The organism is Escherichia sp. WS1450, from assembly GCF_046487395.1.
Classification (GTDB): Bacteria; Pseudomonadota; Gammaproteobacteria; order Enterobacterales; family Enterobacteriaceae; genus Escherichia; species Escherichia coli.
In genome coordinates this window covers 56,414-138,060 of record NZ_JBJQJO010000012.1, presented here as the reverse complement: position 1 = coordinate 138,060, position 81,647 = coordinate 56,414, and the positions used below count along the sequence as shown (strand labels likewise).

General features: G+C 50.0%; 73 protein-coding genes, 2 tRNA genes, 1 other RNA gene and 1 pseudogene (1 of these 77 cut by a window edge). 40 read left to right on the top strand and 37 right to left on the bottom strand.

Annotation, left to right across the window (positions count from 1 at the left end; all coding sequences use genetic code 11):
* A pseudogene (locus ACJHYR_RS16030) lies at window positions 1-332 on the bottom strand (hypothetical protein); the annotation flags it as partial.
* A gap of 290 nt (window positions 333-622) precedes the next feature.
* Window positions 623-1,288, bottom strand: a complete 666-nt coding sequence (locus ACJHYR_RS16025; RefSeq protein WP_001285812.1) for a hypothetical protein — start codon at window positions 1,286-1,288, stop codon at window positions 623-625.
* A gap of 351 nt (window positions 1,289-1,639) precedes the next feature.
* Between ACJHYR_RS16025 and ACJHYR_RS16020 the strand changes: the two genes are divergently transcribed.
* Both ACJHYR_RS16020 and kch read left to right on the top strand, forming a co-directional pair.
* Complete coding sequence (locus ACJHYR_RS16020; protein WP_000967595.1) at window positions 1,640-1,936, top strand: YciI family protein; 297 nt, start codon at window positions 1,640-1,642, stop codon at window positions 1,934-1,936.
* A 300-nt stretch (window positions 1,937-2,236) separates the two neighbouring features.
* Window positions 2,237-3,490: a voltage-gated potassium channel protein gene (gene kch / locus ACJHYR_RS16015; RefSeq protein WP_001306570.1), complete on the top strand. Its 1,254-nt coding sequence runs from the start codon at window positions 2,237-2,239 to the stop codon at window positions 3,488-3,490.
* 54 nt (window positions 3,491-3,544) lie between these two features.
* Here the strand turns inward: kch and ACJHYR_RS16010 are convergent, their stop codons facing one another.
* Window positions 3,545-3,718, bottom strand: a complete 174-nt coding sequence (locus ACJHYR_RS16010; RefSeq protein ID WP_001309467.1) for a YciY family protein — start codon at window positions 3,716-3,718, stop codon at window positions 3,545-3,547.
* Between the two features lie 142 nt (window positions 3,719-3,860).
* Between ACJHYR_RS16010 and cls the strand changes: the two genes are divergently transcribed.
* Both cls and ACJHYR_RS16000 read left to right on the top strand, forming a co-directional pair.
* Window positions 3,861-5,321: a cardiolipin synthase gene (cls, locus tag ACJHYR_RS16005; RefSeq protein ID WP_000214516.1), complete on the top strand. Its 1,461-nt coding sequence runs from the start codon at window positions 3,861-3,863 to the stop codon at window positions 5,319-5,321.
* Between the two features lie 34 nt (window positions 5,322-5,355).
* Window positions 5,356-5,685, top strand: a complete 330-nt coding sequence (locus tag ACJHYR_RS16000) for an HI1450 family dsDNA-mimic protein (RefSeq protein WP_000366959.1) — start codon at window positions 5,356-5,358, stop codon at window positions 5,683-5,685.
* A gap of 52 nt (window positions 5,686-5,737) precedes the next feature.
* Here ACJHYR_RS16000 and oppF read toward each other — a convergent pair whose 3' ends face one another.
* The 5 genes from oppF to oppA all read right to left on the bottom strand — a co-directional run bounded on the left by oppF (window position 5,738) and on the right by oppA (window position 11,324).
* Window positions 5,738-6,742 carry a murein tripeptide/oligopeptide ABC transporter ATP-binding protein OppF gene (oppF, locus tag ACJHYR_RS15995; protein WP_000994911.1) on the bottom strand — a complete coding sequence of 335 codons (1,005 nt, stop codon included), beginning with the start codon at window positions 6,740-6,742 and terminating at the stop codon, window positions 5,738-5,740.
* Window positions 6,739-7,752, bottom strand: a complete 1,014-nt coding sequence (gene oppD / locus ACJHYR_RS15990) for a murein tripeptide/oligopeptide ABC transporter ATP-binding protein OppD (protein ID WP_000110930.1) — start codon at window positions 7,750-7,752, stop codon at window positions 6,739-6,741. The genes oppF and oppD overlap by 4 nt, the downstream gene beginning before the upstream one ends.
* 11 nt (window positions 7,753-7,763) lie before the next feature.
* Complete coding sequence (gene oppC, locus ACJHYR_RS15985; protein ID WP_000979659.1) at window positions 7,764-8,672, bottom strand: oligopeptide ABC transporter permease OppC; 909 nt, start codon at window positions 8,670-8,672, stop codon at window positions 7,764-7,766.
* A 14-nt stretch (window positions 8,673-8,686) separates the two neighbouring features.
* Window positions 8,687-9,607, bottom strand: a complete 921-nt coding sequence (oppB, locus tag ACJHYR_RS15980) for an oligopeptide ABC transporter permease OppB (protein WP_000911112.1) — start codon at window positions 9,605-9,607, stop codon at window positions 8,687-8,689.
* Window positions 9,608-9,692: 85 nt separating this feature from the next.
* Complete coding sequence (gene oppA / locus ACJHYR_RS15975) at window positions 9,693-11,324, bottom strand: oligopeptide ABC transporter substrate-binding protein OppA (protein ID WP_000182039.1); 1,632 nt, start codon at window positions 11,322-11,324, stop codon at window positions 9,693-9,695.
* A 283-nt stretch (window positions 11,325-11,607) separates the two neighbouring features.
* Here oppA and ACJHYR_RS15970 point away from each other — a divergent pair, with 283 nt between their 5' ends.
* The gene (locus ACJHYR_RS15970; protein ID WP_001211514.1) at window positions 11,608-11,904 is read left to right on the top strand and encodes a hypothetical protein; all 297 of its coding nucleotides are present in this window, start codon (window positions 11,608-11,610) and stop codon (window positions 11,902-11,904) included.
* A 157-nt stretch (window positions 11,905-12,061) separates the two neighbouring features.
* On the opposite strand, the gene ychE (ACJHYR_RS15965) is transcribed toward ACJHYR_RS15970, so the two are convergent.
* Together ychE (ACJHYR_RS15965) and ychE (ACJHYR_RS15960) are read right to left on the bottom strand one after the other, a co-directional pair.
* A complete protein-coding gene (gene ychE, locus ACJHYR_RS15965; RefSeq protein ID WP_000616773.1) occupies window positions 12,062-12,709 on the bottom strand; it encodes an NAAT family transporter YchE in 648 nt (215 codons plus the stop codon).
* 30 nt (window positions 12,710-12,739) lie between these two features.
* Window positions 12,740-12,793: a protein YchT gene (gene ychE, locus ACJHYR_RS15960; RefSeq protein WP_211180492.1), complete on the bottom strand. Its 54-nt coding sequence runs from the start codon at window positions 12,791-12,793 to the stop codon at window positions 12,740-12,742.
* A gap of 392 nt (window positions 12,794-13,185) precedes the next feature.
* On the opposite strand from ychE (ACJHYR_RS15960), the gene adhE reads away from it, so the two are divergent.
* Window positions 13,186-15,861, top strand: a complete 2,676-nt coding sequence (gene adhE, locus ACJHYR_RS15955) for a bifunctional acetaldehyde-CoA/alcohol dehydrogenase (RefSeq protein ID WP_000301651.1) — start codon at window positions 13,186-13,188, stop codon at window positions 15,859-15,861.
* 302 nt (window positions 15,862-16,163) lie between these two features.
* Here the strand turns inward: adhE and tdk are convergent, their stop codons facing one another.
* Window positions 16,164-16,781 (bottom strand): thymidine kinase, encoded by a 618-nt coding sequence (tdk, locus tag ACJHYR_RS15950; protein WP_000068076.1) that lies wholly within the window; start codon window positions 16,779-16,781, stop codon window positions 16,164-16,166.
* 603 nt (window positions 16,782-17,384) lie between these two features.
* Here tdk and hns point away from each other — a divergent pair.
* Complete coding sequence (gene hns / locus ACJHYR_RS15945) at window positions 17,385-17,798, top strand: histone-like nucleoid-structuring protein H-NS (protein WP_001287378.1); 414 nt, start codon at window positions 17,385-17,387, stop codon at window positions 17,796-17,798.
* A 144-nt stretch (window positions 17,799-17,942) separates the two neighbouring features.
* On the opposite strand, the gene galU is transcribed toward hns, so the two are convergent.
* The 3 genes from galU to rssA all read right to left on the bottom strand — a co-directional run bounded on the left by galU (window position 17,943) and on the right by rssA (window position 21,063).
* The gene (gene galU, locus ACJHYR_RS15940; RefSeq protein ID WP_000718999.1) at window positions 17,943-18,851 is read right to left on the bottom strand and encodes a UTP--glucose-1-phosphate uridylyltransferase GalU; all 909 of its coding nucleotides are present in this window, start codon (window positions 18,849-18,851) and stop codon (window positions 17,943-17,945) included.
* 201 nt (window positions 18,852-19,052) lie between these two features.
* Entirely contained in the window at window positions 19,053-20,066 is a 1,014-nt protein-coding gene (gene rssB / locus ACJHYR_RS15935; protein ID WP_000193447.1) for a two-component system response regulator RssB, read from the bottom strand.
* A gap of 91 nt (window positions 20,067-20,157) precedes the next feature.
* Window positions 20,158-21,063, bottom strand: a complete 906-nt coding sequence (gene rssA / locus ACJHYR_RS15930; RefSeq protein WP_001226476.1) for a patatin-like phospholipase RssA — start codon at window positions 21,061-21,063, stop codon at window positions 20,158-20,160.
* 112 nt (window positions 21,064-21,175) lie between these two features.
* Between rssA and ACJHYR_RS15925 the strand changes: the two genes are divergently transcribed.
* The 5 genes from ACJHYR_RS15925 to ACJHYR_RS15905 all read left to right on the top strand — a co-directional run bounded on the left by ACJHYR_RS15925 (window position 21,176) and on the right by ACJHYR_RS15905 (window position 23,067).
* Complete coding sequence (locus tag ACJHYR_RS15925; RefSeq protein ID WP_001310025.1) at window positions 21,176-21,634, top strand: YchJ family protein; 459 nt, start codon at window positions 21,176-21,178, stop codon at window positions 21,632-21,634.
* Between the two features lie 49 nt (window positions 21,635-21,683).
* A complete protein-coding gene (purU, locus tag ACJHYR_RS15920) occupies window positions 21,684-22,526 on the top strand; it encodes a formyltetrahydrofolate deformylase (RefSeq protein WP_000555849.1) in 843 nt (280 codons plus the stop codon).
* 159 nt (window positions 22,527-22,685) lie between these two features.
* Window positions 22,686-22,770: transfer RNA gene (locus ACJHYR_RS15915), tRNA-Tyr, on the top strand.
* A gap of 34 nt (window positions 22,771-22,804) precedes the next feature.
* A tRNA-Tyr gene (locus ACJHYR_RS15910) sits at window positions 22,805-22,889 on the top strand.
* A 46-nt stretch (window positions 22,890-22,935) separates the two neighbouring features.
* A non-coding RNA gene (locus ACJHYR_RS15905) (RtT sRNA) lies at window positions 22,936-23,067 on the top strand.
* Window positions 23,068-23,250: 183 nt separating this feature from the next.
* Here the strand turns inward: ACJHYR_RS15905 and narI are convergent.
* The 6 genes from narI to ACJHYR_RS15875 form a co-directional block, all read right to left on the bottom strand.
* The gene (gene narI / locus ACJHYR_RS15900; RefSeq protein ID WP_001160110.1) at window positions 23,251-23,928 is read right to left on the bottom strand and encodes a respiratory nitrate reductase subunit gamma; all 678 of its coding nucleotides are present in this window, start codon (window positions 23,926-23,928) and stop codon (window positions 23,251-23,253) included.
* Entirely contained in the window at window positions 23,928-24,638 is a 711-nt protein-coding gene (narJ, locus tag ACJHYR_RS15895) for a nitrate reductase molybdenum cofactor assembly chaperone (protein ID WP_000571707.1), read from the bottom strand. Before narJ ends, narI begins: the two co-directional genes overlap by 1 nt.
* Entirely contained in the window at window positions 24,635-26,173 is a 1,539-nt protein-coding gene (gene narH / locus ACJHYR_RS15890; protein ID WP_000702660.1) for a nitrate reductase subunit beta, read from the bottom strand. The genes narJ and narH overlap by 4 nt, the downstream gene beginning before the upstream one ends.
* A complete protein-coding gene (locus ACJHYR_RS15885) occupies window positions 26,170-29,913 on the bottom strand; it encodes a nitrate reductase subunit alpha (protein WP_059327928.1) in 3,744 nt (1,247 codons plus the stop codon). Before ACJHYR_RS15885 ends, narH begins: the two co-directional genes overlap by 4 nt.
* A 394-nt stretch (window positions 29,914-30,307) precedes the next feature.
* Window positions 30,308-31,699 carry a nitrate transporter NarK gene (gene narK, locus ACJHYR_RS15880; protein ID WP_000019836.1) on the bottom strand — a complete coding sequence of 464 codons (1,392 nt, stop codon included), beginning with the start codon at window positions 31,697-31,699 and terminating at the stop codon, window positions 30,308-30,310.
* 94 nt (window positions 31,700-31,793) lie between these two features.
* Entirely contained in the window at window positions 31,794-32,012 is a 219-nt protein-coding gene (locus ACJHYR_RS15875) for a hypothetical protein (RefSeq protein WP_059327927.1), read from the bottom strand.
* 25 nt (window positions 32,013-32,037) lie between these two features.
* Here ACJHYR_RS15875 and narX point away from each other — a divergent pair, with 25 nt between their 5' ends.
* Window positions 32,038-33,834: a nitrate/nitrite two-component system sensor histidine kinase NarX gene (narX, locus tag ACJHYR_RS15870; protein WP_024043903.1), complete on the top strand. Its 1,797-nt coding sequence runs from the start codon at window positions 32,038-32,040 to the stop codon at window positions 33,832-33,834.
* Window positions 33,827-34,477 carry a two-component system response regulator NarL gene (gene narL, locus ACJHYR_RS15865; RefSeq protein WP_033552127.1) on the top strand — a complete coding sequence of 217 codons (651 nt, stop codon included), beginning with the start codon at window positions 33,827-33,829 and terminating at the stop codon, window positions 34,475-34,477. Before narX ends, narL begins: the two co-directional genes overlap by 8 nt.
* Here the strand turns inward: narL and ychO are convergent, their stop codons facing one another.
* Complete coding sequence (gene ychO / locus ACJHYR_RS15860) at window positions 34,478-35,872, bottom strand: inverse autotransporter invasin YchO (protein WP_024216692.1); 1,395 nt, start codon at window positions 35,870-35,872, stop codon at window positions 34,478-34,480.
* Between the two features lie 185 nt (window positions 35,873-36,057).
* On the opposite strand from ychO, the gene ychN reads away from it, so the two are divergent.
* The gene (ychN, locus tag ACJHYR_RS15855; protein ID WP_001169669.1) at window positions 36,058-36,411 is read left to right on the top strand and encodes a DsrE/F sulfur relay family protein YchN; all 354 of its coding nucleotides are present in this window, start codon (window positions 36,058-36,060) and stop codon (window positions 36,409-36,411) included.
* Window positions 36,412-36,454: 43 nt separating this feature from the next.
* Here ychN and chaC read toward each other — a convergent pair whose 3' ends face one another.
* Together chaC and chaB are read right to left on the bottom strand one after the other, a co-directional pair.
* The gene (gene chaC, locus ACJHYR_RS15850; protein ID WP_001336325.1) at window positions 36,455-37,150 is read right to left on the bottom strand and encodes a glutathione-specific gamma-glutamylcyclotransferase; all 696 of its coding nucleotides are present in this window, start codon (window positions 37,148-37,150) and stop codon (window positions 36,455-36,457) included.
* Between the two features lie 157 nt (window positions 37,151-37,307).
* A complete protein-coding gene (chaB, locus tag ACJHYR_RS15845; protein ID WP_001146450.1) occupies window positions 37,308-37,538 on the bottom strand; it encodes a putative cation transport regulator ChaB in 231 nt (76 codons plus the stop codon).
* A 269-nt stretch (window positions 37,539-37,807) separates the two neighbouring features.
* Between chaB and chaA the strand changes: the two genes are divergently transcribed.
* The 3 genes from chaA to ACJHYR_RS15830 all read left to right on the top strand — a co-directional run bounded on the left by chaA (window position 37,808) and on the right by ACJHYR_RS15830 (window position 39,956).
* Window positions 37,808-38,908, top strand: a complete 1,101-nt coding sequence (chaA, locus tag ACJHYR_RS15840) for a sodium-potassium/proton antiporter ChaA (RefSeq protein WP_001309461.1) — start codon at window positions 37,808-37,810, stop codon at window positions 38,906-38,908.
* A 405-nt stretch (window positions 38,909-39,313) separates the two neighbouring features.
* Window positions 39,314-39,421 (top strand): type I toxin-antitoxin system toxin Ldr family protein, encoded by a 108-nt coding sequence (locus ACJHYR_RS15835; RefSeq protein WP_000170955.1) that lies wholly within the window; start codon window positions 39,314-39,316, stop codon window positions 39,419-39,421.
* Between the two features lie 427 nt (window positions 39,422-39,848).
* Window positions 39,849-39,956, top strand: a complete 108-nt coding sequence (locus ACJHYR_RS15830) for a type I toxin-antitoxin system toxin Ldr family protein (protein WP_000176713.1) — start codon at window positions 39,849-39,851, stop codon at window positions 39,954-39,956.
* Between the two features lie 147 nt (window positions 39,957-40,103).
* On the opposite strand, the gene kdsA is transcribed toward ACJHYR_RS15830, so the two are convergent.
* Genes kdsA through hemA form a run of 6 tightly spaced genes read right to left on the bottom strand, consistent with a single transcriptional unit; the run spans window position 40,104 to window position 45,408 of the window.
* A complete protein-coding gene (gene kdsA, locus ACJHYR_RS15825; protein ID WP_000811065.1) occupies window positions 40,104-40,958 on the bottom strand; it encodes a 3-deoxy-8-phosphooctulonate synthase in 855 nt (284 codons plus the stop codon).
* A gap of 35 nt (window positions 40,959-40,993) precedes the next feature.
* On the bottom strand, window positions 40,994-41,803 hold the full coding sequence (gene sirB1 / locus ACJHYR_RS15820) for an invasion regulator SirB1 (protein WP_001257044.1): 810 nt from the start codon (window positions 41,801-41,803) through the stop codon (window positions 40,994-40,996).
* 3 nt (window positions 41,804-41,806) lie between these two features.
* Window positions 41,807-42,199: an invasion regulator SirB2 gene (gene sirB2 / locus ACJHYR_RS15815; RefSeq protein ID WP_000151883.1), complete on the bottom strand. Its 393-nt coding sequence runs from the start codon at window positions 42,197-42,199 to the stop codon at window positions 41,807-41,809.
* Entirely contained in the window at window positions 42,196-43,029 is an 834-nt protein-coding gene (prmC, locus tag ACJHYR_RS15810; RefSeq protein ID WP_000456458.1) for a peptide chain release factor N(5)-glutamine methyltransferase, read from the bottom strand. Before prmC ends, sirB2 begins: the two co-directional genes overlap by 4 nt.
* Entirely contained in the window at window positions 43,029-44,111 is a 1,083-nt protein-coding gene (prfA, locus tag ACJHYR_RS15805) for a peptide chain release factor 1 (RefSeq protein WP_000804726.1), read from the bottom strand. Before prfA ends, prmC begins: the two co-directional genes overlap by 1 nt.
* Window positions 44,112-44,151: 40 nt before the next feature.
* Window positions 44,152-45,408 (bottom strand): glutamyl-tRNA reductase, encoded by a 1,257-nt coding sequence (gene hemA / locus ACJHYR_RS15800; protein WP_001558992.1) that lies wholly within the window; start codon window positions 45,406-45,408, stop codon window positions 44,152-44,154.
* Window positions 45,409-45,621: 213 nt separating this feature from the next.
* Between hemA and lolB the strand changes: the two genes are divergently transcribed.
* From lolB to dauA, 4 genes are all read left to right on the top strand, one after another.
* A complete protein-coding gene (gene lolB / locus ACJHYR_RS15795) occupies window positions 45,622-46,245 on the top strand; it encodes a lipoprotein insertase outer membrane protein LolB (protein ID WP_001130692.1) in 624 nt (207 codons plus the stop codon).
* Window positions 46,245-47,096 (top strand): 4-(cytidine 5'-diphospho)-2-C-methyl-D-erythritol kinase, encoded by an 852-nt coding sequence (ispE, locus tag ACJHYR_RS15790; RefSeq protein ID WP_001260310.1) that lies wholly within the window; start codon window positions 46,245-46,247, stop codon window positions 47,094-47,096. Before lolB ends, ispE begins: the two co-directional genes overlap by 1 nt.
* 150 nt (window positions 47,097-47,246) lie before the next feature.
* A complete protein-coding gene (gene prs / locus ACJHYR_RS15785) occupies window positions 47,247-48,194 on the top strand; it encodes a ribose-phosphate diphosphokinase (RefSeq protein ID WP_001298109.1) in 948 nt (315 codons plus the stop codon).
* A gap of 124 nt (window positions 48,195-48,318) precedes the next feature.
* On the top strand, window positions 48,319-49,998 hold the full coding sequence (dauA, locus tag ACJHYR_RS15780) for a C4-dicarboxylic acid transporter DauA (protein ID WP_001033362.1): 1,680 nt from the start codon (window positions 48,319-48,321) through the stop codon (window positions 49,996-49,998).
* Between the two features lie 54 nt (window positions 49,999-50,052).
* Here the strand turns inward: dauA and ychH are convergent, their stop codons facing one another.
* Window positions 50,053-50,331 carry a stress-induced protein YchH gene (ychH, locus tag ACJHYR_RS15775; protein ID WP_000823885.1) on the bottom strand — a complete coding sequence of 93 codons (279 nt, stop codon included), beginning with the start codon at window positions 50,329-50,331 and terminating at the stop codon, window positions 50,053-50,055.
* A 277-nt stretch (window positions 50,332-50,608) separates the two neighbouring features.
* On the opposite strand from ychH, the gene pth reads away from it, so the two are divergent.
* The 3 genes from pth to ACJHYR_RS15760 all read left to right on the top strand — a co-directional run bounded on the left by pth (window position 50,609) and on the right by ACJHYR_RS15760 (window position 56,112).
* A complete protein-coding gene (gene pth, locus ACJHYR_RS15770) occupies window positions 50,609-51,193 on the top strand; it encodes an aminoacyl-tRNA hydrolase (RefSeq protein ID WP_000152933.1) in 585 nt (194 codons plus the stop codon).
* A gap of 116 nt (window positions 51,194-51,309) precedes the next feature.
* Complete coding sequence (gene ychF, locus ACJHYR_RS15765) at window positions 51,310-52,401, top strand: redox-regulated ATPase YchF (RefSeq protein ID WP_000505866.1); 1,092 nt, start codon at window positions 51,310-51,312, stop codon at window positions 52,399-52,401.
* An 843-nt stretch (window positions 52,402-53,244) separates the two neighbouring features.
* On the top strand, window positions 53,245-56,112 hold the full coding sequence (locus tag ACJHYR_RS15760; RefSeq protein WP_072837487.1) for an autotransporter outer membrane beta-barrel domain-containing protein: 2,868 nt from the start codon (window positions 53,245-53,247) through the stop codon (window positions 56,110-56,112).
* Between the two features lie 99 nt (window positions 56,113-56,211).
* Here ACJHYR_RS15760 and dhaR read toward each other — a convergent pair whose 3' ends face one another.
* Window positions 56,212-58,131 carry a dihydroxyacetone kinase operon transcriptional regulator DhaR gene (dhaR, locus tag ACJHYR_RS15755; RefSeq protein ID WP_042028509.1) on the bottom strand — a complete coding sequence of 640 codons (1,920 nt, stop codon included), beginning with the start codon at window positions 58,129-58,131 and terminating at the stop codon, window positions 56,212-56,214.
* Window positions 58,132-58,358: 227 nt separating this feature from the next.
* Here dhaR and dhaK point away from each other — a divergent pair, with 227 nt between their 5' ends.
* The 10 genes from dhaK (at window position 58,359) to ACJHYR_RS15705 (ending at window position 70,275) form a co-directional block, all read left to right on the top strand.
* Entirely contained in the window at window positions 58,359-59,429 is a 1,071-nt protein-coding gene (gene dhaK / locus ACJHYR_RS15750; RefSeq protein WP_000733694.1) for a dihydroxyacetone kinase subunit DhaK, read from the top strand.
* Window positions 59,430-59,439: 10 nt separating this feature from the next.
* A complete protein-coding gene (gene dhaL / locus ACJHYR_RS15745; protein ID WP_042028510.1) occupies window positions 59,440-60,072 on the top strand; it encodes a dihydroxyacetone kinase subunit DhaL in 633 nt (210 codons plus the stop codon).
* Between the two features lie 10 nt (window positions 60,073-60,082).
* Window positions 60,083-61,501, top strand: a complete 1,419-nt coding sequence (gene dhaM / locus ACJHYR_RS15740; protein WP_059328052.1) for a dihydroxyacetone kinase phosphoryl donor subunit DhaM — start codon at window positions 60,083-60,085, stop codon at window positions 61,499-61,501.
* Window positions 61,502-61,821: 320 nt separating this feature from the next.
* Window positions 61,822-63,519, top strand: coding sequence for an alpha,alpha-trehalase (gene treA / locus ACJHYR_RS15735; RefSeq protein WP_042028513.1), 1,698 nt, complete (start codon window positions 61,822-61,824; stop codon window positions 63,517-63,519).
* A gap of 329 nt (window positions 63,520-63,848) precedes the next feature.
* On the top strand, window positions 63,849-64,871 hold the full coding sequence (locus ACJHYR_RS15730) for an iron ABC transporter substrate-binding protein (protein WP_001599731.1): 1,023 nt from the start codon (window positions 63,849-63,851) through the stop codon (window positions 64,869-64,871).
* Complete coding sequence (locus ACJHYR_RS15725) at window positions 64,871-65,851, top strand: FecCD family ABC transporter permease (protein ID WP_001261254.1); 981 nt, start codon at window positions 64,871-64,873, stop codon at window positions 65,849-65,851. The genes ACJHYR_RS15730 and ACJHYR_RS15725 overlap by 1 nt, the downstream gene beginning before the upstream one ends.
* Complete coding sequence (locus ACJHYR_RS15720; RefSeq protein WP_072837486.1) at window positions 65,848-66,606, top strand: ABC transporter ATP-binding protein; 759 nt, start codon at window positions 65,848-65,850, stop codon at window positions 66,604-66,606. Before ACJHYR_RS15725 ends, ACJHYR_RS15720 begins: the two co-directional genes overlap by 4 nt.
* Window positions 66,607-66,615: 9 nt before the next feature.
* A complete protein-coding gene (locus tag ACJHYR_RS15715; RefSeq protein ID WP_000904003.1) occupies window positions 66,616-67,428 on the top strand; it encodes a class I SAM-dependent methyltransferase in 813 nt (270 codons plus the stop codon).
* Window positions 67,425-68,279: a ModD protein gene (modD, locus tag ACJHYR_RS15710; protein ID WP_059328055.1), complete on the top strand. Its 855-nt coding sequence runs from the start codon at window positions 67,425-67,427 to the stop codon at window positions 68,277-68,279. Before ACJHYR_RS15715 ends, modD begins: the two co-directional genes overlap by 4 nt.
* 25 nt (window positions 68,280-68,304) lie before the next feature.
* Window positions 68,305-70,275, top strand: a complete 1,971-nt coding sequence (locus ACJHYR_RS15705) for a TonB-dependent receptor plug domain-containing protein (RefSeq protein ID WP_059328056.1) — start codon at window positions 68,305-68,307, stop codon at window positions 70,273-70,275.
* A gap of 49 nt (window positions 70,276-70,324) precedes the next feature.
* On the opposite strand, the gene ACJHYR_RS15700 is transcribed toward ACJHYR_RS15705, so the two are convergent.
* Window positions 70,325-70,579 carry a GlsB/YeaQ/YmgE family stress response membrane protein gene (locus ACJHYR_RS15700; RefSeq protein WP_000511315.1) on the bottom strand — a complete coding sequence of 85 codons (255 nt, stop codon included), beginning with the start codon at window positions 70,577-70,579 and terminating at the stop codon, window positions 70,325-70,327.
* 200 nt (window positions 70,580-70,779) lie between these two features.
* Between ACJHYR_RS15700 and ACJHYR_RS15695 the strand changes: the two genes are divergently transcribed.
* Window positions 70,780-71,514 (top strand): flagellar brake protein, encoded by a 735-nt coding sequence (locus ACJHYR_RS15695; protein WP_000020139.1) that lies wholly within the window; start codon window positions 70,780-70,782, stop codon window positions 71,512-71,514.
* 1 nt (window position 71,515) lies between these two features.
* Here the strand turns inward: ACJHYR_RS15695 and emtA are convergent, their stop codons facing one another.
* Window positions 71,516-72,127, bottom strand: a complete 612-nt coding sequence (emtA, locus tag ACJHYR_RS15690) for a membrane-bound lytic murein transglycosylase EmtA (RefSeq protein ID WP_001295616.1) — start codon at window positions 72,125-72,127, stop codon at window positions 71,516-71,518.
* A gap of 99 nt (window positions 72,128-72,226) precedes the next feature.
* Here emtA and ldcA point away from each other — a divergent pair, with 99 nt between their 5' ends.
* Together ldcA and ACJHYR_RS15680 are read left to right on the top strand one after the other, a co-directional pair.
* On the top strand, window positions 72,227-73,141 hold the full coding sequence (gene ldcA, locus ACJHYR_RS15685) for a muramoyltetrapeptide carboxypeptidase (RefSeq protein ID WP_000051588.1): 915 nt from the start codon (window positions 72,227-72,229) through the stop codon (window positions 73,139-73,141).
* A 94-nt stretch (window positions 73,142-73,235) separates the two neighbouring features.
* The gene (locus ACJHYR_RS15680; RefSeq protein WP_000340206.1) at window positions 73,236-74,972 is read left to right on the top strand and encodes a potassium/proton antiporter; all 1,737 of its coding nucleotides are present in this window, start codon (window positions 73,236-73,238) and stop codon (window positions 74,970-74,972) included.
* A 101-nt stretch (window positions 74,973-75,073) separates the two neighbouring features.
* On the opposite strand, the gene ACJHYR_RS15675 is transcribed toward ACJHYR_RS15680, so the two are convergent.
* Window positions 75,074-75,226 carry a hypothetical protein gene (locus tag ACJHYR_RS15675; protein ID WP_165843667.1) on the bottom strand — a complete coding sequence of 51 codons (153 nt, stop codon included), beginning with the start codon at window positions 75,224-75,226 and terminating at the stop codon, window positions 75,074-75,076.
* A gap of 394 nt (window positions 75,227-75,620) precedes the next feature.
* On the opposite strand from ACJHYR_RS15675, the gene ACJHYR_RS15670 reads away from it, so the two are divergent.
* Window positions 75,621-77,048, top strand: coding sequence for a hypothetical protein (locus ACJHYR_RS15670; RefSeq protein ID WP_059328057.1), 1,428 nt, complete (start codon window positions 75,621-75,623; stop codon window positions 77,046-77,048).
* Window positions 77,049-77,215: 167 nt separating this feature from the next.
* Here the strand turns inward: ACJHYR_RS15670 and dadX are convergent, their stop codons facing one another.
* Window positions 77,216-78,286 carry a catabolic alanine racemase DadX gene (gene dadX / locus ACJHYR_RS15665; protein WP_059328058.1) on the bottom strand — a complete coding sequence of 357 codons (1,071 nt, stop codon included), beginning with the start codon at window positions 78,284-78,286 and terminating at the stop codon, window positions 77,216-77,218.
* 9 nt (window positions 78,287-78,295) lie between these two features.
* Window positions 78,296-79,594 carry a D-amino acid dehydrogenase gene (gene dadA, locus ACJHYR_RS15660; protein WP_001266908.1) on the bottom strand — a complete coding sequence of 433 codons (1,299 nt, stop codon included), beginning with the start codon at window positions 79,592-79,594 and terminating at the stop codon, window positions 78,296-78,298.
* Window positions 79,595-79,923: 329 nt separating this feature from the next.
* Here dadA and ACJHYR_RS15655 point away from each other — a divergent pair, with 329 nt between their 5' ends.
* Window positions 79,924-81,456, top strand: a complete 1,533-nt coding sequence (locus ACJHYR_RS15655; RefSeq protein ID WP_000190855.1) for a SpoVR family protein — start codon at window positions 79,924-79,926, stop codon at window positions 81,454-81,456.
* Between the two features lie 50 nt (window positions 81,457-81,506).
* Here the strand turns inward: ACJHYR_RS15655 and fadR are convergent, their stop codons facing one another.
* Window positions 81,507-81,647, bottom strand: partial view of a fatty acid metabolism transcriptional regulator FadR gene (fadR, locus tag ACJHYR_RS15650; RefSeq protein ID WP_000234823.1) — the final stretch only. The gene runs 579 nt beyond the window's last position; 141 of the gene's 720 nt are visible here — the last part of the coding sequence; the start codon falls outside the window, past its right edge; it ends in the stop codon at window positions 81,507-81,509.

The window sequence follows — 81,647 nt, the reverse complement described above, 5'->3', positions numbered from 1 at the left end:
TACTCCTCCGGCAGAAGCAGAAAAAGCTTATTATGCTTCCATCGGAAACGATGATCTGGCAGCCTGAGTTCACAGATAAAACACTCTCCAGGAAACCCGGGGCGGTTCACAATCCCTACTGTGATAGGTGCTGCTAAATACAACAAATAGAAATTTTCAGCACTTGTGATTTGCTCTATGCGGGTAGTTACTGATGACTTGCTCATGAACAAGACCGCCAAGTTTTGCCAGTTAAAGCCACACCATGAAAGAGCTATGTAACCCCATAAAGGATTTTTCAGACGCTCTTTAACAACATCTTTCACGGAATCTGTGATTGACTCATCACTCATTTAGAAATCTCCCTTTTGCTTTGTGTGACGATTTTATAGCTAACTGAATGATTTAGGGAATGAATTTTATGGTCACAATCGTTATATAGACCTGTATATAGCACTTTTCTAGGAGTCGAGAGAGGGATGACTGATACGACACAGCTTAACCCAAACAGAGCACGTGGAGATTCTTAATATATATCAATAAGTTACATTAAAAAGAGACTGTACTGATACTGCATAGAATCTGTGCATTACTGTATAGACACATGGGAAAATACCGTTAAATTGAATAGATACTCACCTGTTTATGGCCTGTTTTTACCTGTTCTATTGATGAGTGATTTCAGCCACGTTATTACTGACTGCATAGTGGTTTCATGCTGGTAAAAATCTTTAAAACTGATTTCTTTTAACTCAAACGATATCTTTACAGGTTCATCCATACTGGTAAGGATAGCCATGTAATCGCCGTTCACATAGCCTCGCGTAGGTGGGATGTTCTCTTCAGTTATACCTGCCCTTATAACCTTCCAAACTGAGTCATTGAAATTCATCACATCATTACAGAATCGTCCATGTGCTTCCATCATATTACTAACCAGTGCACCCGATTTAGGGCTAAGTTTGTTACCCATTGCATCCATCATTTGTAGTGACGATGCCAGATAATCCAGTTCAGCGATGATTTTGTAAGAGTTCGATTTAACCTCCCATTGCAACGACTCGTCTTTAGGTTCAGATATTGGCGTATGCAATCCATACTGACTATCAAATATTCTTCTTGAATCCTCAACGTATTGGATAGCTGAATAGTAACGTTTATGGAGATTGTGTACTTCTTTATAGAAGTTTTCAGCACTCTCAAGACGCTTGGTTTTAAACCAGTCATTAGCTTTGAATGCAGCCCAGACAGCGGTAGTAGCCATAGTGATATCAGCTAACATGCTGAAGAAGTCAGTTGTGTCACTCATCCTTTCTTATCCTGAAAACTCAATCGGTTAACTATCTTAACGCTCTAGGGAGGTGTAAGGAACATCAATTGAAGATGATGTGAGATGAACATCTAAAGAAAACCGAATAGACTTAAATCAAGGGTCATTGAAGTCATAATCATTTCAGTAGAAAAACCAGGCCCCGATTTTAAATGCAAATAGCAATCATATTCAATAAGGCAAGACGATCAGGATCAGTGAAAATGTCATTTTTGGCGTAATTGACCTTACTTTTTAAATGGTCTTAACAAAGACATCATCTTTCCGTTGCAGATCTTCGCCCTTTCAAATAACGTACTTTACAACTTTCCCGAACAAGGAGTTGTGCCCGTGTTGTATGTTATTTACGCTCAAGACAAAGCTGATAGCCTCGAAAAACGCCTTTCCGTTCGTCCGGCACATTTAGCACGTTTACAGTTACTGCATGATGAAGGTCGTTTGTTGACAGCTGGTCCAATGCCAGCAGTAGACAGTAACGATCCAGGGGCTGCGGGATTTACTGGCTCAACCGTTATTGCTGAATTTGAATCGCTGGAAGCAGCTCAGGCCTGGGCCGATGCTGACCCGTACGTAGCGGCAGGTGTCTATGAACACGTTTCAGTGAAACCATTTAAGAAAGTGTTCTGAATAGAGATTCAATATTTAAGGGCACGGTTTTTGCAACCGTGTCCTTGTTTGGCCTTTCCTTATAGGTCGGTCAGTGCATTCAACCCCACAAGCAGATAATAACTTTATCTGTATTTCTTTATATGATGCGAGCATATTCAGGAAAAATGCCCTTTCCTGACGCAGAGTTGCTCACTCAAAACCTTTGATTACTGCGGATGAAGTCATCTACTATTGTTTAACACATTCACGTGCTGCATGTATGTTCAGAAAATGTGCACGTTACGATAATTAAACAAAATTGTGGTTACAGAGGTATCAGTGAGTCACTGGGCTACATTCAAACAAACAGCAACAAATTTATGGGTGACCCTACGGCACGACATTCTCGCGCTGGCCGTCTTTTTAAATGGATTGCTTATTTTTAAAACAATCTATGGTATGTCGGTCAATTTGCTTGATATTTTCCATATCAAAGCCTTTTCAGAGTTAGATCTCTCCTTGCTGGCAAACGCCCCACTCTTTATGCTCGGCGTCTTTCTTGTCCTGAACTCCATTGGCTTACTGTTCCGGGCAAAGCTCGCATGGGCAATCAGTATCATTTTGTTGTTGATAGCGCTAATTTACACCCTGCATTTTTATCCCTGGCTGAAATTTAGTATTGGATTTTGCATTTTTACGCTGGTGTTTTTGCTGATACTGCGCAAAGACTTCTCCCACAGTAGCGCCGCAGCCGGGACAATTTTCGCATTTATTAGTTTCACGACGTTACTGTTTTACTCCACCTACGGTGCGCTTTATTTAAGCGAAGGTTTTAATCCGCGAATAGAAAGTTTGATGACCGCGTTCTATTTTTCGATAGAAACCATGTCAACCGTCGGCTATGGCGATATTGTCCCTGTTTCTGAATCAGCACGATTGTTCACTATTTCGGTCATTATTTCCGGCATTACCGTTTTTGCCACCTCCATGACTTCAATTTTTGGTCCGCTTATCCGCGGGGGATTCAACAAACTTGTAAAAGGAAACAATCATACAATGCATCGTAAAGATCATTTTATTGTTTGCGGGCATTCGATTCTCGCCATCAATACGATTCTGCAACTGAATCAACGCGGACAAAATGTAACGGTTATCAGCAACTTGCCTGAAGATGATATCAAGCAACTTGAGCAACGCTTAGGTGATAACGCTGATGTTATCCCCGGTGACAGTAATGACAGTTCAGTATTAAAGAAAGCAGGAATCGATCGATGCCGGGCCATTCTGGCGCTGAGTGATAACGATGCTGATAACGCGTTTGTTGTACTATCGGCAAAAGATATGAGCAGTGATGTCAAAACAGTTCTCGCCGTCAGTGATAGCAAAAACCTGAATAAGATTAAGATGGTACATCCGGATATCATTCTCTCACCGCAACTGTTTGGCAGCGAAATTCTGGCGCGAGTTTTAAATGGTGAAGAGATTAATAATGATATGCTCGTTTCAATGTTGTTGAACTCAGGTCATGGTATTTTCAGCGATAACGATGAACAAGAAACGAAAGCTGACAATAAAGAATCGGCGCAAAAATAGAGTTTAAAGACGGAAGAGTAAACTTATTGGGCACCGCAATGGTGCCCAGTACATTTAGATATTGTAGATCGCAAACAATAACGAGTTACGCTGTTTGTTTAGAATGCACTTCCTGATGCTGTGGATACGCATATTTCGGCGCGACTGCCCCTCAAGCCAACGCGATTTACGTCGGCTAGCCTGACGCTGCATACGCCAGCGCCCCACTTCCGTTCTACTCCGCTTCATGTTAACTACTCTATGCAATAACAGAATGGTCATTATACCCCCGCCCCCGACGCTGACCAGTGCTTTTCCCGCGTTTTTATTTGCCAGATGAATCCATATGCGTAAACTCATAACAATGCGCTTTCAAAAGGATTTCTAATCTATGACAACCGTTTATACGTTGGTGAGTTGGTTGGCCATTCTGGGATACTGGTTGCTCATTGCAGGCGTAACTTTACGCATTCTAATGAAACGACGCGCAGTTCCCTCCGCGATGGCCTGGCTGTTGATTATTTACATTCTGCCGTTAGTCGGAATTATTGCCTATCTTGCTGTTGGCGAGCTCCATTTAGGCAAACGCCGCGCTGAGCGCGCCAGAGCGATGTGGCCTTCCACCGCAAAGTGGCTTAACGACCTTAAAGCCTGTAAGCATATCTTCGCCGAGGAAAATAGCAGTGTCGCTGCGCCATTATTCAAGCTTTGCGAGCGTCGTCAGGGGATCGCAGGGGTCAAAGGGAATCAGCTACAACTGATGACCGAGTCTGATGATGTGATGCAGGCGTTAATCCGCGACATCCAGCTCGCGCGCCATAATATTGAGATGGTGTTTTATATCTGGCAGCCCGGCGGCATGGCGGACCAGGTGGCTGAATCATTAATGGCCGCTGCACGGCGTGGTATTCATTGCCGATTGATGCTCGACTCCGCCGGGAGTGTAGCTTTTTTCCGCAGCCCGTGGCCCGAGCTAATGCGTAATGCCGGTATTGAAGTGGTCGAAGCCTTAAAGGTCAATCTGATGCGTGTGTTTTTACGCCGTATGGATCTGCGCCAACATCGCAAGATGATCATGATCGATAATTACATCGCGTACACCGGCAGCATGAATATGGTCGACCCTCGCTACTTCAAACAAGATGCGGGCGTAGGGCAATGGATTGATCTGATGGCGCGTATGGAAGGTCCCATCGCTACCGCGATGGGGATTATTTATTCCTGCGACTGGGAGATTGAAACCGGGAAACGTATTCTGCCGCCACCACCAGATGTCAATATTATGCCGTTTGAGCAGGCCAGCGGTCACACCATTCACACAATTGCTTCTGGCCCCGGCTTTCCGGAAGATCTCATTCACCAGGCATTACTGACTGCGGCTTATTCGGCACGTGAATATTTGATCATGACGACGCCCTACTTTGTGCCCAGCGATGATTTACTTCATGCGATTTGCACGGCGGCGCAGCGCGGGGTGGATGTCAGTATTATCCTTCCGCGAAAAAATGATTCAATGCTGGTTGGCTGGGCTAGTCGCGCGTTCTTTACGGAACTGCTGGCTGCTGGGGTTAAAATTTATCAGTTTGAAGGCGGGTTATTGCATACCAAGAGCGTGCTGGTCGATGGCGAATTAAGTCTGGTTGGTACCGTTAACCTTGATATGCGTAGTCTGTGGCTGAATTTCGAGATTACCCTGGCAATCGACGATAAAGGGTTTGGTGCTGACCTCGCCGCCGTTCAGGACGATTATATTTCGCGTTCTCGTCTGCTCGATGCCCGTTTATGGCTAAAACGCCCATTATGGCAACGTGTCGCCGAGCGACTGTTTTACTTCTTCAGCCCGTTGCTGTAAAACGTCGCCAACAGAGGTTAAACAGGTAGTGACTATGGATATGGATCTAAACAATCGCCTGACTGAAGATGAAACGCTTGAGCAGGCCTACGATATTTTTCTCGAACTGGCTGCCGACAATCTCGATCCAGCTGATGTTCTGCTGTTCAATCTTCAGTTTGAAGAGCGCGGCGGCGCGGAGTTATTCGATCCGGCGGAAGACTGGCAGGAACATGTTGATTTCGATTTGAACCCGGACTTTTTTGCCGAAGTGGTGATTGGTCTGGCGGACAGTGAAGATGGTGAAATCAACGATGTTTTCGCCCGCATTCTGTTATGCCGCGAAAAAGATCACAAACTTTGCCATATCATCTGGCGGGAATAAATAATCACTTTCGGCGTGAAAAAGGGCTGACAACTGTCAGCCCTTATTGTGTTTAAAGCGGATCGACTTTCAGGCAAGAAACGGCGTGTCTGAAACTCCCCTCCAGCACAGGACGTGTTTTGGCACACTCCGGACCGGCAATCGGGCAACGGGTACGGAAAACACAACCGGAAGGCGGGTTGATCGGCGACGGTAATTCCCCTTCCAGTAACTGGATGGTTTTGTTCTTCTCCAGATCCGGATCAGGTATGGGGACTGCCGACATCAATGCCCTGGTGTAAGGATGTAGCGGATTGTGATAGACCTCATCATAGGTCCCCAGTTCTACCGCATGGCCGAGATACATCACTAACACACGATCGGAAATGTGTTTTACCACGGCCAGGTCGTGAGCGATAAAAATTAATGACAATCCCATCTCACGTTGCAGCTGCTGGAGCAGGTTGACCACCTGCGCCTGAATTGACACGTCCAGCGCCGACACCGGCTCATCACAGATAATCAGCTTCGGTTCAAGAATAAGTGCACGAGCAATCCCGATACGCTGGCACTGCCCACCGGAGAACTCATGCGGATAGCGGTTAATCAGGTTAGGCAATAACCCGACTTTCAGCATCATCGCCTTCACGCGCTCGCGAACTTCCTGGCGTGACATTTTCGGATGATAGGTACGCATCGGTTCAGCGATAATCTCGCCGATGGTCATACGCGGGTTTAGCGATGCCAACGGATCCTGGAAAATCATCTGAATATCACTGCGAACGGCACGCCATTCATCGGGCTTCATGCCCAGCAACTCTTTACCTAACCAGGCAACATGACCGTCGGTCGCCTTGACCAAACCGATGATGGCGCGAGCAAAGGTGGACTTACCGCATCCCGATTCCCCTACCACACCTAATGTTTCCCCTTCATACAGGCGAAGAGTGACACCATCGACGGCTTTGAGCGTTTTCGGCGGTTGCCAGAACCACTGTTTGCCATCTTTGATTTCAAAGTGCACTTTCAGATCGGCGATTTCAAGGAGGACTTTTCTTCCTTCAGTTACAGCATTCATAACAGTTCCTCCACCGGTTTAAAGCAAGCACGCAGACGGCCAGGCGTAAACTCTTCCAGCGGCGGTGCGCTACTACAAATTTCCATCGCATGTGGACAACGTGGCTGGAACGGGCAACCTTTCGGTAATCGCAGCAAGTTTGGCGGATTACCCGGGATGGTCAACATTGTTTCACCTTCCGCATCGAGACGCGGCACCGCGTTGAGTAAACCGATAGAATAAGGATGAACGGGTTGATAAAAGACATCGCGCGCGTTGCCATATTCCATCGTGCGCCCGGCGTACATTACCAGCACTTTGTCGCAGATCCCCGCCACCACGCCAAGATCGTGGGTGATCATAATGATGGCGGTATTAAATTCCCGCTTCAGTTCATTCAATAGAGTCATGATCTGCGCCTGTACGGTGACGTCCAGCGCAGTAGTGGGTTCATCAGCAATCAGCAGCTTAGGTCGACATAGCAATGCCATCGCAATCATGACTCGCTGACGCATGCCACCAGAAAATTCATGCGGGTACATTTTCATGCGTTTACGCGCTTCCGGCATTTTTACCGCATCGAGCATCCGCACCGACTCTTCAAACGCCTCAGCTTTGCTCATGTTCTTATGCAGCATCAGCACTTCCATCAACTGCTCACCGACACGCATATAGGGATTCAACGAAGTCATTGGGTCCTGAAAAATCATTGAGATTTGTTCAGCGCGCAGTTTATTGAGTTCACGCTCTGGCAAATTGAGGATTTCACGCCCATTGAAGGTTGCCGATCCGCCAATACGTCCGTTGGCAGCCAACAGGCCCATCAACGCAAATGCAGTTTGCGATTTACCCGAACCAGACTCACCTACAATGCCCAGCGTTTCTCCGGCACGTAGGGAAAAATTCAAATCATTGACCGCCGTGACGTCGCCGTCCGGGGTACAAAAGGTGACACGCAAATCTTTCACGTTCAGCAGTGCGTCAGCCTGTTGTTGTGCGAGCGGCACAGTTGCAGTTTCAATTACGCTCATGGCTGCACTCCTTAACGATCTTTCGGGTCGAGGGCATCACGCAAGCCATCGCCGATAAAGTTGAAACAAAATAGCGTCACCACGAGGAATCCCGCTGGGAACAACAGTAACCATGGAGAGACTTCCATCGAGTTCGCGCCATCACTCAGCAATGCGCCCCAGCTGCTTAACGGCTCTTGCGTCCCCAACCCCAGGAAGCTAAGGAAAGATTCAAAGAGGATCATGCTGGGCACCAGTAGCGATGCGTAGACCACCACCACACCGAGTACGTTCGGTACAATGTGGCGAATAACAATGCCCGGCGTCGATACACCGCCAACTTGTGCCGCCTCAATAAACTCTTTACGCTTCAGACTCAGGGTTTGCCCACGCACAATACGAGCCATATCCAGCCAGGAAACCATGCCTATCGCCACGAAAATCAGCAGGATGTTTTGACCGAAAAAGGTCACCAGCAAAATGACGAAGAACATGAATGGGAAGGAGTTGAGGATTTCCAGCAGACGCATCATTACCGAATCCACTTTACCGCCCAGATAACCGGAAAGCGAACCATAAAGTGTCCCGACGACCACAGCCACCAGTGCCGCAGCAACACCGACCATGAGTGAGATACGCCCGCCAATCGCAACACGCACAAGCAGGTCGCGACCGGATGAGTCAGTACCAAAGTAGTGACCGGACTCCATATCTGGGGCGCTGGACATCATCGCCCAGTCAGTATCGTCATAGGCAAACTGCGAAAGCATCGGTGCCAGGATGACAAATAACGCGATTAGCACCAGCACTATCAGACTGGCAACCGCCGCACGGTTATGCATAAAACGTCGACGTGCGTCCTGCCACAAGCTGCGCCCTTCGACCTCCAGCTTTTCACTGAAATTTTCCAGCGTCTCGCTGTTTTTCTTACTTAACATCATCGCGAGCTCCAGTATCAGTAACGGATTTTCGGGTCGATAACCGCATATAGCACATCGACAATGGCATTAAACAAAATGGTTAACGCACCAACCAGGATAGTCAGGCTTAACACTAAGGAATAGTCACGGTTCAATGCGCCATTAACGAACAGTTGCCCAATCCCCGGCAAACCATAAATGGTTTCGATAACCATAGAACCGGTAATAATGCCGACAAATGCGGGGCCCATATAGGAGAGCACGGGTAACAGAGCAGGTTTTAATGCGTGGCGTAAAATGATCCGCCGCATAGGTAACCCTTTCGCCCGGGCAGTACGAATAAAGTTGGAGTGTAAAACCTCAATCATAGAGCCACGGGTAATACGCGCAATACTGGCGATATAGGCGAGTGACAACGCCACCATCGGCAATATCATGAATTTAAGCGCACCACCATTCCAGCCACCGCCCGGCAGCCAATGCAAAATGATCGCAAATATCATGACTAATAATGGCGCAACCACAAAACTGGGGATAACAACCCCGGTCATTGCCAGCCCCATCACGGTATAGTCCCATTTGGTGTTTTGTTTTAATGCTGCAATAACGCCAGCACTAACACCCAGTATTACCGCAAGGAAAAATGCTGCGGCTCCCAGTTTGGCAGAAACGGGAAAACTGGATGCAACTAGGTCGTTGACCGAATAATCTTTATATTTAAACGATGGACCGAAATCGCCATGCGCCAGTTGTTTCAGGTAGCTGAAATACTGTGTCATGATCGGATCATTAAGATGATATTTCGCTTCGATATTGGCCATCACTTCTGGCGGTAAAGTACGTTCGCCGGTAAAAGGGCTTCCCGGCGCGAGGCGCATCATGAAGAACGAAATAGTAATAAGAATAAATAGCGTCGGAATCGCTTCCAGACAGCGACGTAGAATAAATTTTAACATTGCCCTACCTTCTGGCCTGTGCCTTCTGTAATGCGATAAAAATCAGACACCGTGGAGCAGGACACGCCTGCCCCACGTATTGCCATTAGTGCTTCACAATGTACATATTCCGGGTGTAGGTATTATCCAGCGGATCTTTGCCGGTATAGCCACCAACCCACGGTTTCACCAGACGCGCATTCACGTAGTAATAAACAGGAACAATGGCCGAATCCTTATCCAGCTGTTGTTCTGCTTTAGTGTACAGAGCTGTGCGCTGCGCCTCGTCAGTCGCTTTCAGCGTTTCCGCCATAATGCTGTCAAAGGCCGGGCTCTTATAATGCGCGGTATTCATCGAGCTGTTCGACAGCATGGTGTTCAGGAAGGAAGTTGGTTCGTTGTAGTCTGCACACCAGCCTGCACGGGCCACATCAAAAGTGCCCTGGTGACGGGTGTCGAGGAACGTTTTCCACTCCTGGTTAACCAGTTTGACGTTTACACCAATGTTTTTCTTCCACAATGAAGAGGCTGCAATCGCCAGCTTTTTATGCAGATCGGAGGTGTTATACAACAGGTTGATGGTTAACGGTTTGTCTGCGGTATAACCCGCTTCAGCCAGCAGTTTTTTCGCTTCTTCGTTACGTTTTTCCTGGCTCCAGCCAAACCATTCCGGCTGAGTCAATTTTGCGCCATCAGTATACGGTGGAGTGTAACCATAGGCGGGCATGTCGCCCTGCGCTTTCACTTTATTAACAATGATATCGCGGTCCATACCCAGTTTCAGTGCGGTACGCACACGTACATCGTTAAATGGCGGTTTCTGGTTGTTAATTTCGTAATAATAAGTGCACAGGTATGGATCAACGTGAACTTCGTCCGGGATCTCTTTTTTCAGCTTCTGGAACAATTCGATCGGCATGTTGTTATAAGTCATGTCGATTTCACCACTACGGTAGCGATTGACATCGGTAACTTCAGAAGCAATAGGCAAATAGGTTACCTGGTTAATAACGGTTTTCGCGTTGTTCCAGTAGGTCGGGCTGCGTTCAAGAACGATTCGTTCGTTTACGACCCAATCTTTTAAGGTATAGGCACCGTTGGTGACGATATTACCAGGCTGGGTCCATTTTTCGCCGAATTTCTCGATAGCGGCTTTTGGCACCGGTGAAGTTGACGGGTGAACAAGTAATTTATAGAAGTACGGAACGGGTTCACTTAAGGTGACTTCTAATGTGTGATCATCAATAGCTTTCACGCCGAGATCGGTAATCGGTTTTTTCCCTTCAAGAATTTCATCAATACCGGCGATATGCCCATATTGCAGATAACTGGCATACGGAGAAGCGGTGTTCGGATCAACAGAACGTTGCCAGCTATACACAAAGTCTTGGGCTGTGACTGGCGTGCCATCAGACCATTTCGCATCTTTACGCAAATGGAAGGTCCAGACTTTCGCATCTTTATTATCCCAGGATTCAGCGACGCCAGGTGCCGGATGGCCGTCAAGATCGCTGACCAGTAAGCCTTCAAACAGGTCTCGGCTGATATTAGACTCCGGAACACCTTCAATTTTGTGCGGATCTAATGACTGAACTTCTGAACCATTGTTACGTACCAGCGTTTGTTTTTCCGCCAGTGTGACGCCTGCGGGTACATCAGCTGCCAGCGCGACATTCCCTGCCATAAGCGCAGCCAGAACGCCAGCTGCTACTAAACTTCTCTTGGTGATGTTGGTCATTGTTTTTTGGACTCCCTCATTATAATTACTGGTATTAACCAGCATGTGTAATCCCGGATTGGGACCCTGCACAGGCTCGGAGACTTTCTGCTGTCAGGTTACTTTATCGTTACGTATTACTATCACCGACTTTATTTATTCTGGTGATTCAGACGATCACCTTATGTCGATTCGTACTGTGTCTCCCCTGTCGAGACACATTATTCTTTCGCGACGCTCTTTAATTGTTAATTATTCTCATTACCAATAAAGAATCGTCTGGCGGTTGCCCGGAAAGTACCAAATGCGCTTCTTACTCGCCAATACATTTTGCAAAATTGTTAAGCAATTCTCTTTTATTGACCGTATCAGAATCTATAGCTTGCATCCATGTCTTAACAAACATCTTTTAATTCAATCAAATAGAGATTGGTTAAGCATGTCTCTCTTTTCTGATTACAGTTCCAGTAGTGAAATGCACAATAATTTAACAATTGATTATTATTTAGCACTTTCCTCTACCAAAAGCAGTGGAATTACTAATATCATTTCAATTATTCTTCAGCAAGCCCAGGATTATGATGTGGCGAAAATAACATGATGGTGAGGAGAAGCAGTTAAGGAAATCCTTATAACCAACTGTAATTTGAGAAGAATATTTTCACCCATTCCTTTTGCTTTTGATAACTGCGCGGGAACAAAGTAAAAATAATGACGAAGTAAACGGAGCATGACAGCTCCGTTTCATTTGAAAGGAATTAATTAAGCAGGCCGGGGAAAATCCCCTTAATACCAGTAACGATAAATTCAATCCCCAATGCCATCAGCAATAGCCCCATAATACGCGTGATCACGTTGATGCCGGTTTGGCGTAAAACCCGTACCAGCCACGGTGCCATGCGGAACAATCCCCAGCAACATAAAGCGAACAATGCAATAGCCACAAAGAAACCAAACAGATAGCTAATGCTGTGATAACGCGTACCCCAGACGATGGTAGAACTGATCGCCCCTGGCCCCGCCATCAACGGCAACGCCAGTGGCACCACACCAATGCTTTCACGTACCGCGGTTTCTGATTTTTCTTGCTTGTTCTGTTTATCCTCGCCAAGCTTGCCGCTGATCATCGACATCGCTATCGTCACCACCAGGATGCCCCCGGCGATACGGAACGAATCAATTGATATACCAAAAAGTTGCAGAATCGTGTCGCCGAGAAAAAGCGAGATCCACAAGATAATGGCCACAGACAGGTTGGCTGTAAGGTTAGTTTTGTTTCGCGCTGCCGCTGTCTGATAACTGGTCATGCTGATAAAGACGGGAATAATCCCTACCGGGTTGACCAGCGCAAATAACCCGATGAAAAATTTGAAGTAAACGGGAAAATCAAAAAGGGTCTGAATCACGGTTAGCTCCGAAGCAAAAGCCGGATAATGTTAGCCATAAATAAGGTTAAAAAGACGCGCTGACAATACGCCTTTTGACAGCATTTTTCACCTCCTAACTACTTAAAATTGCTATCATTCGTTATTGTTATCTGGTTGTGCAAAACATGATAATGTAGCCAACAAATCATACTACAATTTATTAACTGTTAGCTATAATGGCGAAAAGCGATGCTGAAAGGTGTCAGCTTTGCAAAAATTTGATTTGGATCACGTAATCAGTACCCAGAAGTGAGTAATCTTGCTTACGCCACCTGGAAGTGACGCATTAGAGATAATAACTCTAATGTTTAAACTCTTTTAGTAAATCACAGTGAGTGTGAGCGCGAGTAAGCTTTTGATTTTCATCGGTTAAGCAAATCATCACCGCACTGACTATACTCTCGTATTCGAGCAGATGATTTACTAAAAAAGTTTAACATTATCAGGAGAGCATTATGGCTGTTACTAATGTCGCTGAACTTAACGCACTCGTAGAGCGTGTAAAAAAAGCCCAGCGTGAATATGCCAGTTTCACTCAAGAGCAAGTAGACAAAATCTTCCGCGCCGCCGCTCTGGCTGCTGCAGATGCTCGAATCCCACTCGCGAAAATGGCCGTTGCCGAATCCGGCATGGGTATCGTCGAAGATAAAGTGATCAAAAACCACTTTGCTTCTGAATATATCTATAACGCCTATAAAGATGAAAAAACCTGTGGTGTTCTGTCTGAAGACGACACTTTTGGTACCATCACTATCGCTGAACCAATCGGTATTATTTGCGGTATCGTTCCGACCACTAACCCGACTTCAACTGCTATCTTCAAATCGCTGATCAGCCTGAAGACCCGTAACGCCATTATCTTCTCCCCGCACCCGCGAGCAAAAGATGCCACCAACAAAGCAGCTGATATCGTTCTGCAGGCTGCTATCGCTGCCGGTGCTCCGAAAGATCTGATCGGCTGGATCGATCAACCTTCTGTTGAACTGTCTAACGCACTGATGCACCACCCAGACATCAACCTGATCCTCGCGACTGGTGGTCCGGGCATGGTTAAAGCCGCATACAGCTCCGGTAAACCAGCTATCGGTGTAGGCGCGGGCAACACTCCAGTTGTTATCGATGAAACTGCTGATATCAAACGTGCAGTTGCATCTGTACTGATGTCCAAAACCTTCGACAACGGCGTAATCTGTGCTTCTGAACAGTCTGTTGTTGTTGTTGACTCTGTTTATGACGCAGTACGTGAACGTTTCGCAACCCACGGCGGCTATCTGTTGCAGGGTAAAGAGCTGAAAGCTGTTCAGGACGTTATCCTGAAAAACGGTGCGCTGAACGCGGCTATCGTTGGTCAGCCAGCCTATAAAATTGCTGAACTGGCAGGCTTCTCTGTACCAGAAAACACCAAGATTCTGATCGGTGAAGTGACCGTTGTTGATGAAAGCGAACCGTTCGCACATGAAAAACTGTCCCCAACTCTGGCAATGTACCGCGCTAAAGATTTCGAAGACGCGGTAGAAAAAGCAGAGAAACTGGTAGCTATGGGCGGTATTGGTCATACCTCTTGCCTGTACACTGACCAGGATAACCAACCGGCTCGCGTTTCTTACTTCGGTCAGAAAATGAAAACGGCTCGTATCCTGATTAACACCCCGGCTTCTCAGGGTGGTATCGGTGACCTGTATAACTTCAAACTCGCACCTTCCCTGACTCTGGGTTGTGGTTCCTGGGGTGGTAACTCCATCTCTGAAAACGTTGGTCCGAAACACCTGATCAACAAGAAAACCGTTGCTAAGCGAGCTGAAAACATGTTGTGGCACAAACTTCCGAAATCTATCTACTTCCGCCGTGGCTCCCTGCCAATCGCGCTGGATGAAGTGATTACTGATGGCCACAAACGTGCGCTCATCGTGACTGACCGCTTCCTGTTCAACAATGGTTATGCTGATCAGATCACTTCCGTACTGAAAGCAGCAGGCGTTGAAACTGAAGTCTTCTTCGAAGTAGAAGCTGACCCGACCCTGAGCATCGTTCGTAAAGGTGCAGAACTGGCAAACTCCTTCAAACCAGACGTGATTATCGCGCTGGGTGGTGGTTCCCCGATGGACGCCGCGAAGATCATGTGGGTCATGTACGAACATCCGGAAACTCACTTCGAAGAACTGGCGCTGCGCTTTATGGATATCCGTAAACGTATCTACAAGTTCCCGAAAATGGGCGTGAAAGCGAAAATGATCGCTGTCACCACCACTTCTGGTACAGGTTCTGAAGTCACTCCGTTTGCGGTTGTAACTGACGACGCTACTGGTCAGAAATATCCGCTGGCAGACTATGCGCTGACCCCGGATATGGCGATTGTCGATGCCAACCTGGTTATGGACATGCCGAAGTCCCTGTGTGCTTTCGGTGGTCTCGACGCAGTAACTCACGCCATGGAAGCTTATGTTTCTGTACTGGCATCTGAGTTCTCTGATGGTCAGGCTCTGCAGGCGCTGAAACTGCTGAAAGAATATCTGCCAGCGTCCTACCACGAAGGATCTAAAAATCCGGTAGCGCGTGAACGTGTTCACAGTGCAGCAACTATCGCGGGTATCGCGTTTGCGAACGCCTTCCTGGGTGTATGTCACTCAATGGCGCACAAACTGGGTTCCCAGTTCCATATTCCACACGGTCTGGCAAACGCCCTGCTGATTTGTAACGTTATTCGCTACAACGCGAACGACAACCCGACCAAGCAGACTGCATTCAGCCAGTATGACCGTCCACAGGCTCGCCGTCGTTATGCTGAAATTGCTGACCACCTGGGTCTGAGCGCACCGGGCGACCGTACTGCTGCTAAGATCGAGAAACTGCTGGCATGGCTGGAAACGCTGAAAGCTGAACTGGGTATTCCGAAATCTATCCGTGAAGCTGGCGTTCAGGAAGCAGACTTCCTGGCGAATGTGGATAAACTGTCTGAAGATGCATTCGATGACCAGTGCACCGGCGCTAACCCGCGTTACCCACTGATCTCCGAGCTGAAACAGATTCTGCTGGATACCTACTACGGTCGTGATTATGTAGAAGGTGAAACTGCAGCGAAAAAAGAAGCCGCTCCGGCTAAAGCTGAGAAAAAAGCGAAGAAATCCGCTTAATCAGTAGCGCTGTCTGGCAACATAAACGGTCCCTTCTGGGGCCGTTTTTTTGTTTTACCCAAAGCAACTTTCCCATAAACCGACAGCATTTGCCTTCATCATATTTACGGCGATGTATAACGCCTAAACACAGCGATATTGTACTTTACAGGTCACAAGTCAACGTCGGTGCTTAAGCGCCCTGTGAGGCGTATAGCGGCGTTAAAGAACTGTCGAGAAGGGTATATACACCGGAAGAAGTGAGTAAAACGAACTGACAGGATAAAAGCGCCCTGCTCACCCTGTCAGTAAAGAAATTCTTATTAATCGTGGCGATGCCTTTCCTGAATAGCCGTTAATGAGCCGACTTCTAACGCCTCTTTATAGTGTTTACGGCATACAGAAACGTAGCGTTCATTACCACCAATAACCACCTGCTCACCTTCGTTATAAGGTCTGCCTGCTTGATCAAGACGCAGCACCATGCTTGCTTTACGACCACAAAAACAGATGGTTTTTAATTCAACCAGTTTGTCGGACCATGCCAGTAAGTATTGGCTGCCAATAAATAATTCACCTCGAAAATCGGTACGTAAACCATAACAAAGTACGGGTATATCGAGTTGATCGACAACCTCCGATAATTCATATACTTGTTGTCTGGTTAAAAACTGGCATTCATCAACCAGTACGCAATGAATTGCCTGCTGTTCATGTTCCGCACGAATCTCATCAAATAATGATGAATTTTGGTTAAATAATTTTGCAGGCGATGACAAACCTATACGCGAACTGACTTTCCCGGCACCAAAGCGATCATCAATTTCTGCCGTATATACGACAGTGCGCATGCCGCGTTCCTGGTAATTGTATGAAGATTGCAACAATGCTGTAGACTTACCCGCATTCATTGCGGAATAGTAGAAATATAGCTGTGCCATCAGCCACAGGCCCTCAATGATATGAATTAAAGTTGGCTGGAGTTTATCATAATTCGTCAGTTTTTCAGCTCAACAGTATGCACAGAAGTGGTATATGCGTTCTCCCTTACGAAGCCTTGCATAATCCTTCTGAGCTATCATTACAACTGCCTCGCTTGTTATAAGCGGGTAAATGACTGCTGGTAACTATTCACAATCTTTAACCTGTTGCGCAAGTAATAGCCCTCTGTTGACCTCCTGGAGATAGTGCAATACTAAGTCCCTGCTCTTATTGCGACTGTTCTACTTTTCATCATTCGCTTAATAGGGAATTCTCGTAAACACGACTAATACAGAAGACTGAAAGGTCGTCAGCCTACGATAATCTCCCCATAAAATGTGACATGAATCAGGAAGTTTTAACCTCACGTGCTGCGAAATCATCGGCGCAAATAGGGCTATATGCCGCGTCTTTTCTGGCTAATTTTATGAAAAGATATTTATTGGCGGCACAAAATAAAGAACAATTTTGAATTCCTTACATTCCTGGCTATTGCACAACTGAATTTAAGGCTCTATTATTACCTCAACAAACCACCCCAATATAAGTTTGAGATTACTACAATGAGCGAAGCACTTAAAATTCTGAACAACATCCGTACTCTTCGTGCGCAGGCAAGAGAATGTACACTTGAAACGCTGGAAGAAATGCTGGAAAAATTAGAAGTTGTTGTTAACGAACGTCGCGAAGAAGAAAGCGCGGCTGCTGCTGAAGTTGAAGAGCGCACTCGTAAACTGCAGCAATATCGCGAAATGCTGATCGCTGACGGTATTGACCCGAACGAACTGCTGAATAGCCTTGCTGCCGTTAAATCTGGCACCAAAGCTAAACGTGCTCAGCGTCCGGCAAAATATAGCTACGTTGACGAAAACGGCGAAACTAAAACCTGGACTGGCCAGGGCCGTACTCCAGCTGTAATCAAAAAAGCAATGGATGAGCAAGGTAAATCCCTCGACGATTTCCTGATCAAGCAATAATCTTTTGTAGATTGCACTTGCTTAAAAATCCCGCCATCGGCGGGATTTTTTATTGTCCGGTTTAAGACAATTTAATAAGAATAAGCTATAAAAAAACGGCGTCGATTGCTCAACGCCGTTTCGTGGATAACACCGATACGGATGTTACTTCTTAATGCCCATCTCTTCTTCAAGCCAGGCTTTAAATTCCGTACCAAGGGTGTTATGACGAATACCGTATTCAACGAAGGCCTGCATGTAACCTAATTTATTACCACAGTCATGGCTCTTCCCTTTCATATGATAGGCTTCCACCGTTTCTTTTTCGATCAGCATATCAATTGCGTCGGTGAGCTGAATTTCATCACCAGCTCCCGGAGGGGTTTTTGCCAGCAACGGCCAAATATCCGCGCTAAGTACGTAACGACCCACAATAGCGAGATTAGACGGCGCAACATCCGCTTTTGGTTTTTCAACCACGCCAACCATAGGTACGCTTTCACCCGGCGCTAATTCAACGCCTTTGCAATCCACAACGCCATATGCGGTCACATCAGCAACCGGTTCAACCATGATCTGGCTATGACTCGTTTCATCAAAGCGGCGGATCATCTCTGCCAGGTTATCCTGTGACAAATCGGATTCATATTCATCCAGAATAACGTCAGGCAAAATAACAGCCACAGGTTCATCACCCACTACCGGGTGAGCACACAATACCGCATGTCCCAGGCCTTTCGCCAGCCCCTGACGAACTTGCATAATAGTCACGTGCGGCGGACAAATAGACTGCACTTCATCAAGCAGTTGACGTTTTACACGTTTTTCCAGCATTGCTTCCAGTTCAAAACTGGTATCAAAGTGGTTTTCAATCGAGTTTTTAGATGAGTGAGTAACCAGCACAATTTCAGTAATGCCAGCCGCAATACATTCATTCACGACGTATTGAATTAATGGCTTATCGACAAGTGGCAGCATCTCTTTCGGGATGGCTTTCGTCGCCGGCAACATCCTGGTTCCTAATCCCGCAACGGGGATAACGGCTTTTTTGACTTTCGTATTAATGGCAGCCATTTAAATTCTCCTGGACTGTTCGTGTTTTGAACGTGTTCATATTTCTGTATCGCATCCCAGTATATCAGCACCCCGAAGGGGCTAAGTTCTGAAAAGGAGGCGAGTTAGCATAATTAAGACAATTACTTATACGAATGGCGACGATAGTACCACCAGCCGACATTAGCTGGTAATGCAAATTTAGCCCGCGTTATCGTTTGCTCATTCTGCAGACAACATCAAGCGAAGCCGACCACCGGTTCCCCATATTTGGCATTGCCAGGCATCGCATCGCTGGCTCAATTGATTCAAATAAGCGTTACCTAAAGTGCCTAACGGAACACCATTACTGATTTGCACCTGGTGTTCGCCGGTATTTAACGTCGCATTCAGCCCCGCAGAAACCAGAATGAGATTTTTCAGTTCGCGATGATAATAGCCAACTAATAGCGGAAACTGCCCCGGCAGATTGGCCTGACGGAGTAAATGGTTTACCTGCTTCAATAACGCGCCCAACTCTGGCAACCGTTGATTTTGATGTGCAAGCTGTTCCTGTAATAATCCGTTAAACAATGCGCGTAATAACAAGGCAGCAAGTACGCCATTATGTCCAGCTCTGGTGACATCAAGGCAATAAAATGCCAGATCGTTTTCCGAAAGTGCGGCAATATCAAGCACCAGGCCGGGTTTGTCCGCGGCAACCAATTGACGATAATTAACCCGGCAATGGGAAATCACCTGCTGAACCGGCGGTTGCAATTCCTGTAATAATTTCGCCGCTGCGGCAGGGTTATCAACCATTGCATCCCAGTCGCGAAAAAGCCTTTCCTCTTCCTCAACGCGGGAATTAAACATGCTGGGATAGAGACAGGCAAAAACCATCTCGCGCAAGCGATTCAGATCTTTAACTGGTTTCAGCAAAACATCTTCAACGCCCAGACGTAACGCTTTGGCAATATCTGCCATATTTTCAGTGGCAGATATCACCAGAACTGGGGTCTGGTCGCCTCTGTTACGTATATGCTCCAGCAGTTTAAGCCCGTTCATTCGTGGCATCGCGATATCACATATCATCAGGTCTGGAGTGAAACCTCCCAGCAACTCAAGGGCATCCACCCCATCAGCCGCCAGTACCGTTGTCGCTCCCAATGAGGAAAACCACGAATCCAGAAGCGAGCGAAATACCTGCTCATCTTCAACAATGAGAATCTGTTTTCCGACCAATGGCTGCGTCATGTTCTCTCCCCTGACTGGCTTTACTCAATAGTGGCATGCTATTGCCACCTGCGCCTGTCAGAATTAACTTAAGTGTAGATAAAAATTCTGGTCAAATGTTGGTGCGTACCAACGGCAAAAGTTCGTCCATTTTCTTTTCCACTGCCAGCTGCCCGGCCGCAATGGCAGCGTGCGCGCGATGGAAATCAAGCGTAGATATTTGCGGGCAAACAGGTTGAATCAGAATATCGGGCGGATCACCTGCCATGCGGTTCCTTTTAAGGCGGTTCTCCAGCACCTGGATAGAAGTGGTCATAATCTCTGTTGCCGTTGGCGCTGTCACCGCCCGACGTGTCGTTATGCTGCCCAACCTTTCTTTCAGACGCGCATGCCACGGCAGAGAATCACCATTCTCGCTATTTTCTTCACTGACATTAAAGGAGAGCAGATCTTGTTGCATCAAATGAGCATCGTGCTGCAGGTCGACCGCTATCACAATATCAGCACCCAATGCACGCGTGAGCGAAATAGGAATTGGGTTAACTACAGCGCCATCAACCAGCCAGTAGCCGTTATGCGCAACGGGTGCCATTAGTCCTGGAATACTGCATGATGCACGAATAGCAAGATGAAGATCGCCTTCAGTAAACCATAATTCGCGCCCAGTACTTAAATTGGTGGCAACAGCCGCGAAGCGACGGGAACAATTTTCGATCTCGGTTTCCGGCATTATTTCGCGATATTGATTGAAGACACGCTCGCCGCGCAGTAACCCACCGCGCTGCCAGGAGAGATCCATCAGGCGTAAAACATCCCAATAACTGAAAGAGGTCACCCAATCTTCCAGCGCAGATAGTCGATCGCATGCATAGGCAGCGCCCACCAGCGAACCAATTGAACATCCTGCAACGATATCAATTTCAATACCCACTTTTTTTAGCGCATTAATAACGCCAATATGCGACCAACCTCTCGCCGCGCCAGATCCCAGCGCCAGCCCTATTTTTATCTTTCTCATTATTCCCGCAAGATTCCCCTGGAATGCAATCGTAGCAACATCGCTACTGCTCGGTTAACATAGTGCTACTCAGGCGGTTAATACGCCGTTATTGTTTCCAGGGAGATTATTTGTGTCTCAGCTTTGTCCCTGTGGTAGTGCTGTCGAGTATAGCCTATGTTGCCACCCTTATGTGTCTGGTGAAAAGGTTGCACCTGATCCAGAACATCTCATGCGTTCGCGTTACTGCGCTTTTGTGATGAAAGACGCAGATTATTTAATAAAGACCTGGCATCCATCTTGTGGAGCGGCGGCGTTACGTGCCGAATTGATTGCCGGATTTGCGCATACTGAATGGTTGGGATTGACCGTATTTGAACATTGTTGGCAGGACGTCGACAATATCGGATTTGTCAGTTTTGTTGCGCGATTTACCGAAGGTGGCAAAACAGGTGCAATCATTGAACGTTCGCGATTTTTGAAAGAAAACGGTCAATGGTACTATATTGACGGTACACGTCCGCAGTTTGGCCGCAACGATCCCTGCCCTTGTGGTTCAGGTAAAAAATTTAAAAAGTGCTGCGGCCAATAATGGTTGACGGTACGGTTTAGCAAACACTCTCAACAAGGTTTTTCCAGCAATGCATTCACTCCAACGTAAAGTTCTGCGTACTATTTGTCCGGACCAAAAAGGTCTGATCGCACGTATTACCAATATTTGCTACAAGCACGAGTTAAATATCGTACAGAACAATGAATTTGTTGATCACCGTACCGGGCGCTTTTTTATGCGCACGGAACTGGAAGGAATTTTTAATGATTCCACCCTGCTGGCGGATCTCGACAGCGCATTGCCAGAAGGCTCCGTACGTGAGCTGAATCCTGCTGGTCGTCGCCGGATAGTGATTCTGGTCACTAAAGAGGCGCATTGCCTTGGCGATTTGTTGATGAAAGCCAATTACGGCGGCCTGGATGTCGAAATCGCGGCAGTTATTGGTAACCACGATACTTTACGTTCTCTGGTTGAGCGTTTTGATATTCCGTTTGAGCTGGTAAGCCATGAAGGGTTAAGCCGCAACGAGCACGATCAAAAGATGGCGGATGCCATTGATGCTTATCAGCCTGACTACGTGGTGCTGGCGAAGTATATGCGGGTATTAACGCCAGAATTTGTGGCACGCTTCCCGAATAAGATCATCAATATTCACCATTCATTCCTGCCAGCGTTTATCGGCGCACGTCCTTATCACCAGGCCTATGAACGTGGCGTGAAGATTATTGGCGCAACCGCTCACTATGTGAATGACAATCTGGACGAAGGTCCAATCATCATGCAGGACGTTATTCATGTCGATCATACCTACACAGCTGAAGATATGATGCGCGCAGGTCGTGACGTCGAGAAAAACGTCTTAAGTCGCGCACTCTACAAAGTACTGGCGCAGCGCGTCTTTGTTTACGGTAATCGGACGATTATTCTTTAATCGCCAGCAAAAATAACTGGTTACCTTTAATCCGTTACGGGTGAAAATTACGCAACCAGTTCATTTTTCTCAACGTAACACTTTACAGCGGCGCGTCATTTGATATGATGCGCCCCGCTTCCCGATAAGGGAGCAGGCCAGTAAAAAGCATTACCCCGTGGTGGGGTTCCCGAGCGGCCAAAGGGAGCAGACTGTAAATCTGCCGTCATCGACTTCGAAGGTTCGAATCCTTCCCCCACCACCATCTCAAGCATTACCTCAAAATTTGAATTACCCCTGGTGGGGTTCCCGAGCGGCCAAAGGGAGCAGACTGTAAATCTGCCGTCATCGACTTCGAAGGTTCGAATCCTTCCCCCACCACCATCACTTTCAAAAGTCCGTGAACTCTCAAACGAATCCGCGATTAAATATTCTGCCCATGCGGGGAAGGATGAGAAGCTTCGACCAAGGTGCGACTCGAGCGCCAGCGAGAAAGCGTTGCCGCAGGCAACGACCCGAAGGGTGAAGCGCGCAGCGCTGAGTAATCCTTCCCCCACCACCATCACTTCCTGTAAATACTCAAAACCTGTTACTCCGAGCTAATTCTACCCAATGGCACCGCGTTTACCGGACCTACAATATCCTCCCCTGTAGGTCGGATAAGCGAAGCGCATCCGACAACTCACCCCGTACCGTGCCCATAAAAAACCCCGCCGAAGCGGGGTCTATGCAAACTAAAATTCGCTTAGTGACGAGCGCGCACCAGCTGATACTTACGTGTCAGATACTCCACCGGTACGCTCCAGATGTGCACCAGACGCGAGAACGGGAACAGCAGGAATAACGTCATCCCCAACACCAGGTGCAGACGGAAGATAAATGCCACACCATCAAGGTGTTGAGAAGCACCACCGTGGAAGGTCACTACCGACTGCGCCCAGCCAACCAGTTTCATCATCTCGCTACCGTCCATATGCTGGGCTGAGAACGGAATGGTCAGCAAGCCCAGCGCGCACTGGATAACGAGCAGCGACAGGATCAGGATATCCGCTCCGGTAGTCGTTGCACGCACGCGTGGGCTGAACAGACGACGTTTCAGCAACAGCACGCCGCCAATCAGACACAGCACGCCGCTGGCACCACCAGCAAACATCGCCATTTTTTGTTTCACTTCAATCGGCAGCCAGGCTTCATACATCCAGTGCGGCGTCAGCATACCGAAGAAGTGACCGACAAAAATCCCCAGAATACCGATATGGAACAGGTTCGACGCCAGGTTCATCCCTTTGCGATCCAGCATCTGGCTGGACGCCGCGCGCCAGGTGTACTGCCCGTAGTCATAACGCAGCCAGCTACCAATCAGGAAGACCGCCCCGGCTATGTACGGGTAGATATCAAAGAAGAACATATTCAGGAATTGCATTAGTGCTGTCCTCCGGTGGTGATATTCAGATATTGCGGCGCGACGGCACCGGCAAAGCGACGCTGATGAGCAGTGATTGCTGAATCACCGCAGCCTTTGTCAGCAAAGAATTTAACCTGCTCTTCTTCCCAGACAGCATCCAGCGCCTGCGGCGTATCGTCGCGCGCTTCGTCGGCAATTTTTTCCGCCACTTTGTCACTGTCGATAGCGGTATTGGCCAGTTTCAGCAGCAGATCAAACAGCACGGCATAACGGCTTTCACGCTGTTGCAGACGCGCGCTCAGCAATGCCAGAATCGGCGCAATATCTTTCAAACCCTCCACGGCTTCGCTTTGCGGCAGCTGCGCCAGATACTCCAGATACAGCGGCAGGTGGTCCGGCAATTCGCGGCTGTTTAACTGCAAACCGTGCTGCTCGTACTGTGCCAGCAGGTCCACCATCGCCTGACCGCGATCGCGGGATTCCCCGTGAACGTGTTCAAACAGCAACAGCGACGTGGCGCGACCACGATCGAACAGTTCGCTGTACTGAGCCTGGGCATCGAGCGGATCCATCGTCGTTAAATCGCGCAGGAAAATGCCCAGCGCATGGGCATCTTCTTTCGACAGATTTTTCGACGCAGCAATTGCCTCAAACATCTCTTGTTGATGCTGCCATAAAGCAGCATCCGGATATTCAAGGAGACGCGATACAATCACGAGTTCGATCATGGGTGCGGCTCCGTTTTGCTGGTTACGTCGATGGCATCGATACGGCGGCTGTTGAACAGATTGAATTTGGTATCTGAACCGTGGCAGCCATCACCAAAGGTAAAGCCGCAGCCATTTTTCTCCGGGAAGGCTTCCCGCGCCAGTTCACGATGACTGCTCGGCACCACAAAGCGATCTTCGTAGTTAGCAATCGCCAGATAACGGTACATCTCCTGTGCCTGGGCTTCGGTCAGACCGACCTCTTCCAGCGCACGGGTATCGACTTTACCGTCAACGGTTTCAGCACGTTTGTAATGACGCATCGCCAGCATACGTTTCAGCGCGCGCAGTACCGGTTTGGTATCACCGGCGGTCAGCAGATTCGCCAGATACTGTACCGGAATACGCAGGCTTTCGACGTCTGGCAGAATGCCGTTGCTGCCCAGCTCACCCGCGTCTGCTGCAGACTGAATCGGCGACAGAGGCGGCACGTACCAGACCATCGGCAGTGTGCGATATTCTGGATGCAGCGGCAGCGCCAGTTTCCATTCCATCGCCATTTTATAAACCGGCGACTGCTGTGCGGCTTCAATAACGCTCAGCGGAATACCGTCTTTAATTGCCTGCTCGATGACTTTCGGATCGTTCGGATCGAGGAACACCTCCAGCTGACGCTGGTAGAGATCTTTCTCGTTCTCGGTGCTGGCTGCACGTTCAATGGCGTCCGCATCGTACAGCAGCACGCCGAGATAACGGATACGACCGACACAGGTTTCAGAGCACACCGTCGGCTGACCCGCTTCAATACGCGGATAGCAGAAGATGCACTTCTCAGACTTACCGCTCTTCCAGTTGAAGTAGATTTTTTTGTATGGGCATCCGGTGATGCACATACGCCAGCCACGGCATTTATCCTGGTCGATCAGGACGATGCCATCTTCTTCACGCTTGTAAATCGCACCGCTCGGGCAGGTCGCCACACATGCCGGGTTCAGGCAGTGTTCGCACAGGCGCGGCAAATACATCATGAAGGTGTTTTCGAACTGGCTATACATCGCCTTCTGGATGTTGTCGAAGTTCTTGTCTTTCGCCAGTTTGTCAAACTCACCGCCCAGGTCATCTTCCCAGTTCGGCCCTTTTTCGATTTTCGCCATCCGTTCCCCGGTAATCAGCGAACGCGGACGGGCAATCGGCTGCGATTTGCTGCCTTCCGGCGCGGTATGCAGGTTCTGATAGTCAAAATCGAACGGCTCGTAATAATCGTCGATCCCCGGCAGATGCGGGTTAGCGAAGATTTTACCCAGCAGCATGGCACGGTTACCCATGCGCGGCTGCAGTTTGCCGTTGATTTTACGAATCCAGCCGCCTTTGTATTTTTCCTGGTTTTCCCAGTCAGTCGGGAAGCCCTGGCCCGGCTTGGTTTCCACGTTGTTGAACCACGCGTATTCCACGCCTTCGCGGCTGGTCCAGACGTTTTTACAGGTAACTGAACAGGTGTGGCAGCCGATGCACTTATCGAGATTCAGCACCATGCCGACTTGTGAACGAATTTTCATTTTACGCTCTCCTGTACCTGGTCATTGCCTTCGCCATCTAACCAGTCAATGTTCTTCATCTTACGCACCACAACAAACTCATCGCGGTTAGAACCTACGGTGCCGTAGTAGTTAAAGCCGTATGCCAGATGGGCATAGCCGCCAATCATATGCGTCGGTTTCGGCGTGATACGGGTGACCGAGTTATGGATACCACCACGCTGTTGGGTAATTTCCGAACCCGGCAGGTTAACGATACGTTCCTGCGCGTGGTACATCATGGTCATCCCTGCCGGAACACGCTGGCTGACAACCGCACGGGCAGTCAGTGCACCGTTGCTGTTGAAGACTTCAATCCAGTCGTTATCGGCGATACCCAGCTCTTTGGCATCGGCTTCACTCAACCAGACCACCGGACCACCGCGACCTAAAGTCAGCATCAGCAGGTTGTCGCTGTAGGTGGAGTGGATACCCCACTTCTGGTGCGGCGTCAGGAAGTTGAGCGCTTTTTCCGGGTTACCGTTAGATTTCTGGCCCATCACCTCTTTTACCGAACGGGTGTCGATTGGCGGGCGATAAACCAGCAGGCTTTCACCGAAATCACGCATCCACTGGTGATCCTGATACAGCTGCTGACGGCCAGAGAGCGTACGCCATGGGATCAGCTCGTGAACGTTGGTGTAACCGGCGTTGTAAGAAACGTGTTCATCTTCAAGGCCAGACCAGGTCGGGCTGGAGATGATTTTGCGCGGCTGTGCCTGAATATCGCGGAAGCGAATCTTCTCGTCTTCTTTATTCAGCGCCAGATGCGTATGGTCACGACCGGTAAACTCGCTCAGGGCAGCCCAGGCTTTCACGGCTACCTGACCGTTGGTTTCCGGTGCCAGCGTCAGGATCATCTCTGCCGCATCAATTGCGGTGTTCAGCATGGGCTGGCCTTTTGCCGGACCTTCCGCTTTGGTGTAGTTGAGCTTACGCAGCAGATCCATCTCGCTCTGGGTGTTCCAGGCAATCCCTTTACCGCCGTTACCGATTTTCTCCATCAGCGGGCCGATAGAGGTAAAGCGTTCGTAAGTTGCCGGAAAATCGCGCTCTACGACCATAATGTGCGGTGCAGTTTTACCTGGGATCAGGTCGCATTCGCCTTTTTTCCAGTCTTTCACATCCAGCGGTTGCGCCAGTTCAGCGGCAGAGTCGTGCTGGATAGGCAGCGTGACGATGTCAGTTTCTTTACCCAGATGACCAACGCACACTTCGGAGAATTTCTTCGCGATGGCTTTGTAGATTTCCCAGTCGCTTTTCGCTTCCCAGGCCGGATCGACCGCCGCAGACAGCGGGTGAATAAACGGATGCATATCCGAAGTATTCATGTCGTCTTTTTCGTACCAGGTCGCCGTCGGCAAAATGATGTCGGAATAGAGACAGGTGCTCGACAGACGGAAGTCCAGCGTCACCACCAGATCCAGCTTGCCTTCCAGACCGTTGTCCTGCCAGTCCACTTCTTCCGGCTTCACGCCGCCCTGCTGCCCCAGATCTTTACCCTGGATACCGTGCTCCGTCCCCAGCAGGTACTTGAGCATAAACTCATGACCTTTACCGGAAGAACCGAGCAGGTTAGAACGCCAGATGAACAGGTTACGCGGGTGGTTTTTACCGTTTTCTGGTTGTTCTGCCGCAAAACGGATAGAACCCTCTTTCAGAGATTTCACGGTGTAATCCACCGGATTCATGCCCGCTTTTTCCGCTTCGCGAGCGATGGTTAGCGGGTTAGTGCCTAACTGCGGCGCAGACGGCAGCCAGCCCATGCGTTCTGCACGGACGTTAAAGTCGATCAGATGTCCGGTATAACGGGATTTATCCGCCATCGGCGACAACAACTCTTCTGCGGTCACGGTTTCATAACGCCACTGGCTGGAGTGGTTATAGAAATAAGAGGTGCTGTTCATGTGACGCGCCGGACGCTGCCAGTCAAGAGCAAACGCCAGCGGCTGCCAGCCGGTTTGCGGACGCAGTTTTTCCTGACCTACATAGTGCGCCCAGCCGCCCCCGCTCTGACCGACACAACCGCAGAAAATCAGCATGTTGATCAGACCACGATAGTTCATATCGAGGTGATACCAGTGGTTCAGCCCCGCACCGACGATAATCATCGAACGACCGTGCGTTTTATCAGCGTTATCGGCAAATTCACGGGCGATGCGAATAATCTGGCTACGAGAAACGCCGGTAATCTGCTCGGCCCAGGCCGGGGTATAAGCTTTCACATCGTCATAGCTGGTTGCACAGTTAACGTCGTTCAGGCCACGTTCCAGACCGTAGTTTGCCAGCGTCAGATCATAAACGGTGGTCACCAGGGCGGTGCTGCCATCAGCCAGTTGCAGGCGTTTCACCGGCAGCTTGTGCAGCAGCACGTTTTCCAGTTCCACTTTGTTGAAGTGTTCCGTGCCGTCGCCACCAAAGTACGGGAAGCCCACCTCAGCGATCTCATCCTGGCTACCCAGCAGGCTCAGTTGCAGCTCGGTTTCTTCGCCAGTTTTGCCGTCGCGCTGTTCAAGATTCCATTTGCCCTTCTCGCCCCAGCGGAAGCCAATAGAACCGTTCGGCGCAACCATTTCGCCATTGGTATTAAAGGCGACAGTTTTCCATTCCGGATTGTTTTCCTGGCCCAGCGCATCCACCAGATCAGCAGCGCGCAGCATACGACCTGCGGCGTAGTAACCGTCGCGTTCTTCCAGCATCACCAGCATCGGCATGTCGGTGTAGCGACGCACATAGTCGGTGAAATACTGGCTTGGGTTGTCGAGGTGGAATTCACGCAGCATTACGTGGCCCATCGCCAGCGCCATTGCCGCATCGGTGCCCTGTTTCGGTGCCAGCCACAGATCGCACAGTTTGGCGATTTCAGCGTAGTCTGGCGTGACGGCAACAGTTTTGGTGCCTTTGTAACGCACTTCAGTAAAGAAGTGAGCATCCGGGGTACGCGTCTGCGGCACGTTTGAACCCCAGGCGATGATGTAGCTGGAGTTGTACCAGTCAGCAGATTCCGGTACGTCAGTCTGCTCGCCCCAGGTTTGCGGAGACGCAGGAGGCAGGTCGCAGTACCAGTCGTAGAAGCTTAAGCAAGTACCGCCAAGCAGCGAGAGATAACGCGCGCCGGAAGCGTAAGAAACCATCGACATTGCCGGAATTGGCGAGAAGCCAGCGACGCGGTCCGGGCCGTAGTTTTTGATGGTGTAAACGTTAGAGGCGGCGATCAGTTCATTCACTTCCTGCCAGGAAGAACGAACAAAACCACCGCGTCCACGCGCCTGCTTAAAGCTTTTCGCTTTATCGGCGTCTTCAATGATAGAAGCCCATGCCTCAACCGGATCGCTATGCAGCGCTTTCGCTTCACGCCACATTTTCATCAGGCGTTTGCGCATCATCGGGTATTTCAGGCGGTTGGCGCTGTAAAGATACCAGGAGTAGCTGGCACCGCGCGGGCAGCCGCGAGGTTCATGGTTTGGCAGGTCCGGGCGAGTACGCGGATAGTCAGTCTGCTGGGTTTCCCAGGTCACCAGACCGTTTTTGACGTAGATTTTCCAGCTGCAGGAGCCGGTGCAGTTTACCCCGTGGGTAGAGCGGACGATTTTGTCATGCTGCCAACGCTGGCGATATCCATCCTCCCAGTCACGGTTGGTATTGAGAAGCTGGCCATGCCCATCGGCAAAGGTTTCACCCTTCTGTTTGAAGTAGCGAAACCGGTCCAGGAATTTACTCATCGGTTTTCTCCTGTGGGAGCCTGTCGGCCCTCTGATAAATCGACATTGCTAATGTTTAAGGGCAAGGTAACGCTCTGAAACAGCGTGAGAATTGATAACGATCAAGAGTGATGGGGATGAAAAATAAAGTAAATTCCTAAGATACCCCTTTAGGATAATTAACAGCCACCACATAACAGACTGTAAATTAAGACGTTTTATACCTGTAGTTATTTAAACTATTAAGATTTTTATGCAGATGGGTATTAAGGAGTATTCCCCATGGGTAACATATTAATGGCTCTTAATGAAATCCGGCGAAATAAGCCACTCACACATAAGTATGTTGTAACTAAACGACAGATAAAAAAAAGCGCGACATCATGCCGCGCAAAGGATAATCAAATATTAAGATTTATTTTTTAGAATGCCGACCATATACCGCCCAGGTAATCACCACGCAGGCGATATAGAAAATCAAAAATACCTTCATTGCGCCGACTGGCGAACCCGTTAATGCCAGCGAGCTACCAAACGCTTTCGGGATAAAGAAGCCACCAATAGCGCCAATCGCAGAGATGAAACCCAGCGCCGCCGCCGTGTCGGTTGCCGCTTCACGCATCGCTCGTTCGTCAGAACCCCCTTCTGCTTTCACGCGATCCATTGTCAGTTTACGGAAGATCACGGAAATCATCTGGAAAGTGGAACCACTACCCAGCCCAGCTGTCAGGAACAGCGCCAGGAAGACTGCGAAGAACGCCATGAAGCTTCCGCCCTGCCCGTCAGTCGGTAAGGTCAGGAACAGCAGGCCGCTGAAAATCGCCATCAGGATAAAGTTCACCAGTGTGACACGAGTTCCGCCCAGACGGTCAGATAATGCACCACCTGCAGAACGCGCCAGCGCACCAATAAACGGCCCGAAGAAAGCGTATTGCAGAATCTGAACATCCGGGAACTGCGTTTTTGACAGCATCGCAAAGCCCGCGGAGAAGCCGATGAAGGAGCCGAAGGTTGCCAGATACAGCAGGCTCATAATCCACAGATGACCCCGTTTGAGTACCGGCAACTGCTCCTTGATGGAGGCTTTCGAGGTAGCAAGATCGTTCATGCCAAACCACGCCGCAATGGTGAAGATGGCAAGGAACGGCACCCATACCCAGGACGCATTCGCCAGATACAGCTCAGTCCCATCCGGCTGTTTGACACCCTGGCTACCAAATACTGCGAAAATCGACAGTGATACCACCAGCGGAGCAACCAACTGCATGACGCTGACGCCCATGTTGCCCAGACCACCATTCAGGCCCAGCGCGCCACCCTGCTTCTGTTTCGGAAAGAAGAAGCTGATGTTTGCCATACTGGATGCGAAGTTCGCGCCAGCAAAGCCGCACAGCAGAGAGATGATGATGAAGACGCTATAAGGCGTGGAGGTATCCTGCACGGCAAAACCCAGCCAGACGCAAGGAATAATCAGAATACCGGTGCTGAACGCCGTCCAGCGACGACCACCGAAGATTGGAACCATAAAGGAGTATGGAACACGTAATAACGCGCCAGAAACCGAAGGCAGCGCAGTCAACATAAATAGCTGATCGGTCGTAAAATTAAAACCGACTTTCGGTAAGTTCACCGCAACAGCGCTGAACAACATCCATACGCAAAACGCCAGCAGCAGACAGGGAACGGAAATCCACAGGTTGCGGCTGGCAATACGTTGACCGCGTTGTTGCCAGAACGCAGGATCTTCCGGTCGCCAATCTGTAATGACAGCTCCAGTAGCCCTTTCGGGGGCGGATGAGTGACTCATAGACACCTCTGATACTCGTTTCGATGTCTGCCACCTTAGTGTCTGTAGCTAAAGGCAATTTGATGTAAATCAAACGATAAGATAACTTTATCTATCATTGATATTTATCATTACCCATAGTGAGTACAGTGATTTCATAAAAATTATGAGATTTTTCACGGTGCTGTAAAATCCCTACCCTTACCGATGTAAAGCGACTAACCACACGGCAAATAAGGAGTAACTCTTTCCAGGTATGGGTATACTTCATCCAATAGCCGAGAATACTGCCATTCCAGAATGCATCGTCACATTCATTAAGGTTATTGCTCATTTAAAGCCTGAAGGAAGAGGTTTACATGCTTAAACGTTGTCTCTCTCCGCTCACCCTGGTTAATCAGGTTGCGCTTATTGTGTTGCTTTCTACTGCTATTGGACTGGCAGGGATGGCGGTTTCTGGCTGGCTGGTGCAAGGCGTTCAGGGCAGCGCCCATGCGATCAACAAAGCGGGATCGCTGCGCATGCAAAGTTACCGTCTGTTGGCAGCAGTGCCATTAAGCGAGAAAGACAAGCCCTTAATTAAAGAGATGGAACAAACAGCATTTAGCGCCGAATTAACCCGAGCAGCAGAACGAGACGGACAACTGGCGCAATTACAGGGTTTACAAGATTACTGGCGTAATGAACTGATCCCTGCGCTAATGCGTGCACAAAACCGCGAAACGGTGTCAGCGGATGTCAGCCAGTTTGTTGCTGGGCTTGATCAGCTGGTATCTGGTTTTGACCGCACCACGGAAATGCGCATTGAGACAGTGGTACTGGTCCATCGGGTAATGGCGGTATTTATGGCACTTTTACTGGTGTTCACTATTATCTGGTTGCGGGCGCGATTGCTACAACCGTGGCGGCAACTGCTGGCAATGGCGAGTGCCGTCAGTCATCGCGATTTTACCCAACGCGCAAACATCAGCGGGCGCAACGAAATGGCGATGCTTGGAACTGCGTTGAACAATATGTCTGCAGAACTGGCCGAAAGTTATGCCGTACTTGAGCAGCGGGTTCAGGAGAAAACTGCCGGGCTGGAGCATAAAAATCAGATCCTCTCTTTTTTATGGCAGGCTAACCGCCGTTTGCATTCCCGCGCCCCGCTGTGTGAACGCCTGTCACCTGTACTCAACGGCTTACAGAATTTAACCCTGCTACGTGATATCGAACTGCGGGTTTATGATACTGATGATGAAGAGAATCATCAGGAGTTTACCTGCCAGCCAGATATGACTTGTGATGATAAAGGCTGCCAGCTCTGCCCACGCGGCGTATTACCCGTTGGCGATCGCGGCACAACCCTGAAGTGGCGGCTGGCTGACTCTCATACGCAGTACGGTATTTTGCTGGCGACTCTACCGCAGGGGCATCATCTTAGCCATGATCAACAACAACTGGTGGGTACCCTGGTTGAACAACTCACCGCCACGCTGGCGCTGGATCGCCATCAGGAACGTCAGCAACAGTTGATCGTGATGGAAGAGCGTGCCACCATTGCGCGCGAACTGCATGATTCTATTGCCCAATCTCTCTCTTGCATGAAGATGCAGGTGAGTTGTTTACAGATGCAGGGCGATGCGCTGCCAGAAAGCAGCCGCGAACTGTTAAGTCAGATCCGTAACGAACTGAATGCATCCTGGGCGCAGTTGCGTGAATTGCTCACCACATTCCGCTTGCAGCTCACCGAGCCTGGATTACGTCCGGCGCTGGAAGCGAGTTGCGAAGAGTACAGCGCCAAATTTGGCTTCCCGGTGAAGCTGGATTATCAATTGCCGCCTCGTCTGGTGCCCTCGCATCAGGCAATCCACTTGTTGCAAATTGCCCGTGAGGCATTAAGTAACGCCCTCAAACATTCGCAAGCGAGTGAGGTCGTGGTGACGGTGGCGCAAAACGATAATCAGGTCAAACTGACCGTCCAGGATAACGGCTGCGGCGTGCCTGAAAATGCCATCCGCAGCAATCACTACGGCATGATAATAATGCGCGACCGTGCGCAAAGTTTACGAGGCGATTGCCGCGTCCGCCGTCGTGAATCAGGTGGCACCGAAGTGGTGGTCACCTTTATTCCCGAAAAAACTTTCACAGACGTCCAAGGAGATACCCATGAGTAATCAGGAACCGGCTACTATCCTGCTGATCGACGATCACCCGATGCTGCGAACTGGCGTAAAACAGCTTATCAGTATGGCACCAGATATCACCGTGGTTGGCGAAGCGAGTAATGGCGAACAGGGTATTGAACTGGCGGAATCTCTTGATCCCGATTTGATCCTGTTAGATCTCAATATGCCCGGCATGAACGGTCTGGAAACGCTGGATAAACTGCGCGAAAAGTCCCTCTCCGGGCGCATTGTGGTATTCAGCGTTTCTAACCATGAAGAAGATGTGGTCACCGCACTGAAACGCGGCGCGGATGGCTATCTGTTAAAAGATATGGAACCGGAAGATCTGCTGAAAGCGTTACATCAGGCAGCTGCTGGCGAAATGGTATTAAGCGAAGCATTAACGCCTGTTCTGGCCGCCAGCTTGCGTGCTAACCGTGCCACTACTGAGCGCGATGTTAACCAGTTAACCCCACGCGAGCGCGATATTCTCAAGCTGATTGCCCTGGGTTTGCCGAACAAGATGATTGCCCGCCGCCTGGACATCACCGAAAGCACAGTAAAAGTGCACGTCAAGCACATGCTGAAGAAAATGAAGCTCAAGTCTCGCGTGGAAGCAGCAGTATGGGTGCATCAGGAGCGCATTTTCTGATTACGGTTCCCAGCGCAGTTCGTCGTTTGACAATGCGTCGAACGGTTCGACAAGCGTTAGCGTGATCTCATTGGAGGAGACACGCTGCCCCTGGTTATCTTCCACCACCACCGACAATCGCCAGTGATTGCTCGCCCTTTCCCCGTTCTGCCAGTCAGGCATGATCAGCGTCCAGCCCTCCGCGCTGTTGGCTTGTGCGCCTGGCGTTAAACTTAATATCTGCGTATCGCCCTGCCAAATCAGTTGCCGAATACCGTAATGACTGCGGATTTGTAATTTGAGTGGCACTGTTTCGCCAGGTTTTAGATCCCACGGCGGTGTCGCCAGAAACACCGTTAACGTTTTTCGCTGTCGGTACTCAAGAGTCGGTAGATTATTTCGCTGCGGATTATCATAGCGACTACCACGTAACGACTGACTTTCGGCAACCTCGCCCGCAGAAAGTTGTTTTTTGAGCGGGACACCAAAGCGGTAGTTAAGATTCAGCCCGAGGTTATTTTGATTCTCGCCACTTTCACCCTGTTTATGCTGGGCCGTCACAGTGACTAAGGGCACAGGGGTGTAATTTAATCCCAGACTCAACGCGACGGGATTGTGATAACCCGTACCAGAGTTAAACAAATCAACACGATCACCAAAATACTGTTCTACGCTGACACTGGTATTGAGATGTTGATAGAACGGCATGCGCATCCGGGCTGTCAGGTCGTACCCGCGCGCCATCCGTTGTTCCTGCGTGGCTGTCTGTTCATGCCATGCAGCAAACGGCTGGTAAAAGTTTGCCGATAGTCGCAAATATTCGCCCCACGCTTCGGCACCAAAGCCCGCTCGCTGAAGATTTTCGTCCAGCAAGTTGTCATAAAAAGTGTTATAACCCACCAGCCAGCTGCCGCGCGCCCAGCGTTGCCCAACGCCCACATTGCTCACCAACCCATCATCCTGCTGAGTAAGACCCAGCTGGCTCCAGGTGAGATAACGATCATTATCTTGTAACGGCACAAACCAGCTTCCACGACTGCCGGTGAAATGTCCTTCGTTATCCAGTTTGACGTCAACACTGGCATTTCCCCACGGTGATAGCCAGGACTCTACGTGCTGATTAACCTGTTGACTAAGCGCATCGCGGACTTTTCCCAATGCGAAAGCTTTTGCCTGCTCGCCAGTATCCAGCCCGTTATCATTCATACTGGTTTCGCCGAAATCTTTCACAATTTCAGCAAAGTGTTTTTCCCCATCATGATTTTCAGGTGCCATGCCTAAATCCGGCAGATCATCATTGTTATTATCAAAGGGATTTGCCGCTTTTTGCTCGAAGGTAGATTGTGCGTTAGCTGTACCGCCTGCCGCCAGCAAGAGTAAATAAAACGGAATAATGCGAGGAACGAAACGGCTCAAAACGTCGGTAACTTCCGGTAAAAAATGAAAAACCATAGCCCTAAAGAATAACGATTACTGGCAACTTTTGTCGTATTTTCTCGCGCTTTCAGGAAAATCCTTAAAAATGTGACCGATTGGTCAGACGCTGCAGAAGCAGTAAGATAGAAGATGAGTGTCTAATTCCCTGAATACAGGAGTAAATAATGCAAAAAATCGTGATCGTTGCCAATGGCGCACCTTACGGGAGCGAATCCTTGTTTAACAGCTTGCGGCTGGCCATTGCGTTACGAGAGCAGGAGAGCAATCTGGATCTGCGCCTGTTCCTGATGTCTGATGCGGTCACAGCCGGGTTGCGCGGGCAAAAACCAGGGGAAGGCTACAACATTCAGCAAATGCTGGAGATCCTTACCGCTCAGAATGTACCGGTGAAATTGTGCAAAACCTGTACCGACGGGCGCGGGATTAGCACACTTCCTCTGATTGATGGGGTGGAAATCGGTACTCTTGTTGAACTGGCGCAATGGACGCTGTCAGCCGATAAAGTGCTCACATTTTAATGTTTGAGGGGGCGTCTGACGCCCCACTATGAGGGAAGTTTACTCAGGCGAATCCCGGCCGTAAGACACCATCCGGGAAATTCTCCGCCAGCAGTTTTTTTACCGATACCAGCAAATCATTCAGCCCATCGTCCTGCATTCCCAGTTTGATAAGCTCCTGTTCCAGTGAAAACAGGTATTGTGCGTTGGTTCCCAGTGGACCGCTCGCCGCTGCAATCAACGGCGCGATGACCTGAGCGCGAGTGTCAGATTCATATTCTGGATGTCGCGGGTCCATAATAAACACAATGGCGTTTACTGTGCGTCCATCATCAAGATCAAGCTGACACCAGGTTGGCAGATAACAGCCGGTAATCATCTCGCGCTTCCACAACAGGGTTAGTTCCTGCTCCAGCGTCTCTTCTGGCAGTCGATAGGCGACGCCTGTGGTGCGTCCGCCCTCTTTCAGTGCAAGCATCCGTCCCGGCTGGTGCGCAGTCCCACGCCCGGCGGTCAGGCGCAGGCAAAACGCGCGATGCCATCCAACCAGTGTACCGGTGCACGACTCGGTAAACTCCAGTGCCGGATTCCACATCAACGATCCATAACCGAAGATCCACACCGGTCCCTCATCAGGTCGACAAGCCAGCGTCGCCGCCAGCGAAGCCGCCCGTTGCTCTGCTGACCATAAGAGTGATTCTTCAATGGCACCAAATGCCGTTTTACAATCGGCATTCATCAAGAAATCACGCGTTATCACCTTACACCTCCGCCACTGCATACTTCCCTGCGACAACTTTTTGGTGTCTTCCGGACATTTTTACTGCTCATTTTGAAACCACTAACGGGACAATATGCAATCCACGGACCACTTGCAAGGCAACACCGCACGAATAGCTTTAACTAAGCTACCGGTTTTACGATTTTTTATGCCATTTATCATCATCCCCTTTGGCATATTCATGCTTCACAGCAGCCCAGGCCACTTTATGCGAGGTTTCTTCGCGACTGGCGTCATCACGCCGATCTTCTTTATCTTTATATTGCTCCCATGCGCTGTTAAACGCTTCTTTATAGATATCCTGAGCATGAGACGGTAGCACGTGCTTTACGCTTTCCGGCAGATCGCTTTTCGTTTTATACGGCATCGTTGACTCCTTTTACAAAGTTGAACATTAAGTGTGGTCAACAATATCCACTCTTGCCAAAACATAAGAATTTTCATGTCAGACTCTTCTTAAGAAACGCTAAAACAAACATTGTCTAAACGCATTGCTTATTTTTATGGCCCGATGAGTAAAAAATCGACAGCGGGGTAAAAATTCGTAAAATGTTACCGATATCCAGACACTTTCTGTTATTTTTCCTACCTATTTTTTACATTTTCGATAAATTCATCTGCAAAGGGATAACCATAATGTCAAATGCTCAAGAGGCGGTAAAAACCCGCCACAAGGAGACTTCGCTTATTTTCCCGGTTCTGGCGCTGGTAGTGCTGTTCCTGTGGGGAAGCAGCCAGACACTACCAGTGGTCATTGGCATCAATCTTCTTGCTCTTATTGGTATTTTAAGTAGCGCCTTTAGTGTTGTCCGTCATGCGGACGTATTAGCCCATCGCCTGGGAGAACCTTACGGTTCGCTTATTCTTAGCCTTTCAGTGGTTATTCTTGAAGTCAGTTTGATTTCAGCTTTAATGGCAACCGGCGACGCCGCGCCAACGCTAATGCGTGATACGCTCTATTCAATCATTATGATTGTTACCGGTGGGCTGGTTGGCTTTTCATTATTGTTGGGCGGACGCAAGTTTGCCACCCAATATATGAATCTGTTTGGTATCAAGCAGTATTTAATTGCGCTGTTCCCCCTGGCGATAATCGTACTGGTATTTCCAATGGCTCTGCCTGCGGCGAATTTTTCAACCGGTCAGGCGTTACTGGTAGCATTAATTTCTGCGGCAATGTATGGCGTATTTTTGCTGATCCAGACCAAAACGCATCAAAGTTTATTTGTCTACGAGCACGAAGATGACAGTGATGATGACGACCCGCACCACGGTAAACCGTCTGCCCATAGCAGCCTTTGGCATGCTATCTGGTTGATTGTCCATCTGATTGCCGTTATTGCAGTCACCAAAATGAACGCCAGCCCGCTGGAGACATTGCTCGACAGCATGAATGCCCCTGTCGCCTTTACTGGCTTCCTGGTGGCTCTGTTGATTCTGTCGCCGGAAGGTTTAGGTGCGTTAAAAGCAGTGTTGAACAACCAGGTCCAGCGCGCGATGAATCTGTTCTTTGGTTCAGTGTTAGCAACCATTTCGCTTACCGTACCTGTCGTCACGCTAATTGCCTTTATGACGGGTAACGAATTGCAGTTTGCACTTGGTGCGCCAGAAATGGTGGTGATGGTGGCCTCTTTAGTGCTGTGCCATATCTCCTTCTCCACCGGACGTACTAACGTGCTCAATGGCGCAGCGCATCTGGCACTGTTTGCCGCCTATTTGATGACGATATTTGCCTGACAGTTATATCTCCTCCGATGACTGAAATCGGGGGAGATAATATAAATTCCTGCTTATTGTATTTCTTCATACTACCTGAACAGGTTGTTAATCAGAATTGCGAGCCTGTACCAGAACCTGCACGAAACCACTGCAACAGCTGTTGAAAAGCCGGAATGTACTCTTCATTGCAAACATTTCAGGAATGAAGTGAAGATGAATTGAGACGTAGTATCCACACCAAGCCGGCGTTATCCGGTGAGGCGCAATGTTGCGGGGGCTTTATCCCTGGTGGCATTGGTTGCTGGAAAGAGAAAACCCCCGCACGTTGAGAGGTAAAACCTGACAACAGAACGGGGGCTAATCTTGAACCATCAACACTTCAAGAATAGCCGCAAAATGTTGTCATTACAACAAGGCGGCTATATGACGCTCGCGCAGTTTGCCATGATTTTCTGGCACGACCTGGCAGCACCGATCCTGGCGGGAATTATTACCGCAGCGATTGTCAGCTGGTGGCGTAACCGGAAGTAAGGTGAAAACGGGCGTCAGGCTGCCTTGATGGCAATATGCGCCCGAAACCGGCCGCAGGGGTAACAGCCTGCGGCCTTTTTTGTTTTTATCTCTTCCACAAGTAAATATTGGCAACCCGAGCTGGAAGCATCATCCAGAGCACTCATGAAACGACTGTAACAGCTGTTGAAAAACCGGAATGCACTCTTCATTGCATACATTTCAGGGATGAAGTGAAGATGAATTGAGTCGTAGTATCCACACCAAGCCGGCGTTATCCGGTGAGGCGCAATGTTGCGGGGGCTCTATCCCTGGTGGCATTGGTTGCTGGAAAGAGAAAACCCCCGCACGTTGAGAGGTATAACCTGACAACAGAACGGGGGCTAATCTTGAACCAGAACAATTCAAGAATAGCCGCAAAATGTTGTCATTACAACAAGGCGGCTATATGACGCTCACGCAGTTTGCCATGACTTTCTGGCACGACCTGGCAGCACCGATCCTGGCGGGAATTATTACCGCAGCGATTGTCAGCTGGTGGCGTAACCGGAAGTAAGGTGAAAACGGGCGTCAGGCTGCCGTGATGGCAATATGCGCCCGAAACCGGCCGCAGGAGTAACAGCCTGCGGCCTTTTTTGTATCCGGCCCCATGAAAAAAGCCTTAACGCAGAACGCTAAGGCTTTAGTTTTCAGGCAAAAAAGATTACTTGCTGGTATCCAGTTCTTCGAAACCTTTCACCAGGTCATCAATCGCTTTCATCTGCTTGAGGAACGGTTCCAGTTTAGCCAGCGGCAGCGCAGATGGACCATCACATTTCGCATGTTCCGGATCCGGATGCGCTTCAATAAACAGCCCCGCCAGACCTACCGCCATACCGGCTCGTGCCAGCTCAGCCACCTGAGCACGACGACCACCGGAAGCTGCGCCAAACGGATCGCGGCATTGCAGTGCGTGGGTCACGTCGAAAATCACCGGCGAGTTACCAGACACTTTCTTCATAATGCTGAAGCCCAGCATATCGACAACCAGGTTGTCATAGCCGAAGTTAGCACCGCGATCGCAAAGAATCACTTTTTCGTTGCCGCCTTCTTTGAATTTATCAACGATATTACCCATCTGTCCCGGGCTGACAAACTGTGGTTTCTTGACGTTAATTACCGCACCGGTTTTCGCCATGGCTTCAACCAGGTCAGTCTGGCGAGCAAGAAACGCCGGCAACTGAATCACATCCACGACATCCGCAACGGGCTGTGCCTGACTTGGTTCGTGAACGTCGGTGATAATTTTCACGCCAAAAGTCTGCTTCAACTCCTGGAAGATTTTCATCCCTTCTTCCAGGCCCGGTCCACGATAAGAGTGGATGGAGGAGCGGTTGGCTTTGTCAAAAGAGGCTTTGAACACGTAAGGGATACCCAGTTTCTGGGTCACGGTTACGTAGTGCTCGCAAATGCGCATCGCCAGATCGCGAGATTCCAGCACGTTCATACCGCCAAACAGTACGAACGGCAGGTCATTTGCTACGTTGATGTCGCCAATGCTAACCACTTTTTGTTTCATAGGATCGCCTTAATCTTGAGTAAAATGTCGATTAATTAATGCAGCACAATATGTTTATGCGCGATGTTATTTATTTGCGCACGGATCATTTCGCTGATCGGGTCTTCCGGACACTGTTCAACGAAATAACTTAAATCGTTCAACGCAACGTGTTCGCAATCCAGTTGCGCATAAATCAACCCGCGATCGCGAATTTCATAGGGATCTTCCGGGTTGAATTGTAATAAAGCTTCGCTGGTACGTAGCGCCAGCTCCATCTGATTTTCTTCCATCAACGAAGCTTTGAGTGTATCCAGCAATTTGCGGATTACCTCAATGTTATCAGCTTCATCAAGGTCTTCATAAAACAGTTCCGCAGACGGGCTGATATTTCCCTTTAACCATACGTCCAGCATATGTTCGCTTAACGATTCACCGTTAAAAGGATTAATCAGCCAAATTTCGCCATCCGGACATTCAATGCGCAATATCAGCTGCGTAGGGAAAATCACCGGCAGCAGCGGCAAATCGAGACGATTCGCGACCCATAATAAAACGGCACCTAATGATACCGCACTGCCCTGTCGATTCTTTAACACCTGGTCCAGCCATAATGCATCGGAAAGACGATAAACGCCGCGTGAGGCTTTAAATCCCCAGTCGCCGTAAAACAGCGCGATCAGTTTTTCCAGCTGCTCTTCTAAAGGCAGAAGCTGGCTGATTTCTTCCTTCGCCAGACTAACGAGACGCTCCAGTTCGTCGTAAACATCTTGCGAGGGAAAATCGCGGCGGATTGCTTCGCAAGCCAGGATCATGCCTTCGCACAATGGCGCTTTATTAAATTCGAAATCAGCTAACGATCTCATGACTTACCCCAGTAACGGTACTTTTGTGGTGGCGAGTTTAATGATGATGTACAGCACCACCAACGCCAGCGGGAAGGCAATAATGCGCGCCTGCTGACTGTGCATACGACGATAATCGAGTGCAATAAAACCCAAAACGATATAAATGATAACTCCAAACAGCTTTTCAGTCAGCCACTGTGCCTGCCCGGAAAATGGCAGGATGTGCGCTTTAGCCATCAACGCAATGCCACTTAACAATAACAGCGTATCGACAACCGGCGGCACAATGCGCGTCCAGCGCGCAAATGCCTGAGGATGCTTCTGATAACGTAGCCAGAAACGTAAGGTTAATAGCCCTACAGAAAGCGCAATGCTAATGAGATGAACGCTAAGCAGTGTAGAAAAAATTGTCATTGATAATAGCGGCCGAGCGTTACGCGCTCGTTATCACCATAGTCCCGACAGGTTTCGACGTCATGATATCCCGCGTGGATAAATGCCTGTCGCACCGCTTCGCCCTGCTGCCAACCATGTTCCAGAAGCAGAAAGCCGCCGGATACCAGCGCGTTACGCGACTGTTCGATGATATGCACGATGTCTGCCATTCCACTGTCTGCCGCAACCAGCGCAGTGAGCGGCTCAAAGCGGACATCGCCTTGTTGAAGATGTGGGTCCTGCTCGTCAATATACGGCGGATTACTGACAATCATCGCAAACTGCTGCCCGGCTAGCGCGCTAAACCAGTCGCTTTGCAGAATATGGATGTTTTTGATCGCCAGATTCTGGGCATTACGTTGCGCCAGAGAGACAGCATCTGGCATACGATCTACAGCGGTAATTTCGCAGTCCGGGCGCTCGCTAGCCAGCGCCAGCGCAATCGCCCCGGTACCCGTCCCGAGATCGAGAATACGGCAAGGTTGTTCAGGCAACCGCGCCAGTGCCTGCTCCACCAGACACTCCGTATCCGGGCGCGGAATTAAGGTCGCTGGCGAAACAAATAACGGCAACGACCAGAATTCTCGCACCCCGGTTAAATGAGCAATGGGTTCACCATCGCGACGACGTGTCAGTAGCGCATCAAGTTGCTGACATTGTTCGTCAGTCAGCTGCGTTTCACCAAAGGCGAGAATAAAAGTACGCCCTTTGCCGGTAACATGCTCCAGCAGGATTTCAGCATCACGCCGCGGGCTTTCGCTCGCCTGAAGTTGGCTTATTGCTTCACGTAACCAGTGTTGATATTCCATTATTCCTGCTCGGACAACGCCGCCAGTTGGTCGGCCTGATGTTCCTGGATAATCGGTTCAATCAGCATATCCAGCTTACCTTCCATCACTTCATCCAGGCGGTAGAGCGTCAGGTTGATGCGGTGATCGGTAACGCGCCCCTGCGGGAAGTTGTAAGTACGGTTACGGTCGCTGCGATCGCCACTCCCCAGCAGGTTACGACGGGTAGACGCTTCGGCCTGTTGCCGTTTTGCCATTTCTGCAGCGTGGATGCGAGCACCGAGTACAGAAAGTGCTTTAGCTTTGTTTTTATGTTGTGAACGTTCGTCCTGACATTCAACAACAATCCCGGTCGGCAAGTGAGTAATACGAATTGCCGAATCGGTGGTGTTAACGTGCTGACCACCCGCCCCTGACGAGCGGAAAGTATCAATGCGCAAATCTGCCGGGTTGATGTCCGGCAGTTCTGCGTCAGGCAGTTCTGGCATTACCGCAACGGTACAAGCAGAAGTATGAATACGCCCCTGCGATTCCGTAGCAGGAACACGTTGCACGCGATGACCGCCAGATTCGAATTTCAAACGACCATATACACCATCACCGCTAATTTTGGCGATGATCTCTTTATAACCACCATGTTCACCCTCGCTGGCGCTCATGATTTCTACCCGCCAGCGGCGGGCTTCGGCATAACGGCTGTACATACGGAACAGATCGCCTGCGAACAGCGCCGCTTCGTCGCCGCCGGTTCCGGCACGGACTTCGAGGAAGGCGTTACGTTCGTCATCAGGATCTTTTGGTAGTAACAGAACCTGTAATTGCTGTTCCAGTTGCTCGCTTTTTTCTTTAGCTTCACGCAGTTCATCCTGCGCCATCTCACGCATTTCAGGATCGTCGAGCATCATCTGTGCGGTTTCGATATCTTCCTGAACCTGTTGCCAGTCGGTAAAACAGCGCGAAACATCACTTAACTGCGCATATTCGCGTGATAATGCGCGAAAACGTTCCTGGTCGGCGATAGTTTGCGCGTCACCCAGCAACGCCTGAACTTCTTCATGGCGTTCATGCAGGGCTTCCAGTTTGGCAACGATAGAAGGCTTCATAGGCGTAAATGCACCCTGTAAAAAAGAAAATGATGTACTGCTACTCCAGCCCGAGGCTGTCGCGCAGAATATTCAGGCGTTCGTTATCCCCGTCACGGGCGGCCTGTTGAAGTGATTTCGTTGGCGCATGGATCAAGCGGTTAGTCAGTTTCCATGCCAGATCCTGCATAATGGCTTGTGCGTCGCCGCCCTGTTCAAGGGCCGCTAACGCTTTAGTGGTTAACTCATCGCGAACTTGCTCTGCCTGGCTGCGATACTCGCGAATAGTTTCGCTGGCGCTTTGTGCACGCAGCCACGCCATAAATTCGCTGGTTTCCTGAGCGACAATAGTTTCCGCCTCAACCGCTGCGGCTTTACGCTGCGCCAGGTTGTGCGAAATGATGCTTTGCAGATCATCAACGCTATAAAGATAAGCATTCGCCAGTTTGCCAACTTCCGGCTCAACATCGCGCGGAACGGCAATATCCACCAACAGCATTGGTTGGTTGCGACGGCTTTTTAATGCCCGCTCCACCATGCCTTTACCGATAATCGGTAACGGGCTTGCAGTTGAACTAATGATGATATCGGCTTCGCGCAGACGCTCGTCGATATCACTCAGGGCAATAACTTCCGCGCCGACTTCATCTGCCAGAATTTGGGCACGTTCGCGAGTGCGGTTGGCGATAATCATCTTCTGTACTTTATGTTCGCGCAGATGACGCGCTACCAGCTCGATGGTTTCGCCCGCGCCTACCAGCAACACTGTGACCGTAGAGAGCGATTCAAAGATCTGCCGCGCCAGCGTACAAGCCGCAAAAGCGACAGACACAGCGCTGGCACCGATATCTGTTTCAGTGCGAACGCGTTTCGCTACAGAGAAAGATTTTTGGAACATGCGTTCCAGTTCGCTGGCCTTCATATGGCCTTTTTGCGAATCGGCAAACGCTTTTTTAACCTGACCGAGGATCTGCGGCTCCCCCAAAACCAGTGAATCCAGGCCGCTGGCAACACGCATTAAATGGCTAACCGCGTCGTTATCCTGATGCCAGTAGAGGCTTTTACGCAGATCTTCTTCATTAAGATTGTGATAATCGCAAAGCCAGCGGATTAACGCCTCTTGCAGGTTATCCTGCTCTTCAACGCTAAGGTAAAGTTCCGTGCGATTGCACGTCGACAGCACCACGCCGCCCTGCACCATCGGCTGCGCAAGCAGGCTGTCAAGCGCCTGATCGAGCTTATCCGGCGAAAACGATACACGTTCTCGCAGCGATACAGGTGCCGTTTTATGGTTGATACCGAGTGCTAAAAGGGTCATGTCTGCGGGAAATAATACCAACGTTGATAGGGTTAGTCTGCTTGCATCATACAGGATGCGTAAGATCAATAAAAGAGAGCGCCCCCTTTTGGAGTAATTGCCGAAAGCCGTTAGATTCTGGCAATTAAGACAACTTGAACATAGACGATAGCGGACGGTAACGCTAGCATTAAGGGTTATAACTGCAACGTATCTCAAGGACTTGTCATCACTATGCCCCTGCCCGATTTTCGTCTTATCCGCCTGCTACCGCTGGCTGCTCTTGTGCTCACTGCCTGTTCCGTTACCACGCCCAAAGGTCCTGGCAAAAGCCCGGATTCGCCACAATGGCGTCAGCATCAGCAAGACGTGCGCAATCTTAATCAGTATCAAACTCGCGGCGCGTTCGCTTATATTTCTGACCAACAAAAAGTGTACGCCCGTTTCTTCTGGCAGCAAACCGGCCAGGATCGCTACCGTCTGCTGCTGACTAACCCATTGGGCAGCACGGAACTGGAGCTGAATGCTCAACCGGGTAACGTGCAGTTAGTCGACAATAAAGGTCAGCGTTATACCGCCGATGACGCCGAAGAGATGATTGGCAAATTGACCGGAATGCCGATTCCGCTCAACAGTTTGCGCCAGTGGATTTTAGGTTTACCGGGTGATGCAACCGACTACAAACTGGACGACCAGTACCGCCTGAGCGAAATCACCTACAGCCAGAATGGCAAAAACTGGAAGGTTGTTTATGGTGGTTATGACACCAAAACGCAACCTGCGATGCCAGCCAATATGGAGCTCACCGACGGTGGTCAACGCATCAAGTTAAAAATGGATAACTGGATAGTGAAATAATGCGGACACAGTGGCCCTCTCCGGCAAAACTTAATCTGTTTTTATACATTACCGGTCAGCGTGCGGATGGTTACCACACGCTGCAAACGCTGTTTCAGTTTCTTGATTACGGCGACACCATCAACATTGAGCTTCGTGACGATGGGGATATTCGTCTGTTAACGCCCGTTGAAGGCGTGGAACATGAAGATAACCTGATCGTTCGCGCAGCGCGGTTATTGATGAAAACTGCGGCAGACAGCGGGCGTCTTCCGACGGGAAGCGGTGCGAATATCAGCATTGACAAGCGTTTGCCGATGGGCGGCGGTCTCGGCGGTGGTTCATCCAATGCCGCGACGGTCCTGGTGGCATTAAATCATCTCTGGCAATGCGGGCTAAGCATGGATGAGCTGGCGGAAATGGGACTGACGCTGGGCGCAGATGTTCCTGTCTTTGTACGTGGTCATGCCGCGTTTGCCGAAGGCGTTGGTGAAATACTAACGCCGGTGGATCCGCCAGAGAAGTGGTATCTGGTGGCGCACCCTGGTGTAAGTATTCCGACTCCGGTGATTTTTAAAGATCCTGAACTCCCGCGCAATACGCCAAAAAGGTCAATAGAAACGTTGCTAAAATGTGAATTCAGCAATGATTGCGAGGTTATCGCAAGAAAACGTTTTCGCGAGGTTGATGCGGTGCTTTCCTGGCTGTTAGAATACGCCCCGTCGCGCCTGACTGGGACAGGGGCCTGTGTCTTTGCTGAATTTGATACAGAGTCTGAAGCCCGCCAGGTGCTAGAGCAAGCCCCGGAATGGCTCAATGGCTTTGTGGCGAAAGGCGTTAATCTTTCCCCATTGCACAGAGCCATGCTTTAAGCCGGGCAAGCTGAGTTTCGGTGACAACGTCACCTTGTTCCAGACGTTGCATCGCGCTCTTTAATACACCGCCTGGAAAGAATCATGCCTGGCCCGCACAGTTTTCGGCAGATTCTTTCCACCAATGGACGCATGCCTGAGGTTCTTCTCGTGCCTGATATGAAGCTTTTTGCTGGTAACGCCACCCCGGAACTAGCACAACGTATTGCCAACCGCCTGTACACTTCACTCGGCGACGCCGCTGTAGGTCGCTTTAGCGACGGCGAAGTCAGCGTACAAATTAACGAAAATGTACGCGGTGGTGATATTTTCATCATCCAGTCCACTTGTGCCCCTACTAACGACAACCTGATGGAATTAGTCGTTATGGTTGATGCCCTGCGTCGTGCTTCCGCAGGTCGTATCACCGCTGTTATCCCCTACTTTGGCTATGCGCGCCAGGACCGTCGCGTCCGTTCCGCTCGTGTACCAATCACTGCGAAAGTGGTTGCAGACTTCCTCTCCAGCGTCGGTGTTGACCGTGTGCTGACAGTGGATCTGCACGCTGAACAGATTCAGGGTTTCTTCGACGTTCCGGTTGATAACGTATTTGGTAGCCCGATCCTGCTGGAAGACATGCTGCAGCTGAATCTGGATAACCCAATTGTGGTTTCTCCGGACATCGGCGGCGTTGTGCGTGCCCGCGCTATCGCTAAGCTGCTGAACGATACCGATATGGCAATCATCGACAAACGTCGTCCGCGTGCGAACGTTTCCCAGGTGATGCATATCATCGGTGACGTTGCAGGTCGTGACTGCGTACTGGTCGATGATATGATCGATACTGGCGGTACGCTGTGTAAAGCTGCTGAAGCTCTGAAAGAACGTGGTGCTAAACGTGTATTTGCGTACGCGACTCACCCGATCTTCTCTGGCAACGCGGCGAACAACCTGCGTAACTCTGTAATTGATGAAGTCGTTGTCTGCGATACCATTCCGCTGAGCGATGAAATCAAATCACTGCCGAACGTGCGTACTCTGACCCTGTCAGGTATGCTGGCCGAAGCGATTCGTCGTATCAGCAACGAAGAATCGATCTCTGCCATGTTCGAACACTAATCGAACCCGGCTCAAAGACCCGCTGCGGCGGGTTTTTTTGTCTGTAATATCCATTTGTATGACCTATGCCTCCTTCACCTGCCATTTAGTTGACAGATGATGCGCTCACGGATGAAACATTATTGTGAACAAAATATTTTCCTCACATGTGATGCCTTTCCGCGCTCTGATCGACGCTTGCTGGAAAGAAAAATATACTGCCGCACGGTTTACCCGTGACCTGATTGCCGGGATAACCGTCGGGATTATTGCTATCCCGCTGGCAATGGCGTTGGCTATTGGTAGTGGTGTGGCACCCCAGTACGGTTTATATACCGCAGCTGTTGCGGGGATTGTCATTGCTCTGACGGGTGGGTCACGCTTTAGCGTTTCCGGTCCGACTGCGGCATTTGTGGTAATTCTCTATCCCGTTTCGCAACAGTTTGGACTGGCAGGACTGCTGGTCGCGACACTCATGTCAGGTGTCTTTTTGATCCTGATGGGGCTGGCACGTTTTGGACGCTTGATTGAATATATTCCGGTTTCCGTGACCTTAGGTTTCACCTCGGGTATCGGGATCACCATCGGTACCATGCAGATTAAAGATTTTCTCGGTCTGCAAATGGCCCATGTCCCGGAGCATTATCTACAAAAAGTCGGCGCATTATTTATGGCGTTGCCGACCATTAATGTGGGTGATGCTGCCATTGGCATTGTGACGCTTGGCATTCTGGTTTTCTGGCCGCGTCTGGGCATTCGTTTGCCTGGTCACCTTCCGGCCTTGCTGGCTGGTTGCGCGGTGATGGGGATTGTTAACCTGCTCGGCGGACATGTAGCTACCATCGGTTCGCAATTCCACTACGTTCTGGCCGATGGTTCTCAGGGTAACGGTATTCCGCAATTGCTGCCACAACTGGTGCTGCCGTGGGATCTACCTGATTCAGAATTCACGCTAACCTGGGATTCTATTCGCACACTGCTGCCTGCGGCATTCTCAATGGCAATGCTCGGCGCAATCGAATCTCTGCTCTGCGCCGTGGTACTGGATGGTATGACCGGAACGAAACACAAAGCGAACAGCGAACTGGTTGGACAGGGACTGGGGAATATCATCGCCCCGTTCTTTGGTGGTATTACCGCTACAGCTGCCATCGCGCGCTCTGCCGCTAACGTCCGTGCCGGGGCAACTTCCCCTATCTCGGCGGTGATCCACTCTATTCTGGTTATTCTTGCCCTGCTGGTACTGGCACCGCTGCTCTCCTGGCTGCCGCTTTCCGCCATGGCTGCCCTGCTGTTGATGGTGGCGTGGAACATGAGTGAAGCGCACAAAGTGGTCGACTTGCTGCGTCATGCGCCGAAAGATGACATCATCGTCATGCTGCTGTGCATGTCGCTGACTGTGCTGTTTGATATGGTTATTGCCATCAGCGTGGGGATCGTGCTGGCATCGCTACTGTTTATGCGTCGTATCGCACGTATGACTCGCCTGGCACCGGTAGTCGTAGACGTTCCAGACGATGTTCTGGTTCTGCGCGTTATTGGTCCGCTGTTTTTTGCTGCCGCTGAAGGCTTGTTCACGGACCTGGAGTCACGTCTTGAAGGCAAACGGATTGTGATTCTGAAGTGGGATGCCGTTCCGGTACTTGATGCTGGTGGTCTTGATGCGTTCCAGCGTTTTGTGAAGCGTCTGCCCGAAGGATGTGAACTGCGCGTGTGCAACCTGGAATTCCAGCCACTGCGCACTATGGCTCGCGCAGGCATTCAACCGATCCCGGGCCGCCTTGCTTTCTTCCCGAATCGTCGCGCGGCGATGGCGGATTTATAAGTACGAGATTGACCAGTCAGCGCAAACTGACTGGTCAGCAAACTGCATTATTTGTTAGCTATGACGGCGATTATCGCTACGGCGGCAACGTTTGTCATAGTGGCGAACCCACCAGTAACGGTCGCACACCTGTTCATGCCCGCCAACACGGGCACCCGCCAGCCAGAGAATGGCACCGACGAAAATACTTAGCACTGCACCATGTGCGAAATACTGGGGCATATTAAACTGTGGTAACTGGTTGAGGATTGAATACCCCACGCCGACCACCATTACCACCAGACCCAACCCCATGAGCACGTTACCGAGTAACGAAGCGTTTTTGCGTTTCATATGTCACCTCCGGAACTTTCTGGGTTGTAACAGGGAATACCCCTCTTCCTTATGTGTAAAGTATAGACAACACCCTGTGGGTTATGTGCGGGCGTGATCACAATTACAACCCTTATTTCAACAAAACTTTACAAATAAACGCCTGAACACCTTGACTTTCTAATAGTCCACTCAGGCAATTATTGCGTTATCTGCATTTGATACGCAGTTTTTTGTCAAGCGGGGCCGCAACCAGTAAACTACGCGCCAGTTATGTACACACTCAGGACAAAAAAACGTGACGATTAAATTGATTGTCGGCCTGGCGAACCCCGGCGCTGAATACGCCGCAACGCGACATAATGCTGGTGCCTGGTTCGTTGACTTACTGGCAGAGCGATTGCGCGCTCCGCTGCGCGAAGAGGCTAAATTCTTTGGTTATACTTCGCGAGTCACCCTTGGAGGCGAAGATGTCCGCCTGTTAGTCCCGACTACATTTATGAATCTCAGCGGCAAAGCCGTTGCGGCGATGGCCAGTTTTTTCCGCATTAATCCGGACGAAATTCTGGTGGCCCACGACGAACTGGATCTGCCTCCTGGCGTCGCCAAATTTAAGTTGGGCGGTGGCCATGGTGGTCACAATGGACTGAAAGACATCATCAGTAAATTGGGTAATAACCCTAACTTTCACCGTTTACGCATCGGAATCGGTCATCCGGGCGATAAAAATAAAGTTGTTGGTTTTGTATTAGGCAAACCGCCTGTTAGTGAACAGAAGTTAATTGATGAAGCCATCGACGAAGCGGCGCGTTGTACTGAAATGTGGTTTACAGATGGCTTGACCAAAGCAACGAACCGATTGCACGCCTTTAAAGCGCAATAAGTCGTTGTCTGCGGCATTTTTGCCGAGTGCCGTGTATAATAGGCAAAGTTATTTCCATTTCTGCAATCTGTTAGCAATAACAGGTTGATTATTAAGATATTAAGGTGATTTAAATCATGGGATTCAAATGCGGTATCGTCGGTTTGCCCAACGTCGGGAAATCTACCCTGTTCAACGCGCTGACCAAAGCCGGTATTGAAGCGGCCAACTTTCCATTCTGCACCATCGAGCCGAACACAGGCGTCGTACCAATGCCTGACCCTCGCCTGGATCAACTGGCTGAAATCGTAAAACCGCAGCGTACGCTTCCCACGACCATGGAATTTGTCGATATCGCCGGTCTGGTAAAAGGCGCATCGAAAGGCGAAGGTCTGGGTAACCAGTTCCTGACCAACATCCGTGAAACCGAAGCGATCGGTCACGTTGTTCGCTGCTTTGAAAATGACAACATCATTCACGTTTCCGGCAAAGTTAACCCGGCTGATGATATTGAAGTTATCAACACCGAACTGGCGCTGGCAGACCTCGACACCTGCGAACGTGCGATTCATCGCGTACAGAAGAAAGCCAAAGGTGGCGATAAAGACGCGAAAGCTGAGCTGGCGGTCCTGGAAAAATGCCTGCCCCAGCTGGAAAACGCAGGTATGCTGCGCGCGCTGGATTTAAGCGCTGAAGAGAAAGCGGCTATTCGTTACCTGAGCTTCCTGACGCTGAAACCAACAATGTACATCGCCAACGTCAACGAAGACGGTTTTGAAAACAACCCGTATCTTGACCAGGTGCGTGAAATCGCGGCGAAAGAAGGTTCTGTTGTGGTTCCGGTTTGTGCTGCAGTTGAAGCAGACATTGCCGAACTGGACGACGAAGAACGTGACGAGTTTATGCAGGAGCTTGGGCTGGAAGAGCCGGGCCTGAACCGTGTGATCCGTGCCGGTTATAAGCTGCTGAACCTGCAAACTTACTTCACCGCTGGGGTGAAAGAAGTACGTGCATGGACCATTCCGGTTGGTGCAACCGCGCCGCAGGCCGCTGGCAAAATCCATACTGATTTTGAAAAAGGCTTTATCCGTGCACAAACTATTTCGTTCGAAGATTTCATCACTTACAAAGGTGAACAAGGCGCGAAAGAAGCAGGCAAAATGCGTGCAGAAGGCAAAGATTACATCGTTAAAGATGGCGATGTAATGAACTTCCTGTTCAACGTCTAATTAATTTGTTGTCTCATGAGGTTTCGCTAAATCTCATGAAGAGCGCAAAAGTATATAAAATCCACGCAATTGCGTGGATTTTTCATTTCACCGAGTCCTAACCATTCTTATAACATCCTACACTTTTGTGCTTATTGCCTATAGTGAACCACGAGAATAATTAAAGACATAAGTGTTCAGATGAGGGATATCTCATTAGCAATGAGATAACGTAAGTTTGTGTTCCACTCCACATCAGCCCCCTTCACAGCTGATCAATATTGATTACGCTCCAGTATGCTGGCGAGAAAAGGACTTGCCTGAAGGGCAATATCCAGCAGATAAAGCCCCCGAATAACGTGATTACGTGCGTTCCTGGCAAGATGAAAATGATAACCAGTAGCACGATAATAACGATAAGCCAGAAAATCCATTGATCAAAAATGAATATCGATGTTTTTTGCTTTTTCTTATTAGTAATGCAAAAATGGCTCATATTGTTTTTGTTATGCAGATACATCAAGCGAAAATCCCATAACCAATTAGGATTATTACCAAAAATATTCACCAAATTATTTAACCGCTGTTTGTTGTAATGTTTTTGTCATATTCATTGTAACGAATTGGAATAAGTAACGACAACTTAGGGAATAACTCGATCTAAACTCACCTTTGTAAGGGGGATGTTAAATATATATTAATTCCTGTGTTCCTGATTTTGCCCGGTAATAGAGAATTATTCTCAGAGCAGCTCATCATGATTGCACCATACAAATATCATGATGATAAGAGGATATTATTCATTGACTTAAACAAAATGACAAAATCCATAGACCCATAGCCTGGGTACTATATAGGAGTGGTATGGGCATCAAACAACACAATGGGAATACCAAAGCCGATCGTCTCGCTGAATTAAAAATCCGTTCGCCCTCCATTCAACTGATAAAATATGGCGCTATTGGTTTGAATGCAATTATCTTTTCCCCCCTGCTGATAGCTGCTGATTTAGGAAGTCAAAATGGCACCAATATTACCATTAGTGATGGTGACAGAATTACAGGAGATACCGCCGATCCATCAGGAAACCTATATGGTGTAATGACCCCAGCAGGAAACACGCCTGGCAATATCAACCTGGGTAATGATGTCACCGTCAATGTCAACGACGCCTCTGGATATGCAAAGGGAATCGTTATTCAGGGCAAGAACAGCTCCCTGACAGCTAACCAACTTACAGTAGATGTTGTTGGTCAAACCTCTGCCATCGGCATTAATTTAATTGGTGACTATACCCATGCTGACTTAGGCACAGGCAGCACCATTAAGAGTAACGATGACGGCATCATTATTGGACATAGCTCAACACTAACAGCCACTCAATTCACCATTGAAAACTCGAACGGTATAGGCCTAACCATCAATGACTATGGCACCAGTGTCGATCTTGGAAGCGGAAGTAAAATCAAGACCGATGGAAGTACAGGTGTTTATATCGGTGGTCTCAACGGCAATAACGCCAATGGTGCTGCGCGTTTTACGGCGACAGACCTGACAATCGATGTTCAGGGCTACAGCGCCATGGGGATAAACGTACAGAAAAACTCTGTTGTCGATCTCGGAACAAACAGTTCCATTAAAACCAATGGCGATAATGCACACGGCCTCTGGAGCTTTGGCCAGGTGAGCGCGAATGCACTCACTGTTGATGTAACTGGAGCCGCGGCAAATGGCGTCGAAGTTCGTGGTGGTACAACCACTATCGGTGCTGATAGCCATATTTCTTCCGCGCAGGGCGGTGGCCTCGTAACCAGTGGTTCAGACGCGACAATCAATTTTTCTGGCACGGCAGCGCAACGAAACAGCATCTTTTCCAGCGGTTCTTATGGTGCCTCAGCCCAGACGGCAACGGCTGTTGTCAACATGCAAAATACCGATATTACGGTTGATCGTAATGGCAGTCTGGCGCTGGGTTTGTGGGCGCTCAGCGGCGGTAGAATAACCGGAGACAGTTTGGCTATCACCGGCGCGGCAGGAGCCAGGGGGATTTATGCCATGACCAACAGCCAGATCGACCTCACGAGCGATCTGGTCATTGATATGAGTACACCCGACCAGATGGCCATCGCAACGCAACATGACGATGGTTATGCCGCCAGCCGCATCAACGCTTCGGGTCGTATGCTTATCAACGGTAGCGTTCTCTCCAAAGGTGGGCTAATCAATCTGGATATGCACCCTGGGTCGGTTTGGACAGGTTCTTCCCTCAGCGATAATGTCAATGGCGGGAAACTGGACGTTACAATGAATAACAGCGTCTGGAACGTAACAAGTAATTCTAATCTCGACACGCTGGCGCTGAGCCATTCAACTGTCGATTTTGCCAGCCACAAGTCAACTGCCGGCACATTCACCACATTAAACGTAGAGAACCTGAGCGGTAACAGTACCTTTATTATGCGTGCTGATGTTGTTGGCGAGGGTAATGGCGTTAATAATAAAGGGGATTTATTGAATATCAGCGGGAGTAGTGCTGGTAATCACATATTGGCTATCCGTAACCAGGGCAGCGAGGCCACAACGGGAAATGAAGTTCTGACAGTGGTAAAAACCACTGACGGCGCGGCCTCGTTCAGCGCGTCTTCTCAGGTTGAGTTGGGAGGATATCTGTATGATGTGCGTAAAAATGGCACTAACTGGGAGCTCTACGCTTCCGGGACAATTCCGGAGCCGACTCCTAATCCTGAGCCCACACCAGCCCCCGCTCAGCCCCCCATAGTCAACCCCGATCCTACGCCTGCCCCCGCTCCCACGCCTAAACCCACCACGACCGCAGATGCTGGCGGCAATTATCTCAATGTCGGTTACTTATTGAACTATGTTGAAAACCGTACGCTGATGCAACGGATGGGTGACCTGCGAAATCAGAGTAAAGACGGAAATATCTGGCTGCGCAGTTATGGGGGAAGTCTGGACTCCTTCGCCAGTGGCAAACTGAGCGGCTTTGACATGGGTTACAGCGGTATCCAGTTTGGTGGGGATAAACGTATCTCTGATGTAATGCCGTTGTATGTCGGTCTGTATATTGGCTCAACACATGCATCGCCGGACTATAGCGGAGGCGACGGTACCGCACGTTCAGACTACATGGGAATGTATGCCAGTTACATGGCACAAAACGGTTTTTACAGCGATCTCGTAGTAAAAGCATCGCGCCAGAAAAATAGTTTCCACGTACTGGACAGTCAGAACAACGGCGTTAACGCCAACGGCACTGCGAAAGGAATGAGTATCTCCCTGGAAGCCGGGCAGAGGCTCAACCTGTCCCCTACTGGTTATGGGTTCTATATAGAGCCGCAAACCCAGCTCACATACAGCCACCAGAATGAGATGGCTATGAAGGCGAGTAATGGCCTCAATATACATCTGAATCACTACGAATCGCTGCTGGGGCGTGCCAGCATGATACTGGGGTATGACATCACCGCAGGCAACAGCCAGCTGAATGTCTATGTGAAGACTGGCGCTATCCGCGAGTTTTCAGGGGATACCGAATATCTGTTGAACAACTCCCGGGAGAAGTACAGTTTCAAAGGTAATGGCTGGAATAATGGCGTGGGAGTCAGTGCACAGTATAACAAACAGCACACATTCTATCTCGAAGCGGATTACACGCAGGGTAACCTCTTTGATCAGAAGCAAGTCAACGGAGGATATCGCTTCAGCTTTTAAGTGCGGGATAGACAAGCCCTTAAACGATGCTGAAAAATGTTAGCGTGCGCCGGAATGAAATACAGATCTCTCTGATGTATCAGAAATCGTTTCTGTCTTTCATACCCGGCGCTTAAACTGCCCTGCATCAATGCCATGTTGCTTCATTTTCCGCCACAGCGTAGTGCGGCCGATTCCAAGTAAAGCCGACATTTCCTGAATGCGACCGCCTGTGACCTGGGCTGCGTTAATAATTGCCTCTTTTTCAACTTCCGCAAATGACAGACTGGTGGAAAGGCGGGTGGCGCTGACATCATCTGTCGCCTGCTCGGTAAACAGATGTTCAGGTAAATCACTGACGTGAATGCGCCCGTTATCACTACTCAGAGCAAGATTCTCGATGACGCTGTAAAGTTCAAAATCGTTGCCTGGCCATGCACAAGAAACCAGGCGAGCGAGGGCATCGTCATCAATTTTCAGACGCGTAGAGAAGCGTTTTTCAAGACTGCGTAATTTGTTATTCACCAGCGCCGGAATGCTGCCACGCCGCATACGCAGAGGCGGGATGGTAATTTCAAATGCATGCAGCGCGTAATACAGCTGGCGACTAAAGCGATTTTGTTCCACCAGCATTGCCAGGTCCGCGGTCGTTGTGGCAATCACTTTGACATCAATGGGTATTAAACGCCGCGCATCCAGTCGCGTGATAACACCCTGCTTGATAACCTGAAGCAAAGCAGACTGTAACTCCACCGCCAGATATTCAATCTTTTCAAGAAACAGCGTGCCGCCGTGCGCCAGTTCCAGTCGACTCAAACGACCATTTTCATTATCCGTGCGATCGCCACCAATAAATTCTTCCGCCAGCGCCGCATCACCATATAACTCACAATTGACGGCGATATAAGGCCCCGCTGCACGCTCGCTTTCATTATGAATTGCCTGACTTAGCAGTGCCTTACCCACGCCCTCTTCTCCACAAAGCAGGACAGGAAAGCTACTGCGCGCCGCCTGGCGACCAAAATGAATCAAGCGGCGGGTTTGCGGATCCTCTTGTGGCATATGAGCGAAAGTATGGCTGACTTTTCCTAATTGACTGGTCATTAACTGCCGCATCTGTTCCACAGGATGGAGCAACAAAATAAAGCTGGTTCCCTGCGTTTCTATTATCGGTTTAAGGGTTATCACCGCATCAATAAACTGGTGCTGACTTTCAAAGGTTGCTTCTACGTGTTTGAGCGGATGTGCCTGTTTTATTGCTTGTTGCAATACGGCGGGTAACGTTAAGAGTTCAGTGATCGCCCTTCCCTGACTTGCCGTCGCGTCAAGGCGCAAGACCCGCGCCGCCTGGGCATTGATAAATTGCAAATGACCCTGCTCGTCCCAGCTAATCACGCCATCATCCATACTTTCTAACAGGGCATTAAGTTGATTTAAATGACGGTTAGTTTCAGCGAGCAAACTGTCCGTCAGCAGTAAATTACCGACCTCTCGGGCGATTGCCAACGTCAACGGCAAATCAGCTGCGGTAGTTTGCTCAACCGGACACGCCAGCGCTATTGTTCCCGTCAATCGGCCCTTGCTGTCAAACAACGGCGTTGCACAAAAGGCCCAGTTCCAGAGTGCCTGTTTGAAATGTTGATCGGCCATCGTTTTCACGGCCTGACCAGAGATAGCCGCTAACGATAGCGCACAAGTACCAATAATTCCCTCGGCGCAATACGTGCCGTCATTGAATCCCAGTGTACTTAGTTGCTGCAAGGTTTGCGGATCGCCATTACGGCTGAGAATGCAGGCGGTTTCATCGAGGATAAGCAACGCACACTCTCGCGGTGCCATATATTCCCAGGCATCTTCCAGCGCAGCCTGCCCGAGCGTCAGCATCGCTTTCTTACGCCGATAAATAGACGCAAATGTCACGCCCTGGGCCTGGTGTGGTACGTTCCATGTCTCCCGTTTCATCAGCTTATTGCATCTCTCCCAGGAGGTTGCAATTAAGGGAGATATGCCCCGACCATCGTTGTTAAAAGCGCCACTCATATCGCGCATCCCTTATGACAAAAGGTGTTCCGGCTCGCAATTTTAAGTATTAATACACGTAAAAGTTTCAATATGGAACATTCATTAAAGCATATGTTTCACTATGAAACATAATTTGGGCTAATTTTCTTTTCCCTTGCCTGATGCACAATGGATTCATCGGCAGTCAGTGGTCGCCGTGTCGTTGAACATCATCCATGCCCTACCGTAATTGCTGGAGCAAAATAATGAAAAAATTGATCAATGATGTGCAAGACGTACTGGACGAACAACTGGCAGGACTAGCGAAAGCGCATCCATCGCTGACACTGCATCAGGATCCGGTGTATGTCACCCGAGCTGATGCCCCCGTTGCAGGTAAAGTCGCCCTGCTGTCGGGTGGCGGTAGCGGACACGAACCGATGCACTGCGGTTATATCGGTCAGGGGATGCTTTCGGGGGCCTGTCCGGGCGAAATTTTCACCTCACCGACGCCCGATAAAATCTTTGAATGCGCCATGCAAATTGATGGCGGCGAAGGTGTACTGTTGATTATCAAAAATTACACCGGCGATATTCTTAACTTCGAAACAGCAACCGAGTTACTGCACGATAGCGGCGTAAAAGTGACCACTGTGGTCATTGATGACGACGTTGCAGTAAAAGACAGTCTTTATACCGCCGGGCGGCGCGGCGTTGCCAACACCGTATTAATTGAAAAACTCGTAGGCGCAGCGGCGGAGCGTGGCGACTCACTGGACGCCTGTGCGGAACTGGGGCGTAAGTTGAATAATCAAGGCCACTCAATAGGTATTGCTCTCGGTGCCTGTACCGTTCCTGCCGCGGGCAAACCTTCTTTTACCCTGGCGGACAATGAGATGGAGTTTGGCGTCGGCATTCATGGTGAGCCAGGTATTGACCGCCGTCCCTTCTCTTCCCTTGATCAAACCGTCGATGAAATGTTCGACACCCTGCTGGAAAATGGCTCATACCATCGCACTTTGCGTTTCTGGGATTATCAACAAGGCAGCTGGCAGGAAGAACCACAAACCAAACAACCGCTCCAGTCTGGCGATCGGGTGATTGCGCTGGTTAACAATCTTGGCGCAACTCCGCTTTCTGAGCTATACGGCGTCTATAACCGCCTGACCACACGTTGCCAGCAAGCAGGATTGACTATCGAACGTAATTTAATTGGCGCGTACTGCACCTCACTGGATATGACCGGTTTCTCAATCACCTTACTGAAAGTTGATGACGAAACGCTGGCACTCTGGGACGCCCCGGTCCACACCCCGGCCCTTAACTGGGGTAAATAAGGAGATAGCAATGTCACTGAGCAGAACTCAAATTGTTAACTGGCTCACTCGTTGTGGCGATATTTTCAGCACCGAGAGCGAGTATCTTACCGGACTGGATCGCGAAATTGGCGACGCTGACCACGGACTAAATATGAACCGAGGCTTTAGCAAAGTGGTGGAAAAACTCCCTGCTATCGCAGATAAAGATATCGGTTTCATTCTCAAGAATACCGGTATGACGCTACTTTCCAGCGTCGGTGGTGCCAGTGGTCCGCTTTTCGGTACCTTCTTTATCCGCGCCGCACAGGCGACCCAGGCACGGCAAAGCCTGACGCTGGAAGAGCTTTATCAGATGTTCCGCGATGGCGCGGACGGCGTAATCAGTCGCGGTAAAGCCGAACCTGGCGATAAAACCATGTGTGATGTCTGGGTGCCGGTGGTGGAATCGTTACGTCAGTCCAGCGAGCAAAATCTCTCTGTTCCGGCGGCGCTCGACGCTGCCAGTAGCATCGCCGAATCCGCTGCACAAAGTACGATTACGATGCAAGCCCGCAAAGGCCGCGCCAGTTATCTCGGTGAACGCAGTATTGGTCACCAGGATCCCGGCGCGACCTCGGTGATGTTTATGATGCAAATGTTGGCGTTAGCCGCAAAAGAGTAAGGAATTGGTGATGGTAAACCTGGTCATAGTTTCACATAGCAGCCGACTGGGAGAAGGTGTCGGTGAATTAGCCCGTCAGATGTTAATGAGTGATAGTTGTAAAATCGCCATTGCCGCGGGAATTGACGATCCACAAAATCCCATTGGTACCGATGCCGTCAAAGTGATGGAGGCCATCGAATCTGTTGCTGATGCCGACCATGTGCTGGTCATGATGGATATGGGTAGCGCATTATTGAGTGCTGAAACTGCGCTGGAATTGCTGGCTCCCGAGATCTCCGCAAAAGTACGTTTGTGTGCTGCGCCGTTGGTCGAAGGTACACTGGCAGCAACGGTTAGCGCGGCCTCGGGGGCGGAGATCGACAAAGTTATCTTTGACGCCATGCATGCGCTGGAAGCCAAACGTGAACAACTGGGTTTACCGTCCTCCAACACTGAAATCTCTGACACATGTCCTCCGTACGATGAAGAAGCCCGTTCTCTGGCGGTGCTCATAAAAAACCGTAACGGCCTGCATGTACGTCCGGCCTCCCGGCTGGTTTATACCTTATCGACATTTAATGCCGATATGTTGCTGGAGAAAAACGGCAAATGCGTCACACCGGAGAGTATTAACCAGATTGCGTTACTACAAGTTCGCTATAACGATACGCTGCGCCTGATTGCGAAAGGGCCAGAAGCTGAAGAGGCACTGATCGCTTTCCGTCAGCTGGCTGAAGATAACTTTGGTGAAACGGAGGAAGTTGCTCCACCTATTCTGCGTCCCGTTCCGCCTGTTTCGGGTAAAGCCTTTTATTATCAACCGGTTTTATGTACGGTACAGGCAAAATCAACCCTGACCGTGGATGAAGAACAAGAACGATTACGCCAGGCCATTGACTTCACGTTATTAGATCTGATGACGTTAACAGCGAAAGCAGAAGCCAGCGGGCTTGACGATATTGCCTCAATCTTTTCTGGTCACCATACACTGTTAGATGATCCGGAACTGCTGGCGGCGGCAAGCGAACTCCTTCAGCATGAACATTGCACGGCAGAATATGCCTGGCAGCAAGTTCTTAAAGAACTTAGCCAGCAATACCAGCAACTGGATGATGAATATCTACAAGCTCGCTATATTGATGTGGACGATCTTCTGCATCGCACCCTGGTCCACCTGACCCAAACGAAAGAAGAACTCCCGCAGTTTAACTCGCCAACTATTCTACTGGCGGAGAACATCTATCCCTCCACAATACTGCAACTGGATCCGGCGGTTGTAAAAGGTATCTGCCTTAGCGCCGGAAGTCCGCTATCCCACAGCGCCCTGATCGCCCGTGAACTGGGGATTGGCTGGATTTGCCAGCAGGGTGAGAAACTGTATGCGATACAACCAGAAGAAACGCTAACGCTGGACGTTAAAACGCAACGTTTCAGCCGTCAGGGTTAAACCACCGTTCGGATGGCATCGTTCTGATGCCATCCGGCTATTTACTCTGCACGGATGATTTTTAACTACCTGTTATATTTTTCACCAAATCATGATGATTTTTTCTGCGCTAATCGCGAACCCAACGCCGCTGGCTGGCTAACAAACAGACGTTATTTGATCACTCTATTTCGCCGTTATTTATCCCTTTAATTCCCTTTTCTAAAATGCCTGACCGTTCGCAGAATGAGATTTCGATCATGCAGCTAGTGCGATCCTGAACTAAGGTTTTCTGATACTTGAACACCGTTTTATTCGGTTTCGCCAAAGGAGAATGATTGATGAAATCCCCCGCACCTTCTCGCCCGCAAAAAATGGCGTTTATTCCAGCCTGCATCTTTTTGTGTTTCGCTGCGCTATCGGTGCAGGCAGAAGAAACACCGGTAACGCCACAGCCGCCTGATATTTTATTAGGGCCGCTGTTTAATGATGTGCAAAACGCCAAACTTTTTCCGGACCAAAAAACCTTTGCCGATGCCGTGCCGAACAGCGATCCGCTGATGATCCTTGCTGATTATCGGATGCAGCAAAACCAGAGCGGATTTGATCTGCGCCATTTCGTTAACGTCAATTTCACCCTGCCGAAAGAGGGCGAGAAATATGTTCCGCCAGAGGGGCAATCACTACGCGAACATATTGACGGACTTTGGCCGGTATTAACGCGTTCTACCGAAAATACCGAAAAATGGGATTCTCTGTTACCGCTGCCGGAACCTTATGTCGTGCCGGGCGGACGTTTTCGCGAGGTATATTACTGGGACAGTTACTTCACCATGTTAGGGCTTGCCGAAAGCGGTCACTGGGATAAAGTCGCGGATATGGTGGCCAATTTTGCTCATGAAATAGACACTTACGGGCATATTCCCAACGGCAACCGCAGTTACTATTTAAGTCGCTCGCAGCCGCCCTTCTTTGCCCTGATGGTAGAGTTACTGGCGCAGCATGAAGGCGATGCCGCGTTGAAGCAATACCTGCCGCAAATGCAAAAAGAATATGCTTACTGGATGGACGGTGTTGAAAACCTGCAAGCCGGACAACAGGAAAAACGCGTTGTAAAACTTCAGGATGGTACCCTTCTCAACCGCTACTGGGACGATCGCGATACGCCACGACCAGAGTCATGGGTGGAAGATATTGCCACCGCCAAAAGCAATCCGAATCGACCTGCCACTGAAATTTACCGCGACCTGCGCTCTGCCGCTGCGTCTGGCTGGGATTTCAGCTCGCGCTGGATGGACAACCCGCAACAGTTAAATACCTTACGCACCACCAGCATCGTACCGGTCGATCTGAACAGCCTGATATTTAAAATGGAAAAAATCCTCGCCCGCGCCAGCAAAGCTGCCGGAGATAACGCGATGGCAAACCAGTACGAAACGCTGGCGAATGCCCGTCAAAAAGGGATCGAAAAATACCTGTGGAACGATCAACAAGGCTGGTATGCCGATTACGACCTGAAAAGTCATAAAGTGCGCAATCAGTTAACCGCTGCCGCCCTGTTCCCGCTATACGTCAATGCGGCAGCGAAAGATCGCGCCAACAAAATGGCGACGGCGACGAAAACACATCTGCTGCAACCAGGCGGGCTGAACACCACGTCGGTGAAAAGTGGGCAACAATGGGATGCACCAAACGGCTGGGCACCGTTGCAGTGGGTCGCGACAGAAGGATTACAAAACTACGGGCAAAAAGAGGTGGCTATGGACATTAGCTGGCACTTCCTGACCAATGTTCAGCACACCTATGACCGGGAGAAAAAGCTGGTGGAAAAATATGATGTCAGCACCACCGGAACAGGGGGCGGCGGTGGCGAATATCCATTACAGGATGGCTTTGGCTGGACCAATGGCGTGACGCTGAAAATGCTGGATTTGATCTGCCCGAAAGAGCAACCGTGTGACAATGTTCCGGCGACGCGTCCACTCAGTGAATCAACAACACAGCCGGTAAAACAAAATGAGGCGGAACCTACGCCTTAACTTTACTGTATATCGAGCAATGCCATTACGTGCATAAAATTGGCATTGCTCTTTCTTCACCACGAAATACCACTCTTTCTACGGTCTATGTCTTTATTTTCTTTCATCAGAGAAGATTTTAATTTTATTTTATCAACTTGTTAATCATTACACCTCTATTTATATTTTCCCCCACTCCCCATTCTTCCTGACAATTTTCTTGTGGAACAAAGTGTTATTTAAGCAACAAGCAAATCATTCTGTCTCTTTAGACAAATTTTGACATCAAACATGATTTTTTTCGATATATATGTAAATATATAGCGGTTTTAATTATCAGGATATAACTTATGTCACTAACCAGACGGAGGTTTACACAGATTCTTGCGTCGACGTTGTTCCTGCATCATCTGCCTTCTTTTGCACAATCAGTCAAATTCTGGGCCTCACTGACGCTTCCCGAAGCCCAAAACATTACACGCATCGTCAGCGCAGGTGCGCCCGCCGATTTGCTATTGCTGGCTGTCGCGCCAGAAAAAATGGTCGGTTTTTCCTCTTTTGATTTTGCCCGTCAGGCATTAATTCCATTGCCAGAGCACATTCGCCAGTTACCCAGGCTGGGACGACTCGCCGGGCGCGCCAGCACACTCTCGCTGGAAGGGCTTATGGCGTTACATCCCGATTTGGTCGTTGATTGCGGCAATACGGATGAAACCTGGATCTCCCAGGCACGGCAGGTTAGCGAACAGACACAAATACCCTGGTTATTGCTTAACGGGAAACTGGCGCAATCAGCAGAACAGTTAACAACGCTTGGCAAAACGTTAGGCGAAGAGCACCGCGCCGCAGAACAAGCCAATCTCGCCAGCCGCTTCGTTGGTGAAGCTCAGGCATTCGCCACCTCACCCGCCGCTAACCTCAGCTTTTATGCTGCGCGCGGTCCTCGAGGGCTGGAAACGGGCTTACAGGGTTCGTTGCATACCGAGGCGGCGGAATTATTAGGTTTGCACAACGTCGCGCAAATAGCCGATCGCCACGGTCTGACACAGGTTTCCATGGAAAATCTCCTGCGCTGGCAGCCGGATATTATTCTGGTTCAGGAGGCCGTTACTGCAGATTTTATTCGTCGTGATCCTCTCTGGCAGGGCGTGAAAGCGGTTGCGGAACAACGCATCTTATTTTTAAGTGGCCTGCCCTTTGGCTGGCTGGATGCCCCGCCGGGAATCAACCGTCTTCTGGGATTACGCAGACTTCACGCCTGGCTGGATCCCGCCATCAATCGCCAGTTTAAAAGTGACATGCAGCATTACGCCCAACTGTTCTGGCATTGCCCATTAAGTGACGCCGACTATCAAAAATTGGTGGCGAGCTAATGAGAACCGTAAACGGATGTATTTTGCTGCTGGCAGCTATCAGTATCACTTTTGCCGCCGTAAGTGGGGCTTATCATCTCGATATACAGCAACTGCTGGCGCTCATTCTTCGTCAAGAAAATGTTCCTGTGCAGGAACAAATTGTCTTCTGGCAAATCCGCGTACCGCGTATTCTTGCTGCGCTGTTTCTGGGCGCGGCGCTGGCAGGGGCCGGAACCACCTATCAGGGAATGTTCCGTAATCCCTTAGTGTCACCGGATATTTTAGGCGTCTCCGCCGGTGCCGGACTTGGTGCCTGCGCGGCAATCCTGTGGGGATTATCCATTGTTTACATCCAGCTGTACGCATTTTGCGGCGGGCTGATGGTGGTCGCGGGCGTCTGGTTGATTACGCGTCGGGTGACCCGCCACGATCCGATCTTAACCCTGGTGCTGGTTGGCATTGCGTTAGGAACGTTGTGCGGAGCGGGGATATCGCTAATAAAAACGCTGGCCGATCCTTACACCCAGTTACCGTCAATTACCTTCTGGTTGCTGGGGGGGCTGTCCACCGTGACCTTACGCGATCTCTGCTATGCTGCACCGATCATTCTCATAGGCTCCTTGCCCCTGTTTTTTCTCCGCTGGCGCATGAATTTACTCACGCTTTCCGACGACGAAGCCCGTTCGCTGGGACTGAACGTGACACGTCTGCGCTTTGGATTAATTGTCTGCGCCACACTAATCACCGCCAGCACGGTAGCAATAGCGGGCATAATTGGTTGGGTCGGCCTGGTCGTTCCGCACATTGCCCGCTTGTTGACCGGTCATAACCATCAGCAGCTGTTGCCCATGGCAATGTGTACTGGCGCGATTCTGCTCCTGCTTACCGATACGCTGGCACGCAGCATTGGAACAACAGAAATCCCACTTGGCATTCTGACCGCTTTTGTTGGTGCACCGTTTTTCCTGTTTTTGTTGTTACGCGGAGGTCGCCAGTGACTTTGCTTGCCGTCCGTCATGCGTCTCTGGGTTACTCCCGCCATCCGGTGCTACGCGACGTGTCCTTCACCCTGTCGCAAGGAACAATTTGTTGTCTGTTAGGAGCCAATGGTTGCGGCAAAACCACACTCATGCGCTCCATTCTTGGCGTTATACCGTTATTAAAAGGCGAGATCTTACTGGATAGCCTCCCTGTGCAGACACACAGCCATCGCCAGCGCGCGCAGGCTATTGCCTGGGTGCCGCAGGCGCACGACGGCATTTTTGCTTTTAGTGTGCTGGATATGGTGTTGATGGGCCTGGCCCCCACCATAGGCGCTTTTTCCGTTCCCGGTAAGCAAGAACGCCTGAAAGCAACGGAGCAACTGGAAAAGCTGGGCATTTTGCATCTGGCGACACGACGCTGGAATACACTTAGCGGCGGTGAACGTCAGCTGGCTTTAATCGCCCGTGCACTCGTCCAGCAACCGCGCTTGTTATTACTGGATGAGCCTGCCTCCAGCCTCGATTTCGGTCATCAGATCCAACTACTGGACACGCTGGCGCAGCTCAAAAATAACGGCATGACAATGCTAATGTCGACTCATCATCCGCTCCATGCCAACGCCATTGCCGACAGCATTATCCAGGTAGAGCCAGATGGACGAGTAACACAAGGCTTACCGACCGAACAGTTAACAACGAACAAACTGGCTGCCCTGTATCGGGTTTCTGCCGACCAGATTCATCATCACCTCTCTGCAATTAGCCACTAAGGAACAATCATGCTCATTGATGATATTGATTTTGCGGACCTTTACCTGCAGCAACTCAAACTGGCCCACCGCACAGAAAAAACGCCGGATCACTGGGATCAACGGGCGGAAAAAATGGCGGAAAATTGCGCCTCGCCTACGGACAGCTACCTGCAACAACTGACCGCTAAAATTGATCTGCAAGGCGCGCAGACCTTATTCGATATGGGCTGCGGACCGGGTACCGTATCGCTGGCGCTGGCTGACAAACTCACGACGATTTATGGCGTTGATTACAGTCAGGGGATGCTGAAGGTTGCCGCCCGTCGCGCCGCCGCGCTAAAGGCAGACAATGTCCACTGGATCCAGCGCGCCTGGGAAGAGGACTGGAGTGACCTGCCACGCTGCGATATTGCCGTGGCTTCCCGCTCCACTCTGGTGGCTGATATGCGCCAGGCAATGAGCAAACTGAATAATCAGGCACGGCTTCGCGTCTATACGACTCATCTGGTCAGCACCTCGTTCGTCTCTCCAGCCATTCAGCGGGCGGCTGGTCGGGAAGTGATCGAATTACCCAACTATATCTTTGCGCTCAACGTCCTGTATCAGATGGGAATTTATGCTCACGTTGATTTTATCCGTGGACAAAATTGCCAACAGGATAACAGCACCTGGGAACGTTTTGAGCAGAACGTCAGCTGGAGTCTGGGCGCGCTTAACGACGATGAGCGTGAGCGGTTATATCGCTGGTATCAACAACAAGATGCTCGTGCCCTCGCCCCTGCCAGCCGCGACTGGGCGCTCATCTGGTGGGATAGCGTACCGCAAGAGGCACTGCGATGATTTTCCTTTCTCAGGCACAAATCGATGCGTTACTTCTGGAAGATATCCAGGGCGGTGACCTGACCACGCGAGCATTAAATATTGGATACCAGCATGGCTATATAGAGTTTTTTCACCGTCAGGGCGGCTGCGTCAGCGGAATTTCTGTCGTGTGTAAGATGTTAACTACGCTGGGATTAACTATTGATGACGCGGTCAGCGACGGTTCACAAGCGAACGCGGGTCAGCGGCTAATCCGTGCGCAGGGTAATGCCGCAGCACTTCATCAGGGATGGAAGGCAGTCCAGAATGTGCTGGAGTGGAGTTGCGGTGTTTCTGATTATCTCGCTCAAATGCTGGCGTTACTTCGTGAACGTTACCCTGATGGCAATATCGCCTGCACCCGAAAAGCAATTCCGGGCACCCGCTTACTGGCCTCGCAGGCAATTCTGGCTGCCGGAGGACTGATTCATCGTGCCGGATGTGCGGAAACCATATTATTGTTTGCCAACCACCGCCATTTTCTTCATGACAATCAGGACTGGTCAGGCGCAATCAATCAGTTACGTCGCCACGCACCCGAGAAGAAAATAGTTGTTGAAGCCGACACGCCGAAAGAGGCAATCGCCGCGTTACGCGCGCAACCAGACGTACTTCAGCTCGACAAATTTAGTCCGCAACAGGCAACTGAAATTGCGCAAATAGCACCGTCGCTGGCTCCTCACTGCACGCTGGCTCTGACCGGCGGAATTAATCTGACAACACTCAAAAATTACCTCGACTGCGGCATTCGCCTTTTTATTACCTCCGCGCCTTATTACGCGACACCAGCTGACATTAAAGTCAGTCTGCAACCCGCAGCCTCTATTTAATTCTTTGTTAAACGGAATTTATTCTATGAGACTCAAAAAACGTTATCTCTGCACAGCATTATCACTTGCCTTTACCCAGCAGGCCGTAGCGGCTCAGGAGAGTGACACGCTGACCGTATGGTCCAGTCCGGTATCATCGACGACGACCACCGTTCTCGATCAACCCACCATGAAGGCCCTGGATAAACAGAATGTCGCTCAGGCATTAAGTGTCGTCCCCGGCGTGGTGCTGCAAAAGTCAGGTAGCCGCAACGAAGAACAGGTCAAAGTTCGTGGCTTTGATAGTCGTCAGGTGCCGGTCTATTTCGACGGTGTGCCCATTTATGTTCCCTATGACGGCAACCTCGATCTGGCGCGGATTCTGACCAACAATTTGGGGGCAGTCGAAGTTTCCAAAGGGTATTCGTCGCTGCTTCAGGGGCCTAATCAGATGGGCGGAGCCATTAATATCACCACCCAGAAGCCAACAAAACCTCTGGAAGCAAATCTGGGATATCGCCAGGGATGGAGCCGTAGCCAGGACAATGCCTACGATATGCATGCTTCATTTGCCGCCAGCAGCGATCTGGGGTATTTGCAAGTCAGCGGTAGCCAGCTAAAGCAGGATTTTCTCGGCCTGCCGCATGGTGTAAATAATGATATTGCAGGCAAACACGGCAAGATGATTAATTCATCGGCTGATGATAAACGCGGCATTGTGAAGCTCGGTTTTACACCACGCGAAAACGATGAATACACATTGACTTACATTAAGCAGGATGGTGAAAAAGATAACCCGCCATACAGTGGAAATAGTGGTCAAAAATCACGCTACTGGCAGTGGCCAGAGTATGACAAAGAAAGTTTTTATTATCAGGGAACGACCCAACTAAACGATCGTTTTACCCTGAAAAGTCGGCTATATCGCGACACCTTTGAAAATACGCTGATGATGTACAACTCGCTGGCTGATTTGAAAAATAAAAAAGGCAGCTACAGCCATTATTCCGATTACAGCGACGGTGCCGGGTTACAACTGGCAGCCGATGTGCGTGAAAACGATCTGCTGTCGTTTGCCGTTAACTGGAAAGATGACGTACACCGGGAAAAAGGTGCGCCGCACGCCGCTTACGATCGCTATGAAGATCGTACCTGGTCGCTCGCCAGTGAATATCAATGGGCTGCTGCCGATAATGTCGATGTCGTGGCTGGAATCAGCTATGACTGGCGCGATAGCGTAGAAGCGAAAAAACATGAGAAAGATGGAAGCATCACCCATTATGACGACAACAATCAGTCAGCTTTTAACTGGCAGGTGATGGGGAAATACCACTTTGCCAATGAAGACACGCTGGCGCTTTCGTACTATGACCGCACACGCTTTCCGACGCTGAAAGAACGCTATACCACGTCCAAACCTGCGTATAACCAGATAGCGATTGTTAACCCGCAGCTCAAACCGGAACGCGCGCGCGGGGTGGATTTAACCTGGAATGGTGCCTTCACGCACGACTGGGGGTTTGAGGTCAGCGTTTACTATAACCGGGTGAGTGATGCCATCCTCTCGCACAATATCGATGCCGATACCATTCAAAATCAGAACAGCGGCACGGTGGATTACAGCGGTCTGGATGCCGGTATTAAGGGGAAAATCAGCAATATACTGGATGTAGGATTGAGCTACGCCCTGATCCACGCTGATGCCAAACGCAAAGACATCGGCAAGATAACCGATCTGCCAACGCAGACAATGACCGCATGGATGACTCTCAAACCGTGGGAGCCGTTAAGCGTAACGCTGTCGGAAGAGGCGCGTTCCTCCAGCTACAGCAACAGTAACGGTTCACAAAAAGCCGCCGGTTTTGCGGTGACCCACATTCGAGCCGATTACACCTTAGGTCATGGCTTCAGCGTCAATGCGTCGGTCAATAACCTGTTTGATACCCAATATGCCTACAGTGAAGGGTTTATTGAAGAAGGTCGCAATTTCTGGGCAGGTATCGAGTATACGTTCTGATGTGAAAGCGGATAGCGGCATCTGTATCGCTATCCGCCTTATGAAAATCTTATTCTCTTCGCAGAAGGCGGAATACGCCCAGCACCAGGATAGCGCCCACCACCGCCACCAGGAAGCTGTGCAGATTAAAACCACTGATGGAGCCGCCAATGCCAAACATGGTCGCCAGCCAGCCGCCGACCACCGCACCGACTATCCCGAGAATACAGGTCAGGAAAAATCCACCACCATCACGCCCCGGCATGATTAGCTTGGCGATAATGCCGGCTATCAGGCCAAAAATAATCCAGGCAATAATTCCCATGTTCAGGCCCTCGTTTCGATGAATCGGACGCAAGAAATGCTTACGTCAACGCTCTAAGTATAGGCAAGGGCGGAATCGATGCTGGGCGTATGTCGGCTGATTTAAGAACAACATGTAAAAAATATTCACGCATTTGTATTAAGTTTTGTTAACTGTGACCGATAAACCAAAGACAGTTTGTCAGTCAGGAGTTTTTCCGCGTGAGTCATTACCATGAGCAGTTCCTGAAACAAAATCCGTTAGCCGTCCTGGGCGTGTTACGCGATTTGCACAAAGCCGCAATTCCTTTGCGTATCAGTTGGAATGGCGGGCAGCTGATCAGCAAAATACTGGCAATAACCCCGGATAAACTGGTGCTGGATTTCGGCAGCCAGGCCGAAGATAACAACGCTGTGTTAAAGGCGCAGCACATTACCATTACCGCCGAAACCCAGGGCGCGAAAGTCGAATTTACTGTTGAACAACTACAGCAGAGTGAATACTTGCAGCTTCCGGCATTTATTACCGTACCGCCTCCCACCTTGTGGTTTGTACAACGACGCCGATATTTCCGCATCTCCGCCCCACTCCATCCGCCTTATTTTTGCCAGACCAAACTGGCGGATAACAGTACGTTACGTTTCCGCCTGTATGATTTGTCTTTAGGCGGCATGGGCGCATTACTGGAAACAGCAAAGCCTGCCGGATTGCACGAAGGCATGCGCTTCGCTCAGATTGAAGTCAACATGGGGCAATGGGGTGTTTTTCACTTTGACGCCCAGTTAATCTCAATCAGCGAGCGCAAAGTGATTGATGGCAAGAATGAAACCATCACCACTCCCCGTCTGAGCTTCCGTTTTCTTAACGTCAGCCCGACGGTGGAGCGGCAATTACAGCGGATTATTTTCTCTCTCGAGCGGGAAGCCCGGGAGAAAGCGGACAAAGTGCGCGACTGATTTACATCGCGTCCAGTGCCTGCTCAAGTTTGTAGATATAGCGCGGAGCCTGCGGCGCAGGATGATTTCGCGCTACGTGATCGAGGAACTCGTCAGCATCCAGATCGTTGATTTTGCTGATCGCCTTTTTCCGATCTGACGAGAAAGTCCGTAGCAGCGCACCTGCCCCGTTAGCATATGACACCACCAGCGCATATTGCAGTACCTTCGGATCTTCAATGCCTGCCAGCGGGCCGGTTTCCAGAATATTCAGGTAAGCCGCCCCCATTGAAATATTACGCTCCGGATTTTTCAGCTCGCTGGTCGTCGGCTCACCACTCCAGCCCATACGGCGATAAACATCACGTCCGGAGGTTGAGGCTTTTAACTGCATCAAACCAATGGCATTCGATTTACTCACCGCGTTCGGATTACCACCCGATTCGATAGCGATAATCGCCGTGATCAATTGTGGATCGACGCCCCAGGCTGCACCGGCTTTCTGGCTTATTGGCATCCACTGCATCGCACGTTGCACCGGAACTTTCGCGTTCCACGGCGGGTTCGTGTAGTCATGCTTTGATGAACAACCCGCTAATAACACAATCAAAAAGGCAAACCATCTTAATTTCACTTCTTCTATCCTTATAGCCTGGAATCGCCGTTGAGGTGACAACGGCACACCTAAGCGGCATGATATACATTTCGTTTCTGTTGTCAGCAAGGAATTGCCATGTCTCTGTTTCACTTAATTGCCCCATCGGGTTACTGCATAAAACAACACGATGCGCTGCGTGGTATCCAGCGCCTTACCGACGCGGGGCATCAGGTCAATAACGTCGAGGTTATTGCCCGTCGTTGTGAGCGTTTTGCGGGTACGGAAACGGAGCGTCTGGAAGATCTCAATTCCCTTGCCAGACTGACCACCCCCAACACCATCGTGCTGGCTGTACGCGGCGGTTACGGTGCCAGTCGTTTACTGGCAGATATTGACTGGCAGGCACTGGTGGCTCGCCAACAACATGACCCGTTGCTCATTTGCGGACATAGCGATTTTACCGCCATTCAGTGCGGTCTTCTGGCGCATGGCAATGTCATCACCTTTAGCGGCCCCATGCTGGTAGCAAACTTTGGCGCGGATGAACTGAACGCCTTTACCGAGCACCATTTCTGGCTGGCGTTACGCAATGAAACCTTCACCATTGAATGGCAAGGGGAAGGCCCGACATGTCAGACCGAAGGCACGTTGTGGGGAGGCAATCTTGCGATGCTAATTTCACTGATCGGTACACCGTGGATGCCACAAATTGAGAACGGTATTCTGGTGCTGGAAGATATTAACGAGCATCCTTTCCGCGTCGAACGTATGCTGTTGCAGCTCTATCATGCTGGAATTTTGCCACGTCAGAAGGCGATTATTCTCGGTAGCTTTAGCGGCAGCACGCCCAATGATTATGACGCAGGTTACAACCTGGAGTCAGTGTACGCGTTTTTGCGTTCCCGCCTGTCGATTCCACTCATTACCGGCCTCGATTTTGGTCATGAACAACGCACGGTTACGCTGCCGTTGGGCGCACATGCCATTCTTACTAACACCCGGGAAGGCACTCAGTTGACGATTAGCGGTCATCCTGTTCTTAAAATGTAAAAAAATCACGCTTCAGGGCTAAGTAAAACGCTGTCTCTGCCGCTAATATGGTAGGGTTTATATAAGAGACAGCGTAATCAGGAGTAACCGACCGTTGGATGCCACAACAATAATTAGCCTTTTCATCTTAGGATCCATCCTTGTCACCAGCAGTATATTACTTAGTTCATTTTCTTCCCGTCTTGGCATTCCTATTCTGGTTATTTTTCTGGCGATCGGCATGCTGGCAGGAGTCGATGGCGTCGGCGGTATCCCGTTTGATAATTACCCCTTCGCCTACATGGTAAGTAACCTGGCGCTGGCGATTATTTTGCTCGACGGCGGGATGCGCACTCAGGCCAGTTCCTTTCGTGTGGCGTTAGGACCGGCGCTGTCGCTGGCGACGCTGGGCGTGCTTATCACCTCTGGTTTAACCGGCATGATGGCGGCGTGGCTGTTTAATCTTGATTTGATTGAAGGCTTATTAATCGGCGCTATCGTCGGCTCCACCGATGCTGCAGCGGTCTTTTCTCTGCTGGGTGGTAAGGGGCTTAACGAACGTGTTGGCTCGACGCTGGAAATTGAATCCGGCAGTAATGATCCAATGGCGGTCTTTCTGACGATTACCCTGATTGCGATGATCCAGCAACATGAAAGCAGTGTCAGTTGGATGTTCGTAGTCGATATTCTGCAGCAATTTGGCCTCGGGATTGTCATCGGTCTTGGCGGTGGTTATTTACTGCTGCAAATGATTAATCGCATCGCCCTGCCCGCCGGATTATATCCATTGCTGGCATTAAGCGGCGGTATTTTAATTTTTGCTTTAACCACGGCGCTGGAAGGTAGCGGTATTCTGGCTGTTTATCTGTGCGGTTTTCTGCTGGGTAATCGGCCGATTCGCAACCGCTACGGCATCCTGCAAAATTTCGACGGCCTCGCCTGGCTGGCGCAAATCGCCATGTTCCTGGTGCTGGGGCTGTTGGTTAACCCAAGCGATCTGCTGCCTATTGCCATTCCGGCGCTCATTTTGTCCGCATGGATGATTTTCTTCGCCCGTCCTCTTTCGGTATTTGCCGGATTGCTACCGTTCCGTGGTTTTAATCTGCGTGAGCGCGTGTTTATCAGCTGGGTGGGATTACGCGGCGCGGTGCCAATCATCCTGGCCGTGTTCCCGATGATGGCGGGGCTGGAGAATGCGCGACTGTTCTTTAATGTCGCCTTCTTTGTGGTTCTGGTTTCACTGCTCTTGCAGGGAACATCACTCTCGTGGGCGGCGAAAAAAGCCAAAGTGGTGGTTCCGCCCGTCGGACGTCCGGTGTCACGCGTTGGTCTGGATATTCATCCGGAAAATCCGTGGGAGCAGTTTGTTTATCAGTTGAGTGCCGATAAATGGTGCGTGGGCGCGGCACTGCGCGATTTGCATATGCCAAAAGAGACGCGTATTGCGGCACTGTTTCGTGATAACCAGTTGCTTCATCCTACCGGCAGCACCCGACTGCGCGAAGGCGATGTGTTGTGTGTAATTGGTCGGGAACGCGATCTCCCGGCGCTCGGTAAACTGTTCAGCCAGTCGCCGCCGGTCGCGCTGGATCAACGCTTCTTTGGTGACTTCATTCTCGAAGCCAGCGCCAAATATGCAGATGTGGCGCTGATATATGGCCTGGAAGACGGGCGAGAATATCGTGATAAGCAACAAACGCTGGGTGAAATTGTCCAGCAGTTGTTAGGCGCGGCACCGGTTGTCGGTGACCAGGTAGAGTTTGCCGGAATGATCTGGACGGTGGCCGAGAAAGAAGATAATGAAGTGTTGAAGATTGGCGTACGGGTGGCAGAAGAGGAAGCTGAATCTTAAATTTAATACAGCATCTATCGCCGGATGCGATGCTTTGCGAACGCAGCCTGAGCCTGCATATAAACTTGTCATTTCCTGATTTTGATATGCACATTCCAACATCAGTAGAAGGTTAAATTATGGATGACAAACCATTGCAGGCTCTGGCTAATCAACTCAAAACACCGGCTCAAGAAAGTCAGCGTAATGGCTTCTTCTGACTGCAACAGGTGAAGAATAACCAGCCCCGCATTACCGGTATCCCCGTCAACCATCAGGGCCCCAGCCTGACATCGCCTGAACATATTCCCCCACGCAACCTGCCGCACTGGCGTAGCCCACACAATACGCGTTTCAGACTGCTCAGTAACTGTAGTGGCGTTTCATCCGCCTGTAGCACCGGATGCATGAGCGATTTCTTATAGTTATTCCTTTGCTTAATAACGATTATTTCCGGGTCGTTCGCTCTCGTATTTTCTTTAATACGTCAGAGCTGCCTGGGCCGTAATACAGCATGTACCAAACCCGACACGGCATTTCTGACCAAGGGAAAAAGTCAACGACGAGTCGTTATATCAGCGCAAGTGACGTCCTGTGGCACCTTTGCGGTGACCACATTCACGTCTCCGGCGCTGCCAGAGGATATTTATTTCAAGGATACGTAGCATTATGGCCAGCATTAAAGACATCCGCCCATTCGCCCCCGGCATTCCCCCATCTTCCGTTAACCCAGGCGTACGCCCACCAGGGCAGTTCTTCCTGCCGGTGGAACTCAAGAATGAAATTTTGCGGAACATGAAGTATATCGGCCCGCAAATATTTAGCTGGGGTGATGACCACCGGCAGATCATTGACCTCAGTACCGCGGGCGAAGTGAAAATACATATGGTAGACAATACCATCATCACGTTGGAGCGCCTGAATCCGAATCCGCAACATAACGAGTTCATGATGGTCGCCGAATGGTGCCAATGGGCTATGGAGCGGGATGGTTTGCAAGAAAACCTGCAAAAAAACCTGTACGAAATCCTGGAAGAAAACCAGCAAAACAAACAGTCAGAAATTCCCCAAGAAGACCTGAAAGAAAGTCTGGAAGAAATCAAGGAAAATATCCTGGAAGAAAACCTGCCAGCAAGCCGGATTGAAAACCGGGCAGAAGCATTGCGCAGAATGAAGGAATGTCTCATTACAAGACAGAGTATGCTCAATCTTAGCAACCTGGGATTGACTTCACTCCCTGAGAATTTGCCTCCACATCTGATTGAATTTTACTGCAGTAAAAACGTGTTGACCGCGTTACCGAAGGTGATGCCAAAGTGGCTGCTGGTGCTTGACTGTACAGATAACGTCTTGATCTTGTTACCGAAGGTGCAGCCCTCAAAACTGATGGTACTGAAGTGCTATGAAAACTGTATTATCTGGCTGCCTGAGCTGTCGACTAACCTGAGAGTGATTAACTGTTCTGAAAACTTCTTGCAATTTTTACCGCCGTCGATGCCCCAGTACCTGTATAAACTATCCTGTGCCGGCAACAATATTCACTCAATACCTGATGAGATGCTGGAGAACTTGACTCGCCTGAAAGTATTTGACTGTTCTAGTAACGATTTGATCTCTGCACCACGGCTGCCGCCCAAACTAATAATTTACTACTGTGGAGAAAACCAGTTTAAAACGGTACAGGTGCCACAGCCCCAGAGCCTGAAGGTGTTTGACTGTAATGGTAACCCGTGGGACAAAGATAATTTACCGACGCTGTTCAAAGCCGTCGAGGGCCTGAAAAAACAGCAGGGCCTGAAGGACCTTTTGGGCTTTTTGCACAAGGAGGGCCAGATGAAGCTGGAGAAGCTGGAGGATCTGGATGACCTTATGGATCTAGAGCACCTGGATGACCCGGTACTCCTGGAGCGCGTGAAGGTACAGGAGGACCTGGAGCTCCTGAATCAGCAGTTGGGCCTGTTGATTCTGGAAAGACAACAGGACTCGCAGCCTGTTAATCAACATTCTGAACATGAACCCGAATCTGCATCAAGGGTGAAGCGTGATTTATCTGAAGTCGAGTTCGAGTCAACAATGAAACGTAAGCGTTTTATGTAGAACGCCTGTGCGGTGAACTCAGGTTCCGGGGAAATAGTGTCCATCATTGTAATGGACACTATCATGGGAAATGGCTCTGTCACATCAACAACTACAGTTGCTGACCAGCCGGATGGATGATTTTTTCGCAACCAGAAGACGCTGCCTCCGATCCGGCTTACAACAAGTTACACTGTCACAACCGGGACACGTAACGCCAGCGCGCACATCAACTCATAGCCCACCGTTCCGGCAGCGGCGGCGACATCATCAATTTTGATCTCCTTGCCCCACAGCTCAACCGGCGTACCAATCCCCGCCTGCGGGCAAGGCGTTAAATCAACCGCCAGCATATCCATCGAGACGGTCCCCACCGTCATGGTGCGCACGCCGTCCACTAAAACAGGAGTACCGGTAGGCGCATGGCGCGGATAACCGTCGGCGTAGCCTGCGGCGACAATGCCGATTCGCTGTTCATCGCGCGCAGTATAGCGACCGCCGTAGCCCACACGCTCGCCCGCTTTTAGCGTCTGGACACCAATAATCTCGCTGCTTAGCGTCATCACCGGACGTAATCCGGTATTGGCGATATCACGCCACTGACCGGACGGCGAAGCGCCATACAAAATAATGCCAGGCCGAACCCAGTCAAAATGCGCTTCCGGGTGCCACAGAGTCGCCGCCGAATTGGACAACGAACGCCGACACTCCAGCCCTTCCGCCGCCTGCTCAATACGCGCCATCGCGCTGGAAATTCCATCAGGATGTTCCGCCTCGGCAAAATGCGACATCAGGGTCATTTCGCCAACATTCGCCATCGCCCGCAACTGCTGCCAGACGGTAAGCACGCGATCGGGCTGGAAGCCCAACCGATTCATCCCACTGTTCACTTTAAGATAAATATCCAACGGTGCTTTTAGCCGTGCATTTTGCAGTGCTTTGAGCTGCCAGTTGCTGTGTACGCAGGTGGTCAGGCGGTGCTGGTCATAAATCTCCAGATCCTGAGCATGGAAAAATCCTTCCAGCATCAGGATCGGTCCTTTCCAGCCGCGCTCACGTAACGTTATTGCCTCTTCCAGGTTAAGTAATGCAAAGCCATCGGTGGCCCCGAGCACGCTCCAGATACGCTCAATACCGTGCCCGTAAGCGTTCGCTTTTACCACCGACCAGACGCGCGCGTGCGGCGCGGCCTGGCGGACAATGGACAGATTCTGTTTTAATGCCTGCAGATCGAGGCTGGCCTGTATCGGACGGGTCATCTCGTTTCCTTAGCTGTGTGCGCCATGTAAATGGCCCGGGCGTGATGGCGTAAATCCACGGCTGTAGCGCGCTACGCTTAGATCTTCATACGGGATCGCTGGCGTACGACCAGAGAGCAGATCGCTTAACAACTGACCGGAACCGCAAGCCATCGTCCAGCCGAGCGTGCCGTGACCGGTATTCAGCCACAGATTTTTAAAGCGTGTACGCCCGACAACCGGCGTGCCGTCTGGCGTCATCGGGCGCAGACCCGTCCAGAAAGTCGCCTGCTCGACATGACCGCCGCGTGGATAGAGATCGCGAACCACCATCTCCAGCGTTTCACGACGCGGTTGCAACAGCTCGGTGTTAAAGCCAACAATTTCCGCCATTCCGCCAACACGAATGCGGTTATCGAAACGGGTAATGGCGATTTTGTAGGTTTCATCAAGGATAGTAGACACCGGTGCACCATCTTCCTGCGCAATCGGAATAGTCAGCGAGTAGCCTTTCAGCGGATACACCGGAATATCAACAATGCCTTTGAGCATCGCCGTCGAGTAAGAACCAAATGCCATCACATATGCATCGGCCTTAATCACTTCATCGCCACACTTCACGCCGTAGATTTGCTCGCCGTCGCAAAGCAGTTGGTCAACGGGCGTATTAAAGCGGAATTTAACCCCCGCCTGCTCCGCCATCCGCGCCAGATTCTGGGTAAACAGCTGGCAGTCTCCGGTTTCGTCATTGGGCAGTTGCAGACCACCCGTCAGTTTGTGCGCTACTTCTGCCAGCGCGGGCTCCACTTCCGCCAGGCGGCTGGATTCCAGCAGTTGATACGGTACGCCAGCATCTTCCAGCACGGCGATATCGCGGGTCGCATTTTCATACTGTTGTTCGGTACGGAACAGTTGCAGCGTCCCACCCTGACGCCCTTCATACTGAATATTGGTTTCGGCGCGCAATGCTTTCAGGCAATCACGGCTGTATTCCGCCAGACGAACCATCCGCCCTTTGTTTTCCATGTAGTGGCTGGTGTCGCAGTTACGTAACATTTGCCACATCCATTTCAACTGGAACTGCGTACCGTCGAGACGAACCGCCAGCGGCGCATGGCGCTGGAACATCCATTTAATCGCTTTTAAAGGCACACCTGGTGCCGCCCACGGTGCAGCATATCCGGGGGAAATTTGCCCGGCATTCGCGGCACTGGTTTCCAGGGCGGCCCCCGGCTCTCGATCAATGACGGTGACCTCATGTCCTGCCTGATTTAAGTACCAGGCGCTGGCAACGCCTACCACACCACTTCCCAGTATGACAACTCGCATAGCCACTCCGATAACGGTAGATACAGTAAAAGAATAATAATCTAATTACATCTTGATAACTCAGTTGAAAATATTATTCAACATACAGCTTTTTTATGGTGAGCTGGCTCACATCTCCCTGACTCTGCGGCAATATGACGTCTTTAGTATCTCCTGCTGAACGCCCTTTTTATCCAGCATAAAATTCCGTTCAGAAGCGGATTAGTGGCACTCTGATAATAAGAAATCGCAAAGAAAAAAATTCTCCGGCGACGCGGTTTTTAACAGGTGTTCTATGCTTGAAATGAGGTGCTCCACACAGAGAGCGCCGACAACAATGAGGTGCGCGTATGGCGACGATCGATTCTATGAATAAGGACACCACACGTTTGAGCGATGGACCCGACTGGACGTTCGACCTGCTGGATGTTTATCTGGCAGAGATAGACCGGGTGGCGAAACTCTACCGGCTGGATACCTACCCGCACCAGATTGAAGTGATAACCTCAGAACAGATGATGGATGCCTACTCCAGCGTCGGCATGCCCATTAACTATCCGCACTGGTCATTCGGTAAAAAGTTTATCGAGACTGAACGGCTGTATAAGCACGGTCAGCAAGGACTGGCCTATGAAATCGTCATTAACTCTAACCCGTGTATCGCTTACCTGATGGAAGAAAACACCATTACCATGCAAGCGCTGGTGATGGCACACGCCTGCTATGGGCATAACTCTTTCTTCAAAAACAATTACTTATTCCGTAGCTGGACCGACGCCAGTTCGATTGTCGATTATCTGATTTTTGCCCGTAAATATATTACCGAGTGCGAAGAACGTTATGGCGTTGATGAAGTAGAACGGCTTCTGGACTCGTGCCACGCGCTGATGAACTACGGCGTGGACCGGTACAAACGCCCGCAAAAAATCTCGCTGCAAGAAGAGAAAGCCCGGCAGAAAAGTCGCGAAGAGTATCTGCAAAGTCAGGTCAATATGCTCTGGCGTACCCTGCCGAAGCGCGAGGAAGAGAAAACGGTTGCTGAAGCGCGCCGCTATCCGTCCGAGCCACAAGAAAACCTGCTCTATTTTATGGAGAAAAATGCGCCACTGCTGGAATCATGGCAGCGTGAAATTCTGCGTATTGTGCGTAAGGTGAGCCAGTATTTTTATCCGCAAAAACAGACTCAGGTGATGAACGAAGGCTGGGCGACCTTCTGGCACTACACCATCCTTAACCATCTGTATGATGAAGGGAAAGTAACGGAACGTTTTATGCTGGAGTTTTTGCACAGCCACACCAATGTGGTCTTCCAGCCGCCCTATAACAGCCCGTGGTACAGCGGCATCAACCCGTATGCCCTCGGGTTCGCCATGTTCCAGGATATTAAACGGATTTGTCAGTCGCCAACGGAAGAAGACAAATACTGGTTCCCGGATATCGCCGGTTCCGACTGGCTGGAAACGCTGCATTTCGCGATGCGTGATTTCAAAGATGAGAGTTTTATCAGCCAGTTCCTGTCACCGAAAGTGATGCGTGATTTCCGCTTCTTCACCGTGCTGGATGACGATCGGCATAATTATCTGGAGATTTCCGCTATTCATAATGAAGAAGGTTATCGGGAGATCCGTAACCGGTTATCGTCTCAATATAATTTAAGTAATCTGGAGCCGAATATTCAGATCTGGAACGTGGATTTGCGCGGCGACCGTTCGCTGACGCTGCGTTACATTCCACATAATCGCGCACCGCTGGATCGGGGGCGCAAAGAAGTACTGAAGCATGTGCATCGCCTGTGGGGATTTGATGTAATGCTGGAACAGCAAAACGAAGACGGCAGCGTCGAGTTGCTGGAACGTTGCCCGCCGAGAATGGGAAATCTGTAAAAACAACAAAAACCCCTCGTTTGAGGGGTTTGCTTTTTAAACGGAAGGGATTATCGCCCCTGAATGGCTAAATCACCCGGCAGATTTTTCTGCATCCGGTGCCAAATCTCGCCACTCTCATGCCCATAGCGACGCACTGTTTCGTACACCTGATCGTGCGCGCCTTCACTGCACAACGCCGACAGTTTGTG

Excerpts from the sequence above, each read along its gene's own strand:
- dadA (WP_001266908.1), bottom strand. The coding sequence starts at position 79,594 with ATGCGAGTTGTCATACTGGGAAGTGGTGTGGTAGGCGTTGCCAGCGCC.
- rssA (WP_001226476.1), bottom strand. The coding sequence starts at position 21,063 with ATGAGAAAGATAAAAATAGGGCTGGCGCTGGGATCTGGCGCGGCGAGA.
- ychH (WP_000823885.1), bottom strand. The coding sequence starts at position 50,331 with ATGAAACGCAAAAACGCTTCGTTACTCGGTAACGTGCTCATGGGGTTG.
- sirB1 (WP_001257044.1), bottom strand. The coding sequence starts at position 41,803 with ATGAGATCGTTAGCTGATTTCGAATTTAATAAAGCGCCATTGTGCGAA.
- narJ (WP_000571707.1), bottom strand. The coding sequence starts at position 24,638 with ATGATCGAACTCGTGATTGTATCGCGTCTCCTTGAATATCCGGATGCT.
- narL (WP_033552127.1), top strand. The coding sequence starts at position 33,827 with ATGAGTAATCAGGAACCGGCTACTATCCTGCTGATCGACGATCACCCG.
- ychN (WP_001169669.1), top strand. The coding sequence starts at position 36,058 with ATGCAAAAAATCGTGATCGTTGCCAATGGCGCACCTTACGGGAGCGAA.
- ACJHYR_RS15875 (WP_059327927.1), bottom strand. The coding sequence starts at position 32,012 with ATGAGCAATAACCTTAATGAATGTGACGATGCATTCTGGAATGGCAGT.
- prmC (WP_000456458.1), bottom strand. The coding sequence starts at position 43,029 with ATGGAATATCAACACTGGTTACGTGAAGCAATAAGCCAACTTCAGGCG.
- narI (WP_001160110.1), bottom strand. The coding sequence starts at position 23,928 with ATGCAATTCCTGAATATGTTCTTCTTTGATATCTACCCGTACATAGCC.
- hns (WP_001287378.1), top strand. The coding sequence starts at position 17,385 with ATGAGCGAAGCACTTAAAATTCTGAACAACATCCGTACTCTTCGTGCG.
- ACJHYR_RS15675 (WP_165843667.1), bottom strand. The coding sequence starts at position 75,226 with ATGGTTGACGGGGATACCGGTAATGCGGGGCTGGTTATTCTTCACCTG.
- ACJHYR_RS15885 (WP_059327928.1), bottom strand. The coding sequence starts at position 29,913 with ATGAGTAAATTCCTGGACCGGTTTCGCTACTTCAAACAGAAGGGTGAA.
- ACJHYR_RS15830 (WP_000176713.1), top strand. The coding sequence starts at position 39,849 with ATGACGCTCACGCAGTTTGCCATGACTTTCTGGCACGACCTGGCAGCA.
- narK (WP_000019836.1), bottom strand. The coding sequence starts at position 31,699 with ATGAGTCACTCATCCGCCCCCGAAAGGGCTACTGGAGCTGTCATTACA.
- adhE (WP_000301651.1), top strand. The coding sequence starts at position 13,186 with ATGGCTGTTACTAATGTCGCTGAACTTAACGCACTCGTAGAGCGTGTA.
- ychF (WP_000505866.1), top strand. The coding sequence starts at position 51,310 with ATGGGATTCAAATGCGGTATCGTCGGTTTGCCCAACGTCGGGAAATCT.
- oppB (WP_000911112.1), bottom strand. The coding sequence starts at position 9,607 with ATGTTAAAATTTATTCTACGTCGCTGTCTGGAAGCGATTCCGACGCTA.
- oppA (WP_000182039.1), bottom strand. The coding sequence starts at position 11,324 with ATGACCAACATCACCAAGAGAAGTTTAGTAGCAGCTGGCGTTCTGGCT.
- modD (WP_059328055.1), top strand. The coding sequence starts at position 67,425 with ATGATTTTCCTTTCTCAGGCACAAATCGATGCGTTACTTCTGGAAGAT.
- chaA (WP_001309461.1), top strand. The coding sequence starts at position 37,808 with ATGTCAAATGCTCAAGAGGCGGTAAAAACCCGCCACAAGGAGACTTCG.
- oppF (WP_000994911.1), bottom strand. The coding sequence starts at position 6,742 with ATGAATGCTGTAACTGAAGGAAGAAAAGTCCTCCTTGAAATCGCCGAT.
- ACJHYR_RS15835 (WP_000170955.1), top strand. The coding sequence starts at position 39,314 with ATGACGCTCGCGCAGTTTGCCATGATTTTCTGGCACGACCTGGCAGCA.
- ACJHYR_RS15970 (WP_001211514.1), top strand. The coding sequence starts at position 11,608 with ATGCGCTTCTTACTCGCCAATACATTTTGCAAAATTGTTAAGCAATTC.
- lolB (WP_001130692.1), top strand. The coding sequence starts at position 45,622 with ATGCCCCTGCCCGATTTTCGTCTTATCCGCCTGCTACCGCTGGCTGCT.
- ldcA (WP_000051588.1), top strand. The coding sequence starts at position 72,227 with ATGTCTCTGTTTCACTTAATTGCCCCATCGGGTTACTGCATAAAACAA.
- purU (WP_000555849.1), top strand. The coding sequence starts at position 21,684 with ATGCATTCACTCCAACGTAAAGTTCTGCGTACTATTTGTCCGGACCAA.
- ispE (WP_001260310.1), top strand. The coding sequence starts at position 46,245 with ATGCGGACACAGTGGCCCTCTCCGGCAAAACTTAATCTGTTTTTATAC.
- prfA (WP_000804726.1), bottom strand. The coding sequence starts at position 44,111 with ATGAAGCCTTCTATCGTTGCCAAACTGGAAGCCCTGCATGAACGCCAT.
- ACJHYR_RS15705 (WP_059328056.1), top strand. The coding sequence starts at position 68,305 with ATGAGACTCAAAAAACGTTATCTCTGCACAGCATTATCACTTGCCTTT.
- treA (WP_042028513.1), top strand. The coding sequence starts at position 61,822 with ATGAAATCCCCCGCACCTTCTCGCCCGCAAAAAATGGCGTTTATTCCA.
- ACJHYR_RS15655 (WP_000190855.1), top strand. The coding sequence starts at position 79,924 with ATGGCGACGATCGATTCTATGAATAAGGACACCACACGTTTGAGCGAT.
- kdsA (WP_000811065.1), bottom strand. The coding sequence starts at position 40,958 with ATGAAACAAAAAGTGGTTAGCATTGGCGACATCAACGTAGCAAATGAC.
- narH (WP_000702660.1), bottom strand. The coding sequence starts at position 26,173 with ATGAAAATTCGTTCACAAGTCGGCATGGTGCTGAATCTCGATAAGTGC.
- galU (WP_000718999.1), bottom strand. The coding sequence starts at position 18,851 with ATGGCTGCCATTAATACGAAAGTCAAAAAAGCCGTTATCCCCGTTGCG.
- oppD (WP_000110930.1), bottom strand. The coding sequence starts at position 7,752 with ATGAGCGTAATTGAAACTGCAACTGTGCCGCTCGCACAACAACAGGCT.
- chaB (WP_001146450.1), bottom strand. The coding sequence starts at position 37,538 with ATGCCGTATAAAACGAAAAGCGATCTGCCGGAAAGCGTAAAGCACGTG.
- narX (WP_024043903.1), top strand. The coding sequence starts at position 32,038 with ATGCTTAAACGTTGTCTCTCTCCGCTCACCCTGGTTAATCAGGTTGCG.
- ACJHYR_RS15760 (WP_072837487.1), top strand. The coding sequence starts at position 53,245 with ATGGGCATCAAACAACACAATGGGAATACCAAAGCCGATCGTCTCGCT.
- ACJHYR_RS16010 (WP_001309467.1), bottom strand. The coding sequence starts at position 3,718 with ATGAAGCGGAGTAGAACGGAAGTGGGGCGCTGGCGTATGCAGCGTCAG.
- ACJHYR_RS15700 (WP_000511315.1), bottom strand. The coding sequence starts at position 70,579 with ATGGGAATTATTGCCTGGATTATTTTTGGCCTGATAGCCGGCATTATC.
- dhaL (WP_042028510.1), top strand. The coding sequence starts at position 59,440 with ATGTCACTGAGCAGAACTCAAATTGTTAACTGGCTCACTCGTTGTGGC.
- dhaM (WP_059328052.1), top strand. The coding sequence starts at position 60,083 with ATGGTAAACCTGGTCATAGTTTCACATAGCAGCCGACTGGGAGAAGGT.
- ACJHYR_RS15670 (WP_059328057.1), top strand. The coding sequence starts at position 75,621 with ATGGCCAGCATTAAAGACATCCGCCCATTCGCCCCCGGCATTCCCCCA.
- cls (WP_000214516.1), top strand. The coding sequence starts at position 3,861 with ATGACAACCGTTTATACGTTGGTGAGTTGGTTGGCCATTCTGGGATAC.
- tdk (WP_000068076.1), bottom strand. The coding sequence starts at position 16,781 with ATGGCACAGCTATATTTCTACTATTCCGCAATGAATGCGGGTAAGTCT.
- sirB2 (WP_000151883.1), bottom strand. The coding sequence starts at position 42,199 with ATGACAATTTTTTCTACACTGCTTAGCGTTCATCTCATTAGCATTGCG.
- rssB (WP_000193447.1), bottom strand. The coding sequence starts at position 20,066 with ATGACGCAGCCATTGGTCGGAAAACAGATTCTCATTGTTGAAGATGAG.
- ACJHYR_RS15730 (WP_001599731.1), top strand. The coding sequence starts at position 63,849 with ATGTCACTAACCAGACGGAGGTTTACACAGATTCTTGCGTCGACGTTG.
- oppC (WP_000979659.1), bottom strand. The coding sequence starts at position 8,672 with ATGATGTTAAGTAAGAAAAACAGCGAGACGCTGGAAAATTTCAGTGAA.
- dhaK (WP_000733694.1), top strand. The coding sequence starts at position 58,359 with ATGAAAAAATTGATCAATGATGTGCAAGACGTACTGGACGAACAACTG.
- dhaR (WP_042028509.1), bottom strand. The coding sequence starts at position 58,131 with ATGAGTGGCGCTTTTAACAACGATGGTCGGGGCATATCTCCCTTAATT.
- ACJHYR_RS15725 (WP_001261254.1), top strand. The coding sequence starts at position 64,871 with ATGAGAACCGTAAACGGATGTATTTTGCTGCTGGCAGCTATCAGTATC.
- hemA (WP_001558992.1), bottom strand. The coding sequence starts at position 45,408 with ATGACCCTTTTAGCACTCGGTATCAACCATAAAACGGCACCTGTATCG.
- ACJHYR_RS16000 (WP_000366959.1), top strand. The coding sequence starts at position 5,356 with ATGGATATGGATCTAAACAATCGCCTGACTGAAGATGAAACGCTTGAG.
- ACJHYR_RS15715 (WP_000904003.1), top strand. The coding sequence starts at position 66,616 with ATGCTCATTGATGATATTGATTTTGCGGACCTTTACCTGCAGCAACTC.
- ACJHYR_RS16025 (WP_001285812.1), bottom strand. The coding sequence starts at position 1,288 with ATGAGTGACACAACTGACTTCTTCAGCATGTTAGCTGATATCACTATG.
- dadX (WP_059328058.1), bottom strand. The coding sequence starts at position 78,286 with ATGACCCGTCCGATACAGGCCAGCCTCGATCTGCAGGCATTAAAACAG.